Below are 115,343 nucleotides of genomic sequence, written 5' to 3' on the forward strand. Positions count from 1 at the left end.
CGATGGTGGGGCGGTGCCTCTCCTCCCGGATCGGATGGTCAGCCGATGGCTCCGATGCGCCACGACGCCTGCGACTGCGCGCCCGGCTCGAGCGTGATGAGTCCGCTGTCGTAGCTGTAGGCCGCATCGTTGAACGCATCGGGCGCGCACGTCATGGGCTCGACCGCGAGGCCGAGGCGACTCTGCGCCGGGTCGGGCTTGTCGGCCGTGTGGATCTGCACCCACGGACACGAGGCATCCCACGACATCTCGACGCCTGACCCGCCGTCCGCTGTGAGGCGGACGGTGGCGTAGCCGGACTCATCGCGCAGAAGACCCGAGTACGCGTGGTCGATCTCGACGCCGCCGATGCCGCGGGCCGAGCGGAAGTCGAACCGCGCGGGGTCGTCGGCGTCGACCGCGACGAGGTCGGTCGGGATGAGGCGGTCAGGCGTCACCGCGAGCACGTCGGTCGCCGGCAGTTCGAGCGTCCACTGGTCGACGAGCCCCTCGCCGGCAACGAGGTACGGATGCGGACCGGTGCCCCACGGAGCGGCCTCGTCGCTCTCGTTGCGGGCGGTGACCGTCTGCGTGAGGCCGTCGGGCCCGAGCGAGAAGGTCGTCGTCACGACGACGCGCCACGGGTATCCCGTCTGCGGCTGGATGACCGCGGAGAGTGTCACGTGGTCGGGCCCCTTGTCGACGGCCTCGAAGTCCAGCCACGATGCCAGTCCGTGCAGGGCGTGAGCGCGGGCCGGCTCGGTGAGCGCGACCTGCCGCTCCACGCCGCCGAAGCTGTAGCGCCCGTCGACGATCCGGTTCGGCCAGGGAGCGAGCGTCGCGCCGCGGTAGGACGGGCGCACCTCGTCGGCGCCGAACGGCACGACCAGGTCACGCCCGCGATGCGTCAGGGACCGGAGGGTCGCGCCGATGCTGGCGATGACCGCCTCGTAATCGCCTGCGCGGAGGGCGTGCTGCGTACCGGACATCGGGATTCGTGCCATGGAGGGGTCCCCTGAAGGTGGTGGATGGAGGCGGTCCCAGTATCGCGTGAGCGGCGCAGGTCCCGCGAACGGAGTCGCGGGACCTGCGCCGTGCGTCCTACTGGCAGGTGGCGGCGGCGACCGTCACGGTCGACGCGTGCGTGCGCCCGTCGGTCGCGGTGCCGATGATGCTCACGGGGTCGGCCGCGATCGATGCGGCGCGGGTCGTGAAGCTCGCCGAGGCGGTCTTGCCCGCCGCGACGGTCAGCGTCTTGCTGCCGTAGCGGCCGGCGACCGTCACGGTGGCCGTGACAGCGTCGGCGTTGGTGACGCTGACGATCTCGGTCACCTTGCCCGCCACGCAGCGCGTCGTGCCGGTCGCTGTCAGTTCGAGGCCGAACGTCACGGCCGGTGAGGTCGACGGGGTGACCAGGTTGTCGGAGTAGCCGTCGTATCGCGCCGTCACGGACGAGACGCCCGCAGGCACCTCGACGCTCGCCGCGCCCTCGTCGAGGGTGACCGTCCTGCTCCAGTCGCCGCCCGAGAACGTGACCGTGCCGGCGACCTGGCCCTTGTCCGCCGCAGCGACCTCGGCGGTGGCCGTGCGTCCGTCGGCGGTGAGCGTGGTCGTCGAGCCGACGGCCTTCACGTCGGTCCATCCGCGCATCGCGTCGAGCACGGTCTTGGTGACGCTCACGAACGCGCCGTGGCGAGGGCTGGCGGGAAGGCCGCCGGCCGGACGCACGACCCACTCCGCGCGCTGCGACAGGCGGTTCGACTGCTCGCTCGAGGCGATCGCCGCACCGGTCGTCACGAAGGCGCGGTAGCCCCCGGCGCTGTAGTTGTCCACGAGGAACACGTAGCCGTCGCCGGTGTTGTTCGGGTCGCCCTCGTTCAGCTTGACGATCTCAGGCCCCTCGCCGGCCTGACCGGTCTCGAGGGTCGTCATGCGCGTGTCGGTCAGCTGCCACGTCGTCTCGGGGTCGGCCGACCAGTTCGACGAGGTCGTGGGGGCCGTGAGGACCTTCGAGCGCTCGAGGAAGATGTCCTTCCCTGCCTCGAGGGTTCCGGCGGCGCCGCCCTCCTCGTTCTTGGTGAACCGGTAGTAGTAATCCCCGATCTTGGTGACGGTGGAGTCGATGCGGGCGTAGCCGGTGTCCTGCCAGGTGGCCGGCGGGTACGTGAACGTCTTGAAGTCGCGCGTCAGGACGTAGAACATGCGGGCGTAGAGCTTGTCGCTGTTCGTGTGGGTGGCGTCCGAGTACAGGCGCGACGCGAAGAACACCACGTACGACTGCAGCTCGTCATCCCAGTAGGCCTCGGGGGCCCACGTCATGCCGGCCTCGGGCTGGTTGATCGTGATGCCGGCGTTCTGACCGTTCGTCCGGGACCAGTGCACGAGGTCGGTCGACTCCCACACCTCGATCTTGAGGCTGCCGTTGGACTGCGCGGGGCCCCATCCGGTGCCGCAGCTGATGCAGAGATCGGTGGCGACCATGTAGTACTTGTCGCCGTCCTTCGACCGCAGGATGTACGGGTCGCGCAGGCCCTTGGTGTCGGCGGTGGACGTGATCACCGCGTTGCCGCCGTTGACCGGGGAGAACGTGAAGAAGTCGTTGCCCGACGTCGCCGCCTGGTAGATCTTCTCGTCGCCGTCCGACTTGAAGTACGCCGCGGCGTATCCGGCGTCAGGAGCCCAGCGACCCACCTCGGCCACCGTCACGTCGAACGTCCGCTGCGCGGTCTGGCCGTTCAGCGTGGCGGTCGCAGTCAGCGTGACCTCGCGGTCGCCCTCACCGTACGCGGGACGCGAGACGAGCCCGCCGCCGCGGAAGGGGTCGGCGGCACCGACGGCCGGGGCCTGGTACGAGGCATCCGTCGGCGTGACCAGCGCGGGATCCGACGACGTCCACGTGATCGACGCGCCGTTGACGGCACCCTTCGTGGCCAACGGCAGGTTCTCGGTGGTGCGGGCCGCGAGCGAGATCGCGTCGAGATCGGCAGCCACGTTCGGCGCGAGCACCGTCACGTCGAACGTCAGCGTCGAGCCGAGAGACGTGGAGGCGGTCAGCGTCGCGGTGGCATTCTCGGTGATGGTCCGAGAGACCACGCCGGTCGTCGAGATGAGCGACGGGTTCGACGACGACCACGCGAGCGTGACGCCGTTGACCGACGCCGGAAGCGTCAGGTTGCTCGAGACGCTGTCGAGCGAGGGGTTGGCACCGAGCATCGCCGCAAGCACCTCGCCGCGCAGCAGCGCCGCGGTGGCCGCCGACTTCTCGGCGGCCGTCGGCATGCTCGACGAGACCTCCTCGGAGGTCAGCGCCACATCCCAGATCTTCACGTCGGAGACGTCGGCGCGCAGCAGCGCGTCGCCCTGGTACAGCGAGCGGCCGAGGTAGCCGAGCACGTTGCCGGCGGGGATGATCGAGCTGAGCGACCGCGTGTGCGTCAGCGTCGAGATGACGGCGCCGTCGCGGTACAGCGTGAGCGTGCTGCCCGAGCCGACCATCGTCAGGGTGGTGAAGCCGGGGTTCAGTCCGCCACCGGCGGGCATGCGGGTCTCGCCGTTGTCGGTGCCGCTCTTCACGCGGATCGCCGCGAGCACCTGGTTCGTGTATCCGCCCTGCGCCGACCGCGGGCTCAGGAAGATGTGGTTCCCGAGCTGCGTCGTGTTCCACGGACCGACGCCGTCGCCGATGACCCAGCCGAAGTGGTTCGCCGACGTCTGCGTGGTGACCGTGTACTCGACCGTGAAGTCGTTGTCCGTGCCGGTGATGAGCCCCTTGGGGAGCGCGGCGTACCCATCGGCCTTGAAGCGCAGCACGTCGTCACCGCCCGCGTCTGCGAACGACGCGTCGGTGAACCCGGTCAGCGCCGCGTGGCGTGCGTTGCCCGACACATCGAGCAGCGACGTGCCGGAGTGCGACATGTCGTAGTGCGCGGTCGGCGCCGGCACGACGGCGGCGTTCGCGGCCAGCGGGGCGGTGAAGCCCATGACCGAGACCGCGAGTGCGGCGGTGACGGATGCCGCGATCGCGCGGCGCCCGGAGCGCCGACGCGATACGCGCGTGGACGGGTATGGCTGTGGTCTCATCGGTGAGCCCCCTCGGGTCGGGTTTGTCGTGACTCGCTCAGATGCCCTGGGCGAGTCGGTAGTACGCCTGGTTCCACCGCAGCTCGCGCTGGAACGAGCGCACGGTGGTGTCTTCGTCGATGACGACGAGTTCGGTCTTGGCGATCTCGGCGAAGTCGCGGAACACCTCGATGCCCACCGCGGTGGTCATCACGGTGTGGTGGGCGGCGCCGGCGGCGAGCCAGCACGCGGCGCTCGTGGCGAAGTCGGGTGCCGGCTCCCAGACCGCGCGGCCGACGGGCAGCTTGGGCAGGTCGGGGGCGTCGACGTTCGTGACGACGTTCGCGACGAGGCGGAACCGGTCGCGCATGTCGCTCATCGCCACGACCAGGGCGGGGCCGGGGTCGGCGGTGAAGACCAGGCGCACCGGGTCGTCCTTGCCGCCGATGCCGAGCTGGTGCACCTCCAGGCGCGGCGTGGCCGTGGTCAGCGAGGGCGAGACCTCGAGCATGTGGGCGCCGAGGATGCGCTCCGAGCCGGGGACGAGGTCGTAGGTGTAGTCCTCCATGAGCGACGCTCCGCCCGGCAGGCCCGCGCCCATGACGTTGGCCACGCGGACGAGGATCGCGGTCTTCCAGTCGCCCTCGGCGCCGAACCCGTAGCCCTCGGCCATGAGACGCTGCACCGCGAGACCGGGCAGCTGCTTGAGCGCGCCGAGGTCTTCGAACGAGGTCGTGAACGCACCGAAGCCGCCCTCCTCCAGGAACGAGCGCAACCCGAGCTCGATCGCGGCGCCGTCGCGCAGCGACTGGTGCCGCTCCGCGCCGGGCGTGAGCTCGTCGGCCACGTCGTAGCTGTCGAGGTAGACCTGCACGAGCGCGTCGATGTCGGCATCCGCGACCTGCTCGACCGCCTCGACGAGCTCGTTGACGCCCCACGTGTTCACCTGCACCCCGAAACGCAGCTCCGCCTCGGTCTTGTCCCCCTCGGTGACCGCGACGTAGCGCATGTTGTCGCCGAACCGGGCGAGCTTGAGGGTGCGCGCGGCGGCCCAGCCGGCCGCGGCGCGCTGCCAGTCCTCGACCTGCGCCACCACGGCCGGGGTCGACACGTGACCGACGACGGTCTTGCGGGCCACGCCGAGCCGGGTCTGGATGTACCCGAACTCGCGGTCGCCGTGCGCGGCCTGGTTCAGGTTCATGAAGTCGAAATCGATCTCCGCCCACGGCAGCTCCACGTTGGCCTGCGTGTGCAGGTGCAGCAACGGCTTCGCCAGCGCATCCAGACCCGCGATCCACATCTTCGCCGGGCTGAAAGTGTGCATCCACGCGATCACGCCGATCACGTCATCACGCCCGTTGACCTCGAGAGCGAGGCGCCGGATCGAGTCGGAATCCTTCAGCACCGGCTTCCACACCACCTTCACCGGCAGCCCGGCCAACCCCTCGGCGACCGCCTGCGACTGCTCGGCGACCTGACGCAGCGTCTCCTCGCCGTACAGGTTCTGACTGCCGGTGACGAACCACACCTCGTACTGATCGAGAGAGGTCTGGAGAGGCTGACGGGTCATTGCGGGGTCCTTTTGGGTTCTTGCGGGGTGGGGGGATCAGAGGGCGGTGACGGCTGCGGACTCGACGGCGAGCCCGGCGCGATAGCGGCTGAGATAGGCCGCGAACCCGGGAACGTCCTCGGGGTCGGGCTCGGCTGTCTCGAACGAGGCCGCGCCGAAGACGCGCTCACGCAGGTAGGCGTCGAGGCTGAGGTCGCCGGCAGCGGACACGTAGGCGGCGAGCACGGCGATCCCCCAGGCGCCGCCCTCCGATGCGGTGTCGGCAACCGCGACGGGCGCGTTCAGCGCACCGGCGAGGAAGCGCTGTGCGACGCCGGCGGTGCGGAAGATGCCGCCGTGCGCATACATGCGGTCGAGTGCCACGCCCTCGTCTTCGAGCACGCGCATCCCCAGCGCGAGCGTGCCGAAGACACCGTAAAGCTGCGCACGCATGAAGTTCGCGAGCGTGAAGCGGCTGTCGGGGGTGCGGACGGCGAGCGGCCGCCCCTCCGTGAGCCCGGCGATCGGCTCGCCGGCCAGGTGGTTGTACGCCAGCAGGCCGCCGGCATCCGGATCGCCGTCCAGCGCCTCGCGGAAGAGCGCGCCGAACACCTCGTCGGCCGCCAGGCCGGCACCCGTCACGGACGCGAAACGGTCGAACAGGCCCACCCACGCGGCGAGCTCGCTCGCGCCGTTGTTGCAGTGCACCATCGCGACCGGATCGCCCGCGGGCGTCGTCACGATGTCGAGCTCGTGGTGCACGCGCTCGAGCGGGCGCTCCAGGACGACCATCGCGAAGATGCTCGTGCCGGCGCTGACGTTGCCCGTGCGGGGGGCCACCGAGCAGGTGGCGACCATGCCGGTGCCGGCGTCGCCCTCGGGCGGGCACAGCACAGCGCCGGGGCGCAGCGCGCCGGTGGGATCGAGCAGCTCAGCCCCTTCCGCCGTGAGCTCTCCGGCCGCCTCACCGGCGGCCAGCACCTCGGGGAGAAGCTGCTGGAGCTCGAGGCCGTAGGCGCGCTCGGTGACGAGCCGGTCGAACTTCTCGAGCAGTTTCGCGTCGTAGTCGTGGGTGGCGGGGTCGATCGGGAACATGCCCGATGCGTCTCCGACGCCGAGCACCTTGCGCCCGGTGAGCTTCCAGTGGACGTAGCCGGCGAGCGTCGTGAAGAAGCGCACCCGCGAGACGTGGGGTTCTTCATCCAGCACCGCCTGGTAGAGGTGGGCGATCGACCAGCGCAGCGGGATGTTCACGCCGAACAGCTCCGACAGCACCGCCGCCGAGCGCTCGGTGTTGGTGTTGCGCCACGTGCGGAACGGCGTGAGCAGCTCCCCGTCCCCGTCGAACGCGAGGTACCCGTGCATCATCGCCGAGACGCCGATCGCGGCCACCGACTCCAGCGCGACGCCATGGCGGGTGCGCACGTCGGCGACCAGATCCGCGTACGCGGCCTGCAGGCCCGACCACACGTCGTCGAGCGCATACGTCCACATCCGGTCGACGAAGCTGTTCTCCCACGCGTGGCTTCCCACCGCGAGCACCGTCGAGGGGTCGTCGGCGAGCACCAGGCACGCCTTGATGCGGGTCGAGCCGAGCTCGATTCCCAGCACGGCACGACCGTCACGGAGAGCGGATGCCGCGGCATCCGTCGTCACGCTCACTGCGCCGCCTCGGCATCCCGACGCTCGTCGCCCGACTGCCCGTACACGTTCTGGTACCGGTCGTAGAGGCGGTCGATCGCCTCCTGCGGGATCGGGATCAGCGGACCGGCCTCACGCGCGTAATGCACCGTACGGGCGACGTCCTCGACCATCACCGCCGCCTTGACCGCATCCTTGGCCGAGACCCCGATCGTGAACGGGCCATGATTCTGCATCAGCACCGCACGCGAGCGGTGACCGGTCAGCGTCTCCACGATGCCGCGACCGATCGAATCGTCGCCGATGATCGCGAACGGACCGACCGGGATCGGCCCCCCGAACTCGTCCGCCATCGCCGTGATCACACACGGGATCTCCTCGCCCCGCGCCGCCCACGCCACCGCGAACGTCGAGTGCGTGTGCACCACTCCCCCGACACCGGGCATATTCCGGTACACGTACGCATGCGCCGCGGTGTCGCTCGACGGGCTGCGGTCGCTGCCCGGCGTCCCCGGCACGACATTGCCGTCCAGATCGCACACGATCATGTTCTCCGGCGCCAGGTCGTCGTACGACACCCCCGACGGCTTGATCACGAACAGATCGGCACCCGGCACGCGGCCCGACACGTTCCCACCCGTCCAGACGATCAGGTTGTACCGCACCAGCTCGGCATGCAGGCCCGCGACCTCAGCGCGCACCGCGTCGATCGACGCCTTCAGTTCCGCGCTCGCCATCAGTCGGCCCTTCGCCGCGTGAGGACGCGCTGCAGGAGCACGAAGACCAGGAGGACCGCGCCGGTGATGATCGTGAGGTACTCGGGGTTGATCGTCCCGTCCTTCGTGATGATGAGGCGGAGCGCCGCGATCACGAACACGCCGACGACCGAGCCGAGGATGTACCCGTAGCCGCCCGTCAGGAGCGTCCCGCCGATCACGACAGCCGCGATGGCATCGAGTTCCCAGCCGATGCCGGTGACGTTCTGCGCTTTGCCGCCGACCTCGGCCGTGTAGACGACCGCTGCCAGGCCCGACAGAGCGCCCGAGATGATGTAGATGCCCACGCGCGTCCGAGCGACCGGCAGACCCATCAGTCCGGCCGACGCCTCGTTGCCGCCGATCGCGTACACCGTGCGTCCGCCGCGGCTGCGATGCATGAAGAACATCCCACCCAGCACGACGAGCACCGCGATGAGCAGGCCCGGGGTGATGGTGAGGTCGTTGACCTTCGGCCCGTCGATGATCTTCCAGTCGGTGGCCAGGAGGTGGATCGGCGAGTCGTCGGCGGCCTGGACCGGCGTGGTCGAGAGCATCGAGGCCAGTCCGCGCGCGAGGAACATCATCGCGAGCGTCGCGATGAAGGGCTGCACGTTGAAGTACTGGATCATGACGCCGGCGATCACGCCGAACACCGCGCCGAACAGGATCATGAGCAGCATCGAGACCCAGCCGTTGATGCCGATGTTCATGAGCATGACGCCGGCGACGGAGCTGAACGCGACGACGGCGCCGACCGACAGGTCGATTCCGCCCGACACGATCACGATCGTCATGCCGACGGCGAGGATGATCGTCGGGGCGAAGCTGATCAGCAGGCTCGACATCGTTCCCGCGTGGAACACGCGGCCGTACGCGACCTCCGCGTAGATGAGCATGCCGAAGAGCAGCACGAGCGCCGCGAGGGTCGGGATGAGCGTCTGGTTGCGTTCCCACAGGCGCGCGAGGCGCGCGGCGCCGGCGTTGTTCCTGTGCTCCGGCAGGTCGGAGACAGGGGGTACTGCTTCGACGAGCGTGCGTGACGAGCTCATGCGACGACCTCCTTCGAGACGGGTGCGGCCTGTTCCGGCGCCGGCGGCGTCGGTGCGCCGGGCGTGCGCGGCGACTTCCTCCGCATGAGGGCCCACGAGCGCACCCGCTCGGACTGCAGCAGGACGAGGACGATGATGACGAGCGCCTTGAACGCCGGCGTCGCCGCAGCGGGGATGCCGAGGAAGAGCACGGTCTTGTTCAGCGTCGCGATGAGGAGGGCTCCGACCGTGGATCCCACGATCGAGAACTTGCCGCCGGCGAGCGACGTGCCTCCGATGACGACGGCGAGGATCGCGTCGAGCTCCATCAGGTTGCCGGTACCGCCGACGCTCACCGTCATCACTTCCGAGACGCTGAACAGACCGCCGACGGCGGCGAGCGCCGCGGAGAGGATGTAGACGCCGAACAGGATCGGCCGGGGCCGGATGCCTGCGAGACGGCTCGCGTGCGGATTGATGCCGATCGACTCGATCATCAGCCCGAGCGCGGTGCGACGCATCACGAGGGCGATGAGGACGACGATCGCGATGGCGAGCACGAAGCTCGTGGGGATGCCGAAGATCTGACCGTTCGCGAGAAGGCGGAACGGCTCATTGGTGGCGTTGGTGTTCTGCCCGCCGGTGATCACGCGCGCGATCCCACGCGCGGCGAGCATCATGATCAGGGTCGTGATGAACGGCTGCAGGCCGATGACGGAGACCAGGAAGCCGTTGATCGCGCCGAGCACGATCGCGAGCGCGAGCGCCAGGCCGATCGCGGTGAGCATCGCCCCGATCGGCGATGAACCCTCCAGATTCGCCAGCGTCTCCATGGCGACTGCCCCGCCGACCGCCATCATCGAGCCGACGGAGAGGTCGATGCCGCCCGTGGCGATGACGAAGGTCATGCCGAGCGCGATCATGATGATGGGCGCCGACACGCGCAGGATGTCGAGCACGTTGCCGGTGAGCATCCCGGTGGTCGGGTTGACGCTGACGGCGAGGTATGCCGGGTTCTTGAGCGTGTTGATCAGCAGCAGCAGCGCGATGCCGACGATCGCCCAGAACCAGGGCGTGCGCAGTGCGGTCTTCACGCGGTTCATGACGCGCTCCCTTCGTGGGCGGTGGCGGATTCTCCTGCGGCGACCTCGGTCGCCAGGGCGTCGGCGGTCTTCTCCGCCTCCTCGCCCGACTCGGTGGCGATCACGGAGACGATGCTCTCGGCGGTGACTTCCGGTCCGTTGACGACCTCGCCCACCTTCTGGTGGTCCTTGAGGATGACGATCCGCTCGGAGAGACGGACGACCTCCTCGAGCTCGGAGGAGATGAAGACGACGCTCATGCCGCCTTCGGCGAGGTCGGCGACGGTCTCCTGGATGTCGGCCTTGGCGCCGACGTCGATACCGCGGGTCGGCTCGTCGAGGAGGAGGAGATCCGGGTTGGTGGCCAGCCACCGGCCGAGCAGCACCTTCTGCTGGTTGCCGCCGGAGAGAAGCCGGATCGGACGGTCGGGGTCGTTCGGGCGCACGCTGAAGCGCTCCATGTAGGTCTTGACCAGCTGGTCGACCTCACGCGCCGGGACCCGGCGGAGCCAGCCGCGTCGGGCCTGCACCGCGAGCATGATGTTCTCGCGCACGCTCAGGTCTCCCACGATGCCGTCGTCGCGGCGGCTCTCCGTCGAGTAGGCGATTCCCTGGGACAGGCCCGCCACGGGCGAGTTCAGCGAGACCCTCTTGCCGCGGATCTCGATCGTCCCGGTGTCGGGCTTGTCGGCGCCGGCGATGAGCCGCGCCAGTTCGGTGCGGCCGGCCCCGAGCAGGCCCGCGAATCCGACGACCTCACCGGCGTGGATCTCGAGATCCGTGGGTTCGATGGCGCCCTTGCGGCCGAGGTTCTCGGCAGCGAAGAGCGGCGTGACGGTGCGGTCGCGCTGCTGTGTCTGCCGGTTGGAGCCGAGCGCTCGGAGCGACTCGAAGTCCTTGCCGATCATCTTCGAGATGAGCTGCGTGCGATCGAGGTCGCGCTTGAGGTACTCGCCGACGAACTTCCCATTGCGCAGGACCGTGATGCGGTCGCTGATCGCGTAGACCTGGTCGAGGAAGTGCGAGACGAAGAGGATCGCGACACCCTGATCGCGGAGTCGCCGCATGACGTCGAAGAGCACCTCGACCTCGTTCGCGTCGAGGCTCGAGGTCGGCTCGTCGAGGATGAGCACCTTGGAGTTGGTGACCATCGCACGGCTGATCGCGACGAGCTGCTGCATCGCGATGGAGATCGATGACAGAGGTGCGTGGGGGTCGAGGTCGCCGAGGCCCATTCGGGCGAGGGCCTCACGCGCGCGGGCGTGGGTCTTGCGCCAGTTGATGCCGGTCCAGTCGCGCACCTCGTGCCCGAGCATGACGTTCTCGCCGATGCTGAGGTTCGTGCACAGATTGACTTCTTGGTAGACGGTGGAGATCCCCGCAGCCTGCGCGGACGCTGTGCCGTTGAAGTGCCTCACCTGCCCGGCGACGACGATCTCGCCGGAGTCGATCTGATAGACGCCCGTCAGCGCCTTGATGAGGGTGGACTTGCCGGCGCCGTTCTCGCCCATGAGGGTGTGGACTTCGCCGGGAAGCAGCCGGAAGCTGACGTCGTCGAGCGCCTTCACTCCCGGGAACGTGATGGACGCATTGCGGACTTCGACGATCGCAATCGGTTCGAGCATGGCTGCGTGGTTCCTTCTTACTGCGGGGCGGTGCTGAAAGGAGACGAGCACGAGCGGGGGCCACCGGAACGGCAGCCCCCGCTCACATCACTTCTTCGTCTCGTCGACTCTGTGTCGGATCAGAAACCCTTGCCCTCGTCGATCGCGGCCTGAGCCGCCTCCGGCGAGTCGAAGGTCTCACCGGGGACGATGATGTTCTTCTCGACGCTGTCGCCTGCCAGTGCGGAGTTGACCGCCTCGACGGCGAGGTCGCCGAAGAAGGGGTTGTACTGAGCGACGAAGCTCAGCTCACCCGCGGCGAGCGCCTCGAGGGCAGGCGTGGTGCCGTCGATCGTGGCGATCTTGACGTCGGTGCCCGGGGTGAGGCCGGCGGCCGCCACGGCAGCTGCCGCGCCGATGCCCATCTCGTCGTTCTGGGCGAAGATGAACTGCAGGTCCGGGTTCTCCTTGAGGACGGTCTCGATGACCGACTTGCCCTCGTCAGCGGTCCAGTTGGCGGTCTGCGCGCCGATCTTGGTCCAGCCCTCGGCGCCTTCGATCGCTGCCTCGAAGCCCTCGTTGCGCTCGTTGACGACCGACAGGCCGGGAACGCCCTCGAGGGTGAAGTAGCTCGCACCCTCCGGGAAGGTCTCAACGGCCCACTCGCCGACGGTGCCGGCGACGTTCACGTTGTCGGGGGCGATACGGGTGACGTAGAGGTCCTCGCTGGCGTCGACACCGCGGTCGAGCAGGATGACCGGGATCTCGGCCTCCTGTGCGAGCTCGAGCGAGTCCTCCCAGCCGGACGCCTCGGTCGCGGTGAGGAGGATCACGTCGACCTCGTCGTTCACGAACGTCGCGAAGGCGTCGATCTGCGACTTCTGGTCGGTCGGGCTCGCCGCGGGGGCGTACTTCAGGTCGAAGCCGGCCTCCTGGCTGAACGCGTCCTTGATCGCCTGCTCGTTGGCGTTGCGCCAGCCGCCCTCGGGGCCGACGGCGACGAAGCCGACGGTCGTGAGTTCGCCGTCGCCGTTGCCCTCGGAACCGCTGCCACTGCCGCCGTTGTCGCCGCCACCGGCGCAGCCGGCGAGGCCAAGGGCGAGAGCGCCCGCGCCGACGAAGCCGACAAGGCCGAGCATCCGCTTCTTGTTGACCATTCCATCTCCTCCTTGAGACTCTCCGACCTTCGTGGTGGGAGAGAAGTCTGTGCCCCGCAGCGGGACACTCTCGGGTGTGTGCGACTCCATTGTGCGCGCTAACATCCCTGCGCGCAACTTCTTTTCCTGGATTCGTTACTTCACCGTTACCGCGAACATTAACACGAACGCGTGAGCGGCAACACTCCTCGGGCACGCGGGAGCACGGCGAACGCCCGGCGGCGGCCCGCAACGCGTCACGGCGTGATCAGGAGCGCGGCGCCGCCGTCGAGCTGCGCACGATCAGCCTCGGCATGATGATGTCGTGACCCTCGACGTCCTCACCCTCGATCGCGGCGATGAGGATCTGCAGCGCGAGCGCGCCGAGGGCGGCGAAATCCTGACGAACCGTCGTCAGCGGGGGAAGGAAATGACGCGCGTCGGGCAAGTCGTCGAAGCCGACGACGCTGATGTCATCCGGCACTCGGAGGCCACGTTCCGACAGGCCGTGGACGAGACCGAGGGCCATCTGGTCGTTGGCCGCGAAGACGGCCGTCGCGTCCGAGAAGTCGTAGGTCTTTCCGAAGGTGTAGCCGTAATCCGACGTCCAGTCCCCTACCACGGGCGGCGCGATCGTCAGCCCGGCATCTGCGAGGGCGTCGCGCCAACCCTGCTCACGGGCGCGCGCGTCGTACCAGTCGAGGGGACCGGACAGGTGGGCGATCGACCGATGACCGAGTTCGATGAGATGCATCACGGCGGCCATGGCGCCGGCGCGCTGATCGACCGCAGCGGTGTGCATCTCGGCATCCGGCTCCGCCTTGATCACGAGCGTCGGGAGTCCGGTGCTCTGCTGCCGCAGCAGATCAAGTGAGGATGCGCGTGGAGCGATCACGCACAGGGCGTCGACGCCCTGCGTCACCAGCTCGACCACACCCGTATCGATCTGCGACTCCTCGTCGTCGGAGATCGAGAAGGCGCTGATGGCGTATCCGGCGTCGCGCGCGGCGCTCTCGATCGCGCGGAGCGTGCTGTTCGGTCCCCACTGAATGGGACTGTCGACGAGCACGCCGATGCGCATCGCCCGCCGCGTCGCGAGCGCTCGTGCGATCGAGCTGCGGGTGTAGTTCATCTCGTCGATCGCCTGCAGCACGCGCTCTCGCGTCGATTCACGGATGTTCGGATGACCGTTGAGCACGCGCGACACGGTCATGTGCGAGACACCCGCATGCTTCGCCACGTCATAGATGCTCGGGCGCTGCCAGCCTCGAGTCGCTTGTTCAGACACTGCGGATCACCTCGCTTTCCTGCTGTGCACATCGTAGGGTGCTGCGGCGCTCGCCGCTCATGACGCACCGCGCCGCGTGGGGAAGAGCATTCCCGCGAGGCCGGGAACGAGCCACAGAGCCAACCCGACGAGGAGCGCGAGGGCACCGACGCCCGCCGCGACACCCCAGGCCACCGGCACCAGGTCGGGGCTCTGAGCAGCGGCTCCCGGCGCGGCCGGCGACACCGCCGTCGGCTTGCCCGGCTTGGCGGGCTTGTCGGGCGTCGACGCACCCGGCTGCTGCGTCGCCGTAGGCGAGGGCGTCGGGGTGGGGGTCGGCCGACCGGAACCTCCGTTGCCGTTGCCGTTTCCGTTGTTGCCGTTTCCGTTGTTGCCGTTTCCGTTGTTGCCGTTTCCGTTGTCGCCTGAATTGCCGTTGCCGTTGCCGTTGCCGTTCCCGGGGTTGCCGGGGTTCCCCGGATTGCCGGGGTGGCAGGGATGCGTCGGCGGGCCGGGCACGTACGGGGGCCTGCCCGGCGCACCGGGCTTGCCCGGAGGCCAGGGGCACGCGAGCGGCGTGATCTCCACGCTCACCGAGATGCCCTCGGGTTCGCGGTCGGGCTCCTGGGCTGCGGCGAAGGACACGGGGGCGATGATCGCTGAAAGGAGGAGTGCGAGTCCCGCGAGGGCACTCGTCAGGCGACGGCGGATCACGAGGAGACCTCCGAGCTCTCGGCCTCGCGGCGACCGGCTTCGCGGGCGTCGGCGAGGAGGGCATCCATTCGGCGGCGAGAGCGCACGCGGCCCCATGCGATCGCCCAGATCACGAGGGCGAGTCCCGCGAGCACGATGAGCTGTGGCCACGGCACCGCCCAGGCGGTCGTCTCAGCGGTGACGGGCTCGATCTCGGATGCATCGCCCGTCATGGTGAGCATCGTCGGCGCGAGCACGACCTTCGTCGGCACGACGAAGAGCGGCCACACGTCATCGACGACGACGGTGAAGCTGCGGGAGTCGCCCGGCAGGATCTCTTGCGCGTTCTCATCGGCGGCCGGGAACTCGGCGGTCTGCCCGCCCGCCTCCACCGCACCCTCGATGAGGAGGATCGTGTTGCCCGCATTCGCGACGTCGAACGTCACGGTGAGCTCGCCCGGGCGAAGCGGATTCCACGAGGTGGCGTAATCGGCGACCAGTCCCTCCACGACGGCCTCGGGCGCGAGCTCTCCGGTGACGCGGGTGGTGACGCGGAATCCGACGCGGCTCTCCACGCCGACGCTCGCTCCGCCGTCGCCCGTCTGCGTCGACAGGACCGACGCCGTGATCCCGGCGGCGTGGTCGCCCGGCTCCGCCGTCTCGGGCACCGCGATCTCGAACGGCACGATCGCCGTCTCGCCCGCGGGTACGGTCACCTCGTCGGGCAGGGTGATCCAGGTGCCCGCGTCGACCGACTCCTGGTCGGCCGGAAGGATGTCGAACCGCCCGTTCCGGGTGTAGAAGCCGTCGGCCGCGGTCAGCCGGAAGGTCACCTCGACGTCGCTGACGTTGCGGACGGCGAACCGGTCCTGCAGGGTCTCACCCGGGTCGAGCTCGGTCTCCACGGCGCGGCGCCCGTCCGGGCCGTTCTCGTCGGCAGGGACGACGGACCAGCGGACGGTGTCGTCCGTGTCGTCGGCGTGCGCCGAGGTCCCCGTCGGCGCGAACGTCAGAAGGAAGGCGAGCGCGAGCATCCCGGCCAGCAGGAGCCGGCCGATCGGGAGTGCGCGGGGCGCGGTATGGGTCAAGGGCGGGTCCAGACGTCAGGGTCGGGGCCGTGAAGCACGGCCCCGACCCGATTCAACACGAGAAGCGGGATTACGGCGCGGTGATCGCGTCCTCCCACAGCGTCAGCGTGATCGTCGCCGAGTAGCTGCCCGGCGCGACGTCGACCGGCGTCTTGAGGAACAGGTCAGCGTTGGCCGACCAAGAACCGGACGGCAGCTCGCCGAAGTTCGGGGCGATCGCCAGCAGCTCCTCGCCGACGAGACCGACGGCGTCGGGACCCTCGTCGAGCACGGTGTCGACCTGCTCACCGGCGATGACGTCGCCGTTGCTGTCGTCGCTCGTGAGCTTGGGAGCCCAGCCGAGGTGCTCGGCTCCGAGCGGGGCCAGCCCGGCTGCGGTGAACGACGACGACTGGCCGTTGACGTACCAGAAGGTGTCGGCCGGAACCTCGGCACGGTCGTCGGTGACAGTCACCGTCGGGAGGACGCCGTTGAACTGGCGAACCTCAGGATCCGTCGACGTGGCCTCCGTCAGGGTGGTCGAATTCGACGCGACGCTCATGGTGAGGGCGCCGACGGGCTCGAGCGCGTCGATGGTGACGTTAACGGCGACCTGGTCGTTGTCGACCTCGTCGGCGATGGCTGCGCCGGCCACGCCGATCAGCAGCATCCCGCCGAGAGCACCGGCGGTGGTGCGGGCGATCAGTCCTCGCTTGTTCATTCGTTCTCTCCAATTTCCCGGTCGGCACCCCTGCCGAGCCGAACTGTGCGAGCGACCGGACCATCCGGCCGTCGGGACTCGCTGGAAGCCTCAGCCTCTGCCGAGAGCCCCCGTCTCACTTGGGTCATTGCCGACGCGGCGAGTGTCGGCGCGGTCGCTCGATGCGCGGCTGCCGCGGCGCACCGGGACAGCACCCGCGGGGGCTGTCTCGGGGCTCGTGGTCTGACTGAGCATTCGTGCACCTTTGCTCTCGGATCCGACGGTGGATCGACGGGCTCATCGAAATGTTACCGGCAACAGTTAGCGAGAACAAGAGTCGAAATGGGTTTCGATGAGGTTTCTGGCGTGAAGGTCAGCCGCACGCCAGCGCCGCGTACGCCGCAGGTACGGTAACCGTCGCCGGCGCTCCGTCAACCGTGGCGGACGCGGAGACGGTCACCTGGCCGGCGGCCAGCTGCGCCGAGCGGGACGTGAACACCGCCGAGGCGGACTTCCCCGCGCCCAGGCCGGCGACCTGCTTCGACCCGAGCTCGGTGACGATGCCGGCGGCTACCGGAACGCTCGCACCGTTGCGCACCTGCACCACCAGTGCCACCTTGCCGCCCACGCATCGCACGGACGCGGTGGCGGTCACGTCGAGCGGGGGCACGGCGGGCGCACGCACGATCTCGATGCGGTACGTCGCGGCGGTGGTGTGGTCCTGCGCGGTCGCCGTGAGCGTCAGCACGGTGGGCTCGTCGCCCTCGGCGAGCGTCACGGTGCGCGGAAGCGTATCGTCGATGAGCACGTCGCCCACGTAGACGAGCCCGCTGGGCACAGCCGGATCGACATCGAACGTGGCGGTCGCGGCATCCGTCCCCACCGTCGCCGTGTACGAGTACACGCCGTCGGTGAGCTTCGGGGTGAGCTCGCCGTCCTCGAACGAGAGGGCGGCAAGGTCGGCGTCGGTGTCGAACGTCGTCTTCGAGGTCGTGTACACGCCGTAGACGCCGCCGACGTAGCTCGTGCCGTTGCCCTGGAAGCGCACCGTCACGACCGGGATCTTCTGCCCGTTCGCATCGAGCACGTACTGCCCGCTCTGGTCCCGCTTGTAGCTGTCCCTCGCGGCGATGCCGGTGAGGACGGATGCCGGGATCTCGTCGTACTGGACGTACCAGGTGCTCGCACCGCTCGCGTTGGTGATGCGCTCGTTCTTGAGCAGCACGTCGTTGACGTATACGTCGAACGTGCGGCCGTTGTCACCCCCGAAGTAGCGCACGCCGAGGTAGTTCTTCGGCAGGGTCGGGTCGACGATCATGTCGTACTGGAAGTACGCGTCCGTGGCGATCTGGCCGTCGCGGTATCCCTCGCCGAGCCACACGCCCACGCCCGACTTGTTGAACTTGTAGTTCTTGTCGGCCTCGCTGTTGTTGTTGTCGAACGACGTCAGCGAGTCGATCGTGGTCTCGTCGATGCGCTGCTGCTGCTTCCCCTTGAGGATCAGCGCCTGCGCCTGCGGCGAGTCGGGCTCGATCAGGTCCATGTAGATCGCGTAGCGAGCACCGTACAGCGAGTACCAGGGCTCGAACGTCAGTGCCTCGGTCGCGGCATCCGCATCCTGGAAACGGAAGCGCATGGTCTCGATGCCGTTCGCGTTCTCGCCGTCCTCGATGCGCACGAGGTTGTCGGCGATGCCCGCCTTGAACGCGTCCGCATCCGGGGTGACGATGTCGTTGCTGACCGTCTTGTCGGCCGTGCTCATCCGCACCAGGACTCCCGCCACGTAGGTCGCGTCGACGTTGTTGCGGTTGAGCTCGGTCGCCAGCAGCACGGGACCGTAGGCGAAGGCCACCCAGTTCGGGTTCTCGGTGTTGTCGATGACGCGCACCTCGGCGGGGAGCGCGTAGGTCAGCTCGTCGCCGGCAGCCACCTCGACCACGACGTACCCGTCCTCGGTCAGCGCGGCCACGTCCTTCGCCACGCCGTTGAGTTCGAGCGTCGGCGAGCCCGCCACCCAGCCGGGCACACGGAGGCGCAGTGTGGTGCCGTCGGGGAGCGCCCCTCCGTCGACGGACTCGACGGAGTAGGTCACGGTCTCCTCCGCGGGAACGTTCGCCGTCTGCGTGAGGCGCAGGTTGTGCGCCTCATCGGTGTAGACGGATGAACGGAACATGTTCACGTAGACCGACTCGCCCTTGCGGAAGTAGATCGAGTCCCCCAGCTTCGTGAAGCTCTCGGTGGCAGTGCCGTGATCGCACCAGAACTCGTCGTAGGGGCGGCCGAAGACCTTGGCGTACCCGGCCTGCATCGGCTGGAAGTACGTCATCATGCCCGTCTCGGGGTTCTGCTGCGCGACGATCGCGTTGATGTACGCGTGCTCGTAGAAGTCGGCGTACTTCACGTCCGGCGCGACCTGGAAGAGCGCCCGGGTCAGCTTGAGCATGTTGTACTCGTTGCAGATCTCCGACGTGGAGTTCTCGCCGTAGCCCGAGGTCGTGCCGTTGGTGGCGTGCTGGTGCAGCTCATCCGCGCCGTGGAAGTGCTCGGACTGACTGTTGCCGCCGTTGGCGTAGGTGTGGTCGTCCACCACCATCTGCCAGAACCTCTCCGCCGCGGTGCGGTACATCCCGAGGTTCGCCTTCTCGGTCGCCGTCAGCGTGGCGTACAGGTGAGGGTTGTCGGTGAACACGGTGTAGCGCTTGAGCGCACCGACGAGCTTCGGGATGGTCGTGTTGGCGTGCTTGCCGTCGAGGACGTCCTGGCCTGCGGCGAGCTGCTGGAACAGGGTCACCTCGTCGAAGTACTCCGCGGCACGCTTGTGCGCCGGACTCTCGGTGATCGAGTAGAGCTCGTACAGCGCTTCGTTCATCCCGCCGTACTCGGTGTTCAGGATCGACGCGGGGTTCGCCTGGCGTGAGGCCCAGTCGCGCACCCACGTGCCGAAGCCGCTCGCCACCGACAGCGCCTTCGCCGAGACATCCGCCGGTGCGTACTCGTGGGCATCGAGGAGGCCCGCGAGCACCTTGTGCAGGTTGTAGAACGGTACGAGCAGCCCGCCTCCGCCGCTGGGCAGCACACTCGTCGCGAAGGGCGAGACATAGCCGGCGTTGGCCGGGTCCTTGGCGGCGTAGGCGGTCTGCGCCGCCTTCAGACCGTCGATCGCGGTCGTGAGCTTCGTCAGCAGCGCGGCCTTCGTCGCCGGCTCGGTCGTCGTCGAATAGGCCTGCGAAAGAGCCGAGACGTAGTGCCCGAAGAAGTGGCCCTGGAAGCGCGTGCCGCTCGTGCGCTCCCAGCCGCCGTAGGGCTGGGCCGTCGTCGGCAGGCCCGAGTTGGTGTTGAACGCGACGAGGAACCGCTCCGGGTCGAGGCTCAGCAGGTAGTCGATCATCTTCTGGTTGCCGTTGACCAGGTAGGGATCCTCGAGCAGCACCTCGTCCAGCTCGGTCGCCTCCAGGTAGATGGAGGTGGATGCCCCCTCCTGCGGAACCTGCACGTCGAAGGTCTTCGTGACGGCGTCGCTGCCGCCGTAGGTCGCCGAGGCGGTGAGGGTGACAGTCGCGGGCGCCGACGTCGGACGCGTGACGGTCGCCGCACCGCCCTCGAGCGCGATCACGGCGGGGTTCGACGACGTCCACGCGATCGCGGCGCCGTTGACGGATTCGGTCGGCACCCCGAAGTCGGCGGCAGCCGAGGTGGGCACCGACACCGCGTCGAGAGCGCTCTGCGCGACCGTCTTGGGGTCGAACGTCGGGTCGTTCGACTGGGTCAGCGAGACGACGTCGGCGGTCGTGGCGACGCCGTTGTACAGCGTGTAATCGTCGAGCAGCCCGTTGGCGTGCGCGCCGTTGTACTGCGGGCCGTTGTAGCCGAGCGTCTTGACGGTGGTGCTCTCGCCCACGATGACGCCGGTGGCGGTGCCGGTCGCCGGGTACTTCACCGTCGAGATCTGGCGCACGCCGTTGCGGTAGAAGCGCACGTCCTTCGTCGCCTTGTCATAGGTCACCACGACGTGGGTCCACTGTCCGGTCGGGAAGAACCCGGCGCGGGCGGTGTCGACGGCCACCTTGTAGGGCTGGCTCGAGCCCGGGCCGACGGACAGCACGAGGGGCGAGCCGTCGCTCTCGCTCGTGAGGTACCAGCCGGCGGAGTTGTAGGGGAGCTTGCTCCAGGCGAACACCTGCTCGCCGGTCATGTTCGCGTTGGGCTTGAACCAGAACGACACCGTGAGGTCCGCGGGCTGCAGGTACGAGGCCGTGCCGAGCCGGATGGCGTTCGTGCCGTTGAGGTTGAACGCCTGGCCGTCGATGCCCGCACCGTAGGCGGCCGTGCCCTTCTGCATCGTCACGGTGGCGGCGTTGGGTCCGGCGTCAGCCAGGTCGCCGTCGAAGCGCAGGTCGAGCACCTTGGCCGACTCGATCGAGAGGGGGGCAGCGGATGCCGCGGCAGGCGTCATCACGGCCAGGCCTGTCGCTGCGACGACGGTCGCGGTCGCGAGTGCCAGCGCTCTGCGCAGCGTGTTCATGGAGTGCGTCCTCGTCATGGCTCAGGGCTCCTTCGTCCTGTCCGTCCCGTGCGCATAGCTGTTACCGCTACCAGGTTCGGGGTCCAGGACATTGTTAGCGCGAACCAATGAGACTGTCAAGGGCGAACCGAGAGGCGACGAAGCCTTGTCCCGAGAATGCGTGAGCGCTAACATTCCCCACGCGCGCCGCATGCATCTTCTGCGTGCCACGACCCGGCCGCGCACAGCAAAGGAGCTGGAGTGGATTCCACGCCTCGATCGATCACGTCCGATGCGACACCCGCACGACGCCGGGCACGCACGCTGCTCGCGTCCGCTGTCGGTGCCGCCCTCATCGTCTCCGCACTCGCTCCCCTCGGGGCGACCGCGGCGGCCGGCGCGGCGGCGGCTGCGCCGAGCACCGGCCTCCTGGCCGAGTACATCTTCGACCAGACGTCGGGCGCCAGCATCCCGAACCGCGTCAGCGGCGGCGCGGCGGCAACCGTCATCAACGGGACCGACAGCCAGTGGACGGGTTCGTCGCTCGTTCTCGCCGGCGGGGCGAAGACCAGCCCCACCGCGAACTGGGTGCGACTGCCCGACAACATCCTCAGCGGCAAGACGTCCGCCACCGTGACCATCGAAACCAAGCTCGACGCGACGATGAAGAACAACTGGAACTTCCTCTGGAACATCGGCAGCGACTCGACGACCCAGTACTACTTCGCGTCGGTGCGCGACAACCCGCGGACGGCGATCACGGCCGCCGGCGGAGGCGGTGAGGTGAACGCGCGCTCGGGCACCGCCCTCGACGCGAACCGCTGGTACAGCCTCACGTCGGTGATCGACGGCGCAGCCGGCCACATCACGTTCTACGTCGACGGCGTGCAGGTCGCCCGGACCAACACGGCCCTCACCCCGGCATCCCTCACCAATCAGACCCTCAACGCGATCGGCCGCGCCCCTACCCCGACCCGATGTACAAGGGCGAGGTGTCGACCTTCCGCGTGTACGACCGCGCACTGACGCCGGCCGAGGTGAACGACGTGTCGGTGACGGATGCCGCCATCCACGCGTCCTCGTTCCAGCAGGCGGCCCAGTCGCTCGCCGACGACGTCGCCGCGGTGGGCTTCGACGAGCCGACGACAACGCTGCCGACCTATGGCGGACGCGTCTCGTGGACGTCGAGCGACGCCGCGATCACGATCGCCGCCGACGGGGTGACGGCCACCGCCTCCCAGCCCGCCGCCGGTGAGCCCGCCCTGCAGACCACGCTCACCGCGACCGTCACCGTGCGCGGTGCGACCGTGACGAAGCAGGTGCCCGTGACGGTCCAGCCCGAGGCCGCACCCACCGACGCGTTCGGCTACGCGATGGTGCACTTCATCGAGGATTCGGCAGGCTACGCCGAGAAGATCTACCTCGACGTCTCGCGCGGTGACAACCCCGAGCAATGGGACCCGCTCAATGCGGGGAAGCCGATCCTGGCCTCCGACCTCGGCACCACCGGCATCCGCGACCCGTATCTGACCTACAACCCCGACACCCAGACGTACTACATCATCGCCACCGACCTGCGGGTCTTCGGCGGCGATCGCGGCGTCACCGGCTGCATGGAGTGGTGCTACTGGAGCTCGAAGGGCAGCACGAAGCTCAACGTGTGGGAGTCGAAGGACCTCGTGTCGTGGAGCGATCTGCGCCAGTTCGACGTCGCCCTCTCCGACGGCGCGAAGGTCGGCGAGTTGGGCATGGCGTGGGCGCCCGAGGCGACGTGGGTGCCGGACTACTACGGGCCGGGCCAGGGCGGGTTCGTCCTCTACTGGTCGTCGAACGTGTACGCGAACGCCGAGCACACCGGATCGTCGTACTCCCGCATCCTGTGGGGCGCGACCCCCGACTTCACCCAGGAGTCGTACGACTACGGCGGCGTGTTCATCGACGCCGGCGGCAACACGATCGATACGACGATCATCCAGAACGACGGCAAGACCTACCGCATCACCAAGGACAACTCCGCCGGCAAGGGCATCTACCTCGAGTCGACGTCCGCAGCCGAGTGGTGGAAGCCGGCCGCGACCTGGACGCAGCTTCAGACGCGCATCGGCGCGGTGTGGGCCGGCGGCAACGCGGGTGGCGTCGAGGGCCCGGCGGTCTTCCAGCGCCACGGCGAGGACAAGTGGTACCTCTACGTCGACGTCATCCCGTCGACCGGCTACCGGCCGATGCAGGCGACGAACCTCGACGCCGGATTCACCCAGCTCGTCAGCAGCAGCTTCTTCATCGCGCCCAGCACCAAGCACGGCGGAATCGTCGGGCTCACGAAGGCGCAGTACGACGAGATCCGAGAAGCGGATGCCGCGACCGCCGTCACGGGCGACCTCGGCGCCGTCGACGTAGGGCCCGACGCATCGTCCGACGCGGTTCGCCAGGCGCTGCCGGCTGAAGCCGAGGTGGTGCTCGCCTACGGTCGCGGCACGGCGTCGCAACCGGTCACGTGGGACCTGTCGGATGTCGAGACGTCGGCGCCGGGAACGTACGAGGTCACCGGCACGGTGCGCACGATCGGCGCGAACCCCAATCAGTGGGTCGGCGCGGGCGGCTCGACGGCGTGGAACGCCACGGGCAAGCAGCTCTACAGCTCGACGGCGATCACGGTGACGGCCGATGTCGTCGTCGCGGCACCGGTGCTTCCGGTGACCGTCACGGCCGACACGCGCTGCGTCGCGGGCAAGGCGACCCTGACCGTGAAGGCGACGAACGACGGCTCCACCCCGGTGGGTCTCACCGTCTCGACGACGTACGGCTCGAAGTCGTTCGTGACCGTCCAGCCCGGCAAGAGCGCGTCTGCAGCGTTCGCCACGCGGACGGGCTCGGTCTCAGGCGGGACGGTCGAGGTCGACATCACGGCCGGCGGGCAGACTGCCGAGGCATCCGCCCTCTACTCCGCCACCAGCTGCGGCTAGCCCGTCGCACGCGAGAGCGCCCCGTCGGCCGTCACGGTCGGCGGGGCGCTCTCGCGTGCGCGGCGTACTCGTCGGGCGACCGACGACGGTCGCCCGACGGGCTCATGCGGACGACGGAGCGCGATTCGTCTCGTCGCTGCGCTCCCCGCAGCGAGACGAAACGCGCTGACACGCGACTGCGCGCCGCGGGGGCGATTCACCCGCGGCGCGCGTCGCATCGGCCGCCGAGCGGCCGGGTCAGGTCACCCGCACGAGGCGGGTGCGGTCGTCACGTCGAGCGTGCGGGTCACCGGCGTGCCGCCGACAGTCGCCGTCGCGGACACCTCGACCGTGCCCGCCTCGATGGAGGGGAGGCGCGTCGTGAAGGCGTAGGACACGGTCTTCCCCGCGCCGAGGGACGCCGTCGACTTCGCGCCGTAGGGCGAGGCGGCCGAGACGGCGACCGCGAATGCCTCATCGTTCGTGAGCGAAACCGTCTGGACGACCTTGCCGGCCACGCACCTTTCCGCCACCGCTGCCGAGACGTCGAGCGTCGGCGCCGGCTCGCCCGCCACCGTGACCGTCACCGACACGGTCCGGTTGTCGGGCGCGACCTCTTCGTCCACTTCCATGTCGAAGATCGGCAGGCCATCGGAGGCGAAGTGCACGCGGCGCACGAACGTGTCGCGCCCGGTCAGGCCGTTGTTGCTGGTGCGTGCGTGGAACACGTACAGCAGGTTGTCGTCCTCGTCGAACGACCACATGCCGTGGCCGGTTCCCAGCTGCCACTCGCCGTTGAACAGCCCCGACTTCTGGATCGGGTAGTTCAGCTTCGACCACGCCGCGGGGCTCGTGAGGTCGACGCCTTCGCCGGCGGTCGCCGTCGCCAGACCCGTCGTGTAGGTGTCGCCGACCGTCGATCCCGAATAGATCAGGTAGAGCTTGCCGTCGTGCACGTGCACGTTCGGGCCCTCGGCGATGGTGTTGTCCCACGCGTACTCGGGGGCGAGGATCCGCACGGGGGCGGAGGTCAGCCGGGTCGGGTTCGCCGGATCCATCTTCGCGATGAAGATCGAGCCGAGCATCTGCCACGCGTAGTAGGACTGACCCGAATCCTGGAAGTAGGTCATGTCGAGCGAGATGTTCTGCACCGGGTTGAGGATCGACCCGTCGGCACGCACCACCTTCTGCGCCTTGGTCCAGTTCGCCGGCACCGCGGGGTTCAGGTCGTTGCCCTGGGCATCCTGCTTCAGCTGGATGATGCTGGCGCGACCGGTCCACATGTCGGGGCGACCGTTCGAGCCGTTGTAGCACGGCATGAAGAGGATCGACAGGCGCCCGTCGATGACGTGGAACTCGGGCGCCCAGAAGCATCCGGTCATCACCCCGCCGTCGGCGTCCGTGTCGCCGGCGCGCAGCAGGTCGATCTCGACGTTGCGCCCGGAGCGGATCGCCTCGTCGGAGAGGTCCTCGATGTCGTCGGCGATGCGGATGGGCATGTGCGCGCCGTTCGCGGGGTCGATCGGGTTGAGATTGAGATCCTCGGTCGCGATCATCAGGAACTTCTCGTCGCCGTTCCAGTCGAACCGGAAGATGGACGGGTCGGCGCGCTCGTCGGCGAACGGCGTGGCGTACTCCGGCTGCTCGACCGTGCCGGTCACCTCGTACGTTCCGGGAGTCGCCGTGTCGACGGCGGCGATCGCGTCTTCGTCCCACGCGATCGCGCGGCTCGCCGAGGACCCGTCGCTGTAGGACAGCTCCGCGCGCTCGGGGAGCGCCCCCTCGAGGGACTCGCCGGCCTGGATCTCGACGTCGTCGAGCGCCGCGATGTCGGTGTTGATGACGCGGCCGAATCGCACCTCCAGCGCGGCGGCGATCTCAGGCGTGATCGCGATGGCGTTCCCACTCGCGTAGTCGGCGACCGGGGCCGTCGCCACGCCCGCCGTCGCGCCGACCGAGCCGCGCAGCACCGGGCCGCGCGTGGCCGCATCGGCGAGGTCGCCGAACGTCGTGTACATCGGCGCGCCGGCGTCCGACGTCCAGGTGACGACGTACCGGTCGGAGGCGGTGTCGAAGACGACCGCCGGCTCGTTGACGCCGCTGGTCACCCCGACATCGACGAGTCCGACCTCCTGGTACGACAGCAGGTCGTCGCTGCGCGCGAACAGCAGACGGTTGGACTGCGTGCCGTCCGAGGCGCCGCCCCGGGCGGTGCGGGTCGCCACGATGCCGAAGTCGCCGTCGGCCAGGTAGAAGATGTGCGGGTTGCGCAGGCTCCGCAGGATGCTCTCCGTCGTGCCGCTCGCGGGCGGCGTCGCCGAGGTCTTGGGGAAGAAGATGCCGTAGTTCTCGTTCAGCGGCGACCACCCGGCGCCGTCTTCGAGGGCGAGGTGCATGCTGAGCGCCACGTCGGCGTTGTTCGCCTCCGACACCGTCGTCGGCGTGCGGTGGTAGGCGAGCAGCTGCGGCGCGGCGGCGGGCAGCACCCTGACGGCGAATCGACGCACCGAGGAGGCGCTCGTCGCAGTGTCGGTGACGGTCACCTCGATCTCGGCGTCGACCGCATCATCGGCGGCCGACACGATCGCCTCGCCGACTTCGACCTCGCCGCTCACGGACGTGACCTCGCTCTCGGTGCCCTCGGGCGCGGCGGGGAGCGACGCGCCCGAGCGCACGACGGACGGGATGACGAACCGCTGTGCGAGCCGGTCCGCGCGCTGCTGGGCGGTCTCGGTCGAGGGCAGCACCGTCACCGTGATGGTCTTGCTGGCGGTCACTCCCCGCACCGAGGCCACGGCGGTGAGCTCGACCGGAACTGCCGGCTCCCCTGCCAGCGGAGCGGTGACCGCGCCCGTCGTCGAGACGACCGCGGGATTGCTCGAGGTCCAGGTGACCCGCCCGTTGGAGGTCGGAAGGTCGATGTCGGTGCTCGTCTCGCGGTCGACCAGGTTGAGGCCGTCGATGATGGCCTGCGCCTGTGCCTGCAGCTCGGCGGCGTGCGCCTGGGCGTCATCGTTCGACACCTGGGCGACCTCGGCGGCCGTGAGTGCGCGGTCGTAGACGCGGAACGCCGAGATCGCGCCCTGGAAGAGGGGGTCGGGCCACGGCGCACGGCCGATGGTGTTGAGCGACTGGTCGACGACATCCGCGGGGGTCGCTCCCACGTCTCCGTGGGCGGCGCGGACGCCGTTGATGTAGAGGGATGCCGTGCCCGCCGCACCGTCGACGACCGACGTGACGTTGACCCACGTGTTCGCGGTGAGTCCGCACGAGCCCGCCTGCACGAGCTGCTCGACGCCGCCCGCCTTGAGGCCGACGAGCGGGGAGCGACCCGAACCGCAGTTGAGGGAAGCGAAGAAGTACTCGGTCGCGGAGGACTCGTTGCCGATGTTCCACAGGAAGTGGAAGCCGTTCAGCATCGCACTCGACGCCTTCACCTCGGCAGTGAGCGTGGCCGATTCCTCTCCCGAGAGGAGGTTGTCGGGGAGCTCGACCCAGTTGCCGGTCGACGTCTTGGCGCCGCCCCGCAGAGTGAGGGACGATCCGGTCCAGTCGGATGCCTGGACATTGCGGACGGTCGCGGCACCGAAGGTGGAACCGGCCGCCGTGTTGGGGACCGAGGAGCCGGAAGCGACGTCGAACACGTACTCTGCGAGCAGGCCCTCGTCGGGCACGGCGGCGGTCGCGTTGCTCACCCCCAGGCCGAGCACCATGGCGCCGATCGCTGCCAGCGCTGTCGCGGTCTTCCGGGTGCGGGAGGACACTCTCATTCCACTCTCCATCAAGTGATGCCGAACATCGTCGACGCGGCTGTTATCGCTCACGTTAGCGGTAACCAAACGATCAGCACCACCCTCGCGCGTGGAAAGGTCCAAAAGCAACGACCGTGAAGTGTTACCGATACCTCCGCCCTTGACACGAGGCGAAGGAGGCATTTACCGTGAAGGAACCGAGGATTGTTTCCGGTAACACCGACCCGACCCTCCGTCTCCGGACGGCCGACCATCTGCGCGATGACGCACACCCGCACCGACGGCGACGTCGGAACGCGGCATCCCTCGCCCGTGCGCATCGACGAGAGCGAGGACCAGCGTGCGAACGCGCAACCGAACCCGAGCCCGAGCCCTGACCAGAGGCGGTGCCGTCGCCACGGCTGTCGCCCTCGCGCTGACCGGCGCCGTCGCGCCGGCGGCGCACGCCGCCATCGAGGCGCAACCCCTGATCCACTACACCTTCGACGCCGCATCGGGCACGACCATCCCCGATGCGAGCGGCAACGGGCACAGCGCCACCGTGCGCCAGTCGGGCGCCGAGTTCCGTGACGGCGTGCTGAGCCTCCCCGGCGGATCGCGCACCACCACCGCGTACGTCGAGATCCCCTCGGCCCCACTCGTGGGCAAGAAGGACCTCACCATCTCGACGTGGATGTCCAACCGCACGGGCCCGGCGAACGTCGCGGCGGCCTTCATCGGCGCACCCGTGGCCTCCGGCGCATCCTTCTCATCGGGCTACTGGCTGCTCAACCCGACCAACCCGAGCGGCTACGTCAAGTCCGTCGTGACCAACGCGACCAGCGCGTCCTCTCCCTGGACCACCGAGGTCGGGCCCGGCGCAACCAACACCGCCACGTCCGGCATCCGCACTCCCGCGGGCATGTCGCTGTACACGACCGTGATCGACGGCACCAACGGCCAGCTGCGCGTGTACGTCAACGGCGTGCGCATCGGGCAGACCGCGATCGCCCGCGACGTGTCGTCGTTCGGGTCGTCGCTCGTGTCGTACATCGGCCGCTCGACCTACAACGACGCGAACTGGAACGGCGAGGTCGACGACTTCGCCGTCTACGACTCGGCCCTCGCCGAGGCCGACGTGCAGGCACTCTATTCGGGTGAGGCCCTCGACCGCGCGATCAGCGCCGTCGACGTGCCCGCATCGGCGGTCTCCGACTTCACGCTCCCCAGCACGAGCTACGGCGTGCAGGTCGCCTGGTCGTCGGACAGCCCGGCGATCGCGGTGACCGGCTCGACGGCCGACGTCACCCGACCCGCCGCGGGCTCCGGCGACGCGAGCGTGACCCTCACGGCGACGTTCACCGCGGGCGCGGAGTCGCGCACCGAGACGTACGTCGTGACGGTTCCCGAGGATCTGGCCGACGACGTCAAGGCCGAGCAGGACCTCGACGCGATCGAGATCGAGGGTGCCGCGAACATCCGCACCAACTTCTCCGTCCCCGCCACCGGCGCACAGGGCTCGACGATCGCGTGGACGGTGACCTCGGGCGGTGCGAACGCGAGCCTGCGCACCGGCGTGACCGCGACCTCGCGCACGGTCGAGATCGAGCGTCCCGCCGCGGGCGCCGAGGCCGCCGAAGTGGTGCTCACCGCCACGGCGACCAACGGGTCGGCGCAGCGCACGCGCGAGTTCCGCCTGCAGGTGCAGCCGATGCCGGCCGGCACGGCCGACACCGAGGCCTACGTGTGGGCATTCTTCACCGGCGAAGGCGCGGGCGCGGAGCGCGTGAGCCTCGCCGCCTCGAAGGGCAACGACGCGCTGGCATGGAACACGCTCAACGGCGGCGAGCCGCTGTTCACCTCCGAGCTCGGCACCAAGGGCCTGCGCGATCCGTTCATCATCCGCGCGCCCGAGGGCGACCGGTTCTACATGCTCGCGACCGACCTCAAGATCGACGGACTCGCGGGCGGCTTCAACACCGCCCAGATCTCAGGCTCGCGCTACATCGAGGTCTGGGAGTCCGACGACCTGGTCAACTGGTCGGAGCAGCGCCACGTCAAGGTGTCGTCGGACTTCGCCGGCAACACGTGGGCGCCCGAGGCGTACTGGGACGAGGAGCTCGACACGTTCGTGGTGTTCTGGGCCTCGAACCTGTACCCCACCCCGAACGCCGCGGACCGCACCGCAGTCACCTACAACCGCATGATGTACGCGACGACGGACGACTTCCGCACCTTCTCCGAGCCGAAGATCTGGAGCGACGTCCCGCGCGGCACCGGACGGGGCCTGATCGACTCGACCGTGGCCAAGGTCGGTGACACGTACCACCGCTTCACCAAGGACGAGGCGTCGATGACGCTCCGCCAGGAGAAGTCGACCGACCTCCTCGCCACCATCACCGGCACGCTCCCCGGCCCGACCGGACCGGCCGACCAGTGGACGCTCGTGAAGGAGCGCGTCGCCTCGGGCCTGCCCAACGGCGAGCCGGGCGGCACCTACTCGAGCGGCGAGGGACCGAGCATCTTCCCCGCCAACGAGGGTGACGTGAACAACCTCGACTGGTTCCTCTTCATCGACCAGCCGAACTACCACGGGGGACCGAACTACTACATCCCCTTCGGGTCGAACGACATCGCCGACGGCGACTCGTGGGTCCCGTTGGGCGCGAAGCTGCGCGCCAACCTGCCCCAGAACTCCGACGGGGGCAAGCCGCGTCACGGCACGGTCATCCCGGTCACCCGCGCGGAGTACCAGAAGGTGCTCGAGGCGTATGCGCCGCACGTCGCGGTGGCGTCCGTCGGGGCGATCGACGTGACGACGAAGGCCGGCGTCGCCCCCGTCCTTCCGCAGGTGCAGCTCACGAAGACTGACGGCTCCCAGCAGACCGTCGCCGTCACGTGGGACGCCGTCGACGCCTCCGACTACGCGACGCCCGGAACCTTCACGGTCACCGGCATCGCGCAGGACGACTCCCGCATGCCGGTCGAGGCGACCGTCACCGTGGAGCCGGCCGTCGAGGTCGAGGTCACGGCCGAGACACGCTGCGTCGCGGGCAAGGTGGTGCTGGCTGCGAAGCTCGCGAACGGCTCCACCACGCCGGCCGACGTCGCCGTGTGGACGGCCTACGGCACCAAGTCGGCCACTCTGGCCGGCGGCAAGAGCGCGTCGTACGCCTTCACCACACGTCTGGGCTCGATCCCGTCGGGCGAGGTGCGGGTGACCGTCACCGCCGGTGCCGCGTCGGGAACGGTGACGGCGGACTTCGCCGCACGGAACTGCGGCTGAGCGAGCGGATGCCGCGGCGCTGAGTCGCGACGCGGAACCGAGGCCCCGGCGGACCACGCCGGGGCCACGGTCGTTCTCGGTGCAAGACGCGAGGCCGAGGCATCCGTCCCCGTGGCACGCTGGAGAAGTGACAGCGACCAGCGCCGCCCCGACGAGGACGCTCCGGGCGCGCCTGCTCACCGCGCTGTCGGGCGATCCGAACGGGACGCCGCCGTGGGTGCGCGCGCTGGCCGAGGGCGACGACCGCGGCTACTTCGCCGAGGACGGCGCCGCGTGGAGCGTCCACGCCGGCATGGGGACGATGGTGGCCGGGATCCGCGCGCTGCTGCTGCAGGCGCTGCACCCCGGGGCGCTCGCGGGCGTGCACGACTGGTCGCGCTACCGCGAGGATCCGATCGGGCGGCTCACCGGCACGGTGCGCTGGGTGATCTGCCTCACGTACGGCTCTCGCGCGCAGGCCGAGCAGGAAACGGCGCGCGTCGGGCGCTTCCATCGCCGCGTGACAGGCACGTACCGCACCCCCGACGGCGCGGATCGCCCGTACACGGCCGCCGATCCGGAACTCGTCGAGTGGGTGCATCTCGCCTTCACGGACGCCTTCCTCACGTGCCATCAGACGTGGGGCCCGCCGATCCCCGGCGGCGCCGATGCCTACGTCGCGGAGTGGGCGACGGCCGGGCGGCTCATGCGCGTGGCGAATCCCCCGACGAGCGAGGCCGAGCTCCGCCGGCGCCTCGACGGCTTCCTCGAGCGCGGGGTGCTGCGGCGGGACGAGCGCGTCGACGACGTCGTGCGCTTCCTGCGGAAGCCGCCGTTCCCCGGCTCTCGGTCGATGTCGCTGGCCTACCGCGTGCTGTTCGCGAGCGCCGTCGCGACGATCCCGCGCCGCTACCGCCGGCTCCTCGGTGTGCGCCGCACGCCGCTTCCCGTGGTCACGACGACGCGGATCGTGCTGGCGACGGTCGGCCGCGCGCTCGGCGCCGGCCCGCGGGCTCAGGACTTCGCGCGCCGGCGGCTTCGCCGGCTCGAACAGGCGGGGACGGATGCCCCGGCCGCTGCCGGAGACGAGGCATCCGTCTCCTCATCCTGACCCGCGCCCCGCGACGTGCGCACGGGAACGGCCCGCGATCCGAGGATCGCGGGCCGTTCCGAGGGGTGACGCTCAGCCGCAGCTGAAGGCCGGGTAGGCGACGTCCTCCTCGTAGGTCGCGTCAGGACCCGCCGTGCCGGTCACGGCGATCTCTCCGCCCGAGACCCCGAGGGTGCGGGTCGTGAACGCGACCGACGCGGTGGCGCCGGCCTTGACCCCGGTGAAGGTCTTCTTCCCGAAGGAGGAGCTCACCGTGATGTCCGCGGCGACGTCGTCGGCGTTCCTGACGCTGACCGCGAGCACGACCTTGCCGGCGACGCAGCGCTGGAGCACCGTCGGCTGCAAGTCGAGCGTGTCGCCGACGAGCGTCGGCAGCTCGACCGTCACGTGCTCCTCCACGTTGCCGGCGGCATCCTGCGCCTGCACGTGAACGTACCGGGGCTCCTCGGTCAGCTGCACCGAGAAAGGCTCGTCGTACGTCGCGTACATGTTGTTCGTCGCGCCCGTCGGCGACGGGTCCGGGCCGTCCGACCACACCGTGCGGGTGACGCCCGAGCCCGGCTCCGCATCGCTCGGGGTGAGGGTCACGGTCGCCGATGCGCCGTCGACGACGATCCAGTCGATGCCGGTGGTGGGGGCGATCGTGTCGACCTTGACGGTCTCGGATGCCTCGCCCACCGCATCGTCCTCGCTCGTCGCGCGCGCGCTGACCGTGATCTCGCCCTGCGCATCGACCGTGAACGGCTCGTCGTAGGGCTGCCAGGTCTCGCCGTCGAGGCTGTACTCGACGGTGGCGACCGGGCTGGCCGTCTCTTCGGCCGTGAGCGTGACGGTCGGCGCGGTCGTGTACCAGCCCGAGCCCTGCGGCGCGGAGTCGAACTCGATCGCGACGATCGGCTCGGTCTGGTTCAGCGGCTCGACGACGAAGACGGTCGCGATCGCGCCCGGTGCGTACCCGGCGACGGTACCGGCGACGTCGAAGATCGCGTCGGCCGCGGCGTAGGCCGCCGGCTCGATGTCGGCCCAGTCGACGTCCACGCCGCTGCTCGCGGTGCCGTCGTCGTACGTCGCCCGCACGGAGTCGGGGAGCACGGGCTCGACGCCCGGCGTCGTGATCGTCGCCGAGTAGCCGACGCTGTCGATCGCGTCCGACAGCGTGTCGGCGACGTAGACCGTGGCCGAGACGGTCTGCCCGTCGTAGCCCGCCGGGTCGCCCACGACCTCGACCTCGCCGGCCGACGCGTAGGAGGACGCCGCGACCGGCGCCCACTCGACGTCGACGTACGTCAGCGGTCCGTTCTCACCGATCACCCATGCCTGCTCGGGAAGCTGGGGCGCCGTTCCCGTCACCGTGCGGACGGCCACCGCCTCCGAATCGATGAAGGCGTTCGGGTCCTCGGGCTCGGGCTCGACGATCGGGGCGTTGACCCCCCAGACCTCCCACTCGATGACGCTGGTCGCCTTGCGCTGGCCGCTGAACACGACGCGATCGAGGACGAGGCGCACGGCGGTCGTCGTGACGGCGTCCCAGTTCGCCTGGACGACGGGCTGCGACGCCACCGGGGCGGCGGTGTTGAGCACCGGCAGCGGATAGCTCAGGTTCGCGCCGGTCACGGGTGCCCACTCGCCCGCGCTGGTGCGGTACTCGACCTTCCAGGCCGCGGGGATCATGACGCCGGAGTCACCCCCCGGGGTGAGGTGGTTCTGCCACAGGTAGAGCTTCGACGAGCTCACCGTGACGGGACGCTCCCACGTGTAGGTCGCGATGTCCTGCGTCGGACTTCCCGGGGCACCCCAGGTGCCCCACATCGCCGAGAGCGTGTTCGTCGGCCCGACGACGCCGTTGTTCAGCGCCGCCGCCGAGTTCCAGCCGGGCACGTAGCTCACCTCGGTGACGGGCGCGTTCTCACCGGACGCGAGCGCCACGTTGAACGGCTCGTCCGCCGCTGTCGCCGGTATCGACACGGCGGCGCCGCCGGCGACGAGCGCGAGAGCTGCGGCCACTGCGACCGCGAGCCTCTTCACACCGGTGCGCCCGGAACGAAGCGTGTGCATGGAAGTCCCTTCTGTCTTCGTCGACATGTCAGTTGGCCGAATCGATCGGCGCACGTCCCGCGGCGAGCAGGATCTTCTGGCGATTGCGGGAGGTCAGCAGTCCCGCCGCGACGTACTCCGACGAGACCTCCCCCACGGCGTCGAGGAAGGCGGATCGATCGGCGAACGGGGCTCGCGCCCACACCTCATCGAGCAGCGTCTTGCCCGATCGCTTGGGGTTTGCGACGCCGGAGCTCTGACCCGCGAAGGTCACGGTCGGCTCGTTGCGCTGGAAGTACATGTGATACGCCACGTCGCGGCCGTTGTAGGCCGGCTCGTAGCTGAGACTGCCGATCGCGAAGACGTTCGCCGGCGTCTTCGAGATGCCCCGGCTGACGTCTCCGCCGAGGTCGAGCCGGTCGGCCAGCGACACCTTCAGGTAGCTGGTCGATGCGCTCGTCGCGGTGAGGACGACGGGGCCGTACATGAGGGCCTGGATGTCGGCCCGGTCGACGGCCGACTCGACGCGCACGGTGAGCGGAATGCGCAGGGTGATGGTGTCGCCCGCCGCCCACGCGCGGTCGATCGTCGCGTAGGTGCCGGGCTCGACGTCGACGCCGGCGTGGGCGCCGTTCACCTCGACCGTGGCGCCGCGCGACCACGACGGGATGCGCAGGTGCACCTTCAACGGGCCCGTAGGCGCCGTCTTGACCGTGAGCGTCGACGTCTCGGCCTCGGGATACGACGACATCTGCTCCAGAACGAGCCCGTTCTCCTCCCACGTCAGGGTCGACGCGATGTAGAGGTTCACGTAGAGCTCGGTCTGGTCGGCCGAACGGAAGTAGATGCCCTCCTGGTACTTGACGTGGCTCTCCAGCCCGGTGCCGCCGCAGCAGGTGCCGATGTTGCCGTTTCCGTACTCCTTGCGGGCCCCCGGCTGCACCGGGAACATGTAGAGATTCTCCGGTCCGCTCGTCGACTCCTGGTTGCGCCGCCCGCCGAGGATGTGGTTGAGCACCGTCCGCTCGAAGTAGTCCATGTACTTGGGGTTCTGCTCGTTGAAGAACAGGTAGCTGGCGACCTTGAGCATGTTGTACGCCGCGCACGACTCGGCGTTGCGGGGTCCGATGTCGCCGGCGACCGTGTTCGCGGGGCCCCACAGCTCGCCCTCTCCGGTTCCGCCGTGCGCGTACGCCCGGCCCGGCACGACCATGTCGTAGAACCCCTTGGCGGCGTCGAGGAAGTGGTCGTCGCCGGTCTCGGCGGCGAGCTTCACGTAGCCGGGGAACTGCGGGATGTGCTGGTTGGCGTGCTTGCCGTTGAGCGTGTCGGTGCCGGCCGCGCACGCGTCGACGAGCGTGTGCAGCGTGAAGAGCTTCGCGGCGTCGAGGAACTCGCTCTTCTGCGGGTCGGCCGAGCGCCAGTACAGCTCGATGAGCACCTCGTTCATGCCGCCGTACTCGCCGGCGATGTACGACCCCCACATGCGCGCGAGCTGAGCCGGGGTGCATTTCGACAGCCGGCTGAAGACCCAGTGCCCGATCCCCTCCGCCAGCTGCAGCGCCTTGGCGTTGCCGGCGAGTGCGTGTGCGTCGAGGAGACCGGCGAGGATCTTGTGCAGCGTGTAATACGGCGCCCAGATCTCGCCGTACGGCGCGAACTCCTCGAGCGCCGAGAACTGCCATTCGCCGTACGCCGACAGGAAGCCGGGGTGCGAGTACCGGGGTGCCCCTTCGAACTGCTGGGCGGCGAGGGCGGCCCGGCACTCCTCGAGCCCGTCGACGATCGCGTTCACCTTGTTGAGCAGCGCGAGCTCGCCGGTGGAGGCGTACGCCATCGAGATGCCGCTGAGGAAGTGTCCGCCGTAGTGACCGCGGAGGCAGCCGCCGGCGCCGGCGGTGTTCTGCCCGCGCACGTATTCGCGCGGCCCCCAGCGCTGGGCGTCGGGGTTCGGGCCGTACTCCTCCCAGCCCCCGGGGGGCGTCGCCCCGTTCGTGGAGAGCCCCGCGTTGCGGCGGAACACCGCGAGGATCTTGTCGACCGAGTAGGCCCGGTACAGCACGAGGTGCTGGTCGAGTGCGCGCGTGAAGACGCTCTGGCCGAGCGTGACCGACGTCAGCGGGAAGGGGCGCACGGTCCAGGCGTCGGGGTAGACGAGCGTCTGTCCCGCGAGCACGACCTGCGCCGACCGGACGGGTCCGGCGGCGCGGAACGCCGAGACTCCCCCGCTCACGGTCGATGCGGCGGCACGCGCCTGGGTCGGATCGAGGAGCGCGACGGCGGCGGCCATGCCGGCGAGAGCGACACCTCCTCCCACCACGACGTTGCGTCGTGAGATGCCGGTTTCCGTTTCCGGTGTCATCGGGTTTCCTTTCTGAGCGAGGCGAGGACGACGCGTGCGCGGGCACGCCGAAGAGACCCGCGAGGTGCGGGGGTGGTGGACGGATGCCTCGGCACGCGCGGTGCGCACGGTGCCGAAGCGTCGGAGAGCGCCGGTCAGCCCGGCGAGCAGGCGGGCGCGAACGGTCCCGGCAGGCGCCGGCTCGTGATGATCGTGACCTCCTCGTGCACGACGTGACAGCGATGCGCGAAAGGCTTTTCGGGCTCGCCTGCTTAACGGTAGCGCTAACAGTTAGCGAGAACAATCCCCATTCCTCGAAACGCCTTTCCGTCCTCGGGATGCCGCGGGCATGGCACGCTGGACACATGCGCATCGCTCTCACCGGGTCCTCCGGCAAGCTCGGAACCGTCGTCGCCCGCGAGCTCCGCGAGGCCGGATACGACGTCATCGGCATGGACGTCGTCGGCACTCGCGGCCCGTCCTTCGTCGAGGTCGACCTGACCGACTACGGCCAGGTGATCGACGCGTTCGGGGCCGTCGGCGACCGCCACGACGGCATCGACGCCGTCGTCCACCTCGGCGCGATCCCCGCCCCCGGCATTCGCAGCGACGTCGCGACCTTCCACAACAACATGACGGCGACGTTCAACGTGTTCTGGGCAGCCGTTCGCCTCGGCATCCGTCGAATCGTCTACGCCTCGAGTGAGACGGTGCAGGGCCTCCCGTTCGACGCGCCGCCGCCCTACGTTCCCGTGGACGAGGAGTACGCGCCGCGGCCCGAGTCCGTGTACTCGCTGGTCAAGACGCTCGAGGAGCGCCTGGCGACGGAGCTCGTGCGCTGGCACCCCGATCTGTCGATCACCGCTCTGCGATTCTCGAACGTCATGGTTTCCGAGGACTACGCCGAGTTCCCCTCCTTCGACGAGGACGCCCGGCTGCGCAAGTGGAACCTGTGGGGCTACATCGACGCCCGCGACGGTGCTCAGGCGGTGCAGCGCGCGCTCGAGGGGGCGCCGGCCGGCTTCGACAACTTCCTCATCGCCGCAGGCGACACCGTCATGAGCCGACCGAACGCGGAACTGCTCGCCGAGGTCTTCCCCGACGTGCCGATCGCGCGCGATTTCGGACCGAACGACACGCTGCTGTCGATCGACAAGGCACGCCGCCTGCTGGGGTTCGATCCGCGCCACTCGTGGCGCGACCACGTCGGCTGACCCGCGCCCCCGCGCTCGCGTCGGCTTAGGCTCGAAGGAGAGTTCCGGCGGAGGTGCACGATGACCGACGATCCTCGACTCGCTGCCGCGCGCTATCGGCAGAAGCAGCTCGCCGGGGGTGGCGACGGCGATGACGCCCCCGCCGACGACGAGCGGGCGCGGGCTGCGAACGCGGTGGACCGCGCGGCCTACGTCGAGGTGTCGATCCAGCAGGCGATGCGCCGCGGCGACTTCGACAACCTTCCCGGCGCGGGCAAGCCGATCCCGGACCTCGGCTCGTCGCACGACGCCGACTGGTGGATCCGCCGGAAGATCCAGACCGAGCAGCTGACCGGGCTCGGTCCGCCCGCGCTCATGCTGCGGGTCGAGAACGCCGAGCTCGAGGACCGCCTCGACGAGCTCGGCCACGAGGACGACGTCCGCGAGGCCCTCGAAGACTTCAACGGCCGCGTCATCGACGCGCGGCGACAGCTCCTCGGCGGTCCGCCGGTCGTCACGCCCACGCGCGACGTCGACGCCGAGGTGGCGGCATGGGCGCGGCGGCGAGCGCAGCGGGCGGCTGCGACGCCGCCGGAGACGGATGCCTCGCCCCGCCGTCGATGGTGGCGACGGCGCTGATCCTCACCGGGCCGGGTTCGTGGCGGCGCCGTCGAGCCACAGCATGTTCGACGGGTCGGAGTGCGTCCCGCCGGACTCGACGTGCTTGTCGCTGATCCGCGGCCCCTTCGTGATGACGTGCACCATCGCCATGGCGTGGCCGCGGCCGAGGCCGTAGTCGGCAGCGAGCCACTCGACGATCGGCGCCGCCTTGGTGTTCTCGTCGAAGCCCTTCTCGCGGGCGATGTCGATGAGCTGTCTGGGGGTGAGTCCGGTCTTCTTCTCGACTGCGTCGAGGTACGCCTGGAAGGACATGGCGCCGAGCCTAGCCGCGGGAACCGCCGCTCATCTGCGCGGGATCGTCGATCCGCGGATCACCAGTCGCACGGGCGAATGGTGCTCGCCGCTGCCGATGTCGACCCCGTCGATCGCGTCGAACACCCGCTGCGCGGCCTGGCGACCGAGCATCTGCAGATTGGCGTCGATGCTGGTGAGCTCGGGACGCGAATTCGTCGCCAGGACCTCCCAGTTGTCGTAGCCGATGATCGCGAGGTCGTCGGGCACCTTGCGGCCGAGGTCGCGGGCGGTGTCGAGCGCGCCGCGGGCGATCTGATCCGAGCCGCAGAAGATCGCGTCGACATCGGGGTGCCGCTGCAGCACCATCGCCGCGGCATCCCTCCCCCAATGCTCGGTCCACTCCGAGAACATCGGCTCGCCCACCAGCGAGAGCCCCGCCGCCTCGAGACCGGCTCGCGCGCCGGCGAGGCGGTCCTGCGCGGCGGCGTACGACGGGTCGCCGGTGATGTGGGCGACGCGGGTGCGTCCGCACGCGAGCAGGTGTTCGACGGCCAGCCGGCCGCCGGCGTAGTTGTCGGGGGTGAGGGAGAGGTCGCGCGGATCGTCGGAGGGGGCGTACGCGTAGACCACCGGGACGGGGAGCTCCTGGCCGAGCGAGGGGCGCGGGTCGGTCTGCCGCCCCACCACGATGATGCCGTCGACCCTGCGGCTGAGGAGAGCCTTCAGGTGGTGCTGTTCGCGGATCGCGTCGCCGCGGGCGTCGCAGAGGAAGACATTGATCTGTCCGGCACCGAAAGCGTCTTCGGCGCCCATGAGGATCGGGATCATGAAACGGCCTTCGAGATCGCTGGTCAGCAGGCCGACCGTGCCGGTGCGGCCGGCGAGCAGCCCCTTCGCCATCGCGTTGGGGGTGAACGCGAGCTCGTCGGCCGCGCGGAGCACGCGCTGGCGCGTGGCGACCGCCACGTCGTCGCGGTTGTTCAGCGCTTTCGATGCGGTGGCGATGGAAACACCGGCACGCTTGGCGACGTCGCTGAGCGTCGCCGCCCTGCCTGCGGTCTCACTGGTCGTCACGTTCGCCTCCTTGCTGCGGAAAGGTTATCGGAGAGGCTACTTGACCACTCGGCGATACACACGATAACTTACCGAAAGGGATTTCGTAGATTTCGAATCCGCCACGCACCACCACAGCGGTGCCGACCTGGGGTCGGCGTCATCCGCTCGAAGAAGAGCTAGAGGAGACAACTGCATGTTCACCCCCCGACGCCGAGTCGCACTGCGTGCGGCCACGGCCATCGTGGCGGCTGGCGCCCTCGTCGGCAGCCTCACCGCCTGCGCTGGAAACAGCGGGTCGCCCGCTCCCGCCGAGTCCATCCCCGCCGAGGGTGTGGACGACGGCTCGACGCTGACGCTGTGGACCCGCGCCCCCATGGAGCGCCAGGCCAAGCTGCTGGTCGAGGCGTACAACGCAAGCCACGAGAACCAGGTCGAGCTGACCGTCGTCCCCAACGACGACTACGTCGCCAAGGTCGGCGCCGCCGCCGGGTCCAGCGGGCTGCCCGACCTGTTCGCCGCCGACATCGTGTACGTGCCCAACTGGGTCCAGCAGGGACTGTTCGCCGACATCAGCGAGCAGATCGACGGCCTCGACTACAAGGACGAGATCAACAAGGGCCACCTCAGCGCCGGCACCTACGAAGGCGCCGAGCACGTGCTCCCCTTCGTCCTCGATCTCTCCATGCTGATGTGGAACAAGGAGCTCTTCGCCGAGGCGGGACTCGACCCCGAGAAGGCACCCGAGACGCTCGCCGAGTTCGCCGAGGCGGCCAAGGCCGTCCAAGACCTGGGCAAGGACGGCGTGTCCGGCACCTCGACCGGCCTCAACTGCGGCGGATGCCTCGTCTTCACCTGGTTCCCGTCGATCTGGGCCTCGGGCGACCAGGTGATGAACGACGAGGGAACCGAGGCGCTGCTCGCGAGCGACACCGCCAAGGAGGTCTACTCCACGTGGGCCGACCTCGAGGACTACGGCGCCGTCGCGCCGGGTTCGGCCGACGAGACCGGGGCCACATGGGTGGCCGGCTTCCAGGAGGGCAACGTCGGCGTCATGCCGTACCCGGCCACCCTGCTGTCGGCGCTCGAGTTCGACGCGGGCGTCGCCGGCATCCCCGGCGTCGACGGCGGCGTCTCGACGTTCGTCGGCGGCGACGGCATCGGCATCTCGAAGGACTCGCAGCAGTCTCCGCAGGCGTGGAACTTCCTGCAGTGGATGATGTCGGAGGACGCGCAGGTCGAGGTGCTGGCGAAGGACGGCAACGCGGTCTCGCGGTCCGACCTCGCCGACAACGAGTACGCCGCGCAGGACCCCCGCCTAGTCACGATCAACGAGGTCGCCGCTCAGGGCGACACCCCCGTGGCGCTGAACTTCCAGCAGGCGTACAACGCCCCGGGCAGCCCGTGGATCACGTTGGTCCGCAACGCGGTCCTCGGCGACGGCACGTCCGTCGACGCGGACAACGACGAGATCACCGCGGTCCTCAGTCAGTAGACCCTTCCGCCGGCGGGGTGCGCTGCCCGGCAGCGTACCCCGCCGTCTCATTCCCAAGGAGCGACGACGTGGCCTTCTCCACCTCAGTCCGACGCGCCGGACGCGGACGCGCCCGAAGCCGAAGCCCGCTGGGCGGCCCGATCCAGGGCTGGCTCTATGCGGCACCCACCGCGATCTTCGTCGTCGCGCTGTTCCTCATCCCCCTGGTGCTCGTCCTCCAGATGTCGGGGTCGGACTGGCCGCTCCTGCGCGGCAACATGGGATGGAACCTCCCCGACAACTACGTCGACGCGGTCGACCACCGCCTGTTCTGGGACTCGATCCGCTTCACGATCCAGTACACGATCATCACGACGGTCCTGCTGGTCGGACTGGGCCTGGGTCTCGCGCTCCTGGTGCAGGAGTCGACGGCCTGGAAGGGCTTCCTCCGCACGTCTTTCCTCATCCCCAGCGCGCTGGGCCTGGCGTCGGCATCCCTCCTCTTCTACGTCCTGTACTCGCCGTTCGCCGGCCCGTTCGCCGATCTCATGGAGACGTGGGGATTCACCTTCCTCGGCACGCCGGAGGGCGCACTCTGGTCGACGGTCTTCCTCATCGTGTGGCGCTATGCGGGCTTCTACATGCTGCTCATGCTCGTCGGCCTGCAGGGCATCCCCGAGGACGTCTTCGAGGCGGCGCGCATCGACGGGGCATCCCGCTGGCAGACGTTCCGCGACATCACCGTCCCGCTCCTGCGCCCGACCTTCGCGCTCACGATCGTGCTCTGCGTCACGGGTTCCCTGCTGGCGTTCGACCAGTTCTACATCCTCACCAAGGGCGGCCCCGACAACAGCACGATGACGATCGTCCAGCTGATCTACAACATCGCCTTCCAGGGCCAGAACAACCTGGGCATCGCCGCAGCCCTCTCTGTCATCGTGCTCGGCGCCCTCATCGTCATCAATGTCGTGCAGCTGCGCGCGTTCAACCGTCCCGAGGAGGCGTGACATGACCCTCACGGAAGACACCACGTCCACCCGCACGATCGTCGCCCCGAACCTGAAGGGCACGCCGAGGATCTCGCGTCGGCGCACCGCACGGCTCGTGTGGGGCATCCCCTACGGGATCTTCACCGCCGCGCTGGCGATCATCTTCCTCTACCCGCTGGTGTGGACGACCGTCTCGTCGTTCAGCCCGCAGGCCGGATCGGCGCAGACCGACGGCTGGGGCTTCGGCAACTACGTGTCACTCGCGAACTTCCAGGCAGGGATCTGGGTCTACCTGGGCAACTCCCTGTTCGTGTCGCTGGTGACCGTCGCCCTCACGCTCGTCGTCTCGTTCCTCGGGGGCTACGCGTTCGCGAGGTTCCAGTTCCCCGGCAAGAATCTGCTGTTCCTGCTGGTGCTCGCGATCCTGATGGTGCCGTACGCGACCCTCCTGATCCCGCTGTACGTGATCCTCAACGCCATCGGCCTGCAGAACTCGCTGCTCGGCGTGGCGCTCGTGCTCACGATGTTCCAGCTGCCGTTCTCGATGTTCATGATGCGCATCTCCTTCGAGTCGATCCCGCGGGAGCTCGACGAAGCCGCGCTCGTCGACGGCTGCAACAGCTTCACCGCGCTGTGGCGCGTGCTCCTGCCCGCCGTCAAGCCGGGCCTCATCACCGTGGGCCTCTTCGCCTTCCTCACGGCGTGGAACGACTTCATCGCGCCGCTGATCCTCATCAACGACACCAACCGCATGACGCTGCCGCTCGCGGTGGCCAACCTCCGCGGTCAGGTGATGGGCGTCATCGACTACGGCGCCACCGAGGCGGGAGTCGTGGTGCTGGCACTCCCGTGCATCGTCCTCTTCCTGGTGCTTCAGCGCCACTACGTCCGCGGATTCATGTCGGGAGCTTTCAAGGGATGACCATTCACACGATCAGCCCGGCGCCGCAGGCGCCGGCCGTTCCGACACGCGGCAAGCTGCGGCCGCTCGGTCTCGGCGACGTCCGGATCACCGGCGGGTTCTGGGGCGAGCGGCAGGCCGTGAACGGCAGCAACACGCTCGATCACATCGGCGGCCGACTGGAGACGGAGGGCTGGCTGCCCAACTTCGACCTCGCTGCCTCGGGGGGCCTGCCCGCCGGACGGCGTGGACGCGAGTTCTCCGACTCGGAGATCTACAAATACCTCGAGGGCCTCGCGTGGGAAATCGGCCGCACCGACGACGTGGCGCTCGAGCAGCGCTTCCGCGACGTGGTGGCCCGCGTGGCCCCGGCGCAGGAGGAGGACGGCTACCTGAACACGATGTTCGGCCGCCGCGGCCAGGGCGCCCGGTGGTCCGACCTCGAGTGGGGCCACGAGCTGTACTGCCTGGGTCACCTCTTCCAGGCCGCTGTCGCGCGCGAGCGCACGCGGCCGGGTGCCGACGACGGGCTGCTGGGGATCGCGCGGCGCGCCGCCGACCTCGTGTGCGACGAGTTCGGCATCGAAGGGCGCGATGCGGTCTGCGGCCACGCCGAGATCGAGGTCGGCCTCGCGGAGCTCGCTCGCGTGACCGGAGACCGGCGGTACCTCGCTCAGGCTCGGCTGTTCGTCGAGCGGCACGGCCGCGGGACGCTCCGCGACATCGAGTGGGGGCGCAAGTACTACCAGGACGACCTCCCGGTCCGCGAAGCCACCGTGCTGCGAGGGCACGCGGTGCGGGCCAACTACCTCTCGGCGGGCGCGATGGACGTCGCCGTCGACACCGGCGACAACGAGCTCCAGAAGGCCCTGCGCCGCCAGTGGGAGCGCACCGTCGCGCGTCGCACGTACATCACGGGCGGCCAGGGATCCCACCACCAGGACGAGGCGTTCGGCGAGGATTGGGAGCTGCCGCCCGACCGGGCCTACTCGGAGACCTGCGCGGGAATCGGCTCGATCATGTTCACGTGGCGCCTGCTGCTCGCCGGCGCCGATCCGCGGCACGCCGACCTCATCGAGCGCACCCTCTTCAACGTGGTCGCGACCTCACCGGCCCCGGACGGCCGCTCGTTCTACTACGCCAACACCCTGCATCAGCGCGTGCCAGGCGTGGAGGCCGACGCGGACGGGACGTCGCCCCGCGCCTCGTCGTCGCTGCGGGCCCCGTGGTTCGAGGTGTCGTGCTGCCCACCCAACGTCGCACGCACGCTCGCGAGCCTCGACGCCTACATCGCCACGGCGGACTCCGACGGCGTCCAGCTGCACCAGTACGCGCCGTCGACCGTGCGAACGACGCTCGACGACGGCCGCATGGTCGGGTTCGACGTCGAGACGGAGTACCCCGCGAACGGGAGCGTGACGATCACCCACACCACCGACGCCGACCAGCCGTGGACGCTCAGCGTGCGCATCCCGTCGTGGGCGGCGGGCTCCAGCCTGCGGATCGTGACGGCCGACTTCGTGCAGCAGCGTCCGGTCGAACCGGGAATGGTGGAGATCCGCCACGCCTTCCGCGCCGGCGACGTCGTCCACCTCGAGCTGCCGATGGCCCCGCGGGTGACGGCGCCCGACGCGCGCATCGACGCGGTGCGCGGGTGCGTCGCGATCGAACGCGGCCCCGAGGTCCTCGCGCTCGAGTCGACCGATCTCGGTCCGGCGGGCGTGGACGACGTCGGCCTGGTCGCCCTCGCGCCGGGCGCCGAGCCGATCGAGCGAGACGGCCGCGTATGGGTGACGGTCATGCGGGTGCCCGTCGTGGACGCCCGGTGGCCGTATGGCGAGGCCGTGGAGGGGGCGGATGCCTCGGCCGCCGAGGTGCCGCTCGTGCCGTATCACGAGTGGGCCGAGCGCGGACCGTCGACGATGCGCGTCTGGATCCCCGTCGCCGGGTGACGGCGCCCAGACTCCGGCCAGGCACGCCCGGTAGACTGAAGGCACCATCCCGGATGTGTATCTACCTGGTTCCTCGCGGACCAAGGCGGCACGACGTGCCGCGAACCGCGGCGAACACGGCACAGGATCACAGATGCACACGACATTGGCGGCGCCGCGCCGCACGAGCCTCGTTCGCGAGGCGGGATTCTCCTACTTCCCGATCGCGCTGATCGCGCGCCTGCCGTTCGCCATGATGGTGGTCGGCATCCTGACCCTCGTGGTCTCCGCACGCGACTCCCTCGCGCTCGGCGGTCTCACGTCGGCCATGACGGGGCTCGGAACCGCGCTGTTCGGGCCGCTTCTCGGAGCGGCGGCCGACCGCTTCGGCCAGCGCCGCGTGCTGCTGATCTCAGGGACGCTCAACAGCCTGCTGCTGGTCGCGATCGCGTGGCTGGCCTTCGCGCCGGTTCCGGATGCCTCCCTCCTGATCGTCGCCTTCCTCATCGGCGCATCGATGCCGCAGGTCGCACCCCTTTCGCGCAGTCGCCTGGTCGGCATCATCGGCCGCGCGTTCTCGCGCGACCGGCGTGAGTCCGTCGTCGGCGGGACGATGGCGTACGAGAGTGCCGCCGATGAGATCGTCTTCGTGTTCGGTCCGGTGATCGTCGGCCTGCTCGCCACCACCATGAGCCCCGCCGCCCCGGTCATCGGGGCCGCCGTGCTCGCGCTCGTGTTCGTGAGCGCATTCGCGCTTCACCCGACCGCGCGCGTCGGCGCGCCCGCCGGGGCCGCGAAGCCGGCACAGGCGTCCGCACGCGAGCTCGCCCGCCCGGCCCTCGTGACGACCGTCGTGGGGGCCCTCGGCATGGGCCTCTTCTTCGGTGCCATGCTGACCTCGCTCACGGCGTTCATGGCCGAGCGCGGCGCACCCGAGCAGGCCGGTCTGGTCTACGGGGCGATGGGAATCGGCTCCGCGGCGCTCGCGCTCGGCGTCGCGCTGTTCCCCGCGCGGTTCACGCTCACGGCGCGCTGGCTCGTGTTCGCGGTGATCCTGGTCGCGGGCACCGTCGCGCTTCCGTTCGTCGACAGCGTGGCGGCGATCACGGTGTGCCTGCTCGTCATCGGGATCGGCATCGGCCCGACGCTCGTGACGCAGTACAGCCTCGCGGCCGCGCGGAGCCCGCTCGGTCGATCCGCGACCGTCATGACGATGCTCGGCTCGGCCGTCGTGGTGGGGCAGTCCGCGGCATCCGCTCTCACCGGCCTCATCGCCGAGACCGCCGGCGCCCGGATCGCCCTCATCGCGCCGATCGTCGCGGCCGCGGTCGTGCTCGGCGCGGGAATCGCGAACGCGCCGCTGTCGCGGATCAGGCCCGCGTCCCGCCGAGGGTGATCGCGTAGGTCGCGCGGGCCGGACGGCACATCCTCGGCGAGCCGGGCGGCGCGAAGGCGCCGAGCGGCGGAGTCCCGCCATCCTGCCGACTCGGAGGAGAATCGGCGCATGACGCGCCACTGGACCCCGCTCGCCGCCGTGTACGTCTGCCTGGCCGTGCTCGGGCTCATCGGAACCTGGTACTTCAACGTCGTCGCCATCGTCGAGCTGCGCGACTTCCTCGGCGACCTGGTGTCGAGCGGACCGGCGGTCTCGTCGATCAGCATCGATCTGCTCGTCGTCGCCCTCGCCGGGAGCATCTTCGTGATCGTCGAGGCCCGGCGCCTCGGCATGCGTTTCGGCTGGCTCTACGTCGCCGGAGCGGCGATCACCGCATTCGCGTTCACGTTCCCGCTGTTCCTCGCGATGCGCGAGCGCCGCAAGACCGAGCTCGCACGTGCAGAGGAGTAGTCCCGGTCAGAGCGCGGCGATGCGGGTGCGGAGCTGCTCGAGCGTGTCTCGGGGAAGCTGACCGCCGGCCATCTTCAGCACGTCGGCGGCGGGCATCGTCTTGGCGCAGCCGATCATCGGGTGACCGGGGAGCTCGGGCACGAGTTCGACGATGATGCCCCGCGCCTCGGGATCGTCGAGCAGCTGCCCGAGCGTCGTCGTCTCGAGGTCGTACTTGCCGGCCATGTGCTTCTCCCTCGTGCCGCCCGGGACCCGGGGTGGCTTCAGGATGTCAGAGTCCGCCGCGATCCTCCCACCGCTTGCGCGCCTCGGCCACGATGTGCAGGACCGGGGCATCGATCGACAGGATCGCCCCTCGCTCGTCGGGCTGCAGCGGCTCGAGCAGGGCGAGCTGCGACACCAGGAGCGACGGCGGCATGAAGTGCTCGGACCGCGCGGTGATCCGCTTCTGCAGCAGCTCCGCCGTGCCGTCCAGCTGCACGAAGAACACGTCGCCCCCCGAGGCGCGCAGCAGGTCGCGGTACGCCCGCCGCAGCGCGGAGCACGCGACGACGGCAAGCTCCCCCCGGGCGGTCGCGGCGGCCATCGACTGCCCTACGACCTCGAGCCACGGCATCCGGTCCTCGTCGGTCAGCGGCACGCCTCGCGACATCTTCTCGACGTTCGCGTCCGGGTGCAGGTCGTCGGCGTCCAGGTACACGCCGTGCAGCTCGGCGGCGAGCGCGGCGGCGACGGTGGACTTGCCGCATCCCGACACCCCCATGACGACGATCGGCATGGCGGGCGTCCTCTCGCGGCGGTGAAGGGTACGGATGCCGCCCCCGCCGTCCAGCGTATCGGCGCCGCGCCGCCGCGCGGAGCCGAGGCATCCGCCCACTCGACCTCGTCCGTCGGGCGAATATCACCCCTCTGGTGCGATGCCGCAGAGTCGGGCATTCGGAATCGTTGCCCGCGAAACCTCGCCTCCCCATCCTGACGATGCCTCAGCGCAGCGCTGGCAGAGCCGGCGCGACCCGGGAACCGCGATCGTCGACCGACCTGGAAGGACCGCACATGCTGCACAAGCGGGACACGATCCGCGACGAGCTGCTCGACGAGGTCTTCGCCTCGACCGAGCTCTCGGTCGCATTGCCGAAGTACCGTATGCCCCAGAACGAGCACATGGCGCGGCACGCCTACCAGGTGGTGGTCGACGAGCTCATGCTCGACGGCAACTCCCGCCAGAACCTCGCGACCTTCTGCCAGACCTGGCTGGAGCCCGAGGTGCGCGCGATCATGGCCGAGACCCTCGACAAGAACATGATCGACAAGGACGAGTACCCGCAGACCGCCGAGATCGAGGCGCGCTGCGTGCACATCCTCGCTGACCTGTGGAACTCCCCCGATGCGGCCAACACCCTGGGCACGTCGACCACCGGCTCGAGCGAGGCGGCGATGCTCGGTGGCATGGCGCTGCTGTGGAACTGGCGCGCGCGCCGGCGCGAGGCGGGCAAGCCCACCGACAAGCCGAACCTGATCACCGGCCCTGTGCAGGTGTGCTGGCACAAATTCGCGCGGTACTGGGACGTCGAGCTGCGGGAGATCCCGATGGAGGGCGACCGCTTCATCATGACGCCGGAAGAGGTCGTGAAGCGCGTGGACGAGAACACGATCGGGGTCGTTCCGACCCTCGGTGTGACCTTCACCGGCCAGTACGAACCGGTGCACGACGTGAGCGCGGCCCTCGACGAGGTCCAGGAGAAGACCGGCCTGGACATCCCGATCCACGTCGACGGCGCGAGCGGAGGCTTCCTCGCGCCCTTCACGGTGCCCGAGCTGGTGTGGGACTTCCGGCTGCCGCGCGTCAAGTCGATCAACACGTCGGGTCACAAGTTCGGGCTCGCTCCGCTGGGGGTCGGATGGATCGTGTGGCGGGATGCCGCGGACCTCCCCGAGGACCTGATCTTCAACGTGAACTACCTCGGCGGAAACATGCCGACGTTCGCGCTGAATTTCTCCCGCCCGGGCGGTCAGATCGTCGCGCAGTACTACAACTTCGTGCGCCTGGGGCGCGAGGGCTACCGCAAGGTGCAGATGTCGTGCCATGACACCGCGATGTACCTCGCGGCAGAAATCGACAAGCTCGGGCACTTCGAGATCATCAACAACGGCAGCGCCGAGTCGGGCATCCCGGCCGTCTCATGGAAGCTGAAAGAGGGGGTCGAGCATCCGTTCAACCTCTTCGACCTGGCCGACCGCCTCCGGGTGCGCGGCTGGCAGGTCCCCGCGTACACGATGCCGCCGGAGCGCCAGGACCTCGCGGTGCAGCGCATCCTCGTGCGGCAGGGCTTCGACCGTGACGCGGCATCCCTGCTCATGGACGATTACCGGGCGGCGATCGAGCACTTCGACGCCCACCCCATCGTCAACTCCATGACCGAGGAGGAAGCGGGGACCTTCCACCACTGACGGACGGGCGCGAGGGGGCTCGGGTCGTTCGGAGGCGAGGAGCACCCGGGGGTCCCTCTGCGTGCGCCTCACGTGGAGCGCGAAGGGTGTCCGTAGGAGGCCTGTTCGAGTCCGCGGATGTAGCCGATCGCGAACAGCCGGCCGAGCGTCTCATAGCCGGGACGGGTGTTCGCCTCGCCGTCGAGCGTCGGGACATGGTCGGGACGCATCGGGCCGTCGAAGCCGATCTCGGCGTACGCCTCCATGCATGCGGGGAGATCGGTCTGCCCGTCGTCGTGGAAGGTCTCCTGGAACTCTTCCGGGGTTCCGCGCACGTCACGGAAGTGCACGAACGGAATGCGATCGGTGCCGAACTCGCGGATCAGGTCGGGTATCGATGTCGTCCCCTCCAGCACCTCGGGCATCAGGGCGAAGTTGCCCTGGCAGAAGGTGAAGCCGTTCGCCTCGGAGGGGTGCAGCGAGGCGAGGCGGCGGAACCCCTCGACGGAGCTCATGATGCGGGGCACGTTGCGGTTGAAAGGCCGCGGCGGGTCGTCGGGATGCATCGCCAGCCGCACCCCCGCGGCCTCCGCCTCGGGGACGACGGCGTCGAGGAAGTAGGCGAGCGCATCCCACATCTGCTCGTGCGTGACCTCGCCCTCCTCCATGAGCGGCGGCAGGGCTTCTGCGTCGGCCGCTCGGTACCCCGTCACGAGCGCTCCCCCGCGCGTTTCGACCGCGATGTCGGTGCGGCCCCAGCTCGTGAGTGCCATCCAGTTGTAGGCCATGGTCGGCACACCGAGCCGTCCGAGCGCCCTCACCTGCTCGATGACATGGTCGATCTGCTCGTCTCGGCCGTCGAGACCGAGCCGCGCCTTGTCGAGCGGCGCCGTGTCTTCGGTGGCGACCAGACGGAGGCCGTGTTCGTCGTAGATCTCGATGTTGCGCTTGATCGCCCGCTCGCCCCACGGCGCCTCCTCACGGTCGTCGGCGCTCCAGCCGCTCGCGCCGACCGAGGCGAACATCCGCTGATCCTGCTCGGCGCCGTTGAGGATGCCGACGACGTTCTCGACGCCGACCTGGCGGAGGAGCTTCCAGGACGCCTCGGGCCGGGGCGGGAGGAACTCGCTGAGTTGAATCACAGGTGATCGGCCTCTCGGGTCAGTCTTTCGCGGGCAGCGCGGCGCCGAGCTGCGCGAGCAGTCCGCCGTCGACGCGGAGCTCGGTTCCCGTCACGAAGCTCGCAGCGTCGCTCGCGAGGAAGGCGACCGCCTCACCGAGCTCCCTGGGCTGCGCGATTCGTCCCAGGGGGTGCGACCTGCCCCAGGTGACGAGCGTGCTCTCGATGGCGTCGGGCGTGCCCTCGGAGTGCATCGCCGCCGAGTGCCGGAGCATCGGGGTGTCGACGGATCCCGGCGCGATCGAGTTCACCCGCACCCCGTAAGCGGCCTCGTCCACGGCGAGCGCACGGGTCAGAGCGTTGAGGGCCCCCTTGCTCGCGGTATACGCCACGACCGACTGCTGGGTGGCGGTCGCCTGCACCGAGGAGATGATCGTGATCGTCCCACGCGCTTCGCGGATGTGCGGCAGGGCGCTGTGCGCCGCGAGGAAGACGCCACGGACATTGACGGCGAAGACCTCATCCCACGTCTCGATCGGAGTCGACACGGCGTCGCCGTAACGCTGAATGCCGGCCGCCGTCACGAGGTGGTCGAGGCGACCGAACTCGGTGACGGCGAGCGCGACGGCGCGACGACTCGTCTCGGGGTCGTCGATCGGACCCCACGTGCCGACCGCCGTGCCGCCGGCCTCCCGGATGAGCGCGACCGTCTGGTCGACGTAGTCCTGGGTCAGCCCGTGGACCACGACGGAAGCGCCCCGTGCGGCGAGCACCTCGGCCACACCCTGCCCGATGCCCTGGGATCCTCCGGTGACGAGCACGACGCGTCCGGCATACGTGCGCGAATCGCTGATCATGGCGCTCTCCTTCGTGCGCGACTGCTTCGACGGCGGCCAGCCTAGGCGCTTGTATACTAGTAGGCAAGTCGATCGACCCGAGCGAAGGAGACCGGGAGTGACCGAGGAGCACACCGCCGGTGGCGACAGCGGGCGCCGCGAGGCGGGCGTGCTTGCGGGCCTCACGCCCCGCAATCCGCTCGGCTCGACATCCTCGACTCGGGGCCGGATCTCGGATCACGTGTATGACGAACTGCGCGAGGCGATCCGCGATCTCCGGCTGGAACCGGGCGCGCCGCTGTCAGAGCCGGGAGTCGCCGCGTGGCTCGGCGTCAGCCGGGCGCCGGTGCGGGAGGCCTTCACGCGCCTCGCAGACCAGCGGCTGATCGCCATCGTCCCCCAGGTCGGAAGCCGCGTCGCCCCGATCTCCATGCGGAACGTCGCCGACGCCGTGTTCATTCGGAGCGCGCTGGAGGCCGAGGCGTTCCGCGAGGCCATCCGGGTGTCCGATCTCGACACGACCCGGATGCAGCAGGCGGTCGACGCCAATCGCGTCGCATTCGAACGCGGTGACGTCGCGGGCTCGCTCGCCTCCGACGAGGAGATCCACCAGTGGGTCTTCCGGCTCGCCGGCGTACCGCACCTCTGGGAGGTCGTGCAGGGACTCAAAGTGCACCTCGACCGCCTTCGACGACTTCAACTCACGATGGCGATGGCCGATCCGGAGCTGCCCCGCGAGCACCAGCAGATCCATGACGCGCTCGTCGCCCGCGACGAGCAGGCGGGTGTCGCCGTGATCCACCTCCACTCCCACCGGGCGATCACCGACACCGAGCGACTGCGAGCGGACTTCCCGGCCTACTTCGGCGCATGACCAGCGCATCCGGCCACGACATGACGAAGGAGTCAGAGATGATCGAGACGACCATCGCGGTGCGACGCCGCGCGCAATGCGGCGAGGGGCCCGTGTGGGATGCCGAGCGTGACGAGGTGCTGTGGGTCGACATCGTGTCAGGCGAGATCCTGCGCACCGCACGAACGACCGGGAGCACCGCTGCGCGGTCGCACGATGCGATGGTGGGTGCGGTGACGCTCCGCGCCGATGGGGGTCTCGTCGCCGCGGTCGCCACCGGCTTCATCGGCTGGGACGCGGCAGGCGACCAGGACCGGCGGCTCGACTGCCTCCCGGCCGGCACGCGGATGAACGACGCGAAGGTCGACCCGAGCGGTCGCTTCTGGGCCGGCGACTGTGCGATCGACTTCACGCCCGGCGCGGGCGGTCTGTGGGTGCTCGATCACGAGTGGAACGCTCGGCGAGTGCTGGAGGGATTCACCCTCCCCAACGGGCTGGACTGGAGCCCCGGGCGCGAGTCGTTCTACCTCGTCGAGTCAATGGGCAGGAAAGTGTTCCGATTCGACTGGGACGTGGACCGGGGCGAGATCTCCGGCGCGGCCGAGGTGCTGATCGGCTCGGAGGCCTTCACCGGCCTTCCCGACGGCCTCTGCGTCGACGCGCGGGGGCATCTCTGGATCGCAGAGTACGGGGGCACCGGCCTTCACGAATTCGCCCCGACCGGCGAGCGTGTGCGGACCATCGCGATCCCGACCGCGCAGCCGACGTCCTGCGCGTTCGTCGGGCCGGATCTCGACGAACTCTGGGTCACCTCTGCGGCGGCCGGCCAGGATGGCGATCCGGATGCCGGATCCATCTTCCGGTTGCGTGGGCTCGGGGCGACCGGCTTGCCGTCGACGCGGTTCGGAGGCTGAACGATGCCGATCCATCTCACCGGAGGCGCGTTCGACGTCGTCGTCGAGCCGGCGCGGGGTGCCGACATCCTGCAGATCACAGACCGCGAGACGGGAACTCCGCTGCTGGCGGAATCGCCGACCGTGCGCAGCGACCACCGGGCGATCCCCGCCGCGTCCTCGCAGGCGCAGTGGCTCGCCGGCTACCCGGGCGGCTGGCAGGTGCTGGTGCCGAACGCCGGTCCGGAACGCACGCACGACGGCGCCGAACTCGGCTTCCATGGCGAGGCCTCCCTCGCCGAGTGGACGACCCTGGCGTCAACGGCGAACGCGTGCGAGCTCGAGACGTGGCTGTCGACGGCTCCCCTCCACCTGCATCGCCGGGTCACTGCGCACGAGGACGGGATGGTCGTGATCGACACGATCCGCAACCACTCCCCCGACCCGGTTCGCGCCCGGGTCGTGCAGCATCCCGCGTTCGGATCCCCCTTCCTCGACGACGAGAGCTTCGTGACCGTGGCCGCCACGACGCTCGTCGCGGATGCCGATGCGCCGGGCACGCTCGCCGCAGCAGGCACGGTCGGCAGTCCGCGGGACGTGCTCGGCGAGCGCGCGGAAGCGCGAGGCATCCGACTTCCCGCACCGGGCTCCGGAGAGTCGCTCTTCGCGGCGTTCACGGACTTCGAGACGCCTGAGGCGACGTTCCACAGCCCGACGCGCGGATTCGGCGTGCGCCTGGAATGGGACGCCGTGTACCAGCACGCGTGGTTCTGGATCGAGGCGAACGCCTCGCCGGGATGGCCCTGGTTCCGGCGACTCTACGCCGCAGCGATCGAGCCGGCGACGATCCTCCCGGGCGAGGGTTCGACCGTCGACGGGCGCCCCCGCGGCGGCGCCGGAGTCTCGATCCTGCCCGACGAGCCGCTGGTCACCACGACACGGCTGACCAGGGTCTGACGCCCGCCGCCCGCGCGGCGCGTCACCGCACCGATTCCCCGAAGGACGACCTCATGCCGCTCATCGCCCCCGACACCGCTCTTCTGGACGACCTGGCTCGCATCGGCGCCCCACTCGGCACCCGCGCCACGGATCGCCTCGCCGCCGCACACGACGGCTCGCACTATCTGCTCACGCCGCAGGTCGTGGTGACGGCGAGAGATGCGCACGACGTGGCGGCGGCGATCCGATCCGCCAAGCGGGCAGGCGTGCCGGTCACGTTCCGTTCGGGCGGTACGAGCCTGTCCGGCCAGGCGGGCACCGCCGGGGTGATGATCGACACGCGAGCGCATTTCCGCACGATGCGGGTCCTCGACGGCGGCACGCTCGTGCGGACCGGACCCGGCATGACGGTGCGGGCCGTCAACGCCCGTCTCGCGGGGCACGGACGCAAGCTCGGACCGGACCCGGCCAGCGAGATCGCCTGCACCATCGGGGGCGTGGTGGCGAACAACTCCAGCGGAATGTGCTGCGGAATCCACTCGAACACCTATCGCACCCTCTCCTCCTCGGTGCTGGTGCTCGCATCGGGCAGCGTGATCGACACCGCGCTCGCTGACGCCGACGACCGCCTGCGCACCGACGAGCCGCACATCCACGCGGGACTGACCGCCCTGCGCGATCGCGTACGTGCGAACCCCGAGTCCGTGGCGAGTATCGAGCGGCTGTTCTCGATCAAGAACACCATGGGCTACGGGCTGAACTCCTTCCTCGACCACGACCGCCCGGTCGACATCCTCGAGCACCTGGTCATCGGCAGCGAGGGCACGCTCGCCTTCATCGCCGAAGCGACTTTCCGGACCCTCCCGCTGCGGTCGCACGCAGCGACCGGACTGCTGATCTTCGCGAGCCTCGAGGACGCTGCCGCGGCGCTTCCGGACCTCGTCGCGTCGGAGTTCGCCGCGATCGAACTGCTCGACGCCACGAGTCTGCGCGTCGCCCAGCGCGATCCGGCGGCCACCGCGGAGCTGCGCGCGCTGATGGTCGACCGGCACGCCGCGCTCCTCGTCGAGCATCAGGGTGAGACGGACGAGGAGCTGGCGGCGCTGGTCACGCGATCGAGCCGACTGCTCAGCACCCTGCCCCTCGTCGCGGGTGCCACCCTGTCCTCCGACCCGGCCACGCGGGCGCGGCTCTGGCACATCCGGAAGGGGCTGTTCACCGCGGTCGCCGGCGCACGACCCTCGGGCACCACAGCCCTGCTCGAAGACATCGCCGTACCCGTCGACCGACTGCTCGCGACCTGCGCGGGTCTGACCGAGCTGTTCGACGCGCACCGCTACGAGGACAGCGTGGTCTTCGGCCACGCCAAAGACGGCAACCTTCACTTCCTTCTGAACGAGCGGTTCGACGACCCGCCGTCGCTGCGGCGATACGAGGCGTTCACCGCCGACCTCGTCGATCTCGTCCTGTCCCAGGGTGGGACGCTGAAAGCCGAGCACGGCACCGGTCGGATCATGGCGCCCTTCGTGCGGCGACAGTACGGCGACGAGCTCTACGACGTGATGCGGGAGATCAAGGCGCTCGTCGATCCCGACGGCGTGCTCAATCCGGGCGTCCTGCTGTCGGACGACCCCGCGGCCCACGTGACCGACCTCAAGATCGTGCACCGGGTCGAGGAGGAAGTGGATCGCTGCGTCGAGTGCGGGTACTGCGAACCGGTGTGCCCGAGCAAGGACCTGACCCTCACTCCTCGCGAGCGCATCGTGCTGCGTCGCGAGATCGCTCGGGCCGAGCACGCCGGCGACGCTCAGCTCGCGCGCGAACTGCGCGAAGAATACGTCTACGACGGCGTGCAGACCTGCGCCGTCGACGGCATGTGCCAGACCGCCTGCCCCGTGCTCATCAACACGGGCGACCTCGTGCGCCGGCTGCGCGCCGACAACCAGAACGTGCTGTCGCAGGCCGGCTGGAAACTCGGTGCGACGCGATGGAGCGCGGTGAGCCGAGCCGGCGGCCTGGCGCTGTCGCTGGCCGATGCCGTGCCCGCAGCACTCCCGGCGGCAGCGACGTCGATCGGCCGGGCGCTGCTGGGCGCCGACGTGGTCCCCCAGTACACCGATGACCTCCCGGCCGGGGGCGGCGCTCGTCGACCCTTCACCCACGCCGGTGCCGTCGCGGTCTACTTCTCGAGCTGCACGAGCACGATGTTCGGTCCCGCGGAGCCTGGCACGCGCGGTGTCGCACGCTCCTTCCTCGATCTGTGCGAGCGCGCCGGGGTTCCGCTGGCCACCCCCGCCGACCTGCCGTCGCTCTGCTGCGGTACGCCGTGGAAGTCGAAGGGCCTCAGCGAGGGCTACGCCGTGATGAAGGATCGGGTGGTGGCATCGCTCGCGGCCGCCACGCGCGGCGGGGAGCTGCCGGTGGTGTGCGACGCGTCGTCGTGCACGGAAGGACTCGAGGTGCTGCTCGAGACGGCCGGCGAGCTCGGGATCCGCGTGGTCGATGCCGTGCAGTTCGTCGACGAGGTGGTCCTCGACCGGCTCCCCGAGGGGGAGCGCGTGGCGTCGCTCACCCTGCACCCGACGTGCTCGTCGGAGCGGATGGGCATCGGGTCGTCGCTCGAGCGCGTCGCGGCGGCCGCGGCTCGAGACGTCCGAACTCCGACGGACTGGGGATGCTGCGCCTTCGCCGGCGACCGCGGGATGCTCCATCCGGAGCTGACCGCCGCGGCGACGGCGCGCGAGGCGGATGAGGTCGGGGCACTCGCGTCGGCCGCACACGCCTCTCTCAATCGCACGTGCGAGCTGGGGATGACGCGAGCTACCGGCCAGCGCTACCGTCACGTGCTCGAAGTGCTGGCCGACACGATGCCTCCTCTGTGACGACAGTCACCGAGCGGAGGGACCATGGTCCTTCACCGGTGGACGACCGTCATCCAGGCTGATCGTGTGCGGAGCCCGCACACACGACATGCCGGAGGAGCGGATCATGAAGCGACCCATCGTGTAGATCATTCTCGGTGTCCTCGTGCTGGTCGCCGGCGTCCTGCTCCTGCTCGAGGCGACCGGGACGATGCCGAGTCAGCCTGCGCTGTGGACGGCGGTCCTGCTCGCAGCCAGCGCGACGTTCGGCTACGTCTTCTTCGCGGACCGCCGATCGTGGTGGGCGGCCATCCCGAGCTGCGCTCTCCTGGGCGCGGGCGTCGCCCGGCTCATGGAGATCGACCCCGACGGGCTGGGCCAATGGACCGAGGTGCCCGTGCTTGCAGCGATCGGGATCGGATTCCTCGCGATCTACGTGCGCGACCACCGTCGCTGGTGGGCGCTCATCCCGGGCGGCATGCTGGTCACGCTCTCGGTTCTCACCGCCGTGACCGCCGATGTCGAGGCCGCCGTGTCGGGCGCGATCTTCCTGTTCGGAGCCGCCCTCACCTTCGCGCTCGTGGCGGTTCTGCCCGGAGGCGGGTCACGACGCTGGTGGGCCTACATCCCGGCAGGGGTTCTCGCGCTCGCGGCGGTCGCGGTCCTGCTCACCGAGGCGGAGTGGGTCACCGTCCTCAACATCGTCTGGCCGATCGTCGTCATCGTCGCCGGGGGGTTCCTCATCTGGCGCGCGGTGCGCTCACGTCGGCTCGAGCACCGCGTCTCCGCGGATGCGGAGGACCGGCCGCCCGCGAGCGTGAGCCTCTGACGCTCACTCCCGTCGCGCCTCGAGCGCGAAGACCTTCGTCTCGCCCGTCGCCAGTGCCGCCTCGGCTCCTTCGACCACGATGGCGATGGGCGCTGCGGTGCCGGCCGTCGAGGCCACCTTGAGTTCGCCCTGCGACACGGTGACGCTCAGGGCGTGGTCCCGGTACACGAGGTGGAACCGGATGCGTTCGATCTCGTCGGGGAGGACCGGATGGAAACGCAGCCGACCCTCGCGCATCTCGAGACCGAGGTAGCAGCGCGTCACGATGTCGACCGACCCGGCCATCGCGCCGATGTGAACACCCTCTCGCACCGTCCCGTGCTGGAGGTCGTCCAGGTCGCTGTGCAGCGCTTCGCTGAGAAACCGATAGGAGCGCGCCCTGTCGCGACGTGCCTCGAGCCACGCGTGCACGACGTTGGCGAGCGTGGATCCGAAGGTGCACGTCGCCGAGTAGCGGTCGACGGTGCGGGTCACCGTCTCGGCGGGGAAGTCGTAGCCCATGGTGGCCAGCAGCTCCCGCAGCTCCTCCGCGGACAGCAGGTAGAGCAGCATCAGCACATCGGGCTGCTTGGAGACCTGGTATCTGTTCGTGGTGTCACCGCGTGCTGCGAGGATGAGGTCGAGTCTGCCGATCCACGCGTACCGCTGTCGGAACGGCGCCAGGTCGAGCAGCTCGAGATCGTCGTATCCATCGAACTGCGAGAGGGTGCCGTCCCTGTTGAAGACGACCGTGAGCCGGTGCGAGATCCGCTCCCAGTCGTCGAGCTCTGCAGACCCCACTCCGACGCGACGCCACGCCAGGGCCCCCGGGTATTCGCGGAGGAGCTCGGCCGCCGTGATGGCACGACGGAGGACCCACGCCGTCATCACGTTGGTGTACACGTTGTCGCGAACACCCGCGCCGGGTCGGTCGGCGGGGCCGTCGTGGTACTCGTCGGGGCCCATGACACCGGCTATGGAGTATCTGTCCCGGGCCGGATCGTAGGTGGTGAGGGAGACGAAGAACCGGGCGACGTCGATGATGAGGTCAGCACCCTCGTTGAGCAGGAACTGGATGTCGCCCGTCGACTCGTAGTACTGCCAGGCGCTGAAGGCCACCGCGAGTCCGACATGTCGTTGCAGCGAGGAGTTGTCGTCCATCCAGCGCTGGCTCAGCGGATTGAACAGGCGGGTGGGAGTGACGTCGTTCCCGGCGATCCCGCTCTGCCACGGAAAGCACGCCCCGCGTCGCCCCGCCCGCGCTGCCGCCTCCCGGCCGGCGCCGAGTCGCCGATGTCGATACGCGAGGAGCGCCGCACTCAGCCGCGGCCGCCGGACGGTCACGAACGGGTAGACGAACAGCTCGTCCCAGAAGACGTGACCGTCGTATCCCTCGCCGTGAAGGCCGCGTGCGGGGATCCCGGCGTCGAGATCGGTGTCCACCGCGTTGAGCGTCTGCAGCACATGGAACGTATTGAAGTGCAGGGCGCGGGCTTCGACCCCGCTCGGGCGCAGTTCCACCGCGAACTCCAGCCACAGGCGTTCCCATGCGCGCGCATGATCGGCCAGAAGCGTCCGGAAAGAGGAAGCCGTCACCGCCGCATCCGATGCCGCGCCGGCCGGAGTCAGAACCGCTCGGTCCCGCGACGTGCTCACGTGGACGGTCTTCTCGAGCACCACAGGCTCACCCCGGCTCACGGTGACGCTGAAGTCCTGCCAGACGGCTCCGAGGGGGTCCGACTCGAATCGCCGATCGGCCGACACCTCCGTCTCGCCGAGCCGGAGGGTCGTGCGCGCGGCGGTCGCGATCCGGATCCGCGATGCCCGGGTCTCGACCTCGAGCAGCAGCGTGTCCGCCGAGATCTGGCGAAGCAGGGTCGGGCGCAGATGCCGGTGGGGATGCCTCGAGTGCTCCGGCGCGTTGGCGTTCGCGACGCGCCCGTCGATCCCGACCCGCACGGCGAGGGAGCCGGACCAGTCGACCGGGACGATCGACACTCGCAGCCCGGCCGAGCGCGGCGATGCCTGCGAGACGAAGCGGTCGCTGCGAACGGTCGTCACGCGGCCTCGGTCGTCACGCACCGTGAACTGGCGCGCGAGGATGCCGTGGCGGATGTCGAGCTCCTGACGGAAGTCGAGGATCTGCGTGCGGTCGAGTCGATCCAGGTCGAACCACGCCTCCTCCCCTGCCGGACGGAAGCGAACGGCGAGCCAGTTCGGCGCGTTGACGATCTCCTCGTCGGGCATCGGGCCGGCGTCCACGTCCCCTTCGACGACGTCGTACACCCCGGCGAAGTAGGTTCCGGGATAGTGGACGCCGTCGGAGACCGAGTCCTCGCCGGCGCCGCGGACTCCCCAGTAGCCGTTCCCCAGCGCGCACAGCGCCTCGCGCGTGCCCTCCTCGGCCGCGACGTACTCGTCGAAGCGGAGTGCCCAGACGTCGGTCAGCGCCTGCTCGTCGTCGACGGGATGGGCGATCTGGCATGCACGCGCGAGGAACGGCGCCGACTCGGAGATGGCCACACGCTATGTCGCCCAGAACCGTCCGTCCGAGACCAAAGTCACAGCGCGGCGCTCCCCGAAGACGGGGCCGGGGTCCTACCCGGTGCGCGTGCCGACGACCGACATCGGCGGGAACGGTCCGGACTGCGCCGTGCCCGTCAGCCGGTTCCCGATGATGCGAAGCTCGAAGACGAGCGACGTCGGCAGCGGCGCCGCATTCTCGATCACGAATTCGGCGGTGTCGCCGGTCGCCGTCCCATTGCGAATGGGCACGGGCCCGGCAACGCCCACGGCGACACCGGTCAGGACGACGCCCTCTGTCGCCAGCGTGAGGTCGTACCGTCTCGAACCCGCGAGCGTTGCGACCTCGACTGCCCAGGTGCCGTCGATCTCAGCCACGTCGTCGTCCTCTCCGCGGGATCGGATGCCTGCGTCCATTGTCCCGACGGACCGCGTCCATCCCATCGCCCGGCCGGGGTGATCCGGAGTCGCTCCGCCTCGGGAGGACGTGGCGTGGTGACCCGCCGGACGGGCGGGCCACCACGCGATCACATCAGCCGCAGGAGCGGGCGTCCACCGGTGATTCCACGGACGTCGTCACGGGTTGCGCGCCGATCGTGGCCGAGGCCTCGACCGTCGCGGTCCCCGCCGGGACCGCCGTCTGTCGTGTCGTGAAGACACTGGCCGTCGCCTTCCCTGCTGCGAGCGACGCCACCGACTTGGTGCCGTACGAGGTCGAGATCGACAGCGCCACGGGCACCTCCTCGCCGTTCGTCGCCTGAACGGTCAGCACGACCTTGCCGGCAACGCACCGCGTCGCCGCCGTGACGGAGACATCCAGCGCCTCGTCCTTCACCGTCCCGAGGCGCGCCAGCTGCAGGCTGAGCGCGCGCTCGGGGGCATCGATCTGGTTCTGCGTACCCACCGTCGCGCCCTTCACCGCTTCGGCTTCAGCCAGCAGCTCCTCGAGTTCCGCCCACTCCGCCTCGGGGTAATCGCCCTCGTCGAGAGTGCCCGCGTGCGCGATCGCCGCGTTCAGGTCGCTCTTGTCGAGCGGCAGGTTCTGCGACGTCAGGGTGTCGCTGAGCAGGTAGTGGTCGAAGTCGACGTGGCCGCCGGCTTCCTGCGTGGCGTAGTTGAACAGGCCGACGCGATGCCCCATGAAGTGGGTGAGGGTGCCGTCGAGGGACTGCGGCCCGACGCGGCTGCCGAGCTGCTGCCACGTCACGCCGTCGAGGCTGTACGAGAACGTCGTCCACAGCTGTCCCGCCGGGCTGGCGAAGTCGAGGTCCGCCTTGAGGTGGACCTCGGTGGCCGCGCCGAGCGCGGCCGTCGTTCCCGGCACGAATGCCTCGATCGCGGCCTGGTCGATCGATGCCGTGAACGGCTGCACCCGGTTGACGACGCCGACCGTGTTCACCCCGTTGACGCGCTTGACCGCGACGTAGGAGAACCCGCGGTTGTAGGCGGCCAACCCTGCCACATCACCGTTCTTCATGGCGGAGATGTCGAGCTTCGTCTCTGCCGACTGCCGGGGTCCGAACGTGCGCTGGGACAGCGTGTTGCGCGCCTCTTCGAGGTACGCGGCCTCGTCGTCGTTCGTGAGCTTGTCGTGCCGCGTGCTGCCCGTGACGACCTTGCCGGTCGTCAGGCGCAGCCAGCCGTCCCGGTCGGTCAGAGACCAGTACCGGTTGTCGGGAGCGTGGTTCCACTCCCACTGCAGCGCGAGCCGCGACCCGTTCGGGGCGATCTCGTCGGGGTGCGGCAGCTCCGTGGTGACGGGGCGACCCTTGAGCGACATGTCATCGACCGTGAAGTCCATGAGGTGCGTGTCGGGTGCCGCTTGCGCGTTCGCATTGCTCGTCCACGGCGTCTCGATGAACAGCCGCATCGACGACGGGCTCTGCGAAGCCGGAACGGTGAAGGTTCCCGAGATCGTCGCCCACTGACCACGCGTCGCCGTCACGCTTGCGAGGTTCGTGAACGTGCTGGTCCCGTAGCGCGCCGTGATCAGGAACTGCTTCGTCGCGGGGCTGTTCGGATTCTCGTATTTGACCTTCGCCGTGACGTCGTACGTGACGTTGTGCTGGATCTTGCCGCTCACATCCTGCGCGGGGCCGGAGCCTGTCGTGGTGCGGCCGGTGACCTGAAGCGACCCGGCTCCCGTGAACGCATCGGTCGACGCGGACAGCGTCGCGGTGTCGTTCGCGATCCACCCCTCCGTGCCGGACTCGAAGCCGGGGTTGCTGAACAGCTCGACACCCACGAGCGACGGGTCGACGTTCGGTGGTTGCGGGATGGTCCAGTCCTCGTCCATGTACGCGCGGTGCGGGGCATCGTTGTCGAAGTCGTCCGAGGCGACGATGCTCTTCTGCCGCTCGTAGAGCTCCTCCTCAGGACTCAGGCGGATCGGCTTCTGGAACGAGCCGCCGACCGGCACGCTTCCGCTGTTGCCGAACACCGGCCACCCGTCAGCGCCCCATGTCGCGGGGATGAGAGCGGGAATGCGACCGATCGGGAACGTGTCGCGGAAGAAGAAGCCGTGCCAGTCGAGGTCGCCGCCCTCTCCCTGAACGGGCACGAGGCTTCCCTGCGCCCACCCGTTGGAGTTGAGCACGCCCTTTGCCTCATAGGGGTTGCTTCCGTCCGCCGTGGCGTACCGGCCGAGCAGGTGGTCCGAGCGGAACAGCACGACCTGACGCCCCTGGCCCGACGGCCACGTGATGATCACGATGTAGTACTTGCCGTCGATGTACTGAACCTGGGCGCCCTCGAAGAGCCCCCCGACCGGCGCGCCGGGGTAGTCCGCCGGCCGGATGATCTGGGAGTACGTCTGCAGCACCTGCGTGAAGTCCGCGCTGAGGCGCACCGCGCTGGTCGATCCTGAGCCGTAGAAGATGTACGGCGTGCCGTCCAGATCGAAGAAGAGCGACGGATCGTGGTACGTGCCGGGGAGCTTGACCCGATCCCACTTGCCGTTGTCGATGTCATCGGTGGTGTAGAGGTACGAGCCGCCGAGGTTGTTGGTGTTGAAGGCCACGTACCACCTGCCCTCGTGGTAGCGAATCGAAGAGGCCCACTGCCCCTGCCCATACGAGGTTCGGCCGTTGCGCAGCGAGAAGGAGTCGCTGATGTCGGCGCGGTCGAAGACGTAGTTGACGATCTCCCAGTTCACCAGGTCGTACGACTTCATGATCGGCGCACCGGGGCTCAGGTGCATCGTCGTGCTGATCATGTAGTAGATGTCGCGACCCTCGTCGTTCTCACTGGCCGGGATCCGCTCGACGGAGACATCGGGGACGTCCGCGTTGAACAGGGGAACGCTGTAGGTGCCGTCGCCCTTGTCGCTCGAGGTGTATCCGGAGTCCGGATTCCACGGGTCGGCGGCGAGAGCGGGCGGTGCTGCCAGCAGCAGGCTCGCCACGACGGCGGCGGCGCCGGCGATCGAGAGGGGGCGGAGGAATCCGCGCGCGAGGCGGCGGCTCCCCCGGTCCTGGTGGGTCCGCTGCTGCGGTGACCCGACGGGTGAGATGGACACGGTGGGCTCCTTCATCGAGGACGTGAGCGCAGCGGCGAGTCGTCTGCGCGACGGGGTTCACTCGCCGGGCGGTCGGCTCGGCGAAGGGGTCGGGGGGGGATCGGGCCCGGCGGACGCTCCGCCTGCCGGACCCGAACCGAGAGCCTGGCTACTGCGCGTCTTCCCAGAGGGTCAGCGTGACGGTGGCGGAATAGCTGCCGGGCTGGACGTCCTTCGGCGTCTTGAGGAAGAGGTCGGCATTCGCCTTCCACTCGCCGATCGCTCGAGCCTCGCCCGAGTCGAGCGCGAGAGACAGGAACTCCTCGCCCTCGAGACCGACATTGTTCGGCGCCTCGTCGAAGACCGTCCCGACGTCGGGGCCTTCGGCGACTTCGCCGTTGTTCTCCGTGAGCAGGCGAGGGCTCCATCCGACGTGCTCGGGTCCGAGCTCGGGGGCTCCTGCGGCCGTGAAGGCGGACGACTGACCTGTGACGTACCAGAAGACCCCGTCTGGCACCTCTTCGCGGTCATCCGTCACCGTGACGGTCGGGAGCACGCCGGTGAACTCGCGGAGTTCGGGGTCTTCAGACGGGACCTCGGCGAGCGATGTCGCATCGGCTGCGACGCTCATGGTCAGCGCGCCGACCGGCGGCAGTGCGGCGATGTCGACGTTGACCTGAACGTCCTCATCGCCGACCTCGTCGGCGACCGCTGCGCCGGCGGCGCCGAGAAGCAGCATCCCTCCCAGCGCTCCCGCAGCCGTGCGAGCGATGATTCCTGGCTTCTTCATGCTTTTCTCCTGTTGTCGGGCGGCGTCTCTGCCGCGCCTCATTCCTGGCGACGCCGGACCGTCCGGCACCGCCGTCGTTCGAGGGGTGGCGGCCCGCTTCCGGGCCGCCACCCGATGTGCATCAGCCGCAGGTGTGCGCCGCGAAGGACGCCTGCACCGCAGCCGACACCTGTTCGCCGCCCACCGTGGCCGTGACCGCCACGTCGGCGACACCGGCCGACACGCTGGCCAGACGCGTGGTGAACGCGCTCGAGGCGGACTTGCCCGCGGCGACCGAGACGCCGGTCCTGGTGCCGTACGGCGTGGTCACCGTCGCGGTGACCGGCACCTCGTCGGCGTTGTTCACCTTGACCGTCAGCACCGACTTGCCTGCAACGCAACGCGAGGCGGCGTCGACAGACACGTCGAGCGACGGTCCGGCGACCTCGGCGAACGACCACGTGTCGAGCTCGAACAGGTCGCCGCTGCCTCCCTTGTAGGTGAAGAACAGGTCCTGCGTCCCCGTCACCCCCTCGAGGTCGGCGGTCAGCTCGGTCCACTCGCCCACCGTTCCGGTCACCGGGATGGAGCCGACGACGGCGCCCGTCTCGCTGCCCGTGCGCACGTCGATCGATCCACCTGCCTGCAGCGGCTTCACCTTCACGCTCACCGACGCCGCACCGGCATCGCCGAACGCGACCGACGAGAGCGCGGTCCAGTCGCCGTTGTCGATGTCCTTCACGGTGAGGTTGGGTGCGGCCGCGCCGAACTGCGCCGACCCGCCGTCCACCTTGGCGGTCGCGATCCCCTTGCTCCAGCCGAAGGTCTCGGCCTCGAACGTGCGGTACGGGTCGAAGTCGCGCACCTGGTCCACCCCGGCGTAGTCGCCGACGACCTGCTGGATCGTGCCGTCCGCGTTGAAGGTCATCTCCTGGATGTGCGGGCTGCGGTACCCCTGGGTGGTGTTCCCGTTGATCCGCTTGTTCAGGGTGGGAGCGTGGTACGTGAAGTAGTACTTGCCCTCGAACTCGAACACGGACTGGTGGTTGTTTCCTCCCGTGCCGGCACCGAAGAACTGCGACTGGTTCGGGAAGAGGATGCCGACGTACTTCTCCTTCGGGAAGTTCGTCGGGCTGTCCGACATCATGTACGGGATCTGTCCGCCGCCGGGGTAGCCCGGGAGAGGGGTCTGGTTTCCGCCGAAGTCGTTCCCGCCGAAGTGCGACGAGTAGGACAGGTAGTACTTGCCCTGGCGCTCGAACACGTGGCCCGCCTCGAACGAGACCGGGGTGTCCACGACCATGGCCGAGCCCTGGGTGCTCACCATGTCGTCACCGAGCTCGATGACGCGGATGTTCTTCGGGTTGTTGTAGCGCTCCTCCGCGGGCATGCTCGTCGAAGCGGGGCCGCCCCCGAAGTACAGGTACGCCTTGCCGTCCTTGTCGACGAGCGGAGCCGGGTCGAACTTCCACGCCACGGCCTCTGCACCCGGGGTGGACCCGTTGATGAGCGTGCTCGTGCGCTCGCTCGTCCAGGGGCCCAGCGGGCTCTGACCCGTGATGACGTTGCTCGAGCCGCCGCCGTTGGCGTAGTAGAGGAAGTACTTCTCCTGGCCGTTGACGACCCGCTTGGCGAATCCGGGCGCCCACGAGTTGCTCGTGAACGGCGCGATGCCCTGCGGCCCGGCGACCTGGATCTCACCGTGGTCGGTCCAGTTCACGAGGTCCTCCGAGGAGATCAGCGTGATCTGGTTGATGCTGCCGTAGTTGATCTGCGGCGAGATGCCGGTGACGGGGTCGGGAGCGTAACCCTGCGTGTCGTTCGTCATGAACATGTACACCCGGCCGTCCTCGGCGTAGCCGAAGCCGTCGGCACCGAACTTGTGCCCGATGAGCGGGTTGTGCTCTCCGGGGACCTTGCCGACGACCTCGATGGTCTTCGAGGGCGGCGGCGGCGGCGGGGTGCCGATGACCGACACGTCGTCCACGACGAAGTCCATGAGGTGCGTGTTCGGGTCGGTCGAGGGCGAGCTCGTCCACGGGGTCTCGATGAACAGGCGGGCGGTCGCGACGCTCTGGCTCGCGGGGATCGTGAAGGTCGAGTTGATGTAGCCCCACTGACCGCGCGCGGGTGTCACGCTGGCCAGGTTCGTGTAGGTGCTGCCGCCGTAGTGCATCGTGGCGAAGAACTGCTTGGTCGCCGGGCTGCTCGGGTTGTCGTACTTCACCCGGGCCTTGATGCTGTAGGTCTTGCCCGCCTGGACCTTGCCGCTGAGGTCCTGCATCGGACCCGAACCGGTGGTGGTGCGCCCCGCGATCCTGATCGCGGACGCACCGGAGTAGGCGTCGCTGACGATCGACAGGGTGCCGCCGTCGGTCGCGTTGCCGTTGTTGACGAACCAGCCCTGAACGCCGGATTCGAACCCGCCGTTCACGATGAGCTCTTCGTCGGCTGCTGTCGCCGGTGCGGCCAAGCCGCTGACGATGAGCGCCGTGGCGGCCACCGCGGCGCCGAGGACGCCGGCCATCCTGCGGCGTCTGCCCGCACGATGGGTTGTCACGTTGGTCAAGGTTCCTCCTCGTTGATCGATCAACCTTGGTCCGCCTGCACCGCGTCGAATGCGGGGGGATGTCGAAGCCGGCCAGGGTTCCCCTTGCTCAGATCTGCTGGGCACTGCTGCGTGCATGCCGGCTCCAGTGACGGATGCTTGGCATGTTAGCGGTCACAGTAGAGCCTCACAAGCCCCAGTTGTTCGCGCTATCAAACTCGGGCATGATCGAGAGGAACCACGAGCGGACCCGTGCCCGTCGATCGCCGCTCGACGCGAAGGAGCGTTCATGGTGCGCACCCGACCCCGCTGCGACAAGGCTCGCCACCGCTCGGACGACCGGCGCAGGCCGGCCACCCGGCGCGCACTCCGCTGCGCAGGACTGGTCATGGCGGGCGCGCTGGCGCTCCCCGGCTGCGGCGCTCCCGCAGACGACGCGACGCTCGAGTTCTGGTCGTTCACCGGCATCCAGCAGGACGAACAGGTCGATCGCTACCTCGCCGCGAACCCCGCCGCGCGCATCGAGCTCAGCGAGATCGGCACCTCCGCCGAGACGGCCGACGCCCTCACCGCGGCGCTCGCGGGCGGCCGAGCGCCTGACCTCGTCCTGATCCAGGCAGACGACCTCCCCCGCTTCATCGCGGCCGAGAAGCACTTCCTCGATCTCCGGGGGTTCGCCGGCAGCGACGTCGCGGCGGAATACCTGCCGTGGGCGTGGGATGCCGCAACCACCGCATCCGGCAAGGTCGTGGGCATCCCGACGGATGTCGGCGGCATGGCGCTCGCCTATCGCGCCGACCTCTTCGAAGCTGCGGGCCTGCCGACCGAGCCGGACGCCGTCGCCGCCCTGTGGCCGACGTGGCAGGATTTCGTCGAGGTCGGAGCGGCGTTCGTGGAGCGGGCAGATGCGGCATTCGTCGACAACGTGAGCACGACGGTGTTCGTGAACGCCTCGAACCAGCTGCCGGTCAAGTACTACGACGACGCCGGCGAACTCGTGCACGATCGCAACACCGGGCTGAAGGACGCCTTCGACATGGCCCTCGAGGCGCACGCCGCGGGCATCAGCGCGGGAGCGCCCGCCTTCACGCCCGGCTGGTCGGGCGCCATGGCGCGGGGCGACTTCGCCGTGATGGCCGCACCGTCGTGGATGCTCCGCGTCATCAAGTCGACCGCCCCCGGCACGCACGGGCAGTGGCGGGTGACGTCGGTGCCGGGCGTCGCGGGCAACTGGGGTGGCAGCTATCTGGCGATCCCGGCCGGGTCGAGGCATCCGGAGGCGGCCTGGGATTACATCGCCGCCACGCAGTCCCCGGCGTCGCAGAGCGAGCATTTCGCGGCCGGCGGTCCCCTGCCTGCCGCGCGGGCCCCCTACGCCGACGACGACATCGCGTCGTTCGCCGACCCGTTCTTCGGGTCCTCGGCGATCGGCGGGGTGCTCACCCGCTCGATCCTCGACATGGGCGCGGTCCGCCAGGGCCCCGCTTCTGCGACGATCAACACCGCATTCCTGCAGGCGCTCACGGCGGTCGAGCAGGGCTCGCTCGACAGGCAGGACGCCTGGCCCTCGGCGCTCGATGCAGTGGCGGTCGCTCTGCCGTCCGCATCGGCGGATGAGCGTTGATCGGAAAACCGCGTGGGGGACGGATGCCTCGCCCCGATGCGTGGGCGCCCTACGCCTTCCTCGCCCCCTTCCTTGTTCTGTTCGCGGTCTTCGCGGTGTTTCCGTCCGTCGCCACGTTCTGGCTTGCATGGTGGCATTGGGATCCCCTCGGGGAGCAGACCTGGGCTGGGAGCGCCAACTACGGCCGTCTCGCGTCGGACCCGCGGTTCTGGACGGCCACGGTGAACACACTCGTGATCGCCGTCACCGCGACTGTCGCTCAGCTCTGCGTCGGCCTTGGCTTGGCCCATCTCATCCACCGGACCGCCGCGCGCGCCACGGGCGGCCTGCGCATCTCGCTGCTCGTGCCGCACGTGACCTCCGGAGCGGCGGTGGCGATCCTCGTCGCCCAGCTCGTCGACCGGCGGTACGGCCTGCTCACGCGGGTCCTCGAATCGCTCGGCGCCGCCGAGGTCGACCTCCTCGCCTCCCCGGGGACGGCCTGGGTCGTGGTGGCTGCCGTGGTCGTGTGGCGGTGGTTCGGCTTCACAACGCTGCTGATGCTCGCTGTCCTCCGCGCCGCGCCGCGAGAGCTGTTCCACGCGGCTCAGCTCGACGGCGCCGGATCCTGGGCGCAGTTCCGGTTCGTCTCCGTGCCACTCCTGCGCCCTGTCATCGCGTTCAGCTTCCTCACCTCGCTGGTCGGCGCGCTGCAGCTTTTCACCGAGCCGCTCCTCGCCGACCCGTCGGGGCTCACGTGCGGACCCACGCGGCAGTGCCAGACGCTGGCGCTGCTCGTCTACGAGGTCGGATTCCGCGACTTCCAGTTCGGCTATGCGGCGGCCGTGGCGTCGGCCGTCTTCGCGATCGCCGCGGCGATGGTGGGCGCGGGCTTCGCCGCGTTCCAGCGTCTCGGGTGGACGACGTGACGGCGAGACGGGCGACCGCGTGGGCGGTGACGGTGGGCGCCACGCTCGCCTGCTGGGCCCCGATCTGGTTCCTGCTCGTGGTCGCCTCCCACGATTCCGACGCCGCGACCACCTTCCCCCCACCGCTCCTCCCCGGGGCGCGGTTCGTCGACAACGCCCGTGCCGTGCTCGAGTCGGTGTCGTTCGGGCGCGCGCTGCTCAACTCCGTCGTCGTCTCCGGATGCATCGCCGTGGGCGGCGCTGTCGTGTGCGCCATGGCGGGCTATGCCTTCGCCAAGCTCCGGTTCCCCGGTCGTGGGGCACTGTTCGCGGTGACGCTGATCGGGCTGACGCTCCCGGTACAGCTGGCCGTGATCCCCAACTACCTCCTGATGTCGGCCCTGGGATGGGCGGACGGACTGCAGGCACTCATCGTGCCCGGGCTCGCCAGCGCCTTCGGCGTCTTCTGGATGCGCCAGCACATCGCCGCCACGCTGCCCGACGACGTCCTCGACGCGGCGGCGCTCGACGGCTGCGGCACCTGGTCGGCCTTCCGGCATATCGCCCTCCCGCTGGTCCGCCCCGGCGCCGCGGTGCTCGCCGCGCTCCTGTTCGCCTCGTCGTGGAGCGACTTCATGTGGCCGTTCATCGTGCTTCGGTCGCCCGGCTCGCAGACCGTGCAGGTCGCCCTGCGCGGACTCCAGGGCGAGTTCGGAGTCGACTACGCGCTCGTCTTCACGGGCGCGCTGCTCGCGACGGCGCCGATGCTGCTCCTGCTCGTCATCGCGGGCCACCGAGTCACGCGCGGGCTCGTCCCGTGGAGTCCCGCACCGCCAGACGCGGGTGCCCCCGCAGGTCGGGCGCAGCCGCCGCGACGGCGATGATGTCGGGGCGCGCCGCCCACGATCGTCAGGTCGTAACCGTGCCGCCGAGCATCGCGCGCGACGGCATCGACCAGCGCGGCCGATCGACGCGAGGCATCCGCTCCCACGATCACCACCCCTCAGCGCCCATTCAGCGCGGGCGGCCGCGGCCGGCGGTTCGCCCGCCGCGGGAGAGCCCTCGGCGCCGATAGAGTCGCCATATCCCACGGCGCCGACCCGAACGAATCCGGATGGAAGAGATCCCCACCCCGCACGCGAACCCGCATGTCACCATGCAGGACGTCGCAGAGAAGGCCGGCGTCTCTGCGCAGACCGTGTCGAACGTCATCAACGGACGAACCGAGCGCGTCGGCGCGGACACGATCGACCGTGTCACCCGCGTCATCGACGAACTGGGGTACCGGCTCAATCAGAGCGCGCGTTCGCTGCGCAAGGGTCGCACGGGCATCGTGGGACTGGGCGTCCCCATCCTCGCGTCCGAGTACTACGGCGAGCTCGCCGAGCGCCTCTCGCACCGGTTCTCGGAGCACGGCATCCGGTTCGTCACCGAGAACACCGGAGGGGCGATCACCGCCGAAGTGGAGTCGCTCGCAGCATCCCACCTCGAGACTTACGACGGGTTCATCCTCGCGATCGCGGCCAGCGAGTCGGCGGACCTGAACCGCCTCCTCCCGCACAAGCCGATCATCCTGCTCGGCGAGCGCGCGCTGTCGACGCGGTTCGACCACGTGCTCATGGACAACGTCGGCGGCGGCCGGATCGCCACGGCGCACCTCCTGGATCGCGGCGCGCGGGCGGTCATCGCGCTCGGCGGGCGTGAGTCGGGCAGCGAATCCGTGCAGACGCTCCGCACGCGCGGATACGTCGAAGCGCACCGTGAGCACGGCCTCGAGGCGCGCGCCGACCTGATCCTCGACACGGGTCTGGACATGTCCGACGGGTACCGCACGATCGCAGCGGTCATCGACGACGGCGTCACGTTCGACGGCGTCTTCGCGCTGACCGATTCGTCGGCCTTCGGCGCGCTGCGGGCACTGGCCGACCGCGGAGTCCGGGTGCCGGAAGACGTTCAGGTCGTGGGCTTCGACAACGTGCGAGCAGGCGAGTACGCGACGCCCCGCCTCACGACGGTCGAACCGGCAAACGACGAGATGGCCGAAGCGATCGTCGAGATCATGCTCGCCCGGCTTTCCACCGCCGGACCGGCCGGCGAGCCGCGACGCCGGATGATGCCGGCGCGGCTCGTGGTGCGCGACTCCACACGCTAGCCCGACCCCGGCCCGCGCCGCCGCCTGCGCTCTCGGGCCAGCGGCGGCGCGCGGCCGGTGGGGAGCCGCCACAGGCGACCCCCCACCGGTGTCGATCACGGGGTGCAGGACACCGCCTCGTAGTCGACCTCGTACTCCGACTCCCACCGGTCCTCGCCCTGGACCGCGGCGACCGTGACCGTCAGCGATCCGGCTGGGATGGTGGCGGCGCGGGTGGCGAAGACGAACGAGTGGGCCTTGCCCGCCGCGAGTGCTCCCACCGGCTTCGCGCCGAACGGGGTGTCGATGCGGAGCTCGACCTTGCCGGCTTCGTCGTTGCTCACCGTCACGGTCAGCAGCACCTTGCCGCCGACGCAGCGGTCCGCCACGGTCACGGTCGCCTCGAGGGCCGGGAGCACCTCGAACGCGGCCGTGGCCTCCGACGCGAGCAGGATGTCGAAGCCGAGGTATTCGGCCTTCACCGTCTGCTCGCCCTGCGCCAGCCCGGCGGGGATGGTCGCCGTGGCCGTGCCCTCCTCGAGGTACACCGTCTCGGACCAGTCACCGACGCTGAAGCGCACCTGTCCACCGGTCTCGAACCCATCGGCGGCGATGACGGATGCCGTGACCTCCGTGGTCTCGTCGGCCTGGACGTCCTCGACCGACACCTCGACCGTGGTCGCGACATCCTCGTTCGGGATGCCCCGGATGCTGTTCCACTCGCGCAGCGTGATGGGAAGCACCGTGCCGTGGCGCGGACGCGGGACGCCGGCGTTGGTCATGGTGATGGACTTCGCCTGCCACGTCTGGGCCTCGATGTTCGACTCGCACGCCGCCTGGTAGCCGCCGCCGTTGGTGTAGCGGTCGCCCCACAGGTAGAACTGTCCGGGGCACGCGGTGTCGCCGGGGTTCGCCTCAAAGATCACCGGACCCTCGTATCCCGCCGTCGCCTGCCACGTCGTGCGACCCAGCGCCGGGGCGATGAGCTCCCACGCGTTGATGTCGCTGTCGAGGAAGTCGGTGTGCTTCTCCGAGAAGATGTCGGAGCCGGCGTTGCCGGCCTCGTTCTTCGTGACGCGGTAGTACTCGTCGCCCACCTTGATCGCGGTCGTGTCGATGCGCGACTGCGGAGCGGGGTTCTGCCAGACCTTCGGCTCTGAGAACGTCTGGAAGTCGCGCGTCGTGTTGTACCACATCTGCGCGTTGCCCTGCCCGGTGCGGTTGACGGGGTCGTTCCACAGCGACTGGGCCCAGAACACCGCGTACGCCCCGATCTCGTCGACCCACAGCGACTCCGGGGCGAACGCGTTGCCCGCGTCGTTCGGAGCGACCTTGACGTGGCGCTGCGGCGTCCAGTTGACGAGGTCGTTCGACTCGAAGACCTCGATGTACTGGGTGTCATTGATCGCGTAGCCGCCCTGGTCGTACCAGTTCAGGTCGGTGGCGATCATGTAGAAGGTGTCGCCGTCGGGCGAGCGGACGATGTGCGGGTCGCGAAGACCCTGGTCGCCGAGCTGCGAGACCAGCGAGGGCCAGCCTCCGGTGAGCCCGGTCCAGTCGAGTGCGGTGTTCCCGTTGGACGTCGCGAACATGATCTGCTCGCCGTCCGCCTGACCCTCGCCCTTGAAGTAGCCGAGGAAGTAGCGCTCGTACTCCTCCTCGCGGGGCAGCGGCTGGACGGTCACGTCGAACGTCTTCTCGGCCTTCGCGTCGCCCTTGGCGATCGTGGCGGTGAGAGTCGCCTCGACGGCGGGCTGGCCGTAGGCGGGGCGCGTCACCTCGCCTTCCGGCGAGATCAGCTCGGTGCTGGAGGTCCAGGTGATCTGCGATCCCCAGCCGCCCTCGGTGGGCAGCGTGATGTTGCCGCGGACGTTGTCGGTCTCGTACAGCTCGAGGTCGAGCTTGTCACGGTCGACGGAGTGCCCGTCGTCGTACTCGGCGGGCACGGTGATCTGGATCTCCCGCGTCGCCACCGACGCTGCACCCTTACGAAGGGTCGCTGTCAGCACCGCGGTCGCATCGGGTTCCCCGAGCCCAGGGCGGGTGATGACGCCGCGGATCGGCACCTTGCGCGCGCTGTTCACCGCGGGAGGCGTCACGACCTCCACCACGTCGGGGTTCGACGAGGTCCATGTGATGGAGGAGCCCGCCACGCTGCCGGTCTTCGGGAGCACGAGGTCTTCGACGATCGCACTCGTGAGTCCGAGGTCGATGGCCTCGGCATCCGCGTCCACACCCTCGTCGTTGCCCTGGGCAGCGCGCTGCGTGACCTCGGCCGCGCTGAGGCCGCGATCGTAGATGCGGAAGTCCGCGAGCGTGCCGCGGAACGAGTAATTGCCGGGCACCTGCGAGCGGGCGAGGAAGTTGCAGTTGGTGCCGGCCGCGTTGACCGAGGGCGCGGTGGTGATCGTGGCGGACTGCGCGTGCTGGACGCCGTCGACGTAGAGCGTGCCGGTCCAGCTGGTGCCGTTGGCGTTCGGGGTCTGCGTGTAGGTCACGTGCTTCCACACGCCCTCGGGGAGCCGCACACGGTTCTGCTGCACGTTGACGTTTCCTGCGGCGACCCGCAGACGCTGCGTGTTCGACGAGAAGAGCTGCCCCTGCTGGCCCCCCGCGGTGTCGCACGCCACCTTGTTGCCGAGGCTCCAGATCTGGTGCTCACCGACGTTGGCGGGGTCGATCCAGATGTCGTAGTCGACCGTGATCGCCTGCATGCCGGCGGTGAGGTTGTTCGGCAGACGCACATACGCCCCGGAGAGCGCGTCGGCGTAGTCCTCGGGATTGAATCGGATGCCCTCGCCGTCGTACGAGGCCTTCGCCGCGTTCACCAGCGTGGCGTTCGCGGCGGTGCCGGCGGAGCCGCTGTTGGCGATCACGGTGCCGGATCCCTCGTCGAGCTTGAACTGGTGGACGAGACCATCGACGACATCCTCGTAGACGGGCTCGGCGGCTGCCGGCGAGGCGACGACGACGCCGACGCAGAGCGCCGTCGCGGCGATGAACGCTGCCGCTCGCGATCTTCTCTCGGGCGTGGGTGGACGGACCATGGGGATACTCCTTCGTACCTTCGGCGGCCGGCGGGCGAGGTCGGGTTCCAGCCAGGGGACAAACCCGCGCGGACTGCAAGGGTTTATCGATCAACTTCGATCGTCTTGATGTTAGCGGTCACAGCTTCGCCCATCAAGAGTCGCGCGCGGATTCCCGCTCCCGGCGCAGATGCTTCTGCGCGCGACGCAGGTTCCTGCGCATGCCTGGCCCGCGCGGTCGTTTCCTCTGCGGCGCCGTCTCCTGCACGCGCGGTCGTCTCCTGCACGCGCGGTCGCCTCCTGCACGCGCGGTCGTTTTATTCGGCAGCGCGGGCAGGAAACGACAGCGCCCCGGCAAGGAGCGCAGGTGAACGGGGGGATGCCTCGAAAGCGGGGGCCGCGTCGGAGGCCCGTGGGACGATGCGGTCGAGCGAACGGCGGGAGGACGGCATGCGGGGAGAGGCCACCGTGCTCCACGCAGACCTCGACGCGTTCTACGCTTCGGTCGAGCAGCGCGATGCGCCTGAGCTCCGCGGCCGCCCGGTCATCGTCGGCGGCGGCGTGGTCCTGGCGGCCAGCTATGAGGCGAAGGCGCGCGGTGTGCGCACGGCCATGGGCGCACGCCAGGCGCGCGACCTGTGCCCCGACGCCGTCGTCGTGCCGCCGCGCATGGAGGCGTACTCGGCGGCCAGTCGCGAGGTGTTCGCCATCTTCCGCGACACCACTCCCCTGGTCGAAGGCATCTCGATCGACGAGGCGTTCCTCGAAGTCGGCGGGCTTCGGCGCATCACCGGCCCTCCCGAGCAGATCGCGGTACGGCTGAGGCAGCGCGTGCGCGCCGAGGTCGGCCTCGCGATCTCGGTCGGCGTCGCGCGGACGAAGTTCCTCGCGAAGGTGGCGAGCGCAGTCAGCAAACCCGACGGACTGCTGATCGTCGAGCCCGATGAGGAGCAGGCATTCCTGCTCCCCCTGCCGGTGGAACGACTGTGGGGCGTCGGCGCCGTGACCGCAGAGAAGCTGCACCGCCTCGGCATCCACACCGTGGGCGAACTCGCCGACCTCGAAGCCGCCACCGCCGAGAGGCTGCTGGGAAAGGCGGCCGGTGCGCACCTTCACGCACTGGCGCGGCTGCGCGATCCCCGCCCGGTGAACACCACGCGCCGCCGTGGGTCCATCGGCTCCCAGCGCGCGCTCGGCAGCCGCCCGCGATCAGGAGAGGAGCTCGACGCCATCCTCACCCAGATCATCGACCGGCTCGGGCGCCGGCTGCGCGACGGCGACCGCGTGTGCCGCACGGTCGTGCTGCGGCTGCGCTACGGCGACTTCAGCAAGGCGACGCGGTCGCAGACATTTCGATCTCCGACCGATCGCACGGCGATGCTCCTCACTGTCGCACGGGGGCTCCTCGCCGGCGCGCGCTCGAACATCGAGGAGCGAGGCATCACCCTGCTCGGCATCTCGCTGTCGCAGCTGGCACGGGCCGACAGCGTCCCGCCCGAGCTGCCCATCGACTGGGGCGACGGTTCGCGTCTGGACGGCGTGCTCGACGCCGTCCGCGATCGGTTCGGCGCGACCGCCGTCGGCCGGGCCGTGCAGATGGGCCGCGATCCCGGGTGGTCGACGCCTCTGCTTCCCGAGCACGAGTAAGTGGAACTCGGGAGCCAGAACGATCGCGTCACGGCGAGCGACGAGAGGGCCCCTGTCGGCGGGAGCCGGAGCACCCCCGCATTTCCAGGATAACGGCGGGACGGGGCCTTGCCGCAAGGCCCCCCTCGGGGCGCATACTGGTCGGCCGTGTGCTGCCGCACGCCCAGCGCAGCACGTGCCGTTCGATCGGAGTCCGCCCTCGTGAACACCCTCTCCACCAGCGTCTTCGCCCTGCCCGCTCGCCTGTCCGCCAAGGCCGAACCACGCCTGATCACCGAGGACGAGCATCACTTCACCACGGTCGCCCGGAGTCTCCGCTCCGAGATCGCCGACCTGTCCGCCCGCCTCGACGAAACCCGGCGGCGACCTCTCGGCGAGGGGCAGGCCGCGCTCGACCGCGACCTGGAGGTGCACCGGCTGACGTCGCGACTGCGAGCACTGCGGCGCTTCGGCCTCGATGTCTGCCTCGGCCACATCGTGCCCGAAGGCGGCGACGACCCCGTCTACATCGGCCGCCTCGGGCTCACGCACCGCGACGGCCACGCACTCATCATCGACTGGCGCTCACCCGCCGCCGCGCCGTTCTTCGCCGCGACCCACGCCGAGCCGATGGGTATCGCGCGACGTCGCCGCTACCGATGGACGGCCGGACGCATCACCGACTACTGGGACGAGGTCTTCACGCCGGATGCCGTGGACCGGCGCGCCGCTCTGGATGACCAGTCCGCGTTCATCGCAAGCCTCGGCGACAGTCGCACGGAGCGCATGCGCGATGTCCTCGCCACGATCCAGGCGGATCAGGATGCGATCATCCGCGCCGACTCCCGCGGCGCACTGGTCGTCGACGGAGGACCGGGCACCGGCAAGACCGTCGTCGCGCTTCACCGCGCCGCGTACCTGCTGTACTCCGACCCCCGGCTCAGTCGTGGGCGCGGGGGCGTCCTGATCGTCGGACCGCATCACCCCTATCTCTCCTACGTCGCAGACGTCCTTCCAGGCCTCGGGGAGGAGGGCGTCGAGTCGTGCACGCTCCGCGATCTCGTGCCAGAAGGCGCCGAGGCATCGGTCGAGGCATCCCTGGAGGTCGCCGCCCTGAAGTCCAGCGCCGCCATGGTGCGCGCCGTCGAGGCGGCCGTCGCGTATCACGAGGTGCCGCCTGCACGAGCGCTCACGGTCGAGACGGCCTGGACGGACGTCATCCTCGGGCCTCGCGAGTGGGCCGAGGCCTTCGCGGCGGTCGAGCCGGGGACCCCTCACAACGACGCCCGCGCAGACGTCCTCGAAGCAGTGCTCGAGATCGTGATCGACCACCACGACGACGAGGTGCCGCGCGGGCTCGTGCGCCGGGCGCTTCTGCAGGATGAAGCGCTCATGGCAGCGGTGACGCGCGCATGGCCGACTCTCGACCCGGCGAACGTGGTCGCCGACCTGTGGACGGCGCCGGGGTACCTGCGTACGTGCGCGCCGTGGCTCGACGACCGCGAGGTCTCACTCTTGCAGCGCGACGAGGCGCATGCCTGGACGACGTCGGACCTGCCGCTGCTGGACGCCGCACGTCTGCGAATCGGGGATCGTCACGAAGCCGAGCGCCGACGCCGGCAGGAGGCCGTCCGTGCGGCGGAACGCGAAGTCCGTGAGCGCGTGATCGATGACCTCATCGCTGCAGACGACTCCGAGATGAGCGTCATGTCGATCCTCCGCGGACAGGACGCCCAGAACAGCCTCGCCGATGCCGGGACGACTCCGACGCACCACCACGACCGCCTGGCCGGCCCCTTCGGGCACATCGTCGTCGACGAGGCGCAAGAGCTCACGGATGCCGAGTGGCAGATGCTGCTGGCTCGGTGTCCGTCGCGCAGCTTCACGATCGTCGGCGACCGGGCGCAGGCGCGGCACGGCTTCGGCGAACCGTGGCAGCAGCGCCTCGCCCGGTTGGGGCTGACGCGCGTCGACATCGCCTCGCTCACCGTGAACTACCGGACGCCCGCCGAGGTGATGGCCGAGGCGGCCCCCCGTATCCTCGCGGCGATCCCGGACGCGAACGTGCCGGAGTCCGTCCGTCGCACCGGCATCCCCGTCCGGCACGGGAGCCCGCGCGAGCGCGACACCATCCTGGCGGAGTGGCTCGAGGACAACGACGAAGGCGTCGCGTGTGTGATCGGAGACGCGACGTTCACTCCGCAGCCGCGCGTGCGGTCGCTCACCCCGGAGACGGCGAAGGGCCTGGAGTTCGACCTCGTGCTGGTCGTCCACCCCGCGGCGTTCGGCGACGGGATCGAGGGGGCCGTGGATCGCTACGTCTCCATGACACGGGCGACCCAGCAGCTCGTCGTGCTCGACGAGCACTGACTCGTTCGACCGCGGATCGTGTGCCGGTGCATCCGATTCCGCCGCCGGCGACGAATAATCCTGTGGCGACTCGACGGCGAGATCGGAGCAGGACGATGTTCAAGACAAGGTCGACTCAGGCACGGTGGTACACCTACGCGAGCCCCGGCGATGCGGATGTGCTCGAAGAGCATTCCGGCACCCTGCCGCCGCCGCTCGAAGGGCACGCGACGGTCGAGGTGATCACCTCGGGCATCAACCACATGGAGGTGTTCCTGCGCAACGGCAAGGAGCAGACGTGGGCGGACGACGGCTGGCCGCGCGGATCCGGGAGCGACTTCGCCGGCATCGTCGTGGCACGCCCGCCGGGTGAGAGCCGGTTTCCCGTCGGCTCCGAGGTGATCGGGCACGTGCGCACCGGCGCGCACGCCACGCACCTCACCGTGCCTGTCTCGGCGCTCGTCCCCAAGCCCCGCAACATGAGCTGGGAGGTCGCGGGCGGGCTCTACCTCGCCGGCGCGACCGCGCTGGACACCCTCGACGAGTTGCGGATCGGACGAGACGACATCGTCGTGGTCTCGGCTGCGGCCGGAGGCGTGGGCAGCATCGAGGTGCAGCTGGCGAAGCACTGGGGCGCGCGAGTGATCGGCACCTGTGGCGATCGCAACTTCGACTACCTGCGGCAGCTCGGAATCATCCCGGTCCGTTACGGCGACGGCATGGTCGAGCGGATCCGGCAGGTCGCGCAGGGGCAGGTCACGGCGTTCATCGACAACTTCGGCAAGGACGGCAAAGACATCGCCGACGCGCTCGGCGTTCCGGACAGCCGCTACCGGTCGAGCGCCGATCGGCGCGAGGTCGAGCTGCGACTGCTGCGGGAAGACCCCGACTCGATGCTGCACGGTACGACCCAGCTGCAGCGGCTCGCCCAGCTCGCGCAGGACGGTGCCTTCCGTCTGCTGATCTCGGGGCTCTACCCGCTGAGCGACATCGTCGACGCGTATCAGGACATGGCCCGACTCCACTCACGCGGCAAGATCGTGCTGGCGACGAGACCGGTCACCACCTACCGCACCCTTCGAGCGCGCGACGTGCACGAGGCCATGGCCTGAGCGCGGGGCGTCCGCGCAGCGCGGTGACTCGATGAGCCGACAGCAGTCGAGTTCAGCCGCCGAAGTGCTCCCAGTTGCCCTCGGAGACGACCGTCACGACGCCGTCCACCACCGCGAGGGCCGTCTGGTCATCGATCGCGTACGCCGGACCGGCGATCTTCTCCGCCCATCGGCGGGCGCTCTCCGTCGTGTTCTCGTTCCAGCCCGGATAGTCCAGGTGCGGGAAGATCGAGAAGTCCACCACCCCGAGCGTCTCGTGGCCCTGCCCCGGCCTCCAGTCGACGAACTGCTCGCCGATGCGCGGAGTCATGACCATGCTGCCCGCGCTGACGCCGACCCACACGGTGTCGGTCAGAGCCGGCAGCAGCTCCCCGAGGCCGGACTCGCGGATCCAGTGAGCCAGGTAGATCGCCTCGCCTCCGTCGACGAGGAGCACGTCGGCCTCGCGCACCCACGGCTCCCATCGATCTCGGCCGACCGTCGGCAGCGCCGTGAGCTCGAGGACCCCCACCGACCTCCAGCCCAGGTCGCACAGGTTCGACTCCCCCGGCCAACGAGAGGCCGTCGACTTCCACACCGTCTGGGGCGAGCACATCGGCTGGCCCCACTGCGCCGTGGGAATGAAGAGCGCATCGCACTCCGACACCGGCTTCCCGAGCATGCCGACGAGAGTCTGACGGATGGAGTCGTTGGTGACTCCTCCCGAGGTCAGCAGCAGCTTCACGTGGATCCTTCCCAGACGAGGCGGCGCCGAGGCATCCGTCTCCCGAAAAGGTAGACGATGTCGGGGACGTCCGCGACCTGTCCGGAAGCGTCACCACGGCAGGGGGCGGCCGTCCCGCGTCAACGCCATCGCAGCGGCGAACGGTGTCACGTCCAGCGGGGCGAGCACGCTCCTCGCTCCTTCGCGCACCGGCCGCGCTCCCATCTCCTCCATTCCGGGAGACGTCGCGGTCAGTCCCGGATCGACCACGTGCACGCGCACGCCGTCTGCCCCGACCTCGCCTGCGAGCTTGTGCAGCAATGCGTGGAGGGCGGCCTTCGAGACCGCATAGCTCGCCGCTCCCGGGTTGACCTCCAAACCGAACTGCGGATCTCCGTGCGAGCCCGATCCGCTTCCGACGCCGATGATGGTGCCACGACCGGCGCGGAGAGCCGGCAGCGCCGCGCGCAGCACGCTCCACGAGCCGAAGAGATTCGTCTCGATCACCTGCCGGGCAGCGGTGAGGTCGGCGGAGGCGACCGTCTCATCCCAGGGCGAGAACCGCGCTGCATTCAGCACGAGCAGCGACAGCGGCCGCCCGCCGATGAGCCGCCCGACCTGCTCCGCCACGCCCGGCGACTCCACGTCCAGGATGCCGGTTTCGATCGGGTCCCCGCGAACCGACGCCGCGAAGTCGTCGAGCGCAACCGGATCTCGCGCGGTCGCGATCACGCGGTACCCGCGCGCGAGAAGTTCCTCGGTCACAGCGCGGCCGATCCCCCGCGCTGCGCCGGTCACCAGAGCCAGGTCCGGCATCTCCGCCTCCGTACGCCGTCGCCTTCGTCCGTCACCAATTGTTCCGCCCACCGGGCGCGTCCGGATGCGGCAGCGCCAGCCGCGGTACTCGCGAAAGATTCCACCCGACCTGCATCCAAATCGTGGCGACCGGCAGAACCAGGAGATAGCGGGTGCACACCGGCCCGCCATACAGGGAGGGAAAGACCAATGAAGCGCATTCTCGCCACCGGAGCCATCGTCGCTTTCGCCGTGTTCGGCCTCGCGGGCACCGCGAACGCCACGCCTGCCGACGCAGCATGCTTCGGCCAGGTGCACAAGACCATCAACACCGAAGGGGCCCTCGGCTTCACGAACGTCGGAGACGTCGTGAAGGCGATCGGCGGACAGGGCAAGAACGACACCGCCCGGGGAATCTGCGGCGACTGAGGCACCGAGCCGTCTCGAGTCTCACGAGCGACGGGGGCCCTGCGCGACTGCGGTCGCCGGGGCCCTCTTGCGCGATCAGTGGTGCGGTCGGGGTTCCGGTGCGGAACGGGACGGATGCCGCGGCATCCGTCCCGCCTTCCTCAGTCTGGTGCGACGCCGAAGCGCGACCCCTTCGCGCCCCTCACACCCGGACGAGCGCTGAAGATCGCGCCGGCCAGGGGAGACCCGGCGTCCTGCACGGTGGAGGTCGTGATGTAGAGCTCATCACCGTCGTCGCCGCCGAAGGCGCACGACGTGACCTGGGACGCGGGAACCGCAATCCGCTCGACGATGCTCCCTTCGCCGTCGATGCCGACGACGCATCCACCTCCGAACATCGCCACCCACAGGTTGCCCTCGGCATCGATGCACATCCCGTCCGGCATGCCCGGCTGCTGAGTGAGATCCGCGAGGCGGCCGAGGGATCGGAACGCTCCGCCGGCGTAGTCGATCACCTCGATGATGTGGGTCGTCGAATCGATGTAGTACGCGAGGTCGCCGTCGGGCGAGAAGGCGAGCCCGTTCGAGATCGTCACACCCGACCTCAGCAACTCGACGTCGGCGCGGCCGTCACCCCGGTCCGTCACCCGCCAGACCGACCCGCCGCCGTGTCGCATGTCGTACGCCATGGAGCCGCAGACCAGCCGTCCTGAGGGATCGCAGGCTCCCTCGTTGAGCCGCACCGCGGGGTCGTCGATCAGGCGGACGATCTCGTCGATCCGACTCGGCTCCCCCGGGTCCGAGCCCGTGAGGGCCACGGCGTGCTCGAGCAGGAGCACAGCACCGCCGGTCCGCCTCGGCTGCACCATCGCGGCGACCGACCCGACATGATTGCGGCGCAGAAGACCCGCAGCATCGAGCGAGACGACGTCCCCCGCGAGCATGTCGACGCACCGCAGTTCGCCGTAGTCCGAGAACCAGGCGGGTCCCTCGCCGTGGGTGAGCACCGGGTCGGTGCGCTGTTCAGCGGTGGGCACGTCGCACCTCCTCGCGGCTGTCCGCGGCGTCACGCCGGCGGCGAAGCTCGTCGCGCGCCCACGCGAGGTGCTCGGTCATCGCCTGTGAGGCTGCCACCGGATCGCCCGCGTCGATCGCGTCGAAGATGCGGCGGTGCGACGCGTGCGCGTGCTCGATGCCCCCCGGGATGGTGTTCGACAGCCGACGCGACGAACGGAGCGGGTCGCGGATGAGAGCGAGGATCGCGGCTCCCAGCGGGCTTTGCGCCCCCGCGGTGATGAGTTCGTGGAACCTGATGTCGTCATCGAGGTAACGGTCCGGCTCGTGCAGATGAGCCTCCGCATCCTCCAAGGATCGCGCCATGGCCTCGCGCTGCTCGACCGTCGCCACGACGGCGGCCTGAGCGGCCATCTGACCCTCGAGAGCAACTCGGATCGTCGTCAGGTCCTCGAAGAAGACGCCCTCACGGTCGTAGGTCAACCGGGCGGCGAGGACGTGGGGATCCAAGACGTTCCAGCGCGGTTCGGGGAGGACGACCGTACCGATCCCCGCCCGAGCCGCGAGGATGCCGTTGGCCTCCAGAGCCTTGACCGCCTCGCGGATGACGATGCGGCTGACGCCGCAGGACGCCGCCAGCTCCTCCTCGTTCGGAAGGAGGCTCCCCGGTGCGATCCTGCCGCTGACGATCCGGTCGAGGAGGTCGTCACGGACGGTATCTGCCAGTCGCGCACGCTTGCTCATGCCTGGAACGCTCTCCTCTCCGGAACGGCCTCGTCGCTCGTGGGCGGCACGACCAGGATCTTCACATGCCGTTCGGGTTCGCGCACCAGCGCCAGCAGTCCGTCGTCGAGCGCATGGGCCAAGGGAATCCTGCTGGACACGATGCCGTCCGTGCGCACCGCCCCCGAGACGAGGAGTTCGACGGCTGCAGCGAAGTCGCTCTTCCTGAGGTGCGACAGGCTCCCGATCACCTCTCGCTCACCGGCCACGATGTCCATCGGTGAGACGGCCACAGGCACGGTGGACACACCCACGAGCACGAGGCGACCGCCGCGGCGCGTGAATGACAGGGCGGCCGCGAATGCGTCCGGCACACCCGAGCACTCCACCACCACGTCCGCCTCGCCCACCTCGGCTCCGGGCGGCCAGGCAGCGGACGCGCCGAGCTCGAGCGCCAGTGCCCGGCGATGTGCGTGCGGCTCGACCACGGCGACCTGAGACGCCCCCATTGCCCGCGCCGCCTGCAGCGCGAAGAGCCCGACGGCACCGGCACCGAAGATGACAACCCTCTCCCCCTCCGCGAGTCGGCCTCGCCGGAGCGCGCGCACGGCCACCGCCAGGGTCTCCGCCAAGGCTCCGGTGTCAGCGGCGGCTCCGGCCGGGATCTTCACGCACGTGTCGGCGCGCACGTTCACTCGCTCCGCCAGCCCTCCATCGCTCATGAGGCCGACGGCCGCCAGAGAATCGCACAGGTTCACAGCTCCTCGCGAACACGACGAGCAACGGCCGCACCCCATCAACCCATCGACTCCGACGACATCGCCGATCGCGAAGTCGGGGGTGCCGAGGCCCACGGCGACCACTCGACCGGCGATCTCGTGACCGAGGACGATCGGAGCCACCGCCCCCGTGAGGCGGTTGGGCTCGGCGTGGGGAATGAACGTCGGACCGTGGAGGTATTCCTCGACATCGGTACCGCAGATCCCGCATGCGATGACCTCGAGCTGGAGCCAGCCCGACGGCGGAGGCTCAGGCGCCGGGATGTCGTCGAGCCGCACATCACCTCTGCCGTGCCATCGAAGGGCGAGCATCAGAGCACTCCGTACTGCGCCCACACATCGCGGAGATATCCGCCGCGCAGGAGGAGGTCGCGTGCAGAATTCTCGGTACGCGCCTTCTCGAGGGCGAGGGCGGCGACCTCCTCGGCGCGGGCGCGCGGCACGACGACGACGCCATCGACGTCGGCCACGACGAGGTCGCCGTCGGACACCGTGAGCTCGCCGATCTCGACCGGACGCGCCGTTTCGATGATGGAGATCCGCCCGAGGCAATCCGTCGGGTGGCTGCCCTGCGCGTGCACCGGGAAGTCCAGGTGAGCGAGCTTCGCTCCGTCGCGGACGAGACCATCGGTGACGACTCCGCGGGCGCCTCGACCGATCGCGGCCGTGGAGAACAGCTCTCCCCAACAGGCTGCGTTCGAGTCGCCCGTGGCGACCACCGCTACGTCGCCCCCGCGCAGCGAGTCGACGAACTCGATCTCCTGCGCGTACGGGCGCTCAGGGAGTCCGTCGACGGGGGCGGACCGGGCAGTGCGTGCCCAGCCCACGAGAACCCGCTTCGAGTTGGTCGGAACGATTCCCGGCGCCATCGACTGATGCCTGAGACCCAGCCGATCGCACACGTCGCTGTACACGGCGCTGTACGTCTCGGCGGCGAGGAGATCGAGATCGAGATCGAGCATTCCATCACTTTCCAGGAGAGGAGCGGGTGCCGGCAGCAATCATATAACCTATGATTATTCACCTCCACCAGGAAAGTGAGGACAGGCCATGGCCGAAGACGACCGCCTGCGAAGTGCCTCGTGGTTCGCCGCGGAGGGACGCAACGGGTTCATCCACCGCTCGTGGATGCGCAACCAGGGTTTCGGTCCGGAAGTCTTCGACGGACGGCCGGTGATCGGCATCGCGAACAGCGCCTCTGAGTTCACGCCGTGCAACGCCCACCTGAGCCGCGTGGCAGAGGCCGTCAAGCGCGGGGTGTGGGAGGCAGGCGGCTTCCCCGTCGAGTTCCCCACGATGTCTCTGGGCGAGGCGCTCATGCGGCCCACCACCATGCTCTATCGCAATCTGCTGGCCATGGAGATCGAGGCGAGCATCCGCGCGAATCCCATGGACGCCGTCGTCCTGCTCGCGGGGTGCGACAAGACGACGCCGGCGATGGTGATGGGGGCCGCGAGTGTCGACCTGCCCACCCTCCTCATCACCGGCGGCCCCATGCTCAACGGCAAGTTCCGTGGCCGCGACATCGGCTCGGGCACGGATGTGTGGCGCTTCAGCGAGGAGGTGCGCGCGGGCCGGATGACGGCCGATGAGTTCGCCGAGGCCGAAGGCGGGATGTCGCGAAGCCCGGGTCACTGCATGACGATGGGCTCGGCATCGACCATGGGTCTCGTGACCGAGGCGCTCGGCCTCCAGCTCTCGGGCTCGGCGGCGATCCCCGCGGCGGATTCGCGGAGGCTGGCGTCCGCCCAGGCTGCGGGCCGCCGGATCGTCGCCATGGTCGGCGAGAACCTGCGGCTGAGCAGCATCCTGACGCGCAAGGCATTCGAGAACGCTGTGAAGATGTGCGCCGCGATCGGCGGGTCCACCAACGCCGTCGTGCACCTCATCGCCATCGCGAACCGGGTCGGCGTGCCGCTGGCGATCGACGACTTCGACGCACTCACGCGCGACGTCCCCGTCATCGCCAACCTCATGCCGTCGGGGCAGTACCTGATGGAGGATCTGTTCTACGCAGGCGGGATGCCGGCCGTGATGAATCGACTCCGGGAGCACCTCCACCTCGAGGCGATCACCGTGTCAGGACGCTCCATCGGCGAGGAGATCGCCCCGGCCGAATCCTGGAACGACGATGTGATCAGGACGGTTGCCGCACCTGTCAGCGCGGCGGGGAACAGCACCGTGGTGCTCCGGGGCTCGCTCGCCCCCGACGGAGCGGTGTTGAAGGTGTCGGCCGCATCGGCTTCACTGCTGACGCATCGCGGCCGCGCCGTGGTGTTCGACTCGATCGAGGACTACAACGCCGTCTGCGACGATCCAGACCTGGACGTGGCAGCCGACGACATCCTTGTCGTTCGAGGAAACGGTCCGGTGGGTTATCCGGGATTCCCAGAGGTCGGAAATGTCCAGCTCCCTCGAAAGCTGCTCGAACAGGGAGTCACCGACATGGTCCGGGTGTCGGACGCGCGGATGAGCGGTACCGGCTTCGGCACCTGCATCCTCCACGTCTCGCCGGAGGCCGCGGTCGGCGGACCGCTGGCGTTCGTCCGGAGCGGGGACTGGATCCAGCTCGACGTGCCCGCTCGAACGATCGACCTCCTCGTCGATGACGCCGAGCTCGAGCAACGGCGTGCGGCCTGGGTTCCCGCTGCTCAGCTGGCGACGCGCGGATGGGAGAAGCTCTACGTCGAGAACGTCGAACAGGCACACCTGGGTGCCGACCTCGGATTCATGCGCGGGTCGAGCGGCTCCGTGCCGCCGCGGCACTCGCACTGAGGAGACGGGGGCGCTCCGTCCTCGCGGCGGCCGAGCTCTTCATCGATGCGAGCCGAACGAGTTCGATCTCCAACGCTGTCCGATACCTCGAATCAGCGCTCCAGAACGACAGCGAGTCCCTGTCCCACGCCGATGCAGAGCGCGGCGACCGCGACTCCCCCGCCGCGGCGCCGCAGCTCGTGCGCGGCGTGACCGATGATGCGGCCACCGGAGGCGCCGAGCGGGTGTCCGATCGCGATCGCGCCGCCATGGATGTTGACCTTCTCGGGGTCGAGTTCGGGCCACCCGGCCAGGCACGCCAGGGACTGCGACGCGAACGCCTCGTTCAGTTCGACCAGGTCCACATCGGCCCACGTGCGACCGGCACGGGCCAGCGCGCGGTTGGCGGCCTCGACGGGAGCGACACCGAAGACGTCGGGGTCGTTGCCGAAGACGCCGCGCCCGGTGATGCGCGCGAGCGGCTCGGCCTCGATCGCGCCTTCGGCTCCGAGCAGCACTGCGGAAGCGCCGTCGTTGATCGGCGACGAGTTGCCGGCGGTCACGGTGCCGTCCGCCGCGAAGAGCGCCTTGAGCCCGCCGAGCTTCTCCAGCGACGTGTCGTCGCGGATGCCCTCGTCCCGCGGCAGCTCCGCACCGGGCACCTGTACGATCTCGCCGTCGTAGGCGCCGGCGGCCCAGGCTTCGGCCGCAAGCCGGTGGCTGCGCAGGGCGAACGCGTCCTGGGCGTCGCGCGAGATGCCGTAGATCCCCGCGAGCTTCTCGGCGGACTGCCCGTTCGAGATCGTCCATTCCTTCGGCAGCCGGGGGTTCGTCATGCGCCACCCGATCGCGGTGTTCCACAGCGTCTGGTTGCCGACCGACGGCCACGGCCTGGCCGACTTCTCCACGACGTACGGCGCGCGGCTCATCGACTCCACGCCGCCCGCGAGGATGATGTCGGCGTCGCCCGCCTCGATGGCCCGCGACCCCTGGATCACCGCCTCGACGGACGACCCGCAGAGCCGGTTCACCGTCGTCCCGGGCACGGTGGTGGGGAAGCCCGCCAGCAGCGCACCCATCCGCGCGATGTTGCGGTTGTCTTCGCCCGCCTGATTCGCGTCGCCGAAGATGACGTCTTCGATCCGGGCCGGGTCGATGCCCGCCCGCTCCACGGCGGCCCTCATCACCACGGCCGCGAGATCGTCGGGGCGCACGCCCGCGAGGGTGCCTCCGGCTCGGCCGAAGGGGGTGCGGACGGCGTCATGGATGTACGTGGCAGGCATATCAGTATTCTCCGACGTCACCGCCGATCAAGCGACGACCGTCAAGCCCTTCGCGCGAGTGATCGCGCGATGCGAGTGTGGCGGCATGTGGGGAACTCTGCTGTTCGGCGCGGTGGCTTCCACCGCCCTCGTCCTCGGGGCGGCGATCGGCGTCAGGTTCGAGCTCCCCAAGCGTCTTCTCGCCATGCTGCTCGCCTTCGCGGCGGGCGCACTGATCACCGCTTTGAGCTTCGAGCTCTTCGAGGACTCGTACGAGCGGGGCGGGATCTGGCTGGCCGCGGTCGGGCTTTTCGCCGGCGCCATCGTCTTCACCGCGCTGAGCGCGTTCCTGGACCGGTGGGCCCAGCCTCCCGCCGACTCGAAGCCGGCAGACGAGTACAGGGGGAGCGCGAAACTCGATACGGATGCCGCGGCTCAGGATCGCGTCGCCGCCAAGGCCACGACCCGCGGGGCCGCCGGGATCGCGCTGCTCGCGGCCGTCACCCTCGACGGGGTGCCGGAGAATCTCGCCCTGGGCATCTCGCTCACCGAGGGGACCGGGGGCGTCGCGCTGCTCGCGGCGATCTTCGTCTCGAACTTCCCGGAGGCACTCGTCGGTTCGGCGTCGATGCGCGAGCAGGGGCGATCGCGGCGGCAGATCCTCGGGCTCTGGACGGTCTGCGCGGTGCTGCTGACCCTGGCCGTGCTCGCGGGAGCGGCCTGGCTGGCCGACACCGACCCGGCCGTCGTCTCGCTCCCTCTGGCCTTCGCGGCGGGCGCGGTGATCGCGTCGCTCGCCGACACCCTGATGCCCGAGGCGTTCGAGCACGGTGGGCCGGCCGTCGCACTCAGCACCGCCGCGGGTTTCGTCCTCTCGTTCGTGCTCTCGCTCGTCTGACGCTTCGGCCGCGTGCGGCGGTCCGCGGACAGGGTTGCCCTTCGTCTCGCCGCATTGACGGGCGGAGGCGATTGCGGTCGACTGGGATCTCCCGGTGACAGGGAGGGATGCCGATGCCGAACGACGACCCGCGGTTGGCCATCACCCTCAGCGGCGGCGGCGCGTTCGGCGCCGCGCACGTGGGGGTGCTCCAGGTGCTCGAGGAACGAGGCATCCGTCCCGGCATCGTCACCGGCACGAGTTCGGGCGCCCTCGTGGGTGCCGTCTACGCGGCGGGACTCGACGTCGACGAGATCGAGCGGATCGCCCTGCGCTTCCGTTGGAGCCGCATCGCCGCGTGGAGTTTTCTGCCGCGGTGGGGGCTGCTCGACACGCGGGTGGTGACCGAGGCGATCCACCGCGTGCTCGGCCGGGATCCGCGGATCGAAGAGCTGCCCCGCCGGTTCGGCGCGGTCGCCACCGACCTGCGCACGCGGCGCGCTGTCATCATCGACAAGGGGCCGATGAGCGCCGCCCTGCGCGCGACGATCGCCGTTCCGGGGCTCCTCCCGCCCGTCCGGCTCGGTGGGCGGCTCCTGGCCGACGGCGGAATGGTCGACAACGTCCCGCACGCCGCGGCGCGAGCGCTCGGAGCCGAGCGCGTCATCGTCGTGCATCTGCATGCGAAGTGGGAGAACGTCCGGATGATGCGCACCGCCACCAAGATCACGGACATCGCCGCAGACCCGTCGATGCTGCTCATCCAGCCCGAGATGGAGCGGATGGCGCAATGGACCATGCGCGATGTCGCGCGCCTGATCGCCGAGGGCCGCCGCGCCGCGACGGCGGCCCTCGACGCGGCCGGGAGGACGCTCTAGGCACGGCCGGAGTGGGCCACGCCCCCTGCGCCGAGTGCCGATCCGGTGTCGTCTCCCCCTCTGACGTGGGGGGTCAGAGAGCCGACGACGAGGCAGCGCTCACGGCGCGCAGGATCACCTCGGCCACCGGGCCCGGCTGCGACACCGGCAGCGCATGTGATGCATCCGGAATCACCACCGACTCGACAGCGCCGGCGCGGTCGGCCATGAAGGCCAGCGCCTGGGCGGGGATGTTCTTGTCGCCCGTCGAGTACACGAACCACGAAGGAATCGCCTTCCACGCGGACTTCGTCGCGACACCGTGGAGCGCCTCGGTGTTCAGTGGACGCTGGGTGACGGCTCCCAGGCTCGCCTCGTGCTCCTCGAGATCGGCAGCGAACTGCTGACGGTAGAGCTCCTGCCTGATATAGAGGTCGGTGGTGCCGTCGGCAAGCTCGACGGTCTGGAGCGTGTCTCCCAGAGTGCTGCCGGGATACCGGCCGGACAGTTCGCCGATGCTCTCGCCGGAGTCGGGCGCAAAGGCGGACACGAAGACGAGAGCCTTGACGGACTCGACGCCGTCGGCGGCCTCCGAGACGACGGCTCCGCCGTAGGAGTGACCGACCGCGACCACGGGACCGTCGACAGACTCGAGCACCGAGCGCACGGACGCGGCGTCGCCGTCGAGGCTGCGCAACGGGTTCGCGGCGGCGATCACAGGAACTCCGGCTTCGCGCAGCCGGGCGATCACTCCATTCCAGCTCGCCGACTCGGCGAACGCTCCGTGAACGAGGACGACAGTGGGCGTGACAGGGGACATGCGAATCTCTTCCATTCTTCTAACCATCTTGGCCTTCTTAGAAGGTTATGGAAGTGAACCACATAAAACCTAACCTGTCAAGTACGATTGAGAGGTTATAATTGCCGATGGAGGTGAGACGCCATGGATGCAGAGCGTCTGCTGTTGGACCTCGTGAACTCTCGCCTGGTCTCCGGCGGTGACGTCCACGACGAGCTCGGCGACGATGACCGCGCCGCCGAGTGGCTCCGCGATCACGGCGCGCCCGCAGAGTACGCGCAGGTGGCGGACGCGCGGGCGGTTCGCGCCGCGCTCGTCGCTGTCCTGCGCGGCGAAGCGTCGGACGCCGTCCTCGAGCCGTGGATCCGCGCGATGACCCGCACGGCACGACTCACAGCGGACGGTCTCGAGTGGGTCGACCAGACCCCCGCTGACAGGCGAGTGGGCGGCGAGGCCATCGCCGCGTGGGCGCGGCTCCAGAACGGGGGGCGGCCGCGGATCCGTGCGTGTGAAGCGGAGGGGTGCCAGCACTTCCTCATCGACAACAGCCGGTCCAACAATCGACGGTGGCACTCGATGGAGACGTGCGGGAACCGCGAGAAGGCGCGGCGCCATTACGCGCGAGCGAAGGCCGCGTCCTGAAAGCCTCCCTGGCCCCCTCGTTCAGCCCGGGGTACGCTCCCCCCGGCGCGACGGTCGCAGACCCGGGAAGGTGAGAAGCGCGATGACCACGCCCGCCGCCGCGCTGCCGGCGGCGGCGAGCTGCGCAGCCTGGAGCCCCGCCTCCGCCGCGGCGACCGATCCGCCACCCGCCTCGAGAATCGGCGCCCGGTAGGCGGCGTCGACCGCGCCGAAGACGGCGATCCCGATGGCGCCGCCGATCTGCGCGGTGGACGAGGCGAGGCCGGAGCTCACGCCGGCGTTCCGGGCGGCGATGCCGTCCGCGATGACGAGCGTGGTGGGCGTGAAGCTGAGCGCCACCCCGGCCGCGGCGATCACCAGAGCGGGAAGCACCCGCAGCCAGTAGTCATCTCCGTTGTCGACGGTGGCGAGCAGCACGTGCGCGAGCACGAGCAGCAGGAGTCCGAGGACGACGACGCGCTGCGGCCCGAGCCGGTTCAGCGCGGAGGGCAGGAGCAGCGTGCTGACCGCGAAGCCCGCGAGCGAGGTGGGGAGCATCGCCAGGCCCGCGAGGGCCGGGCCGTACTCGAGGACCTGCTGGAGGAGGAGCGCCACGAGCACGAAGCAGGCGATGCGGGCAGCGCCGCCGAGGAGGTTCACCGCGATGCCGCCTGCCACCCGCGGGTCGCGCAGCACCGACGGAGGCAGGAGGGGATCGGCGCTTCGCCGTTCGACGAACACGAAGCCCATCAGACACGCCACGGCGAGGGCCGCCGGAGCGAGGACCGGCATCGAGATCAGTCCGCTGTGCGGGGCCGACAGCACGGCGAACACCACGGCGAGCGCGGCGGCGGTGATGAGGCCGGCCGCTGTCGCATCGAATCGCCGAGGCGCACCGGGCTCGGCGGCAGGGACGAACACACATCCCGCGACGCCGATCGCGGCGGCGACGGCGGCGGTCACGAAGAGCACGCTCTGCCAGCCGAGTGCCGCGGTGAGCAGTCCGCCGACGGTCACCCCGACCGCTCCCCCGACGGTCGAGGCGGCCCCCCACCCGGCCATCGCTCGCGAGCGAGCGGGGCCGGTGAAGCGGGACAGGATGACCGACATCGCCGCAGGGCTGAGCATCGCCGCTCCGGCTCCTTGCAGCAGGCGGGCGGCGATCAGCTGCACGTCGCCGGTCGCGAAGCCGCCCACCAAGGAGCCGACGACGAGGACCCCGGCACCCAGGAGGAGAATGCGACGGCGTCCGAACACGTCTGCGGCGCGGCCGGAGATCAGCAGCAGCCCGCCGAAGCTGAGGAAGTAGGCGTTCAGCACCCAGGCGGTCCCGACGGGGGTGAGGTCGAGGTCGTCGGCGATCGACGGCAGTGCGACGTTCAGAATGCTGGAATCGAGCATCACGACGAACTGCGCGGCGACCAGCGTCATTACGAGCGGCAGGGTCCGGCGGTTACGCATGTGCAGGCGCCTCCACTCGTGCGAGCCTAGCCCTCCACGTTCCGGTCGGCTGCGCGCGGCGGCGGGGCAGAACGCAGACGGGAGTCCGGGCACTCGCCGTCGCGAGCCGCCGCAGTAGCATCGCACCAACACCTGGCGTGAAGCACGGCTCGCTCGCCCGTGGGCCGTGAACGAGCTCGAAGGAGAGTGCCGTGGCCACGAACACTGCAGGGGACATCGTCAAGGCGGTCGGCGGTGCCGGAAACATCGAAAGCCTCACCCACTGCGCGACCAGATTGAGATTCCAGCTGCGGGATGCCTCGGCGGTCAACCCCAAAGAGATCGAGGCGATCTCCGGCGTGATGGGCGCCGTCCCGCAGGCCGGGGAGAGATTCCAGGTCGTGATCGGCGGCGGCGTGCAGAACGTCTACAACGACATCATGGCGCTGCCCGAGATGAGCGACGGCGGCCGGACCGCGGCATCCGACGACATCGATGCCGTCAAGGCCCGCGAACGCGCGAAGGGAGTGCGGGGCAAGGTCGCCTGGGTCGACTCGCTGTTCGAGTTCTTGTCGGACTCGTTCCGGCCCATTCTCGGCGCGCTGCTCGGCGCCTCGTTCTTCATCACGTTCATGGCGCTCCTGGCGACGCTCGGCGTGATCCCGGACTGGAATGCACCGGGGGTGACGCTCGAGCCGTCGTGGGCCTTCGTCAACCTGATGTGGCAGTGCATCTTCATCTTCCTGCCGCTGATGGTGGCCTACAACGCGACGAAGAAGGTGGGCGCCGACCCCTGGGTGGGATTCGGCATCATGGCGGTGCTGATGCTCCCCGGCTTTCTGGCGCTCGGCGAGGGCGTCGAGCCCACGAACGTCTTCGGCGTCGACGTGACGATCGTGCCGATCTTCGGCTTCCCGCTCACGATCTTCGACTACAGCTCCCAGGTGTTCCCGCCGCTGCTGATGGCGGCCGTCATCGGCCCGCTGTACAAGCTGCTCCGCAAACTCATCACCGCGAACCTGCAGCTGATCTTCGTCCCCTTCTTCGCGATGCTCGTCATGATCCCCCTCACGGCGTTCATCATCGGGCCGATCGGCGTGTACGCGGGAGCGGCACTCGCTGAGGGCCTCAAGGCGATCAACCAGTTCTCGCCGTTCATCTTCGCGATCGTCATCCCGCTCGCCTATCCGTTCATGGTTCCGCTGGGACTGCACTGGCCGATCAACGCGGTGATGCTGCTGAACATCCAGACCCTCGGGTACGACTTCATCCAGGGGCCGATGGGCGCATGGAACTTCGCGTGCTTCGGCGCGACGGCCGGCGTGCTGGTGCTCTCCCTGCGCCACCGCGACACGCAGATGAAGCAGACCGCGACGGGCGCGCTCGCAGCGGGGCTCCTCGGCGGCATCTCGGAGCCCTCGCTCTACGGCATCCATCTCCGGTTCAAGCGGATCTACCCGCGCATGCTGGTGGGCTGCTTCGTCGGCGGCCTTACGATCGGCCTCGGCAGCTGGATCATGGGCCTCCCCGACGGCGTGACCACGCAGGCTTTCGTCTTCACCTCGCTGCTGACGATCCCCGCGTTCGAACCGATCGGGCTGTACGCGATCGCGATCACTCTCGCCTTCTTCACCTCGATGTTCCTGGTGATCTGGTCGAACTTCCGCACTCCGGAGCAGCAGGCCGAGTTCGAGGCGGCACGCGACGCCGCCGAGGCGGCGGCGGCCGCAGAGCACATCGCGCCCGCGACCATCGAGGCCGCCGAGGCGCGCACCATCGATGCATCGGATGCCGCGCCCGCCGCCGCCGCGGTCGCGACGGCCACCACCGTGCTCGAGCGCACTCCCATCGACGTGCTCGCACCGATCGCCGGGAAGGTCGTTCCGCTGTCCGACGTGCCCGACCCCGTCTTCGGGGGTGGAGTAATGGGGCCCGGGGCGGCGATCGAGCCGTCCGGCGACACCGTGTACGCGCCCGGCGCGGGGGTCGTGGCCGCCGTGCAGCCGACCGGGCATGCGCTCGGCATCGTGCTCGATGGAGGACTGGAGCTGCTCATCCACATCGGGATCGACACGGTGAACCTCAAGGGCGAGGGATTCGACGTCAAGGTGGCGAATGGGGACCGGGTCGAAGCCGGCGCCCCGTTGATCACCTTCGACCGGGAAGTGATCGAGCGAGCCGGGTATCCCCTGGTGACCCCCGTCGTCGTTCTCAACGCCGATGATTTCGGCGAGGTCTCGATCGTCTCTGCGGGCGACACGCGTCCCGGGACTCCGCTCCTGCGCGTGGAACCGCGCAACACTGCGTCCGCGCCATGAGCCCCGTCGGCTGAGCTCGGTCTACGTGCTCGAGAGGTCCGCGGCGACATCCGGAACGTACCGGAACTCGTCCCTGGGAGGACGTTCGTAGTCGCCGGCCTCGGGGCGATCCGGAATCGAGACCTTCTCGGGCTGGAGTCGTTTGTAGGGGACGCTGTCGAGCAGATGGCTGATCACGTTGAGGCGCGCCGCGCGCTTGTCGTCGCTCTCGATGGTCCACCACGGCGACTCGGGCGTGTCCGTCGCGGCGAACATGTCGTCCTTGGCGCGGGAGTAGTCCTCCCAGCGGAGGATCGACTCGAGGTCCATCGGTGACAGCTTCCACCGGCGGAGGGGGTCGTCGAGCCGCGACGCGAAACGCGCCTGCTGCTCCTCGTCCGACACCGAGAACCAGTACTTGATGAGGATGATCCCGTCCTCGATGAGCAGGTTCTCCACGACCGGGGCCTGAGCGAGGAAACGCTGGTACTCCTCTTCGGTGGCGTACTCCATCACGCGTTCCACGCCCGCCCGGTTGTACCAGGAGCGGTCCATCAGGACGATCTCGCCCGACGTCGGCAGCCGCTCGATGTAGCGCTGGAAGTACCACTGCCCGCGCTCCTTCTTGGAGGGCTTCGGCAGGGCGACCACCCGGGCGTGCCGCGGGTTCAGATACTGCATGACGCGCTTGATCGCGCCGCCCTTTCCGGCGGCGTCACGTCCTTCGAAGATGACCAGCACGCGCGCCTCGTGGGCGATGAGCCAGTGCTGCATGTCGACGAGTTCGGACTGCAGCCGGCGCAGCTCCGCCTGATAGACGCTCTTCTTCACTCGGGCGCCGGACGCGCCGGCGCTCTTGGTCTTCTTGCTCTTCTTGCCCATCAGAGCGTCGGTTCCTGCATCGAAGTGTGGTCGCTCATGCTCGCCGCCGATTCCCGGGGCGCCTGCCCCACTGGCAAACCTAGGCACCGAGCCATGCACGGGGGCCGGGGTTGACAATCGGACGGGCTGCTGGGCGGGGGTGGCCCCCGCCATCGGGCGCCCCGACGAGATCGAGAGTCGAAGCCGATCGCCGGCGTTTCGTTCACATTACGAACCGGACCGCCCGCATCGCCCCGAGCGCCTATGGTCTCAGTCGAGCAGTCGTGCACGGTGAGCGGGCTGCCCGCCCCCTCCGACGAGGGTCTGCGGGTCCGTCGGCCGAAGGGGCCGAGCCCTCGAGACAGCAAAGGATGACGAGACCGAATGCGTCGACGACTTCTGAAGTCCAAGATCCACCGGGCGACCGTGACAGCGTGCGACCTCAACTACGAGGGGTCGATCACGATCGACATCGATCTGCTCGAGCGAGCCGACATCCTCGAGTTCGAGCAGGTGCAGGTCGTCGACATCAACAACGGAGCGCGGTTCGAGACCTACGCGATCGCAGGCGAGCGCGGTTCGATGGCGATCCAGGTGAACGGCGCCGCAGCGCGCCTGGTGCAACCGGACGACCTGATCATCGTGATGTCTTTCGCCGACTTCGAGCCCGACGAACTCGCGGACCACACACCGGTGGTCATCGATCTCTCTCCACACTGACTGTTCGACGGGCGAGGTGGCGCCGGGAGGGCAGGAACAGCCGTTATCGGGGCCTCAATGTGGCGGAGACGGAGGGATTTGAAATCGCGCCGATGGCAAACCAACCCAGCCGAAACCTCATGATTCCGGGGGTTCTGACGTCGTGGATGTCCTCCTCGATCAGGTCAGCCGGGTTCGATTCGTGGCAGAAACGTGGCGGCGTTGGAGCCGCTCAGCGATGGCTCGCCGGGTTCGACTCGATGACGGGAAGCAGCCGCTCGATCTGCACGAAGAACCGGGCAGCGTCGGGACCGATCGCGTGACAGACGCTGCGCATGTCCCGCCGTACCCTCCGGAGGTCATATCCATGCAGCGGCTCGAGGTGGGCCACCCGGTTGCGGAGTCCGTGCACGTTCGCGACTCGGCTCACGACGCTCTCGGCTGACCAGTCACCCGGCCACGCGGGGAACGCGTTCTTGATGGCCACCGTCCACAGCTTCTGTTTCGACTTGTTCGCTTTCGACGGAAGGATGTATCGCCATGCTCCCAGCGACATCTGTGCGAGCACATCATCGTGACCCACCGGTCGGCCGTGCTCGGCGGCGATCCACCGAGCCCGCGTCGCAGCCTTCGAAAGCTCGGTCTGGTTCAGAGCACGCAGGAGGTACGGATGCGGCCGCAGCAGCCAGTCCGGGGTGCCGGCCATGCTCTGGTTCCAGGTGCGCAGCTCACGATCAATGGCGTTGCGCAGGATGAGCTCGAAGACATGGATCGCTTCCATAGCCGCACCCGCAGCGCGCACGTTCCACTCGAACAGCTCATGCGCGCGCGAAAGATCACCGCCGGTATCGAAGAGAAGCCGCTGCAACCGTGGGTCGCCGATGAATCGGGAACTCACAGGCTCGAGCGGCGACACACAGGCTAGACTAGACGTACAAACACCGGACGCTCGGCGGATCGGTGCTTACTCATAAGGGGCCCGGTGCAAGCCGAGGCCCCTTATTCTTTCCCCGCCTGGAATCTCTCGCCGCACGCTCCGAGGACGACGACATCACCCGTGCGGGCACGGATCTGGCGAATCAGGACACCCCGAGCCGCGCGAGCGCGTAGCTCCACGGGATGCGCTCTTGCTCGAGGCGAATGTTGCCCTCGGCGCTCAACGACTGGAGCGTTGCGCGTTCGCCAGGCGTGAGCAGTTCCAGCACGCCGACGTTCGGGTCTGGATCGACCCCCCAGAGGTCGCGGTGGTCAAACAACGCTTCGGAATCCATCAACACCGAGGTTGCCTCTACTCCCCTGGCTCGAAGGTGGTTGAGGATGGCGAATCCATGGGAGTCGAGGTCGCCCCAATAAGTGACTGTCTGCGCCCATGGGAGGCGTGCGACGAGATCGACGCGGTGGCCTCCGCCGTGCACCGCGACTGCTCCGGACACATCCGGCATCGCGAGCACCGTCGCGAGGTTCTCGAAGACGAAGACTCGGTCGGGACGGATCGGACTCGCCGCGAGGTCGTCGACGGGCGCGGAGACATCAGTGAGTCCCCGGAATGAGAGCAGAGTATCGAGTACCCGGACCCGCACGAGCGGCGACAGCTCGCGAAGACCCAGCCCGGATGCCCTGGTTGTCGCTCGATGCAAGGCTTCGACCAGCCCACGGCGGGACTCGATCCACTTGGTGTGGATGCCGCGGATCGGCAGTTCCCGGATGAGACGGTCCGATGCGGGGTTCTCCCGCAGCCAGGTCAATACATCGATGAGCCTGTCGAAGTCTTCGCCCTCGAGGTCGGCGATCGCGCTCGCGTGGGAGCGGAGCACACCGTCGGCATCTTGGCCGGCGAGACTCCGCAGCACGTCGAGTCGTTCGACAAGCAGTCGCCAGGGTTCTGCTTCGCCGGCGACGCGTGCAATCGCATCCGGACCACGCAGGACCGCGCGTTCGGGAACCTCCTGCGATCCGACGCGTGACCAGTTGCGCACAGCCCACGCGAGCTCGATCCCTGAGTCTTCGCTCACGCCGCGCCAGGAGTCGACCCACGCTCGAACACGTTCAAGGTCGGCGAGGGCCTCCCGCTCCGTGGGTGGATGCAGCGGAACGTCGAGCACGATAGCTGTCTGCTGCTCGGCCGCCCACATGCGCGCACCACGCTCGTAGAGCTTCCTGGCTCGCGCGCGCAGATCGGCCGGAGTGACAGGCGTGTTCACGCGTGCGACTCCGCGGGCGGCGCGGCGGTGATCTGCGGCTGATCGATGGAGAAGACCACATTCGCCAGTCGAGATGAGTCGCGGTCGGGGTTCGATACCGACGTGATCGCCCCCACATAGGGCTCGAGGGTCTGCAGCAGCTTCTGGGGTGTCGCGAGGATCATGTGGAACCCGAACTCGCGAAACACATCCATGGCGTTGCGGGTGTACCTGCTGTCGGCCTTGTCGAATGCCTCGTCGAGGACGATCGACCCGAACCGCGGCACGGCGTCTTCTTCCTCGGTGAGTTGATACCTCAGGGCGGCGGCGAGGCAGAAGATGACGAGCTTCTGCCTCTGCCCACCCGACAAGCCCTCGGCGGAGTCGTAGACGCGCAGGACCCGGCCCGTGACGTCCTTCTCGCGCGCAAGGAAGCCCACATGGAGCCGAGTGTCGAGCACGCGGTTACGCCAGTCGATGTCGATGCGGTCCTTCGAGCCGAGCCGGCCGATGACGCGCTGCAGCACGGCGAAGCGCTGCTCTGCGCCGGTAGCCGACTCGTCCGCCCAGTTGCCCTCGACGATGCGACGCAAGTCGGTGAAGAAGTCGTCGACCTCGGGGGTGCGGGTCGTCTTCACATCGATCTCGAGGAAGCGGTCCGCTCCCTCGAACGGGGACCGCCCGAGCGAGGCATTGACGGGAAGGATGCGTTCCCGGATCAGTCCCGGCGCATCACGCAAGTCGCTGAGCAGGTGGGCGACGACGTCCTGTGACCGCTCCCGCAGAAGCTTTTGAAACTCGGTCTCCTTCTCCGGCAGGCCGCGAGCGAGGATGCCCTCCCGAAGTTCCCGGTAACCGTAGCGATCGCCGATCTCACCAGTCAGTTCAGCGGATGCCGCGGGCCAGCCGAGCCGGAACTCCGCTGCGCGACCGGCGAAGCGGGCTTCCGCGTCCGCCGCGCGTCCGGCCGCCGCATCCTTCTCCCTTGAGAGCGCTGACTGCACTTTGCGCGCGACCTCATCGACCGTTTCCAAGGTCACCGAGCGTCTCTCCGTGCGGAACCGTACCTCGAGCGCGTCGGCGATTGGCTCGTCGACCGGGGCATGGGGTGCAGCCTCGAGTTCGGCAATCTGTGCCGCGATACTGTGCACGTGATTTCGGTCGACGGCGTCTTGGCCAAGTGCACGTGCGTGATGTTCGTTGGCGTCACCTAACCGCTGAGTCGCCCGCTCCGCTGCATCCTGCGCATCGCGCAGAGTCCCGGACTCGCTGGTCAGGTCCCGGAGTTCGTCGAGGCGGGCGGTCGTCACCGCGGCCGCGGACATCACGTCCACTCGGTCCCAAGTGAACGTCGAGACTCGTGTGAAGACGTCGCGACGCGTTACAGCATCCTGGCGAGCGGCGTCAGCGTCGGCATCCCGCGCGGCAGTCTTCTCCACCGCCGCCACCGCTTCGCGACGTCGCTCCAGGAGCGCCTCGAGCCGCGCGTCGGTATCGCCGCCCAGTACCCACCGGGTGGCGTCACCGACGCCGTGACGGTCGTCCTTCTCGTACCTGCGCGAGTTGCGCTTGACGAGGCCGCCGATCGTGACGCCACGTTCGACATCGTCGAGCTCGTCGGGATGCGAGACGCAGGCGTAATCGAACTCAGTGGCAAGGCGCTTGCGAACGTAGGCCGCGAAGGGCCCGTCGCTCACGGTGAGGCGATGGACGAGCGACCGGCCATCTTTGGGGCGACGCGGCTCGTCGACCGAGTGCGGGACCGCTTCGATGACGAGCCGGACGCCGAGTGTCCTCGATTCCGCCGCGCGACGTGCCGCGGCAAGGTGCTCATCGCGCACGAGAAGCGTCGTCGCGAGCGGAGCCAGCACTCGCTCAGCGGCACCGCGCCAGGCGGAATGGTGCTCGGCGACCGAGGTCAGCTCGCCGGCAAAGGGAAGCGCCGAGTCGGGCACGCCGATAGCCTCCGCGAGGAATCGCCGGGCGCTCAAGAGCTTCTCGTCGAGGTTGCTCCGATGATCTCTCAGTGACTGAATCTGCCTCGTAACCTCATCGAGTGCCTTGCGCGCCCGACTGGCAGCATCACGCACCTCGAAAGACGCAGCGGGGATGTCGCGCTCCGCTTCCGTAACGGCGGCGGCGAGCAGCTCCGCGAACTGCGCAGCATCCTCGGGCATCGGCGCACCGATGCGGGTCAGCTCGGCGGCGAGCTGCGCTCGATACTGACCAATGGCGTCCTCATCGCGCTGCGCACGGTCGATCCGCTCCTGCAGCAACTCGACTCGGGCGCCACCCTCGTCCCGAACCCGCGCGCGCGCGGTCTCCAACGCTTCGGCCGCCAACTGCTGTTCACGCTTGGCGGCGCTCAGCTCGCTTTCCGCGCGCGCCAGCGCGGCTCTTGCAGGGCCCGCAGCATCCTTCGCGAGCCGGAGCTTGAGGGTCGCAGTGAAGGGCTCGACCGCATCGTGCAGGTCCGAGAGAGCCGCAGTCTCAGCGACCGCGAGGTCGAACGCCGTGATCGCCTCGTCAACCTTGCGGAGCGCATCGGCCTGCTTGCGCAGATCGACCACGTGCTTGTGCGCCGCGTCGAGCTCGGAGAACTGCTCGACCGCGGTGTCGGCGCGTGAGAAGGTTCCCGGCTGATCAAGCATGAACCCGCGGAAGAGCGCGTCGAGCGTGCCCAGGTTCTTCGCCGACTGCGTCTTGTGAAGGAGCTGCAGCGTCGCGTCCCCACGGAAGCCGAACTGCCGGATGACGCGCTCATGAAAGCGGCCATGCCGGCCGCCCGTCGTGATCAGCGCATCAGGGAAGGCCTTCGACATGCGGCGCGCATCGATACCGCTCTCGACGTGCGACTTCACGTCGAGAAGCTCGACATCGCCGCGGCAGAAGATTCGCGCGTCTTTCAATGCCGTCGGCTCGGTCCGGGTGCCGGGTGCGTGGAAGACACGCATGAGGACGACGGGTTCGTCGCGGAGGTTCTCGTACCGCAGCAGGATGCCGCTCCAGGTCGCCCTCGACCGGAGATAGGTCGTCGTGGCGCGATCCGCGGTCTCGTCCGCTTCCTTGCTCCATGCCCCGCGCACGTAGCTCATGAGAGTCCGGTCGCTCTGCCGGAATGAGCCGTCCTGCGCTGCCGCGTTGAGCCGAAGCCACTTGTCCGGGGTGAGGACGGCGGCGATCGCGTCGAGCAGCGAGGACTTGCCCGAGCCGGATGCTCCGGTGAACAGGTGACCGGCGCGGGCGACGTCAACGGTGATGTGACCGGAGAACGTGCCCCAGTTGACGATTTCGACCTGGGCGAGGCGCCACTGCCCAGGCCGGCTCGGATCAATCTCCTGTGCGTCAGTGGGAAAACTCAGCATCGTCATTCGGTCTGGTCCTCGACATCCATCGACGGGGCGGCACCCTCGCCGCTGCCTTCGCGAGCAATCCGCTGGTACTCCGCGGTGATCGCGCGGATCTGGTCGGCGTCGACGAGCAGGCGCAGCACGGGTGAGATCTCTGCGCGGTCGTCGCCGACGGCGTGCAGCACGCGGAGCTTGTTCTGCATCTTTTTCCACGACGAGTTCACACGACTTGCGAAGTCCTTCTCGTCCCGGTCGGGGGTTCGGAAGACAGCGAGCTGCTCGAACACCTCCGCCTGGCCGACGATCACGCGCCCGCGCCCCTCCTCGCTCAAGAGGGTCTGCCGCAGGACGAGCAGCATTGCGGTGTCGAGGAAGGTCAACGCCTCCGAACGCACCGCCTTCGGCGCGTCGTCGGACGGAGCGTTGCGGACGAACGCGAACTCGTTGTCCCGATCGATCACCAACTCGAGGAACAGATCGGCGAGCCGTGAACGGATGACAGCTTCGTCGGTGAGCAATACCGCCCACAGCTGCGCCTCCCGTGCACCGGAGAGGTAGGGGCCGCGCACCAGGCGCAGGAGCACTCGCCGTGTGCGATCCGGGAGTTCTCCCGGGTCGCCACGCCAGAGGCCGGCGTGCTCGTCGGTCACCGCATCCACGGTCGTCGGTTCGGTCATATCACCGCTCCTGTGAATCGATGCGCGGCGACAATTGCCGCGCGGGCGACCCCGTCGGCGCCCTGCCAAGTAAGGACTTCCGGCTCGTCGTCCACGGTGCCCTGCTCCGCCGCGATGGAAAGCAGCCCGACTACGCTGCCCACGCCTTGCGTCGCGGGGTGGCGTGCGAGCACGTCGCCAACCGTGCACGACGGCGCGTCCGCGAGCAGGTCATTGACGTTGCGGGTCAGCTCGTCGAAGTCGATCTCTGTCTCCCGTGCGATCGCGCGCAGCTCCTCGAGGCTCGCCACCGATGCCGACTGCGAGACGACCTCACCGGCAGCGGCGAACTCCGCAGGATCGTGCAGGTCGATCGCGCCGACACTCGACAACGACACGGCGGACAGGTCCAGGGTGAGGGGTGTCGGATGCCACGGGCGGATGTGGGTGGCGGCCTCCACCCCCGCTCGCTGCGCCTCACGCAGAAGCGTGCGAAGAACCCGATCGCGCTGATAGTCCTGCGACTGCACGTAACGGCGCAGAGCCCGCGCGAACAGTGTGATGACGTCATGGATCTCGGCGCTCCGGCCCTTGAGCGTCGTCAGAAAGGAGCGCAACGCCCGCCGCTCTTCGGGCGACAGGTCCCGAGCGAACCGGCGGTCCAGGACGCGACGGATGTCGGCCTCGAACGCGGCGCCGAGCGCGGGGTCGAGCACGAGCTGCGCGAAGGCCGCGAAACTGCGACCCGCATCCGACTCAGAGATGTGGTCGATCCCACGGAACACCTCGTCGACTACCGCAGCCTGAGAAACATCGGACTCGACGATCTTCGCCCTCAGCGAAGTGTTGAGTGCCTCGAACTCGGCCCGCACACGGGCGAAGTCATCCGGAACGTCCGCCGCCTGCGCCAAAACGTCCCGCACGCGTTCGAGGGCCCGGTCCTCATCGATCGCAGCCTCGTCACCCGAACGCAGACTCTCGATACGGCGCTCAATCGCCTCGATCTCCTCCTCGAGGAGGGCGATACGCGCCGACACGTCGGGATCAGTATCGATCGCGAGGCGACGGACCTGCGCCGCAAGGCTCGCGAGCCGCGACTCGGTCACGCTTGACCTGGGTGCCGCCCGGCCCTGGAGGAAGCGGATGCCGGCGATCGCGTCCGGGGAGAGCTCGAGCGTCTCACCCCGCGCTTCCGACGAGGGTCGACGGACCAGGAATCCGGCCGAGCGCCACTCGCCGCAATAGCCCTTCGCGGTCAGCGGCAGAGGGAGCCCTTGCGCGCGAAGCCGTTCTAGGTCCGCATCAATCCGCTCATACAATTCCTCGGCGTCCACGCGACGTTCGTCTCCGCCCAAGTGGATGCCGAGAAGACCCGCGATGACCGGTGCACTGTCCGCTCGGAGGAGCCTCCAAGCCGCATCCCGCTCAACGAGCTGGGCAAGCTCGAGAACCTGGGCGACAGCGGGCACGCGTCCATTCTGAACGACGACACCGACATCAACCGACGAGAACAGACGTCCGCCCACACGGACGCAGTCACCCGATGAGATACACCATCCCGCGGCCCTCCGCTACGAGCGACTCGACGAACTCCTGAGCACGCCGGAGGAAGTCGAGCACGTATCGAAGCTCGTCCTCATCGTCCGCACCGTGCGGACTGCGCCATGCTCGCGCCCACGCCCGCACGCGGGACTCGTCGATCGCACAAAGGTCGTCACGGATCGCCGGCACTTCCTCCGGGAGGATCGTCTTCACCCACGGGTCCCAGCCCATGTCGTGCATCGTCACGTGCCCCTCGAACATTCGGTAGCACGAACCGGCTCCGGGGACGTCTGGCGTCGGGTGCGTGAGGGACTGCAGAGCAGACCAGGCCTTGTCGAGGTAGAGCATGTCGCGTCTGGGCGAAACCTGCTCGAACGTCGCGACACTCACACTCGCGTGCGGCTCCATCCCCCACGCGTCAGCGAGCGGATCGCTGGAGAGGATGCTGTGCGGGTCGTCGACCGCCTGCTGAACGAGGTCGGCGTCGAAAGCGTATGCGTAGTAGCGGATTCCCATCCGTCGAGCATCGCGTCGCGGATCCGGCAGGAATCGCCGCTGTCGACACATCGGGGACAACTCGAACGGGCCCCGGTCTGTGGAGGAATGGGCACACGAACTGACCAGCGGGGACGCCATCTCTTCCTGTGACTCACGGCGCCTCCTCTGGAGACGGAGGGATTCGGGCTCGCGGTCTCCCCCGCGGACACGCGGAGACTCCGCCTCATCCGGATGGGACCGAGCATGTTGATGAACGTGCGGTCGCGAGCACGACCAGATCGCTCAGCGCCGCCCGCTGCGTAAGCATGGCAGAAATGGCAGATTCCTTCCCAGGTGCAAGATAAAATGCCCCTGACCAGGAATTTTCCAGCGGAGACGGAGGGATTTGAACCCTCGCCGAACGACATTTCCTCAGTCACACTGAGCGTGCGGGCGCGTGATTACGCGGGTCTTGAGGTTTCGCAGACTATGTGCGATGTGTGCGGACGGGGCCAATCTTTCTCAATTCGTTCCCACTCGCGGACGCGAGTATGGATCGCGTGATCAGCAAGTCCGGGCTGGCCGCCACCCACTTCTCGTGAGATTGGAACCCTCTGCGTCCGGCTGGAGGTGCAGCCGAGATCTCGCTGTTCTGGGAACCCGACCGGCCGGAGGCGAGTGTGACCGAGCTGAAGATCTCCCTCGCGCCCGAAGGAGCGTCGCGGTGACCGCGATGACCCCCGCGGGAGCGATTCGACCGCGCCGCGCCACCGAGGACCAAGCGCCTCGAATCCGCCTTCGCCAGCATTCCCGCCGGATCGCTTCTGCTCATCTCCTCACCCGCGGAGATCTCCGCGGAAGTGAGTCGCGTTCGTCCCGGCGAGGTCGCGTCGGTGCCCGACATTCGCCGGCCCCTCGCGAGCAGGCATCGAGCGGATGCCACGTGCCCGGTGACGACAGCGATGTACGTGCGGATCGTCGCCGAGGTCGCGATGGAACAGCTGCTGGAGGGAAGGCACCTTGACGACGTCCCCCGTTCCGGCGAGTGGTGGCCCCGCAGGATCCGATCGCGCAACGCATCCCCGGCGCACCGGAGCTCAGCAGCAGGCTGCGCGCGGACGAAGCGGCACGTTCGATCCGGCCATAAGGGCCACCCTCTCTCTCGCCGTCGGTCCACTTCGAATCAGCGGCGACCGTTTACGCAAACGTGAGGGCGAGTGCGGTGTAGAGGGGGATGCCGATGGTGAGGTTGACGGGGAAGGTGATGCCGAGGCTGGTGGCGAGGGGGTAGGCGAGGTTCGCGTCGGGGAGCGACATGCGCACGGCGGCGGGCGCGGCGATGTAGGAGGCGCTGGCGCAGAGGACGCCGAGGATGGCGGCGCCGCCGACGCCCAGTCCGGCGGCCGCGCCGGCGAGCACGGCTGCGCTGCCGATCAGAAGGGGGAAGCCGATGGCGAAGGCGATCAGCCCGGCGGTGCTGGTGCGCAGCGCGGCGAACTTGTGGGCGGCTTCGATGCCGAGGGCGAGCAGGAAGAGGACGAGGGCTCCGCGGAACGGGTCGCCGAAGAACGGCTCGATGGGCGCGTAGCCGGCCTCGCCGACGATGGCGCCGATGGCGAGTCCGCCGGCGAGGAGGAGGATGGACTTTCCGGTGAGGATCTCGTGGATCGTGGTACCCCAGCCGGCGTGCCGGGCGGTGTGACGCCGGGCCAGCAGTAGGCCGACGAGGATGCCGGGGATCTCCAGCACCGTGAGCACCGTCGCGGCGTACCCGGGTACGGCGATCTGGGCGGACTCGAGGGCGACCAGCGCGGCGGTGAAGGTGACCAGCGAGGTCGAGCCGTAGTGGGCGGCGATCGAGCCTCGGTCCACCGGGCCCAGACGCGTCAAGACCCGCAGCGCGAAGTAGGCGAGCACGGGCGTGAGCAGACCGAATCCGAGGGCGAGCAGCAGCGGGACGGCCAGCGACGCCGGATCGGTGTCGGCCAGCGCCACACCGCCCTTGACCCCGATCGCGAGCAGCAGGTAGATCGACAGGGTCTGCGTCAGCGCGTCGGGCACCTTCAAGTCCGAGCGCACCGCGACGGCCACCACCCCGAGCACGAACGCGAGCACCGGAGCGCTGAGCAGGCTCGTCACCGCGGTTGAAGCATCCATCCCACTCCCCCAATGCATGAACGAAACTTCATTTATCCCGGTGGACTATACATGAAGTTCACTTCACCTGATGACGATGTGTCGAGGCCGGGAGACAATGGGGGCATGTCGACATGGACGTTCCTCACCCATCACGCCCATGTCCTGTTGCACATCGCGCAGAACCCGGATGCCCCGGTGCAGGAGATCGCCGATGTCGTCGGCATCTCGACCCGGTCAGCGGTGAAGATCCTGGGCGACCTCGAAGCCGGCGGGTACGTCGAGCGCCACCGACGCGGCCGGCGCAACCACTACGTGATCCACCCCGAGCGACCGCTCCGCCACCCCTCGAACGCCGGACACGACACCGGCGACCTCATCCAGGCACTCGCAGACCTCCGCGACGACACCTGACCAGGCCGGTGCGATGGTCCCGTTACCATGGCGCCATGGCGGTCACCGACGAGGCGATTCGGAAGATCCGGGACATGATGACGGCGGGGGAGCTCGCGCCGGGCGATCGGCTTCCGCCGGAGAAGGAGCTGAGCGAGCGCCTCGGGCTGTCGAGGAGTTCGCTGCGCGAGGCGGTGAGGCCCTCGAAGTGATCCGGGTGCGCGAGGTCCGTCGCGGCGACGGCACCTCCGTGACGAGCTTGGAACCGCGTCTGCTGCTGGAGGCGATGAGCTTCGTAGTGGACCTGCACACGGGACGCTCGGTGCTGGAGGTCCTTGGGGTGCGAGTGGCCGTGCCGACGACCACGGTCGCGACGGCGGGATAGCGAAGCGGGAACTGGAGTGCCGCCGTCGGGAGATCCACTCCGAATTTCGCGTGCGTCTGGGCGAGGGCCGTGGCGCGGTCGATCAGAGAGGCCAGCGCCTGCGCTCAAGGTCGCGCCCCGCGCCGGATCAGACGTGGCGAGAAGCCGGGAGTTGAGCGGCACCACCGCGACCACCAACACTCCGCGTTCGGCAGCGAGCGGCAGCAGCGGGTTTGCCACCGAGGTATGCAACAGGCGACGCTTGGATTCTTCAGCCGTCGGGCGGGAGGGTCTGGTTCGCCCTTCCAGTGGATTCGTCGACCAGTTGTGACGCCACTGGGCACCAGGGGAGCGTTGCGAACGCGAGGGGTCGTCGCGGGCATCCTCGAGTATCTCGGCGACACTCGGCCGAGATCGGGTGAGGAGCCGGACGCCCTCGTCGAACCATGCTCCTTGTCAGCTTGCCCGAAGATCGTTCGGATGTTCGACGTAGCCATCGGGCCGGCCGCCTTCTGCACCTTGGAGAGCATGTTGCGGACTAGATGGCCTGAGAGCATCGCGACGACGAAGCCTGGAACACGGTCGCGATCGCGGGGATCAGACCGGTGTGAGGATCGTTGATGACGAGTTCCACCTAGTCCAGCCCGCCGGCCCTCGACGAGCGCAGAAACCGGTCTGGAACGGCTGCGACTCGGTGTCGCCGACTTCGAAGCCGAAGACTTCCTCAGGCGAGGCGGTAGAAGGTGGCGCCGGCGCCGTAGGCCACCTCTCCCCATTCCGCGCCTGGCCCGCCCACGACGCGCATAACTCGCGCAGACCAGCCACTGATCGTGCAACGAGCGCCTCGCTCCGCGCTCACCGGCCAATCGCTGCCGAGAATGCTGCGGGAGGGCCCGAACTGCTCAAGTGCGTAGTCGACGAAAGCGTCGGATTGCTGGTTGAACGTCTGCTGATCTCCGGCTTCGGGCGCTAGACCTGAGATCTTGACGCGAACACGGGGAAGCTGCGCCGCCTGCCGGACATTATGCCGCCAACGCTTGCCCTCGGGCGAACGGATTCCGGCGGCGACCGGAGGTTTGCCGAGGTGATCGATGACGACGTCAACTTCGGGCGAGCTCTCCACGATCTTCACGAAATCTGCGAACTGGGTGTGGCGGATGCATGCGTCGAAAGTGAAGCCACGCTCCGCGACCATCCGCAGGCCGTAAGCGATCGCTGCGCGGCGAGATGGTCCGAGTTCCAAGTTTTCCATCGATTGCCTCACCCCGCGAACGAGGGAGAAGGACTGCAGGTGGTCCAAATGAGCATCTAGGGAAAGTGGGGCCGAGACGGTTGCGCCAGCGACCATAGCCGACAGTATTTTCCACTGGCCCGCTAGGGCGGAGACCCATCGGGCTTCATTGAGGAATTCGTTCTGAGCGGCGCCGGCTTCCACGAAGACCGCTGCGGCGACGTTGCTGCCGGCCGCGCCAGCGTACTGTTCGATGGAGTAGGACGAAGCCAACTCGGCCCCGCTCTCGAGCCAGGGATAGCGGATGCGGCTGGTATCCCACAGGTGCATGTGTGCGTCGAGCAGCTTCGACGCCCCGACTGCTGAGGGCGTGTCGGCGGTCACGTTGCTCGCATGCGTAATCCGGCCATTCCGCCATCGACCTCGAGATTCGCTCCGGTCGTGGAGCCCGCGAGGGGACTGAGTAGATACCCGACCGCGGCAGCTACCTCCTCCGGCGCGACGAGCCGTCCGTGTGGTTGCCGGGACTCGAGCGCCCGCAGCTCCGCCGCGCCGTCTTTCGCCTGAGCGAGCAAGCGATCAACCCATTCCGTACTAACCGTGCCGGGACTGACCGCGTTGACGCGAATGCCTTCTCGGACATGATCGGCGGCCATGGCGCGTGTGAGCGCAAGAATTGCTCCCTTGCTCGCGCTATACAACGCTCTGTCGGGCAAGCCCGCGGTGGCCGCGATGGATGCCATGTTGACGATGCAAGCGCGAGACGATTTACGTAGCTCGGGAAGAGCGGCGCGGATCACGCGTACAGCGCCCATCAGATTAACGTCAAGTACCCGGTGCCACGTCGCGAAATCGTTGTCGAGCACAGTGCCTTGCGCGCCTATACCCGCGTTGTTCACGAGAGCGTCCAGCCCAGACATACTGTGGACGGCAGCGTCGACCGCAGACAGAACGGCCTCCTCGTCGCGAACATCCGCTTCGAAGCCTTCGAGTGTGGCGGGAACCGTGTCGACGCGAAGATCAATGATCCTGACCACGGCTCCTCGATCCGCCAGGTGGCGAGCGGTACATAAGCCGATGCCGGCCGCGCCGCCGGTGACGATCACGCGCATGCCGGCGACGTCGTTGACGAGAGGAACGCTCACGAATCCATCACCTGCTGTCGCTGCCGCCCGAGCCCCTCGATCTCGACTTCGACCACATCGCCCGCTCGGAGATAGGGGCGGGGCTCGGGGTGGCCCAATGCGACGCCGGCGGGGGTGCCTGTGTTGACGACATCACCGGGGTGAAGAACCATGAACTGGCTGATATAGTGAACGATCTCGAACACACTGAAGACCATGTCGGCGGTCGTGCCGTACTGCCGCCGCACTCCGTTCACCCAAAGCGAGAGCCGCAGGTCTTGCGGATCCGCAATCTCGTCTCGCGTCACAAGCCAGGGGCCCAGCGGGTTGAAGGTCTCGGCATTCTTGCCCTTGTCCCACTGCCCGCCTCTCTCCAGCTGGAACTCACGCTCCGACACATCGTGAGAGATCGTGTACCCCGCGATGACCGATTCAGCGGCAGACACGGTGGGGAGATACTGCGCCCGCTGCCCGATCACCACTGCAAGTTCCACCTCCCAGTCCGTCTTGCGGCTGCCCCGCGGGATCAGCACGTTATCGTCCGGACCGACGACCGTGTCTGCAGCCTTGAGGAAGAGCACTGGCTCCGCGGGAACTTGAGCGCCGCTCTCCCGAGCGTGGTCTCGGTAATTCAGGCCGACGCAAACGATCTTGCCGGGACGGATCGGCGGCCCGAATCGACCGGGGGGTTGCAACACGGGAAGACCCGGTCGTTCAAGGTGTTGACGGATCGTCGCGATCGTCGCCGACATGTCTGAACCGGGAAGATCCCGAGTCAGATGTCCGATATCTCTCCAGACGGTTCCATCGAATACAGCGGGCGTCTCGTCACCAGGTGGACCAATTCTCGCGAACCTCATTGGCTCTTCCCTCTCCTCATGACGCGGTCCGTGCCACGTCGGCATCAAGGACGCTCGCGGCCGCGCCGATCAGCGGTGCGAGTGATCCTGTCGTCGCCCTCCGGAAGGTCACGAGTCGCGAGTAGTCCACTACCGTTGCCCGTTCGGTTGCCTCCCGGACCATGTCGACGTAGTCGGTCGCGACCTCAGCGAACCCTCCCCCAACCACCACAGTGTCGAGGTCCAAGAACGTTGCCGCATTAGCCACCGCTTGACCGATAGCCTCGGCCGATCGGCGCACGGCCGCGACTGCGATCGTGTCCCTTTGAGCGTACGATGCCGCGAGTTCTTCGCCGCTGCTCCCGACCCAGCCCCGTCGTTGTGCCCATCTCACCGTGCTCGGCCCCGATGCCAGTCTCTCAACCGTCCCCAAGTGCGAGTGTCGTCCGCGTGAACGCCGAATCTTAGTCTGGCCGATGTGGCCGGCGTTTCCCGATCGGCCGACCATACAGCGTCCGTGGACAATCAGCCCGCCACCGACGCCGGTTGACACGACTACCGCTAACCCGTTGTTGGAGTTCCGCAGGGCCCCTACCCAATGTTCAGCGACGGCGAAGCATGCGCCATCAAGCGCGACGTGCACGGGACCATCGACGACACCCGCGAAGATTCGGCCGAGCGGGAGATCCACGAGCGCTGGCAGGTTGAGCGGCGAGGTCATGCGGCGCTCGACGTCGACAGGACCCGCCGTGCTTACTCCGACGCCGATCAGGCGGGCACCCCCGGGCAGGCAGTCCGCGGCGTCCTCGGCAACGCCAACGATCGTGGCCTCTAGTGCGTCCCGCGACCGATGCCGACCGGTCGGCCGTTTGCGGAGGCTCTCGGCCAGCACCTCGCCGCGGCGACCGACGAGAGCGGCCTGCACTTTCGTACCGCCGAGATCCACAGCGAGGACGAGGTCCCCTGGCGGCTGCGGTGCATACGCGGCGTCAGCATCCGTCGCTAACGCGACCTCGAACCGATCGGAGCCCGAATCGCCGGAGGGTGCGATCGCCCTTTCCGTCAGCATCATGGCCGCCCTGCGGGCGCAGCGATCACACCGGCAGTCTCCAGCGCCGCCCAGAGTTGCTCTGGGATCGGGGCGTGATAGCGGGCTAGCATCGAGTCGACCTGAGAGGCGTCCCGTGCTCCCGCGACAACTGAAACCACGGCCGGGTGCCGGAGGGGGAACTGTACGGCAGCGGACGGCGCCGCTGTTCCATAGCGCTGGCAAATCTCGTGCACTCGCGCGGCCAGCCGGAGCATCTCCGCTTGCGCCGGAGCGTAGTCGAAGTTCGCGGTCGGATCGAGGACATCGGTGCTGAGAAGCCCCGAGTTATACACCGCAGCAGCGATGACACCCACCTGTCGATCCGTCGCCTGATCGAGTAGCTGCTCCTGAGCACCCTGGTCAAGCAGGGTGTACCGACCGGCGATCATCACCACGTCGACGTCGAAATCTCGAATGAACCGCGCGGGCATCTCAACTTGATTCATGGCAACGCCGACTGCGCGCACAGCGCCCTCATCCCGGAGTTCGATGAGCGCCGGCAGGCCCGTCGCTCGCGCCGCGGACTCATGATGGTCCGGGTCATGGAGAAAGGCGATGTCGATCGAATCCAGGCCGAGACGCGCGAGGCTGTTCTCCACCGATCGCAAGACGCCGTCGCGCGAGAAGTCCCAAACTCGCTCATGAGTCGCGGGCACGGCGAACGCCTCGACATCCATCCGGTTATCGCCGCCCGGAACCGGCTTGAGGAGGCGTCCCACCTTGGTCGACACAATGTAGTCAGAACGCGATCGCGCCCGCAGAGCTTGGCCCAACCGGCGCTCAGCCAGGCCCAGACCATAGTGAGGGGCAGTGTCGAAGTACCGAACACCGCCCCCCCATGCAGTATCAACCGCTGCGCGTGCATCCTCGTCGGTCGTCGCGCGATACAGATTTCCGAGCTGGGCGGTCCCGAGCCCCACCTCCGTCAACGCGAGACCCCTAGACAGCAAACGCCGATCAATCATGCCTTCAACTCCGTCCTCAGCGGCAGCGCCACGACCTCCACGCCATCTCCGGGCACGATCACGTCCAATCCCTCCGCGACCCCCGCGATCTCGACCGCGCGACCGGAAAGCGCTCGACCCCGCCGCACGTCTACAGCGTCCACCCGAAGGCGCAACCGAACGGGCCCGCGGCCTCGCTCGAAAAACACGAAGAGTGTTCGAGAATCGGTCGTCCACCGCACCCACGGGTCGTCGCGACTATCGGCCATATCGCTCGCAAGGGCGCGCGAAGCGTATATGGCATCGGCATTGGTGCTCAACCACGCGCCCAAGCGGCGAAGTGGGTCACGCTGTGCGGCGGGAACATTCCCGGCTGCGTCCGGCCCGACGTTCAGTAGCAGGTTTCCGCCGCGGGCGACGACGTCGACCAAGCAACGGATAAGCGCATCACCGCTCAAGACGTGAGCGGATGTCTCGCGAGCGTTGTATCCGAAAGAATACCCCAGCCCTCGCGTGTGCTCAAACAATCCGACCTCGCGCTCCCGGCGGCTCTGGTACTCACTTGTGGCGAAGTCGGAGAAGGGAACCCCCCACCTGTCATTCACAAGTCCCTCAGGCACGGCAGCGAAGTAGTCGCGGAACAACCGCGGCAATCCAAACGACGTGTCCTCTTTGCCTGCGTCGGGCCAGTCGATGTCGTTCCAGAGCACATCGGGCCGATACTTCGCGATGAGATCCGACACGTGTGAAAAGGCGTAGCGCGCGTAGCCGACATCCCGCGGTCTGGTTGCGTACATCTCCTCATGCGACCGGATGGGCGGCGTCGGGGCCGCGGTCCAGTCCAGTCCGCCGGAGTAGTAAGTCCCGAACCGGAGGCCATGCCTTCGAGCAGCCCCGGCGATCTCCGCAATGAGATCTCTGCGCGGCCCTCGTCTGACGGCGTTTCGTTCGCCGGTGCTGGGCGCGTCCCACAGCGGAACGCCGTCGTGGTGCTTCGTGGTAGGTATGACATAACGCGCCCCGCACTCGCGGAACTCCCTCATCATCGCGTCGGGATCAAAGGACTCGGCGCGCCACTGGTCGAGGAATCTGTCGTACTCGAACCCACCCCAGACGGCTAGGTGGTGCTCGTGGGCGGGGCTCCCCGAGATCTGAATCGTATTGGCGTACCACTCGGCGTATGGATTGTGCCTGAACCAGAACTGGGGATCGACAGCGCCGAGTTCCCCGCTCAGCTCCGCCCACGCAGGTACAGAATACGGTCCCCAGTGAATGAAGATGCCGAGCTTCGCGTCCTCAAACCAACCGGGGGGCTTCCGCGGGGGAAAGGGATCAAGCTCCACGCGGACGGGCCCCTGCCACGAGCTGGTTCGCGGACCGGAGAACACGCGGGTCGGCGAGCTGGTCTACGGTGAGCGCCTGCTTCGTGGAAATCGTGATGACCACTGATTCTCCCGGCAACAGCGTGGTGAGCAGGGTGTCCACGCGAGCCTCGGGATCGATTTTGTCCACCAAGAGCGCGAGATCGCGGATGAGCACGGCCGCAGTGACCCGCAAGATGTAGCCACCATCGATTGCATCCAGTGCGAGATCGCACCGCGGGGTCTCGAGTGCGGTGTGCCGATAATCGGAGAAGAACCACAACGCCCTCTCGTCGCCGACAACAACTTCAACGAACTCCTCGCCAGCGGATCCGGGAGTGCCGACGCGCGTCTCGATCACCACCCGCGCGGCTGCGCGTCCTTGAACGTCGACGCCCTGGCGCTGGGCGGCCAGCACGTCCCCGTGGTAGTTCCGTCTCCTGACGATCAGTTCCCCAAGCCACGTGGGTTCCAGGTGGTTGGACAATCCGACGGCAAGCGAGTCTCCGTCGGGCTCGATCGTGATGAGTCGGTCCTTATAGGCCGCCCGAAGCGCATAAAGGAGCGGCTTCGGTCGGCCGCCGTAGTCGATGGCTGACCAGGACGTCACGGGCCATGAGTCGTTCAGCTGCCAGACGATGCTCCCCATGCAGGATGGTTCAAGAAATCTGAAGTGTTCAACAGCGACCCGAACGGCAACCGCCTGGTTGAGGGACATGGCCCAGTGCCAGTCCTCCATATCGTCAGGCAGGACGAAATGGTCGACGAGACCGTCAGTGAGCTTGAAGTTGCCGATCGAAGCCTTTTGGTGGACAAGCATTCCAGGTGATTCGGGGGTGAGCGGGTCGTCCTCAACGGAGCCGGAAAGAGTCGCCCACGTCGGCGGACCCTGCCAACCGAATTCGGAGACGAATCTTGGTCGGTACGTGCGGTAATCCGGGTAATCCCGGGTGTTCCACAGATCCCAGATGTGCACGGTGCCATGAGCGGGGTCGTTCGCGGCGTGCGTACCCCCGGGGCTGAAAGGACTTCCCGGCGTGTAAACGATCTGCGGGGCCATTTCGGCGCAGATTTCTGGGAGCATCCGGTGATAGTAGTCGGCACCCCATGTTCTACCCTGGAGTCGTCCCTGCCACTTCCACTCCTCGT

At 68.9% G+C, this 115,343-nt stretch carries 86 protein-coding genes and 1 pseudogene (1 of these 87 running past the window's edge); 34 read left to right on the top strand and 53 right to left on the bottom strand.

The genetic code is table 11. The features are described from left to right. Nucleotides 1-38: 38 nt before the first annotated feature. The 14 genes from HF323_RS07615 to HF323_RS07680 form a co-directional block, all read right to left on the bottom strand. The gene (locus tag HF323_RS07615; protein WP_169581953.1) at nucleotides 39-983 is read right to left on the bottom strand and encodes an aldose 1-epimerase family protein; all 945 of its coding nucleotides are present in this window, start codon (nucleotides 981-983) and stop codon (nucleotides 39-41) included. Nucleotides 984-1,080: 97 nt separating this feature from the next. Next, the gene (locus HF323_RS07620; RefSeq protein ID WP_169581954.1) at nucleotides 1,081-4,059 is read right to left on the bottom strand and encodes an immunoglobulin-like domain-containing protein; all 2,979 of its coding nucleotides are present in this window, start codon (nucleotides 4,057-4,059) and stop codon (nucleotides 1,081-1,083) included. Between the two features lie 37 nt (nucleotides 4,060-4,096). Continuing rightward, the gene (araA, locus tag HF323_RS07625; protein WP_169581955.1) at nucleotides 4,097-5,608 is read right to left on the bottom strand and encodes an L-arabinose isomerase; all 1,512 of its coding nucleotides are present in this window, start codon (nucleotides 5,606-5,608) and stop codon (nucleotides 4,097-4,099) included. Nucleotides 5,609-5,644: 36 nt separating this feature from the next. Further along, nucleotides 5,645-7,249 carry an FGGY-family carbohydrate kinase gene (locus HF323_RS07630; protein WP_169581956.1) on the bottom strand — a complete coding sequence of 535 codons (1,605 nt, stop codon included), beginning with the start codon at nucleotides 7,247-7,249 and terminating at the stop codon, nucleotides 5,645-5,647. Continuing rightward, nucleotides 7,246-7,965 carry an L-ribulose-5-phosphate 4-epimerase gene (locus HF323_RS07635; RefSeq protein WP_169581957.1) on the bottom strand — a complete coding sequence of 240 codons (720 nt, stop codon included), beginning with the start codon at nucleotides 7,963-7,965 and terminating at the stop codon, nucleotides 7,246-7,248. The genes HF323_RS07630 and HF323_RS07635 overlap by 4 nt, the downstream gene beginning before the upstream one ends. Beyond that, nucleotides 7,965-9,035, bottom strand: a complete 1,071-nt coding sequence (locus HF323_RS07640) for a sugar ABC transporter permease (protein ID WP_169581958.1) — start codon at nucleotides 9,033-9,035, stop codon at nucleotides 7,965-7,967. The genes HF323_RS07635 and HF323_RS07640 overlap by 1 nt, the downstream gene beginning before the upstream one ends. Next, on the bottom strand, nucleotides 9,032-10,117 hold the full coding sequence (locus tag HF323_RS07645) for an ABC transporter permease (protein ID WP_169581959.1): 1,086 nt from the start codon (nucleotides 10,115-10,117) through the stop codon (nucleotides 9,032-9,034). Before HF323_RS07645 ends, HF323_RS07640 begins: the two co-directional genes overlap by 4 nt. Continuing rightward, entirely contained in the window at nucleotides 10,114-11,721 is a 1,608-nt protein-coding gene (locus tag HF323_RS07650) for a sugar ABC transporter ATP-binding protein (protein ID WP_169581960.1), read from the bottom strand. The genes HF323_RS07645 and HF323_RS07650 overlap by 4 nt, the downstream gene beginning before the upstream one ends. A gap of 119 nt (nucleotides 11,722-11,840) precedes the next feature. Continuing rightward, the gene (locus HF323_RS07655; protein WP_169581961.1) at nucleotides 11,841-12,857 is read right to left on the bottom strand and encodes a substrate-binding domain-containing protein; all 1,017 of its coding nucleotides are present in this window, start codon (nucleotides 12,855-12,857) and stop codon (nucleotides 11,841-11,843) included. Nucleotides 12,858-13,104: 247 nt separating this feature from the next. Then, entirely contained in the window at nucleotides 13,105-14,076 is a 972-nt protein-coding gene (locus HF323_RS07660) for a LacI family DNA-binding transcriptional regulator (protein ID WP_317451025.1), read from the bottom strand. Between the two features lie 105 nt (nucleotides 14,077-14,181). Next, nucleotides 14,182-14,748, bottom strand: coding sequence for a hypothetical protein (locus HF323_RS07665; protein WP_169581379.1), 567 nt, complete (start codon nucleotides 14,746-14,748; stop codon nucleotides 14,182-14,184). A 65-nt stretch (nucleotides 14,749-14,813) separates the two neighbouring features. Further along, nucleotides 14,814-15,884 (bottom strand): DUF916 domain-containing protein, encoded by a 1,071-nt coding sequence (locus HF323_RS07670; protein ID WP_223169219.1) that lies wholly within the window; start codon nucleotides 15,882-15,884, stop codon nucleotides 14,814-14,816. A 70-nt stretch (nucleotides 15,885-15,954) separates the two neighbouring features. Then, the gene (locus HF323_RS07675; RefSeq protein ID WP_169581963.1) at nucleotides 15,955-16,584 is read right to left on the bottom strand and encodes a hypothetical protein; all 630 of its coding nucleotides are present in this window, start codon (nucleotides 16,582-16,584) and stop codon (nucleotides 15,955-15,957) included. Nucleotides 16,585-16,936: 352 nt separating this feature from the next. Further along, nucleotides 16,937-21,103 (bottom strand): beta-L-arabinofuranosidase domain-containing protein, encoded by a 4,167-nt coding sequence (locus tag HF323_RS07680; RefSeq protein ID WP_169581964.1) that lies wholly within the window; start codon nucleotides 21,101-21,103, stop codon nucleotides 16,937-16,939. Between the two features lie 222 nt (nucleotides 21,104-21,325). Between HF323_RS07680 and HF323_RS15410 the strand changes: the two genes are divergently transcribed. Then, a complete protein-coding gene (locus HF323_RS15410) occupies nucleotides 21,326-22,090 on the top strand; it encodes a LamG-like jellyroll fold domain-containing protein (protein WP_169581965.1) in 765 nt (254 codons plus the stop codon). Further along, on the top strand, nucleotides 22,042-24,027 hold the full coding sequence (locus HF323_RS07690; protein ID WP_169581966.1) for a family 43 glycosylhydrolase: 1,986 nt from the start codon (nucleotides 22,042-22,044) through the stop codon (nucleotides 24,025-24,027). Before HF323_RS15410 ends, HF323_RS07690 begins: the two co-directional genes overlap by 49 nt. 242 nt (nucleotides 24,028-24,269) lie before the next feature. Here HF323_RS07690 and HF323_RS07695 read toward each other — a convergent pair whose 3' ends face one another. Further along, a complete protein-coding gene (locus HF323_RS07695; protein ID WP_169581967.1) occupies nucleotides 24,270-27,776 on the bottom strand; it encodes a family 43 glycosylhydrolase in 3,507 nt (1,168 codons plus the stop codon). A 322-nt stretch (nucleotides 27,777-28,098) separates the two neighbouring features. On the opposite strand from HF323_RS07695, the gene HF323_RS07700 reads away from it, so the two are divergent. Together HF323_RS07700 and HF323_RS07705 are read left to right on the top strand one after the other, a co-directional pair. Beyond that, entirely contained in the window at nucleotides 28,099-31,023 is a 2,925-nt protein-coding gene (locus HF323_RS07700) for an immunoglobulin-like domain-containing protein (protein WP_169581968.1), read from the top strand. Nucleotides 31,024-31,150: 127 nt separating this feature from the next. Next, nucleotides 31,151-32,113: an oxygenase MpaB family protein gene (locus HF323_RS07705; RefSeq protein WP_169581969.1), complete on the top strand. Its 963-nt coding sequence runs from the start codon at nucleotides 31,151-31,153 to the stop codon at nucleotides 32,111-32,113. 72 nt (nucleotides 32,114-32,185) lie between these two features. On the opposite strand, the gene HF323_RS07710 is transcribed toward HF323_RS07705, so the two are convergent. Next, nucleotides 32,186-34,168, bottom strand: coding sequence for an Ig-like domain-containing protein (locus HF323_RS07710; RefSeq protein WP_169581970.1), 1,983 nt, complete (start codon nucleotides 34,166-34,168; stop codon nucleotides 32,186-32,188). A 28-nt stretch (nucleotides 34,169-34,196) separates the two neighbouring features. After that, a complete protein-coding gene (locus HF323_RS07715) occupies nucleotides 34,197-36,509 on the bottom strand; it encodes a beta-L-arabinofuranosidase domain-containing protein (protein ID WP_169581971.1) in 2,313 nt (770 codons plus the stop codon). Nucleotides 36,510-36,853: 344 nt separating this feature from the next. Here HF323_RS07715 and HF323_RS07720 point away from each other — a divergent pair, with 344 nt between their 5' ends. After that, a complete protein-coding gene (locus HF323_RS07720) occupies nucleotides 36,854-37,702 on the top strand; it encodes an NAD(P)-dependent oxidoreductase (protein ID WP_169581972.1) in 849 nt (282 codons plus the stop codon). A 60-nt stretch (nucleotides 37,703-37,762) separates the two neighbouring features. Further along, entirely contained in the window at nucleotides 37,763-38,320 is a 558-nt protein-coding gene (locus HF323_RS07725; protein ID WP_169581973.1) for a DUF1992 domain-containing protein, read from the top strand. Between the two features lie 3 nt (nucleotides 38,321-38,323). On the opposite strand, the gene HF323_RS07730 is transcribed toward HF323_RS07725, so the two are convergent. Both HF323_RS07730 and HF323_RS07735 read right to left on the bottom strand, forming a co-directional pair. Continuing rightward, nucleotides 38,324-38,614: a DUF4287 domain-containing protein gene (locus HF323_RS07730; protein WP_169581974.1), complete on the bottom strand. Its 291-nt coding sequence runs from the start codon at nucleotides 38,612-38,614 to the stop codon at nucleotides 38,324-38,326. A gap of 30 nt (nucleotides 38,615-38,644) precedes the next feature. Next, nucleotides 38,645-39,670 carry a LacI family DNA-binding transcriptional regulator gene (locus HF323_RS07735; protein WP_169581975.1) on the bottom strand — a complete coding sequence of 342 codons (1,026 nt, stop codon included), beginning with the start codon at nucleotides 39,668-39,670 and terminating at the stop codon, nucleotides 38,645-38,647. A gap of 175 nt (nucleotides 39,671-39,845) precedes the next feature. On the opposite strand from HF323_RS07735, the gene HF323_RS07740 reads away from it, so the two are divergent. The 6 genes from HF323_RS07740 to HF323_RS07765 all read left to right on the top strand — a co-directional run bounded on the left by HF323_RS07740 (nucleotide 39,846) and on the right by HF323_RS07765 (nucleotide 46,790). After that, on the top strand, nucleotides 39,846-41,144 hold the full coding sequence (locus HF323_RS07740; RefSeq protein ID WP_169581976.1) for a sugar ABC transporter substrate-binding protein: 1,299 nt from the start codon (nucleotides 39,846-39,848) through the stop codon (nucleotides 41,142-41,144). 68 nt (nucleotides 41,145-41,212) lie between these two features. Then, entirely contained in the window at nucleotides 41,213-42,130 is a 918-nt protein-coding gene (locus HF323_RS07745) for a sugar ABC transporter permease (RefSeq protein ID WP_169581977.1), read from the top strand. A gap of 1 nt (nucleotide 42,131) precedes the next feature. Then, nucleotides 42,132-43,034 (top strand): carbohydrate ABC transporter permease, encoded by a 903-nt coding sequence (locus HF323_RS07750; RefSeq protein ID WP_169581978.1) that lies wholly within the window; start codon nucleotides 42,132-42,134, stop codon nucleotides 43,032-43,034. Then, the gene (locus HF323_RS07755) at nucleotides 43,031-44,965 is read left to right on the top strand and encodes a beta-L-arabinofuranosidase domain-containing protein (protein WP_169581979.1); all 1,935 of its coding nucleotides are present in this window, start codon (nucleotides 43,031-43,033) and stop codon (nucleotides 44,963-44,965) included. Before HF323_RS07750 ends, HF323_RS07755 begins: the two co-directional genes overlap by 4 nt. Before the next feature lie 133 nt (nucleotides 44,966-45,098). Next, nucleotides 45,099-46,340, top strand: coding sequence for an MFS transporter (locus tag HF323_RS07760; protein ID WP_169581980.1), 1,242 nt, complete (start codon nucleotides 45,099-45,101; stop codon nucleotides 46,338-46,340). Nucleotides 46,341-46,448: 108 nt separating this feature from the next. Further along, entirely contained in the window at nucleotides 46,449-46,790 is a 342-nt protein-coding gene (locus HF323_RS07765) for a DUF2834 domain-containing protein (protein WP_169581981.1), read from the top strand. A 6-nt stretch (nucleotides 46,791-46,796) separates the two neighbouring features. Here the strand turns inward: HF323_RS07765 and HF323_RS07770 are convergent, their stop codons facing one another. Together HF323_RS07770 and HF323_RS07775 are read right to left on the bottom strand one after the other, a co-directional pair. Next, nucleotides 46,797-47,015, bottom strand: coding sequence for a hypothetical protein (locus HF323_RS07770; protein WP_169581982.1), 219 nt, complete (start codon nucleotides 47,013-47,015; stop codon nucleotides 46,797-46,799). A 46-nt stretch (nucleotides 47,016-47,061) separates the two neighbouring features. After that, complete coding sequence (locus HF323_RS07775; RefSeq protein ID WP_169581983.1) at nucleotides 47,062-47,568, bottom strand: gluconokinase; 507 nt, start codon at nucleotides 47,566-47,568, stop codon at nucleotides 47,062-47,064. 275 nt (nucleotides 47,569-47,843) lie between these two features. Here HF323_RS07775 and HF323_RS07780 point away from each other — a divergent pair, with 275 nt between their 5' ends. Further along, nucleotides 47,844-49,238 (top strand): glutamate decarboxylase, encoded by a 1,395-nt coding sequence (locus HF323_RS07780; protein WP_169581984.1) that lies wholly within the window; start codon nucleotides 47,844-47,846, stop codon nucleotides 49,236-49,238. 68 nt (nucleotides 49,239-49,306) lie between these two features. Here HF323_RS07780 and HF323_RS07785 read toward each other — a convergent pair whose 3' ends face one another. Continuing rightward, the gene (locus tag HF323_RS07785) at nucleotides 49,307-50,359 is read right to left on the bottom strand and encodes a mannonate dehydratase (RefSeq protein WP_169581985.1); all 1,053 of its coding nucleotides are present in this window, start codon (nucleotides 50,357-50,359) and stop codon (nucleotides 49,307-49,309) included. Nucleotides 50,360-50,378: 19 nt separating this feature from the next. Next, entirely contained in the window at nucleotides 50,379-51,194 is an 816-nt protein-coding gene (locus tag HF323_RS07790; RefSeq protein WP_169581986.1) for a glucose 1-dehydrogenase, read from the bottom strand. Nucleotides 51,195-51,291: 97 nt separating this feature from the next. On the opposite strand from HF323_RS07790, the gene HF323_RS07795 reads away from it, so the two are divergent. The 5 genes from HF323_RS07795 (at nucleotide 51,292) to HF323_RS07815 (ending at nucleotide 57,548) form a co-directional block, all read left to right on the top strand. Next, nucleotides 51,292-52,047, top strand: coding sequence for a GntR family transcriptional regulator (locus HF323_RS07795; protein WP_169581987.1), 756 nt, complete (start codon nucleotides 51,292-51,294; stop codon nucleotides 52,045-52,047). A 38-nt stretch (nucleotides 52,048-52,085) separates the two neighbouring features. Further along, complete coding sequence (locus HF323_RS07800) at nucleotides 52,086-52,940, top strand: SMP-30/gluconolactonase/LRE family protein (protein WP_169581988.1); 855 nt, start codon at nucleotides 52,086-52,088, stop codon at nucleotides 52,938-52,940. Nucleotides 52,941-52,943: 3 nt separating this feature from the next. Further along, nucleotides 52,944-53,876 carry a DUF4432 family protein gene (locus HF323_RS07805; RefSeq protein WP_169581989.1) on the top strand — a complete coding sequence of 311 codons (933 nt, stop codon included), beginning with the start codon at nucleotides 52,944-52,946 and terminating at the stop codon, nucleotides 53,874-53,876. Nucleotides 53,877-53,929: 53 nt separating this feature from the next. Next, the gene (locus tag HF323_RS07810; protein WP_169581990.1) at nucleotides 53,930-56,740 is read left to right on the top strand and encodes an FAD-binding and (Fe-S)-binding domain-containing protein; all 2,811 of its coding nucleotides are present in this window, start codon (nucleotides 53,930-53,932) and stop codon (nucleotides 56,738-56,740) included. A gap of 145 nt (nucleotides 56,741-56,885) precedes the next feature. Further along, nucleotides 56,886-57,548 (top strand): hypothetical protein, encoded by a 663-nt coding sequence (locus HF323_RS07815; protein WP_169581991.1) that lies wholly within the window; start codon nucleotides 56,886-56,888, stop codon nucleotides 57,546-57,548. A gap of 3 nt (nucleotides 57,549-57,551) precedes the next feature. Here the strand turns inward: HF323_RS07815 and HF323_RS07820 are convergent, their stop codons facing one another. From HF323_RS07820 to HF323_RS07840, 5 genes are all read right to left on the bottom strand, one after another. Beyond that, nucleotides 57,552-60,050, bottom strand: coding sequence for a glycoside hydrolase family 65 protein (locus tag HF323_RS07820; RefSeq protein ID WP_169581992.1), 2,499 nt, complete (start codon nucleotides 60,048-60,050; stop codon nucleotides 57,552-57,554). Between the two features lie 75 nt (nucleotides 60,051-60,125). Next, entirely contained in the window at nucleotides 60,126-60,428 is a 303-nt protein-coding gene (locus HF323_RS07825) for a hypothetical protein (protein ID WP_169581993.1), read from the bottom strand. 154 nt (nucleotides 60,429-60,582) lie between these two features. Further along, the gene (locus tag HF323_RS07830) at nucleotides 60,583-63,567 is read right to left on the bottom strand and encodes a family 43 glycosylhydrolase (protein WP_211160325.1); all 2,985 of its coding nucleotides are present in this window, start codon (nucleotides 63,565-63,567) and stop codon (nucleotides 60,583-60,585) included. 148 nt (nucleotides 63,568-63,715) lie between these two features. Beyond that, nucleotides 63,716-64,336: a hypothetical protein gene (locus HF323_RS07835; RefSeq protein WP_169581995.1), complete on the bottom strand. Its 621-nt coding sequence runs from the start codon at nucleotides 64,334-64,336 to the stop codon at nucleotides 63,716-63,718. Between the two features lie 121 nt (nucleotides 64,337-64,457). After that, nucleotides 64,458-66,875, bottom strand: coding sequence for a family 43 glycosylhydrolase (locus tag HF323_RS07840; RefSeq protein WP_317451030.1), 2,418 nt, complete (start codon nucleotides 66,873-66,875; stop codon nucleotides 64,458-64,460). A gap of 277 nt (nucleotides 66,876-67,152) precedes the next feature. On the opposite strand from HF323_RS07840, the gene HF323_RS07845 reads away from it, so the two are divergent. The 4 genes from HF323_RS07845 (at nucleotide 67,153) to HF323_RS07860 (ending at nucleotide 71,526) form a co-directional block, all read left to right on the top strand. Next, nucleotides 67,153-68,487, top strand: coding sequence for an extracellular solute-binding protein (locus tag HF323_RS07845; protein ID WP_169581996.1), 1,335 nt, complete (start codon nucleotides 67,153-67,155; stop codon nucleotides 68,485-68,487). A 23-nt stretch (nucleotides 68,488-68,510) separates the two neighbouring features. Then, nucleotides 68,511-69,395: a sugar ABC transporter permease gene (locus HF323_RS07850; RefSeq protein ID WP_169581997.1), complete on the top strand. Its 885-nt coding sequence runs from the start codon at nucleotides 68,511-68,513 to the stop codon at nucleotides 69,393-69,395. Beyond that, nucleotides 69,392-70,258: a carbohydrate ABC transporter permease gene (locus tag HF323_RS07855; RefSeq protein WP_211160327.1), complete on the top strand. Its 867-nt coding sequence runs from the start codon at nucleotides 69,392-69,394 to the stop codon at nucleotides 70,256-70,258. Before HF323_RS07850 ends, HF323_RS07855 begins: the two co-directional genes overlap by 4 nt. A 230-nt stretch (nucleotides 70,259-70,488) precedes the next feature. Further along, nucleotides 70,489-71,526, top strand: a complete 1,038-nt coding sequence (locus HF323_RS07860) for a LacI family DNA-binding transcriptional regulator (RefSeq protein WP_169581999.1) — start codon at nucleotides 70,489-70,491, stop codon at nucleotides 71,524-71,526. Between the two features lie 95 nt (nucleotides 71,527-71,621). On the opposite strand, the gene HF323_RS07865 is transcribed toward HF323_RS07860, so the two are convergent. Continuing rightward, entirely contained in the window at nucleotides 71,622-74,552 is a 2,931-nt protein-coding gene (locus tag HF323_RS07865) for an immunoglobulin-like domain-containing protein (RefSeq protein WP_169582000.1), read from the bottom strand. Nucleotides 74,553-74,981: 429 nt separating this feature from the next. Between HF323_RS07865 and dinB the strand changes: the two genes are divergently transcribed. From dinB to HF323_RS07880, 3 genes are all read left to right on the top strand, one after another. Next, entirely contained in the window at nucleotides 74,982-76,178 is a 1,197-nt protein-coding gene (gene dinB, locus HF323_RS07870; RefSeq protein ID WP_169582001.1) for a DNA polymerase IV, read from the top strand. A 201-nt stretch (nucleotides 76,179-76,379) separates the two neighbouring features. Beyond that, entirely contained in the window at nucleotides 76,380-78,527 is a 2,148-nt protein-coding gene (helR, locus tag HF323_RS07875; RefSeq protein WP_169582002.1) for an RNA polymerase recycling motor ATPase HelR, read from the top strand. Between the two features lie 95 nt (nucleotides 78,528-78,622). Beyond that, nucleotides 78,623-79,618 (top strand): NADP-dependent oxidoreductase, encoded by a 996-nt coding sequence (locus HF323_RS07880; RefSeq protein ID WP_169582003.1) that lies wholly within the window; start codon nucleotides 78,623-78,625, stop codon nucleotides 79,616-79,618. 52 nt (nucleotides 79,619-79,670) lie between these two features. Here HF323_RS07880 and HF323_RS07885 read toward each other — a convergent pair whose 3' ends face one another. Together HF323_RS07885 and HF323_RS07890 are read right to left on the bottom strand one after the other, a co-directional pair. Next, nucleotides 79,671-80,342 (bottom strand): Type 1 glutamine amidotransferase-like domain-containing protein, encoded by a 672-nt coding sequence (locus HF323_RS07885; protein WP_169582004.1) that lies wholly within the window; start codon nucleotides 80,340-80,342, stop codon nucleotides 79,671-79,673. Nucleotides 80,343-80,432: 90 nt separating this feature from the next. Next, the gene (locus tag HF323_RS07890) at nucleotides 80,433-81,137 is read right to left on the bottom strand and encodes an SDR family NAD(P)-dependent oxidoreductase (RefSeq protein ID WP_169582005.1); all 705 of its coding nucleotides are present in this window, start codon (nucleotides 81,135-81,137) and stop codon (nucleotides 80,433-80,435) included. 189 nt (nucleotides 81,138-81,326) lie between these two features. Between HF323_RS07890 and HF323_RS07895 the strand changes: the two genes are divergently transcribed. Next, on the top strand, nucleotides 81,327-81,545 hold the full coding sequence (locus HF323_RS07895) for a hypothetical protein (RefSeq protein ID WP_169582006.1): 219 nt from the start codon (nucleotides 81,327-81,329) through the stop codon (nucleotides 81,543-81,545). A 140-nt stretch (nucleotides 81,546-81,685) separates the two neighbouring features. On the opposite strand, the gene HF323_RS07900 is transcribed toward HF323_RS07895, so the two are convergent. Genes HF323_RS07900 through HF323_RS07915 form a run of 4 tightly spaced genes read right to left on the bottom strand, consistent with a single transcriptional unit; the run spans nucleotide 81,686 to nucleotide 85,002 of the window. Further along, on the bottom strand, nucleotides 81,686-82,561 hold the full coding sequence (locus tag HF323_RS07900) for an SMP-30/gluconolactonase/LRE family protein (protein WP_169582007.1): 876 nt from the start codon (nucleotides 82,559-82,561) through the stop codon (nucleotides 81,686-81,688). Continuing rightward, on the bottom strand, nucleotides 82,548-83,282 hold the full coding sequence (locus HF323_RS07905; protein WP_169582008.1) for a FadR/GntR family transcriptional regulator: 735 nt from the start codon (nucleotides 83,280-83,282) through the stop codon (nucleotides 82,548-82,550). The genes HF323_RS07900 and HF323_RS07905 overlap by 14 nt, the downstream gene beginning before the upstream one ends. Next, the gene (locus HF323_RS07910) at nucleotides 83,279-84,352 is read right to left on the bottom strand and encodes an alcohol dehydrogenase catalytic domain-containing protein (protein ID WP_169582009.1); all 1,074 of its coding nucleotides are present in this window, start codon (nucleotides 84,350-84,352) and stop codon (nucleotides 83,279-83,281) included. The genes HF323_RS07905 and HF323_RS07910 overlap by 4 nt, the downstream gene beginning before the upstream one ends. Next, nucleotides 84,352-85,002 carry an RraA family protein gene (locus tag HF323_RS07915; RefSeq protein ID WP_169582010.1) on the bottom strand — a complete coding sequence of 217 codons (651 nt, stop codon included), beginning with the start codon at nucleotides 85,000-85,002 and terminating at the stop codon, nucleotides 84,352-84,354. Before HF323_RS07915 ends, HF323_RS07910 begins: the two co-directional genes overlap by 1 nt. 88 nt (nucleotides 85,003-85,090) lie before the next feature. On the opposite strand from HF323_RS07915, the gene HF323_RS07920 reads away from it, so the two are divergent. Next, nucleotides 85,091-86,815 (top strand): IlvD/Edd family dehydratase, encoded by a 1,725-nt coding sequence (locus HF323_RS07920; protein ID WP_169582011.1) that lies wholly within the window; start codon nucleotides 85,091-85,093, stop codon nucleotides 86,813-86,815. A 92-nt stretch (nucleotides 86,816-86,907) separates the two neighbouring features. Here the strand turns inward: HF323_RS07920 and HF323_RS07925 are convergent, their stop codons facing one another. Continuing rightward, nucleotides 86,908-88,077, bottom strand: a complete 1,170-nt coding sequence (locus HF323_RS07925; protein WP_169582012.1) for a thiolase family protein — start codon at nucleotides 88,075-88,077, stop codon at nucleotides 86,908-86,910. 85 nt (nucleotides 88,078-88,162) lie between these two features. Here HF323_RS07925 and HF323_RS07930 point away from each other — a divergent pair, with 85 nt between their 5' ends. Both HF323_RS07930 and HF323_RS07935 read left to right on the top strand, forming a co-directional pair. After that, nucleotides 88,163-88,954 carry a ZIP family metal transporter gene (locus HF323_RS07930; protein WP_169582013.1) on the top strand — a complete coding sequence of 264 codons (792 nt, stop codon included), beginning with the start codon at nucleotides 88,163-88,165 and terminating at the stop codon, nucleotides 88,952-88,954. A gap of 113 nt (nucleotides 88,955-89,067) precedes the next feature. Beyond that, a complete protein-coding gene (locus HF323_RS07935; RefSeq protein ID WP_169582014.1) occupies nucleotides 89,068-89,811 on the top strand; it encodes a patatin-like phospholipase family protein in 744 nt (247 codons plus the stop codon). A 73-nt stretch (nucleotides 89,812-89,884) separates the two neighbouring features. Here the strand turns inward: HF323_RS07935 and HF323_RS07940 are convergent, their stop codons facing one another. Next, entirely contained in the window at nucleotides 89,885-90,610 is a 726-nt protein-coding gene (locus HF323_RS07940) for an alpha/beta hydrolase (protein WP_211160328.1), read from the bottom strand. A gap of 123 nt (nucleotides 90,611-90,733) precedes the next feature. Between HF323_RS07940 and HF323_RS07945 the strand changes: the two genes are divergently transcribed. Beyond that, nucleotides 90,734-91,231, top strand: coding sequence for a CGNR zinc finger domain-containing protein (locus HF323_RS07945; RefSeq protein WP_169582016.1), 498 nt, complete (start codon nucleotides 90,734-90,736; stop codon nucleotides 91,229-91,231). Between the two features lie 21 nt (nucleotides 91,232-91,252). Here the strand turns inward: HF323_RS07945 and HF323_RS07950 are convergent, their stop codons facing one another. Then, nucleotides 91,253-92,671, bottom strand: coding sequence for an MFS transporter (locus HF323_RS07950; protein ID WP_169582017.1), 1,419 nt, complete (start codon nucleotides 92,669-92,671; stop codon nucleotides 91,253-91,255). Between the two features lie 191 nt (nucleotides 92,672-92,862). Between HF323_RS07950 and HF323_RS15720 the strand changes: the two genes are divergently transcribed. After that, the gene (locus HF323_RS15720) at nucleotides 92,863-94,968 is read left to right on the top strand and encodes a glucose PTS transporter subunit IIA (protein ID WP_169582018.1); all 2,106 of its coding nucleotides are present in this window, start codon (nucleotides 92,863-92,865) and stop codon (nucleotides 94,966-94,968) included. 21 nt (nucleotides 94,969-94,989) lie between these two features. Here the strand turns inward: HF323_RS15720 and ppk2 are convergent, their stop codons facing one another. Next, nucleotides 94,990-95,829 carry a polyphosphate kinase 2 gene (gene ppk2 / locus HF323_RS07960; RefSeq protein WP_169582019.1) on the bottom strand — a complete coding sequence of 280 codons (840 nt, stop codon included), beginning with the start codon at nucleotides 95,827-95,829 and terminating at the stop codon, nucleotides 94,990-94,992. A 363-nt stretch (nucleotides 95,830-96,192) separates the two neighbouring features. Between ppk2 and panD the strand changes: the two genes are divergently transcribed. Then, the gene (panD, locus tag HF323_RS07965; RefSeq protein ID WP_169582020.1) at nucleotides 96,193-96,528 is read left to right on the top strand and encodes an aspartate 1-decarboxylase; all 336 of its coding nucleotides are present in this window, start codon (nucleotides 96,193-96,195) and stop codon (nucleotides 96,526-96,528) included. Nucleotides 96,529-96,739: 211 nt separating this feature from the next. On the opposite strand, the gene HF323_RS07970 is transcribed toward panD, so the two are convergent. From HF323_RS07970 to HF323_RS08000, 7 genes are all read right to left on the bottom strand, one after another. Continuing rightward, a complete protein-coding gene (locus HF323_RS07970) occupies nucleotides 96,740-97,288 on the bottom strand; it encodes a hypothetical protein (RefSeq protein WP_169582021.1) in 549 nt (182 codons plus the stop codon). Nucleotides 97,289-97,586: 298 nt separating this feature from the next. Continuing rightward, nucleotides 97,587-98,708, bottom strand: a complete 1,122-nt coding sequence (locus HF323_RS07975) for a DUF3322 domain-containing protein (RefSeq protein WP_169582022.1) — start codon at nucleotides 98,706-98,708, stop codon at nucleotides 97,587-97,589. After that, entirely contained in the window at nucleotides 98,705-102,058 is a 3,354-nt protein-coding gene (locus HF323_RS07980) for an SbcC/MukB-like Walker B domain-containing protein (RefSeq protein ID WP_169582023.1), read from the bottom strand. Before HF323_RS07980 ends, HF323_RS07975 begins: the two co-directional genes overlap by 4 nt. After that, entirely contained in the window at nucleotides 102,055-102,714 is a 660-nt protein-coding gene (locus HF323_RS07985; RefSeq protein ID WP_169582024.1) for a DUF4194 domain-containing protein, read from the bottom strand. Before HF323_RS07985 ends, HF323_RS07980 begins: the two co-directional genes overlap by 4 nt. Next, nucleotides 102,711-104,162 (bottom strand): DUF3375 domain-containing protein, encoded by a 1,452-nt coding sequence (locus tag HF323_RS07990; RefSeq protein ID WP_169582025.1) that lies wholly within the window; start codon nucleotides 104,160-104,162, stop codon nucleotides 102,711-102,713. The genes HF323_RS07985 and HF323_RS07990 overlap by 4 nt, the downstream gene beginning before the upstream one ends. Nucleotides 104,163-104,229: 67 nt before the next feature. Continuing rightward, nucleotides 104,230-104,751 carry a DUF1877 family protein gene (locus HF323_RS07995; RefSeq protein ID WP_169582026.1) on the bottom strand — a complete coding sequence of 174 codons (522 nt, stop codon included), beginning with the start codon at nucleotides 104,749-104,751 and terminating at the stop codon, nucleotides 104,230-104,232. A gap of 1,158 nt (nucleotides 104,752-105,909) precedes the next feature. Continuing rightward, nucleotides 105,910-106,869 (bottom strand): sodium-dependent bicarbonate transport family permease, encoded by a 960-nt coding sequence (locus HF323_RS08000; RefSeq protein ID WP_169582027.1) that lies wholly within the window; start codon nucleotides 106,867-106,869, stop codon nucleotides 105,910-105,912. A 105-nt stretch (nucleotides 106,870-106,974) separates the two neighbouring features. Between HF323_RS08000 and HF323_RS08005 the strand changes: the two genes are divergently transcribed. Next, nucleotides 106,975-107,262 (top strand): winged helix-turn-helix domain-containing protein, encoded by a 288-nt coding sequence (locus HF323_RS08005; protein ID WP_169582028.1) that lies wholly within the window; start codon nucleotides 106,975-106,977, stop codon nucleotides 107,260-107,262. Nucleotides 107,263-107,297: 35 nt separating this feature from the next. Next, nucleotides 107,298-107,587: pseudogene (locus HF323_RS08010) on the top strand (GntR family transcriptional regulator); the annotation flags it as partial. A 742-nt stretch (nucleotides 107,588-108,329) separates the two neighbouring features. Here HF323_RS08010 and HF323_RS08015 read toward each other — a convergent pair. The 7 genes in view from HF323_RS08015 to HF323_RS08045 are tightly spaced (at most 29 nt apart) and all read right to left on the bottom strand, a layout consistent with a single transcriptional unit that may run on beyond the window. After that, entirely contained in the window at nucleotides 108,330-109,220 is an 891-nt protein-coding gene (locus tag HF323_RS08015; protein WP_169582029.1) for an amidohydrolase family protein, read from the bottom strand. Next, nucleotides 109,217-109,948 carry an SDR family oxidoreductase gene (locus HF323_RS08020; RefSeq protein WP_169582159.1) on the bottom strand — a complete coding sequence of 244 codons (732 nt, stop codon included), beginning with the start codon at nucleotides 109,946-109,948 and terminating at the stop codon, nucleotides 109,217-109,219. The genes HF323_RS08015 and HF323_RS08020 overlap by 4 nt, the downstream gene beginning before the upstream one ends. Before the next feature lie 29 nt (nucleotides 109,949-109,977). Then, nucleotides 109,978-110,820, bottom strand: a complete 843-nt coding sequence (locus tag HF323_RS08025; protein ID WP_169582030.1) for a fumarylacetoacetate hydrolase family protein — start codon at nucleotides 110,818-110,820, stop codon at nucleotides 109,978-109,980. A gap of 16 nt (nucleotides 110,821-110,836) precedes the next feature. Beyond that, nucleotides 110,837-111,871, bottom strand: coding sequence for an ROK family protein (locus HF323_RS08030; RefSeq protein ID WP_169582031.1), 1,035 nt, complete (start codon nucleotides 111,869-111,871; stop codon nucleotides 110,837-110,839). Then, nucleotides 111,868-112,854 (bottom strand): aldo/keto reductase, encoded by a 987-nt coding sequence (locus HF323_RS08035; protein ID WP_169582032.1) that lies wholly within the window; start codon nucleotides 112,852-112,854, stop codon nucleotides 111,868-111,870. Before HF323_RS08035 ends, HF323_RS08030 begins: the two co-directional genes overlap by 4 nt. Further along, nucleotides 112,851-114,176, bottom strand: a complete 1,326-nt coding sequence (locus tag HF323_RS08040) for an alpha-L-fucosidase (protein WP_169582033.1) — start codon at nucleotides 114,174-114,176, stop codon at nucleotides 112,851-112,853. Before HF323_RS08040 ends, HF323_RS08035 begins: the two co-directional genes overlap by 4 nt. Next, nucleotides 114,166-115,343, bottom strand: partial view of a glycoside hydrolase family 2 protein gene (locus tag HF323_RS08045; RefSeq protein WP_223169220.1) — the 3' portion only. 1,261 nt of this gene lie beyond the right edge of the window; only the last 1,178 of its 2,439 coding nucleotides appear in the window; its start codon lies beyond the right edge, outside the window; the stop codon is at nucleotides 114,166-114,168. The genes HF323_RS08040 and HF323_RS08045 overlap by 11 nt, the downstream gene beginning before the upstream one ends.

It is taken from the genome of Microbacterium sp. MF43, assembly GCF_012847295.1.
Classification (GTDB): domain Bacteria; phylum Actinomycetota; class Actinomycetes; order Actinomycetales; family Microbacteriaceae; genus Microbacterium.

Coding starts and splice junctions, on each gene's coding strand:
- HF323_RS07750 (WP_169581978.1), top strand. CDS start 42,132: ATGACCCTCACGGAAGACACCACGTCCACCCGCACGATCGTCGCCCCG.
- HF323_RS07740 (WP_169581976.1), top strand. CDS start 39,846: ATGTTCACCCCCCGACGCCGAGTCGCACTGCGTGCGGCCACGGCCATC.
- HF323_RS07845 (WP_169581996.1), top strand. CDS start 67,153: ATGGTGCGCACCCGACCCCGCTGCGACAAGGCTCGCCACCGCTCGGAC.
- HF323_RS07725 (WP_169581973.1), top strand. CDS start 37,763: ATGACCGACGATCCTCGACTCGCTGCCGCGCGCTATCGGCAGAAGCAG.
- HF323_RS07720 (WP_169581972.1), top strand. CDS start 36,854: ATGCGCATCGCTCTCACCGGGTCCTCCGGCAAGCTCGGAACCGTCGTC.
- HF323_RS08030 (WP_169582031.1), bottom strand. CDS start 111,871: ATGATGCTGACGGAAAGGGCGATCGCACCCTCCGGCGATTCGGGCTCC.
- HF323_RS07640 (WP_169581958.1), bottom strand. CDS start 9,035: ATGAGCTCGTCACGCACGCTCGTCGAAGCAGTACCCCCTGTCTCCGAC.
- HF323_RS07940 (WP_211160328.1), bottom strand. CDS start 90,610: ATGTCCCCTGTCACGCCCACTGTCGTCCTCGTTCACGGAGCGTTCGCC.
- HF323_RS08000 (WP_169582027.1), bottom strand. CDS start 106,869: ATGGATGCTTCAACCGCGGTGACGAGCCTGCTCAGCGCTCCGGTGCTC.
- HF323_RS07950 (WP_169582017.1), bottom strand. CDS start 92,671: ATGCGTAACCGCCGGACCCTGCCGCTCGTAATGACGCTGGTCGCCGCG.
- HF323_RS07985 (WP_169582024.1), bottom strand. CDS start 102,714: ATGACCGAACCGACGACCGTGGATGCGGTGACCGACGAGCACGCCGGC.
- HF323_RS07905 (WP_169582008.1), bottom strand. CDS start 83,282: ATGAGCAAGCGTGCGCGACTGGCAGATACCGTCCGTGACGACCTCCTC.
- HF323_RS07775 (WP_169581983.1), bottom strand. CDS start 47,568: ATGCCGATCGTCGTCATGGGGGTGTCGGGATGCGGCAAGTCCACCGTC.
- HF323_RS07910 (WP_169582009.1), bottom strand. CDS start 84,352: ATGCTCGCCCTTCGATGGCACGGCAGAGGTGATGTGCGGCTCGACGAC.
- HF323_RS07895 (WP_169582006.1), top strand. CDS start 81,327: ATGAAGCGCATTCTCGCCACCGGAGCCATCGTCGCTTTCGCCGTGTTC.
- HF323_RS07930 (WP_169582013.1), top strand. CDS start 88,163: ATGTGGGGAACTCTGCTGTTCGGCGCGGTGGCTTCCACCGCCCTCGTC.
- HF323_RS07970 (WP_169582021.1), bottom strand. CDS start 97,288: ATGGAAGCGATCCATGTCTTCGAGCTCATCCTGCGCAACGCCATTGAT.
- HF323_RS07715 (WP_169581971.1), bottom strand. CDS start 36,509: ATGACACCGGAAACGGAAACCGGCATCTCACGACGCAACGTCGTGGTG.
- HF323_RS07880 (WP_169582003.1), top strand. CDS start 78,623: ATGTTCAAGACAAGGTCGACTCAGGCACGGTGGTACACCTACGCGAGC.
- HF323_RS07765 (WP_169581981.1), top strand. CDS start 46,449: ATGACGCGCCACTGGACCCCGCTCGCCGCCGTGTACGTCTGCCTGGCC.
- HF323_RS07805 (WP_169581989.1), top strand. CDS start 52,944: ATGCCGATCCATCTCACCGGAGGCGCGTTCGACGTCGTCGTCGAGCCG.
- HF323_RS07810 (WP_169581990.1), top strand. CDS start 53,930: ATGCCGCTCATCGCCCCCGACACCGCTCTTCTGGACGACCTGGCTCGC.
- HF323_RS08025 (WP_169582030.1), bottom strand. CDS start 110,820: ATGAGGTTCGCGAGAATTGGTCCACCTGGTGACGAGACGCCCGCTGTA.
- HF323_RS07770 (WP_169581982.1), bottom strand. CDS start 47,015: ATGGCCGGCAAGTACGACCTCGAGACGACGACGCTCGGGCAGCTGCTC.
- HF323_RS08005 (WP_169582028.1), top strand. CDS start 106,975: ATGTCGACATGGACGTTCCTCACCCATCACGCCCATGTCCTGTTGCAC.
- HF323_RS07635 (WP_169581957.1), bottom strand. CDS start 7,965: ATGGCGAGCGCGGAACTGAAGGCGTCGATCGACGCGGTGCGCGCTGAG.
- HF323_RS07945 (WP_169582016.1), top strand. CDS start 90,734: ATGGATGCAGAGCGTCTGCTGTTGGACCTCGTGAACTCTCGCCTGGTC.
- HF323_RS07860 (WP_169581999.1), top strand. CDS start 70,489: ATGGAAGAGATCCCCACCCCGCACGCGAACCCGCATGTCACCATGCAG.
- HF323_RS07925 (WP_169582012.1), bottom strand. CDS start 88,077: ATGCCTGCCACGTACATCCATGACGCCGTCCGCACCCCCTTCGGCCGA.
- HF323_RS07890 (WP_169582005.1), bottom strand. CDS start 81,137: ATGCCGGACCTGGCTCTGGTGACCGGCGCAGCGCGGGGGATCGGCCGC.
- HF323_RS07850 (WP_169581997.1), top strand. CDS start 68,511: ATGCCTCGCCCCGATGCGTGGGCGCCCTACGCCTTCCTCGCCCCCTTC.
- HF323_RS07615 (WP_169581953.1), bottom strand. CDS start 983: ATGGCACGAATCCCGATGTCCGGTACGCAGCACGCCCTCCGCGCAGGC.
- HF323_RS07835 (WP_169581995.1), bottom strand. CDS start 64,336: ATGAAGAAGCCAGGAATCATCGCTCGCACGGCTGCGGGAGCGCTGGGA.
- HF323_RS07655 (WP_169581961.1), bottom strand. CDS start 12,857: ATGGTCAACAAGAAGCGGATGCTCGGCCTTGTCGGCTTCGTCGGCGCG.
- HF323_RS07920 (WP_169582011.1), top strand. CDS start 85,091: ATGGCCGAAGACGACCGCCTGCGAAGTGCCTCGTGGTTCGCCGCGGAG.
- HF323_RS07760 (WP_169581980.1), top strand. CDS start 45,099: ATGCACACGACATTGGCGGCGCCGCGCCGCACGAGCCTCGTTCGCGAG.
- HF323_RS07710 (WP_169581970.1), bottom strand. CDS start 34,168: ATGCACACGCTTCGTTCCGGGCGCACCGGTGTGAAGAGGCTCGCGGTC.
- HF323_RS08020 (WP_169582159.1), bottom strand. CDS start 109,948: ATGCGCGTGATCGTCACCGGCGGCGCGGCCGGCATCGGCTTATGTACC.
- HF323_RS07680 (WP_169581964.1), bottom strand. CDS start 21,103: ATGACGAGGACGCACTCCATGAACACGCTGCGCAGAGCGCTGGCACTC.
- HF323_RS07780 (WP_169581984.1), top strand. CDS start 47,844: ATGCTGCACAAGCGGGACACGATCCGCGACGAGCTGCTCGACGAGGTC.
- panD (WP_169582020.1), top strand. CDS start 96,193: ATGCGTCGACGACTTCTGAAGTCCAAGATCCACCGGGCGACCGTGACA.
- HF323_RS07645 (WP_169581959.1), bottom strand. CDS start 10,117: ATGAACCGCGTGAAGACCGCACTGCGCACGCCCTGGTTCTGGGCGATC.
- HF323_RS07935 (WP_169582014.1), top strand. CDS start 89,068: ATGCCGAACGACGACCCGCGGTTGGCCATCACCCTCAGCGGCGGCGGC.
- HF323_RS07690 (WP_169581966.1), top strand. CDS start 22,042: ATGTACAAGGGCGAGGTGTCGACCTTCCGCGTGTACGACCGCGCACTG.
- HF323_RS07755 (WP_169581979.1), top strand. CDS start 43,031: ATGACCATTCACACGATCAGCCCGGCGCCGCAGGCGCCGGCCGTTCCG.
- HF323_RS08035 (WP_169582032.1), bottom strand. CDS start 112,854: ATGATTGATCGGCGTTTGCTGTCTAGGGGTCTCGCGTTGACGGAGGTG.
- dinB (WP_169582001.1), top strand. CDS start 74,982: ATGCGGGGAGAGGCCACCGTGCTCCACGCAGACCTCGACGCGTTCTAC.
- HF323_RS07995 (WP_169582026.1), bottom strand. CDS start 104,751: ATGGGAATCCGCTACTACGCATACGCTTTCGACGCCGACCTCGTTCAG.
- ppk2 (WP_169582019.1), bottom strand. CDS start 95,829: ATGGGCAAGAAGAGCAAGAAGACCAAGAGCGCCGGCGCGTCCGGCGCC.
- HF323_RS07730 (WP_169581974.1), bottom strand. CDS start 38,614: ATGTCCTTCCAGGCGTACCTCGACGCAGTCGAGAAGAAGACCGGACTC.
- HF323_RS07800 (WP_169581988.1), top strand. CDS start 52,086: ATGATCGAGACGACCATCGCGGTGCGACGCCGCGCGCAATGCGGCGAG.
- HF323_RS07620 (WP_169581954.1), bottom strand. CDS start 4,059: ATGAGACCACAGCCATACCCGTCCACGCGCGTATCGCGTCGGCGCTCC.
- araA (WP_169581955.1), bottom strand. CDS start 5,608: ATGACCCGTCAGCCTCTCCAGACCTCTCTCGATCAGTACGAGGTGTGG.
- HF323_RS07675 (WP_169581963.1), bottom strand. CDS start 16,584: ATGAACAAGCGAGGACTGATCGCCCGCACCACCGCCGGTGCTCTCGGC.
- HF323_RS07695 (WP_169581967.1), bottom strand. CDS start 27,776: ATGAGAGTGTCCTCCCGCACCCGGAAGACCGCGACAGCGCTGGCAGCG.
- HF323_RS07915 (WP_169582010.1), bottom strand. CDS start 85,002: ATGCTCGATCTCGATCTCGATCTCCTCGCCGCCGAGACGTACAGCGCC.
- HF323_RS07980 (WP_169582023.1), bottom strand. CDS start 102,058: ATGACGATGCTGAGTTTTCCCACTGACGCACAGGAGATTGATCCGAGC.
- HF323_RS07865 (WP_169582000.1), bottom strand. CDS start 74,552: ATGGTCCGTCCACCCACGCCCGAGAGAAGATCGCGAGCGGCAGCGTTC.
- HF323_RS07790 (WP_169581986.1), bottom strand. CDS start 51,194: ATGATCAGCGATTCGCGCACGTATGCCGGACGCGTCGTGCTCGTCACC.
- HF323_RS07650 (WP_169581960.1), bottom strand. CDS start 11,721: ATGCTCGAACCGATTGCGATCGTCGAAGTCCGCAATGCGTCCATCACG.